Consider the following 115343-nt stretch of genomic DNA (forward strand, 5'->3'; position numbering starts at 1 on the left):
TTGCGGGTACGCGTTTCATTACGCGAGACGTCGCTTAATTCAGCTTCTCGAAATCTCCAGGCCTCCACGTTTGGTCCATGAATGCCTTTTTGGGGGAATACAGTCTCAGGATGGCAAAGAATCCCTTGTCTGGCAGGGTCCTCATCCAGTTTTTGCCCTCGCCCGGCGACGTAGGTCCCACATAAATGTCCGTGGTTCCGTCCGGATTGGTAACCGGTTTATCCATCGAACTCAACGATGGAAAAGGTTGTCCATTGTCGAGGCCTGACCCGGTGATCGGGTCATACAACGTCAGCGACCAGAAGTTGGCCGCAGGAATGTCCTTGGGCAAGGTCAGCTTGTAGCTGTTGCCACCGAACAGGAAATCGCCTTTCGAATCCCGGAACGCGTTGGGATACTTTGATCCGGCATTTTCCATTGTGACGGCCATGCCGGGGCTGGTCGCATAGGCGTAAATGAAATAGCCGGTTCGAAAATCTACCTGATTTGCCGACTCACCCGAAAAGGTTGGACTGCCGCCTGGAAACGGATTCAGCCATTGTCGATCGGAATAATATTTCACACCGGTGTAGGTCAGCGTGTGACCAAAGCGAAATGCGGTCTTCGCTCCCATGTCGAGGAGCTTTCGCGTCTTTTCGTCCGGCTTGAACTCCTTCCCTTTTTCAATCCCGATGGAGGCGGCCAGTCCGCGCATTTCCATGTCCGCTGGCTCAACCGTCTCGTATTGAATGAACCGGTTGAGCATATCGAACGCCGTACCATCCTGCGGGTAGAGCATGTTGGCTGGCTTCGCAGAGGCGTTTGGAAACTCCATCGGCTTCGCGCTGCTCTTCTTGCCCAGCGGATAAATCTTCGTCTGCTCCATGACCTTCACCGGGCCGTCGAGCTGTTTCGGGTCCTTGAAAAAGCCGCGCCAGAATACGAACACACCGTAAGTTCGCGACCGGAATGTCATGTACCCGTTGGGAACATTTCCCTTGTAATCGGGTGGAAGCAGGAGATACTTCGCGCCTTTGCCCTTGTCGGGACCCGGCAAGCCAACATCGCCGCACCAGGCTTTGCCGTTGATCTTGCCCTCCGAGCAAATCGGCCGCTGCCAGAAATCATCAATAATGCCCTGTAGTCCTGGCGGGACCTCTATGACGATCGGTCCGTCCTTTTTGAGGTCAAGATAGCCGAGCGCGTAGATGACATCCGAATTCGGTGTCGTGATGAGGGTTTTCGCATTCAGCCGGTCTTTGAAAATCGGCAGAACGTTATAGCCGGCGCCGAATGTCTTTTCCGACCCCTCTTTCATGCCGTACATACTCAGCGCTGGAAGCGCCCACAGATAAACCTGTGCCGCTCGTTGAAGTACCTGCTGATCCTGAAGAGCGGAGACAACATCATCCGCGAGGAAGCTCCTGTCGAAGGGTGCGTTTGCAAGCGCCTCAGGCGTTTTCGCCTCGGTACCGGACTGCGCCGCCGCGGACAGATTCGCAAGGAGTAAGGTCAAAGCGATCACCGCCGACTGAATTTTCATGTCCTCTGTCCTCTATCGTACCGCTACGTTCTCAAGGAACACTGCGCGCCGATCGGTCTTTGCTGTGTCAGGCGAGTAAGACATAACGAGGTTTTCGAAAGACCGTCGTCCGCGTTCGACTGACTTTTTCGCACAGTCGCTGCAATGAATCCATAGGTAGTTGGGGCAATGCGCTTGCCCCGTAGGGCAAGTGAGTAAAGCTGCACCTGATCTGAACGCGACGCCTAAGCGTTTGGCATATTTGATCTTCGCAATTCCTATGAGTAACGCCGCTTCCATTGCGATCTTTCGGTGAAATGTGGTGAGCATCAACGCTCGGACAACCAGACTTCAATGTCCGCAATTGCCCGGTGGACTTAGCCGGTGAATGCAGGTGGCAGCCCGCGCGCTCAGCCCTCTTGAGCGGGCTGCAATTGAAGCGCCTTTCAGTTCGCCCGACATAAACCTTTCGCCGTGACAAGCAGCGCTGTCCTCATATCAGCACGCGGCCTGTTCGACATAGCGCTTGCGCAAAATCTGTTTTTGCACTTTTCCCGTCGCGCCGATTGGCATGTCGTCGACAAACTCGATATCGTCCGGCACCCACCACCTGGCGACCCGCTGCTCCAAAAACGTGCGTAACTCAGCGGTATCGAGAGCCGCGCCTTGCCGGAGAACGACATACAGATAAGGGCGCTCCGCCCACTTCGGGTGCGGCACGCCGATCGCCGCTGCCATGACCACCTCAGGATGTGCCATCGCAGCGTTTTCGAGATCGATCGAGCTGATCCATTCGCCCCCCGACTTGATCACATCCTTCACGCGATCGGTGATGCGCATGCAGCCACCAGCATCGATCGCCGCGATATCGCCCGTGGCAAACCAGCCGCCAACTAGCGGCATAGCGTCGTGATTAAAATAGCCTGAGGCAATCCACGGCCCTCGTATCAACAACTCGCCCTGTGCCACGCCGTCATGCGGCAGGTGGGCTCCGTCAGGACCAGCCAGGGCGAGCTCGATTCCAAATACAGGGTAGCCTTGCAAAGTGGCACGCCGGTATCGCTCCGCCGCGGACACCTTCTCGTCATCCTGCGCGGCAGCGGACATCGTACCGAGCGGACTCGTTTCGGTCATCCCCCAGCCTTGACGCACTTCAACGTCGAACGACTCCGCAAAGAGACGCACCATCGTCTCAGGTAGTGCCGATCCACCAATCACCGAACGCCGCATCGTCGAGGGCCTCACGCCCTTCGTTTGCATGTGCTGCGCGAGGGAGAGCCATACCGTTGGCACGCCCGCCGAGAACGTGACACGCTCGCCTTCGATCAGCTCGTACAGACTGGCGCCATCGAGACGCCCACCGGGCAACACGAGCCGGCAACCGTTCAGCGGCGCGGCATAAGGCAAACCCCACGCGTTGACATGGAACATCGGCACAACGGGAAGCACGGTGTCGTCACGCGTCAAGCCAAGCGCCTGCGCGTTACCCAGAACCAGCGAATGCAGCACCGCCGAACGATGTGAATACAGCACACCCTTCGGGTTGCCGGTGGTGCCTGACGTGTAGCACAGCCCGCTCGCTGTACGTTCGTCGAATTCCGGCCATTCGAAGACGTCGCTGCTTGCCGCAAGCCATTCTTCATAGCCAACAAGGTTCGTGAGCTTCGTGCTAGTGGGAGCCGAAGCGCCAAGCGCGACATATTTGCGCACACGCGGACACTGCGATGCAATCACTTCGACCAGCGGCAGGAACGCCGGGTCGAAAAGCAGCACCGTATCTTCGGCATGATTCAACATCCACGCCAGTTGGGAAGGATGGAGACGTGGGTTGCAGGTATGCAGCACAGCACCCATGCCCGGCACCGCGTAGTACGCCTCGAGATGCCGGTGATCGTTCCACGCCAGCGTCGCGACCCGCATGCCGTGCACGACACCCTCGTTATGCAGCGCGTTGGCCAGTCGGCGCGCACGGCGTGCCAGTTCGCCAAACGTATAGCGAAATAACGATCCGTCAGTGTCGCGCGAAACGACTTCGACGTCGCCATACGTTCGTGCAGCGTGCTTCAAAATGTCCGAAATCAGCAACGGACGGTCCATCATCATTCCCTGCATCCCTTGTCTCCTGATACTTGCGCTCTGATATGCCCTAGCGATATCAGAAACGCTCACGCAAGCCGATCATGGCCGCAGTCGTGCCCACACCCGGCGCTACTGGCTGGCCATATACGAGGCTTTGATTCATCTTGCCGCGATTGTTGACGTAACCCACGTTCGCATACACGGACGTGGCTTTGGAAAGGCTGTAGCTCGCGCCGAGTACAAACGACGTGGACTGATTCGCCGTGTGATTCTTGTCCTTCAGGTAGTACAGCGCCGACGACACGAAAAATGCCGGCGTGAACTGATAGGCGAGTCCGCCCGAAATCATGTCGAGATCGGTCTGATTCGAGTTCGATGGATTGCGTCCGTTGGAAAACGATCCGGCAACTGAAAATCCAGACCGTGAATACAACCCGCTCACAGAGAGGAACCGGTTATTGTTAAGCCCGGTGGGCACGGTCGTCGCGCCAGGATTCGTGTCGTGGCCGTTGTAGTAGATCGCGGCAAGGTTGAACCCGTAGTTGTTGTACTGAAGCACCGCAGACTCGCGCGTGTTGCCTTGAATACTGCCGGCGACACCACCGGGTGCATATTCCAGCGATGCTTTCAGGCCGCCGAACGACGGCGATACATAGACGAAGGCGTTACTGTCGTACACACCACCGATGGCGCCGTTCGTACTGGCTCCCACCCACCCGGCGGCCGAATTCAGTCCGACGAGGCCGGTCAGAATGCTGCCGAAATAGCCTGCGCGGCGGACGTCCGTGTCGGTCAATGCGAGCATCATGGGTGCGTATTGGCGCCCTATCTTGATCTCGCCGAATCCGCCCCCTACTCCCACTGTCGCCACCTGGCTGAAGATCGATGTGGTCGGCGCGCTCGAATCCCCAATGCCGAGCTTGCCGGTTCCGCTGTCGAAGGTGCCCTGCAACTGGAAAATCGCATGGTAACCACCGCCCAGATCCTCGACGCCGCGCATACCCCAGAAACTTGCATAAGTGCCGCCGTCCTTGTAGCGAACCAGGCCACCGTTGTTCTTTGCGGCGGTGCTGTACGACGCGGCGGACGACGTTTGCCACATGAGGCTGCCATCGACAGTCCCATACAGTGTCACCGAAGACTGCGCGCACGCAGCGCCAGAAAATGCGCAAAGTACCGCAGGAAGAATTAACTCCGACCTCAACTTCATGGTGTCTCCTCTTTTAGTCTCTTTTAATATTGGGTTACTGCGTGCTTTGGGTGCGAACGATGGTGCTTAATAGAAGCGTGTCTGTTTGTACAGCCTCTATCCGGGTTGCTTTCGCCGATCACACGGGCTACCCCGTGCAGGAAGACGCTTCGCTTTTCATCGGGTCAGTTTCGAATCTGGATTTGTGCGGTCTTAAGTGACCGAGCAGCTTTGTCGGGGTTGATCGTGAATGCACCTAGCAAGCCACCCATCACCATCAACACACCGCAGAACGCGAAACCCGCCTGATATCCTGCCGCGCCGCCGACGGTCTGGATGAAATGCGCGGACACGAGCGGCGCAAGGATGCCGGCGATCGAAGCGATGGAGTTATCGAGCGCCAGAATTGCGCCGCGTTGCGCGGGTGGCGTGATCTGCGCGAGAATTGCTGGCCCGAGCGAATAGATCGTGGGCGAGAGACCGATTGCCAGACTGATGACGGCTACGTGTGCAAGCGGCGGCAAGTCGAACAGCCAGATCGACAGGAATGCGGCACCTGCGATCACAAGCGTTGCGGCCGAAACCCGCCCGCGTGCATTGCGCGATGACACGCCGCGAGCAAGCATTCGCTGCGCCAGCCATGCCGTCAGCAACGACAGCGGCATGCTAAGCAAGACGGTCACGGCAAAGAGACGGCCAGACTGAACCGCGCCGAAGCCGAGCCCGCGCTGAAGGTAGGCCGGCAGCCAGGTCAACGCGAGCGCGAGGGCCCAGTATCCAATGAAATGCAGCATGAAGCAGGTGAGAACGGTCGAGTCGCAAAACAGCTTCCGATACGGAATCTTTTCGGCACGCCGCGAAGGAGAGAGGCTGGTTGTTTCGGCGTCGATGCTGCCTTCCTTGCCGATCAGCTTCCATAGCAGCACCCACGCGACGCCCACCCCTGCCAGCGCATAAAAGTTGGCGCGCCAGCCCCAACGCGCCGTGATCAGCGGAATGGTGACGCCGGCGAGAAGCAGCCCGATCGAGCCACCCTGTGTGAAGAACGCCACCGGCACGGCCCGCCTGTTATCGGGGAACCACTTGTAGCAGGCATGCACTGCAAGCGGGAACGAAGGCCCTTCCGCTATGCCGAGCAAGACGCGAGCGACCACGAGTACGACAAGGCTCGACGACACCGCCATAGGGATCTGACACAGCGACCATATAAGGGCGACGCCCAACAGCAAGCCCGTGGTCGCCACGCGATTGGCAAGAAAGCCTCCGGCTACCCCAGCAATCGCAAACAGCCAGAAGAAGCTGCTCGCCACCATGCCGAACTGGGTGGGCGTCAGCTTCAGTTCGTCCATCATGGGCACTGCTAGCAGCCCCACGGCGATCTTGTCGATAAAGTTCACCGACATGAACATAAACAGCAATAGCGCGATACGCCACGCCTTGGCGGGTTGGTACTTTGTGTTCATGTTGTCTCCGGAATATGTCGAGACGCGTGGCCCTCTAGGCGCGGCCTTAGCGCACAGGGGAAGCCTCTGTCGGGCGTTCTCCCTGCGTCAGCTCGATCGGTAAGTCAGACGATCATCGTTGCGCCGCCTGCATGATCATGTCGGCGGCCTTCTCGCCGATCATGATCGACGCTGCGTTGGTGTTGGATGAACACATCGTGGGCATGATCGACGAGTCGATCACCCGCAGCTTGTCGACCCCGTGCACGCGCAGATTGTCGTCGACGACGGCCATCGGATCGTTGCCCATCTTGCACGTTCCAACGGGGTGCCACGACGTCTGGCCCGAAGCCTTGATGTAGTCGAGTAGGCCCGCATCGTCGGCCACATCGACGCCCGGTCTCGTTTCGCGCGCAACGTACGGCGACAGCCCAGCTTGCCGCGAGACCGCGCGCGAAAGGCGCAACGCTTCGAGCATCGCCTGCGCGTCGTCTTCATCTGTCAGATAGCGCGGATCGATGACGGGTGCTTCGCGAGGGTCAGTGCTGCGAATATGCAGATGCCCGCGAGAGTTCGGCCGCAACTGGAAGAATCCGATCGCGAACCCGGGGAATGGATCGAGGCCGAAGCCCTTGCCCGCATAACGATCGGCGCCAGTCAGATGGTGCAACTGGATCTTGACCGCGGGACGTCCAGCGCCGCTCAAGGTCTTGGCCAGCGCATGCGCTGTAGCCGACGGAGTCGCCATGATGCCGCGTCGCGTCATTAGATAGCGCAACCCCATCAGCCCTTGCCTGACCGGACTCTTGACGATTTCATTGAGCGTGATCGGTTGGGTGCATTCGAACGTGATGCGCGCCTGCAGATGGTCGATCAGGTTTTCGCCCACGCCCGGTGAGTGCTGAATCACATCGATGCCAAGTCTCTGCAACCGGTCGGCGCCACCAATACCCGAAAGCTCCAGCAGCTGAGGCGACTTGATTGGCCCGGCGCTGAGAATCACTTCGTTGCGAGCGTGCGCCTTGCGCGTAATGCCGCCTTGCACGTACTCGACACCCACCGCGCGTTTGCCGTTGAACAACACGCGCGTCGCGAGGGCTTCCGTTTTGAGCGTCAGGTTGTGCTGCGGGCGGCCGTGCAGATAGCCTGCGGCCGTGCTGCAACGACGTCCATCGTCCGTGGAAAGTTGCAGGTAGCTGACGCCCTCGTAGGTGCCGCCGTTGTAGTCGGCAGCCTTCGGAATACCGGCCTGCTGGCAGGCCTGAATGAAGGCATCGCTGAGCACGTTAGGGTGGACATTCGCCACCGACGACACGGAAATCGGACCACTTCGGCCGCGCGCCGCATCATCGCCGAACGCTACGTTTTCGAGGCGCTTGAAGTGCGGCAACAACGACGCGTAGTCCCACCCGCGATTCCCCAGCTCAGCCCAGTGGTCGAACTCCGCAGGTTCGCCGCGGACGTAAATCATACCGTTGACGGAACTCGATCCACCCGGCATGCGCCCGCGCGGCCAATAGATTTTCTGCCCTGCGAGTTGTGGTTGCGGCTCTGTGTTGAAGGGCCACACGTAATCGGGATTAAGCAGGAGCTTCGCCACGCCGAGCGGGACCTTCACCCAAAAGTCCTTGTCGCGCGGCGCACCGGCCTCAAGCAGTAGCACCTTGCCGGCACCGCGCTCCGCTAGTCGGGTTGCCAGCGTGGCTCCTGACGAGCCGGCACCGACGACGATGAAATCAAACTCTTCTGCCCGTTGCACAGTCACGCTACCACTCCTCCATGTGTGGCGTACCAGACGCCAAGCTGCTCGGCTTCCAGGCGCATGCGCTGGAACTGCTGGTCTGGAATTTCTGGCGTGCCGGTTTCGGCGCCAAGGCGTGACGGGGCAGGTTCGACCTTCAGCGCAACGAACAAGGGTCCCGGTGCGGCGAGCAACTCGGGCAACGCTACGCCCAATGCGGCGGCGTCGTCGAACGTGTGCGCGCTTCGGTAACCTGCTGCAAGGGCCATCGCACAAAAATCGACGCTCTGACCGCCCGGCACGGCGAGGTTTGAGACGCCCGCAAACTGCGTGCTGTTTTGAATGACGAAGTGGATTACGTTCGCTGCACGCGCTTCCGCCACAGTCACAAGACCGCCGAGTTGCATCAGCAGGCTTGCGTCGCCATCCACGACAATCACGCCCACGTCTGGACGAGCCAGCGCAAGTCCCAATGCCAGGCTCGGTGCGCCACCCATCAGCGGCACGGAGCTCAGCCGCTGTCCAGATACATTCAGCGCATCGAACGCGAACATCGCGCCCATCGTTGCCACAATGACCCGGTCGCCCCGTGCCTGCGCGATCTGATGACAAGCTTCTCCGATTCGCATGGGTTCTCTCTCCTCAATGCCAGCCAATGGGACGTCCAACGATTACCGCGGCTGCGCCGCGGCAGCCTGTTGCGGCATCAAAAGCCGCTTGTACCGCCGACAGATCACTCTCCGTCTCGACGCACCAGAACGGCACGCCCAGCGTCGTCAAAAGCGGTTCGAGCAGGTTGACCACACGCCGGCGCGACGCCGTGCTGGGAGATTCGAAATTCGAGGTCTCGCGGCCGAACTGACCGATCATCAGGACGGTCGGGATCTGCGCATCGAGAGCGACGGCGCGGATCGTATTGACACAGGCGTAGAGGCCCTGGTTTTGGATGACGACGAGTGGCCGCTTTCCGGCGATCGTCAAACCAGCCGCCGTACAGATGGCCTGGTCTTCGTTACAGGTCCGAACGAGGCGCATGTCACCTTCGCCCCTTTCAATGGACTGATGCAGCGCGAGCTGCACGAAATCTGGCACGGTGACAAAGTGCGTCACGCCCGCGTGGCGTAGCGCCTGAACGTAAGCAGAAGCGCCGATAGTGAAATCGTCGGGCATCGCGTCTCCTGGGTTTTTGGTGATTTGCGGCTGAGTCTAAAAGCACGACGCGGATAAATCTGTCAGGTGCGTGACACAAAACGCATCTGGCGGTCAGACAGGAAACATCAAGCCAGGCAGATTCAGCCATGGCGAGGGCTCTGAACCCCCAAACGGGTGTAGCCCCGCTCACTGGCCAGCACGCTTTGTTTACCGTGGTTCGGGCATGCCGGCGCCGGGTCAGGATGACTCGGGTTGCGCGAAATCAGGTGCTGTTTCAGAATGACCGCATTCACCCGGACTCCACGCGGGGCCGACAGTGCCCTATTCCGTCGATACGGGTTCATTCCTTTTGCGAGAGTCTTTCTGAAGAGTCCAGAGAAGCTCTCCTGCCAAATCCTGATTGATATGAAAGAAGCCAATCGCTCATCACAATCCGTTCTTGCCGCGAAGGTTCTGAAGAGCAGCACCTGGTTCGGCGACTGCAAGCCAGATTCATTGCAACTGATCCTCTCTGGCGGTACGTTGCGCACGCTCGAGCGCGGCTCGTTTTTATCGCGCCGTGGGGAACCGGTTAGTGAACTCGCGCTCCTGGTTGACGGTGTGCTCGAAGTCAGCTCAACCGCACCATCAGGCAAGCGGCGTGTTTTGCGCTATCTGGAACCTGGCCAGATCATGAACTTCATTCCGTTCATCGACGAGCAAGGTGCAATTCATGATGCCGCCGCGCATACGGATCTTGTGCTACTCCTGATGGGGCGAACGCTTTTCTCGCAGATCACCCATGCGGAACCCGAACTCGTGCATCGCCTGTTACGCCTGCTGTGTCTTCGTTCGCGGATGCTTTACAACGACGTCGAAGACATTTCTTTTCTCACTCTTCGACAACGTTGTGCTCGCACCCTGCTGCACCTGGTCGAGCCATACGGCCGGACGAACAAGGAAGGCGTGACGATTTCTCTAAAGCTCTCCCAGGAAGAACTTGCCGACATGGTCGGTTGCTCGCGCGCAATGATCAATCGCGAACTGAAGCAACTCGAGCAGGACGGCGCGATCACGATGACCTATTCGCATTACGTGATTCGAGATCCCACGATATTGGAGTCGATCGCAAGCTCGCTTTGAGTAGCGCATGGACGATCGATCTCACTGAGCTTATCGCGCGTATTCTCGTCCGTTCACTTTCCTATAGCTCCCTCGCTTAACCCGCCTTCCGCACATGTCGCCGCTTCGCGGATGCATCGAGCGAGCGTACCTCCTGAATCAATACCCGCTTGAAATCTTCAAGGATCTGGCCGTAGCCCATGACGTTTTTTCGGTAAATCAGAGCAACCGGCGAGAGCTGAGGACTCGACGTCAGGGCCAACATACACAGATACCCATCGGCGATCTCTTCACGGGCCTGCTGCCAACGCATCACGCCGAGTCGTTCAGAATCGGCTCGCACCAGCCAACGCATGGTTACTGGCGATGTCGATTCAATATCGGCACTCGGTGGCCGCAAATTTTCTCGGAGGAAACTGGCGATGAAGGTCGACCGCAGCAGGGTTCCCTCCAGCGGAAGGACCCACCGTTCCTCGCTCAACTGATGCAATGTCAAGCGACGGCTACCCCGCAACCGATGACTGGGCGCGGCCATCACGCACAAGCGGTCCTCAGCGATTACATCGAACTCCAGTTCTCCGATTTCGGCCTGCGAGAGCGCGTCCGGTGGTAACGATCCGACCACGCAATCTATTTCGCCAGCCAGAAGCCGCTTGATCAAGTCACCAGCAATACCTTCGACAAGCCGGCTCTTCAAATTCGGAAACTGCCGGTGCAACGCGGCCAAGCCGAATGGCAACAGCGCCACCGTGGAAAAAGTGCCGATGCGCAATAAATCGCTCGCGCCGCTATGCACCATCTCGACTTTCTCGCTTAACGCAGCCAGATCATTGAGCAGCACCCTCGCGCCACGTACTGCTACTTCTCCCTCAGCAGACAGAATGACGCCACGCTTGCTTCGGTGGAACAGCGTCGCACCCAACTCACGCTCGATCTCGCCAAGCATTTTGCTTACCGCCGACTGTGACAGGCTCAGTTCCGTGGCAGCTGCACTGAGCGTGCATTGCTCGCCCAGCACCCGCAGAAGTTCGATGTGACGCAGTCGCAACCGCCTGACCGTCTGCACATAGCGTGACTTTCCGTCCATGTATCTATTCCATTTGGTGAAGACTTACCCAAGATTATTCACTATTGAGCATAGATCAATCATGTTAATTTTTCGAACAACGAGCGACGCACAGGAACTCGCAAACGAACATCCCGCCCATGCCGCACAGAAAGGCCGCGCCTACGGCCATTGTCCGGTATGGCAAAGCACCGTATTGAGGAGGCGTCAGCAGGAATGCAAAAAGTCAATGTCCCAGCGTCACGCTATATCGAGGCACTGCATCGCAACCAGGTCGACTATGTCGTGACCGTCCCGGACTGGATTCAACTCGCGCTTCATGCAAGGCTCGAAGCAGGTGTCGGCGGAATAGACGTGGTGCCGTGCTGCAACGAAGACCAGGCATGCGCAGTGTCTGCTGGATTGCATATTGGCGGCAAGAATCCCATCGTCATCATCCAGAACCAGGGCTTCTACGCATGCGTCAACACGATCCGTGCAATCGGCCTCGATGCCCGCCTTCCTATCGTTTTCCAGATTGGCCAATTCGGGAAAGAATTCTCCCTGCTCGGCGCCGATCCGGCCAAGTCCACCCGCAATATGGTCAAACTTCTCGAACCTCTTCTCTCCACGCTCGGAGTTCGCTTCTGGCGCATCGAAACTGAAGCCGATCTGGATAACTTCGACGAAGCGTTTAGCGTCGCAAAGGAAACAAACTGTCCGGTCGCCCTGATCATTGGCGCGCCGATCGGCTGGAATTAACAAGGTGGCCAACTCGATGAATGCCCTTTACGCATGTGAATTGATCGCGCGCCAGCGCGGAAACGCGATCCTCGTCGCGACAATGCGCTCGATGCGCATCTTCGATCAACTTCAGGTTCAACAACCGCGCGTCAGCTCGGTTCCTTTGATGGGCGCCGCCGCCAGCCTTGGGTTGGGTCTCGCGCTGTCCCAGCCACGGCATCGGGTCATTGTGGTCGACGGCGACGCGAGCCTGCTGATGCAGTTGGGTGGGCTGGTTACCGTGTCAGAACGACGTCCCGCTAACCTCGTCCATTTTGTGGTCCACAACGGAACACAATTCACGGGTGGAGCAAATCTGAAAACGCCCGGAGAATCGGTGGTCGATTTTGTCGGCATGGCCCGTTGCGCCGGGTATGTGCGCGCCGAAACATTTAGCGACGAGGAGACACTCGCTAGCAACATCGCCGACATCCTGAGCAGCTGCGGACCGACCTTCGTCGAACTGCGAGTAGAAGCGGAAGATTCAACGTACTCGTTTGATGCCCCACAACGGGAAATGCCCGATTTGCAGTTTCGTCGGATGGGCGAGGAATCGAGGGCCCTGAAGAACTGGTTGAAGGAACACCAATGACGAACCACACCTTCGATTTCATTGTGGTGGGAGCAGGATCGTCCGGCGCGACGGTTGCAACGCGCTTGAGTGAACGTATCAGCGGCAGCGTTTTACTTCTTGAAGCAGGTGCGCCCCGTCAGGACGACTTTTGGGTAAAAGTGCCAATCGGCATCGCGAAAATTCTCAACAACCCGCGTTATGTCTGGCAGTTCAAGACGGAAGCTCAGGCCTCGCTAGGCGGTCGACAGATTTACTGGCCGCGTGGCTTGTTGCCTGGCGGTTCGAGCTCAGTGAACGGGATGATTTATGCGCGAGGTGAACCCGCCGAATACGATCTGTGGCGGGATCATGGCAACGTGGGATGGGGCTATGGTGACTTGCTACCTTACTTCAGAAAAATGGAGTCCACGGTAATGGGCGAGGACGAATATCGTGGACGGAATGGACCGATTCACATAACCGCGCTGGCCCAGACGCCCAACGACCTGTCTGAAGCCTTTATCGAAGCATGCCAGCAGGCGGGAATTCCCGCTACGCCGGACTATAACGGGCGTCAATATGAAGGAGTCGGCTACCTGCAGCTATCGACCCGTCGCGGCCAACGTTGCAGCACCGCGGTCGGCTACCTTAAGAACAGACCTCCCAATCTTTGTCTACAAACAGAAGCTGTCGTGCATCGCGTGATTTTTAAAGGCAAACGCGCGATCGCGGTGGAGTACATGCGGGGCGGCGAAATCTACCGCGTTTCCGCAAGAAACGAAGTCATACTCGCCGCGGGACCCATCAAAACCCCGCAGATCCTTGAGCTTTCTGGCGTCGGGAATGCTCAACATCTGCAAAATCTCGGCGTGCCGGTTATTCATCACTTACCCGGTGTTGGCGAAAATCTGATCGACCATCTGCAATCACGTATGACCTTTGCCTGCACCAAGGGCATTACATTGAACGACATACTGACTAGCCGCGTCCGCCAGGCCGCAATGGGAGCCCAGTACTTGCTGACGCGGCGCGGGCCCATGTCAGCGTCGTCTGCCTCGGTCCACGCTTTGGCCCGGACATGCGAGCGCGAACGGCGTCCCAGCGTCAAAATTCAACTGCACCATCTGAGCGGTCTTGGCCGTTATACCAGCGCTAAAAAAGGCTACGGGCTGGACGACTTTCCCGGCTTTTCCATTGGGTTCTTTCAGTTGCGTCCGGAATCGCGTGGGCACTTGCATTGTCGATCTACGGATCCTGCGGAAGCGCCGGTGATCGACCCTCGATATCTGGACAAGGATTGCGATCGCGAGATTATGGTTGAAGCAATCCGCCTCGCGCGTAAAGTTTCACAGCAATCGGCCATGATGTCCTTTATCGAGCGGGAGACACGTCCGGGCGCCGCCATTGTTTCGGACGAGGAACTGCTGCAATACGTGCGAGACTCAGGCGAAACTTCGTGGCACCCGGTCGGCACCTGCAAGATGGGCGTGGACGATATGGCCGTAGTCGACCCGAGTCTGCGCGTTTATGGGCTTGAGGGATTGAGGGTAGTGGATTCATCGATCATGCCCACCATGCCATCGTCGAATACCAATTCCGCCTCCATCATGATCGGGGAAAAAGCGGCCGACATGATTCTGCAGGCTGCTGGAAACTAGGTTTACCGACAGCGCGGTCAAAGCAATCCAGGCGACAAGCACAGAGGAGACGATGTGGACAACCAGAATTTCGAATCTGGGAAGGCATGGTGGATTGCTTTCCTGTTGTTCGCCTTCATGGCGCTGAACTTCATCGACAAGATTGTGATCGGAATGTTGGCTGTTCCTCTGATGGAAGAACTTCATCTGAAGGCCGGGCAATTCGGTCTTGTCGCAAGCAGCTTTTTCTGGCTATTTTCGATATCAGGAATACTAGGCGGCTTTATTTCGAACCGCGTTTCCACGACGATCATGCTGCTGGTGATGGCGTTGGCGTGGTCGCTTTGCCAGATACCAATGGCGTTGGCATCAGGCGTGGGAGTGTTGGTCGTTTCGCGCGTCCTTCTCGGTATTGCGGAGGGCCCCGCTTTTCCTGTCGCGGTACATGCTTGCTATAAATGGTTTCCGGACAAGAAACGCAACCTGCCCGTAGCCTTCATTGCACAAGGAGGTATGACAGGACTGTTAATTTCCGGTCTGACCATTCCGTTGATTTCCGCGCGCTGGGGCTGGCATGCGAACTTCTACGTGCTATCGATCGCAGGAATCATATGGACGGCGTTCTGGCTGATGTTCGGCCGCGAAGGCAACATCGGCACGACACAAAGTTCGAGCGCAAGCGACGTGGCCAAAGTCCCCTACCCGACGTTATTTAAAAACCCGACCGTAATCGGCTGCATGATTCTGCATTTCGTCGCCTACTGGAGCCTGGCTCTGACTTTGACCTGGCTGCCCGCCTATTTGCAAAAGGGTCTCGGCTACTCTGGCATAGAGGCGGGTCGTTTCTATTCAGCAATGATCGTGTTGTCCATCCCCATCATGATCGGCATTTCTTATGCTTCGCAGCGGATGATGCAGCGAGGGGTGTCGTCCCGAATTGCGCGCGGCCTGCTATCGGGCGCCGTACTCGTGGTGTCGGGTTTGGCACTTCTCGCAATCTGGCTGTTCGAACTGCCGCCATTGTGCCGGGTAGCCGTACTGGGCGCAGCGCTGGCAACGTCACCGGTCATCTACTCGCTCGGACCAGCGATGCTTGCCGAGGTCACACCGAGTCTGCAAAGAGGCAGCATTTTGTCGATCGACAATTCGATCGCTTCAATCGCGGGCATCATCGCACCGCTGTTGTCCGCACTCTTCATTCACGATCTGACCAATGCAGCCGGATACGAGGCCGGGTTCGCGCTATGTGGCGCTCTGATGGTAATAGGCGGCCTGGCGGGCGGATCAATGGCGAATCCACAACAGGGATTGACCAGCCGTCATCGCACAAAGACTGCTGAAGCGACATGACAGCCGATTGCGCGGCCTCCGGCGCGTTGCATCCACACGTCAAATCCGCTTCGTTAAAAAATGGTTTCAATTGTGAACTCGAACTCCAGCATGGCGTGTCTTGATCTGGACTCCATTAGCGGACTCGTCAGGCAATCCCTCAGAAAAGGCTTCCTTCAACGCCAGCAGAAAATGCTGCACCGACGTTGGCAAACGACGCTCCTTCATGGCGGTGATCTGAACAAGCCGCTCATTCAATAAAGGCTCGTCGATGCGCTTTGCGAGCCACGTGCAATCGTCCTGCATGCCTCGAAGAGAGACCGCGCTGCCCAGCGTAATGGTGTCTGTCAGCGCAGCAAAGTGATGCATCGCGCTGGAGCTGTTGCTCGTGAGTAATGGTTCAAGGTGTTTCTCCCGAACCGAACAGCACCAATCTATCAGCTGCCGCACGGTTGTGCCGCGCTCAAGTATCGCGACGGGATAAGCAAGCAGATCATCGAGCGAGAGGACCTCCTTCTGTGCCAAGGGATGCGTCGAGCGCAGCAGCGCGCACACCGGCGCGTTTGCACTGTATTCGACGTTTAAGGCCGTCGATGTAGAAGTAGAGAAAGCCACACCCAGATCGACTTCGCCTATCGTGACCCAGTTCTCGACCTGCGCGGGCGTGCCAGACCTCAGAATAAACCGCGTTCGAGGATGCTCGGCATAGTAAGCAGCCAACACGCTTGGGAGAAAGTAGCGTGTGAATCCCTCGGTGCAACCCACGCGTACGATGCCCTTCCCGAGAGCATGTGCTTCCGATATTTCGTTTATCACCGCCTCACCGTCCATGAGAGCGCGCCGCGCATGCTGAGCCAGGAGTTCGCCTGACTCGGTCAGTACCATGCCACGCGCCATTCGCTCGAACAGGGCCGTGCCGACTTCCTGTTCGAGTTTGGCAATCTGCCGACTGATTGCGGAGATCGCAACATGCAGATTTTCGGACGCTGCCGCAAGCGAACCGGTACGCGCGACTTCGACGAAGTATCTCAAGCCAATACCGTGTAGCACGTTCGCCTCTCTGAGCATTGCCGTTTTGGCAATGCTATCCGCAAATTTTGAAATTGTGGCGAATTTTTGGTGTTTCTAAAGTCTGCTAACACCCGCCAGACAGGAGACGTTGTGAAGGAAGCTACAAACACCCGTGCCGATGCAATTTTGCAGGCTGTCCGAACACTGGATTCTGGCGCCTTCCTCGCCGACCTTCAAAGAAGGGTCGCATTTCGCACCGAAAGCCAGAATCCGGCCCAGTCCCAAACTCTGCATGCGTATCTGACTGATGAAATTGCTCCACTCCTGGCAACGATGGGTTTCGCCAGTCGTGTTGTCCCGAATGCTGTCTGCAAAACCGCGCCGTTTCTCATTGCCGAGCGTATCGAGGGGGCTGAACTGCCGACGGTGTTGACCTATGGACATGGCGACGTGGTGCGCGGTTACGACGAACAATGGCGTAGCGGATTGAAACCTTGGGAGATTGTCGTCGATGGTGACCGATGGTATGGACGAGGGACTGCTGACAACAAAGGTCAGCATTCAGTCAATTTCGCCGCCCTTGCCGCCGTGCTCGACGCGCGTAATGGAAAACTCGGCTACAACATCAAGGTCATCTTCGAAACGGGCGAAGAAATCAGCTCGCCGGGGCTCAACGAAGTTTGCGCAGCCGAAAGCGATGCTCTTGCGTCAGATGTATTTCTCGCGTCCGACGGGCCACGAGTGTCAGCGGAGCGGCCCACCCTGTTTCTAGGATCACGGGGCGGGGTGCCGTTCGACCTCGTCGTCGACTTGCGCGAAGGCGCGCATCATTCGGGGAACTGGGGTGGCGTCCTGCGCAATCCCGCGGTCGTTCTGTCGCATGCAATCGCGAGTCTGGTCGACCGCAACGGCCGCATCATGGTCGACGGGTTGCGCCCGCCCGCAATCACGGATGCGGTACGCGAAGCGCTCGCCGATATCGAACTTGGACGAGATGACAGTTCTCCTGAAATCGACCCCACCTGGGGCGAACCAGGACTGACGCCGACCGAGCGGGTCATTGGATGGAATGCGCTCGAGGTTCTCGCCTTCAAATCCGGCAACGCCGATGCCCCCGTGAACGCAATTCCACCGGTCGCGAAAGCGGTCTGCCAATTGAGGTTTGTCGTCGGCACCGACTGGGAACATCTACGCGAGCATCTCGAAACGCATTTTGCCGGGTTGGGGTTCAACGAGGTTCAAGTAAAGGTCTCGCCCGGAACACCAGCCACCCGACTCGAGCTCGACAATCCGTGGGTCATTTGGGCGCTCGGTTCAATGCGCGAAACCACCGGCAAAAAGCCGGCCTTGCTGCCGAATCTGGGTGGTACGGTCCCGAACGACGTGTTCGCCGGAACGCTCGGCTTGCCAACGCTTTGGATACCGCACTCCTACCCCGCCTGCAATCAGCACGCGCCGAACGAGCATCTCCTGGGTTCCGTTGCGCGTGAAGCGCTCGCAGTCATGGCCGGAATCTGGTGGGACCTCGGCGAGAGCGCAAGCTCGCTCGCGGCGACCCATTCAGACGGTCGCTAACCCCCAGCCAGACCCTTTCTTCTCATGGGCGAAATCGTGCAAAAAAAGCCTCTTAGTCTGATGCAGATAGTTGTAGCGACGTCAGTTGGCAACGCTCTGGAATGGTTTGATATCGCGATCTATGCGTTCTTCGCGGTCTACATCGCGAAGAACTTCTTCCCGGCCGTCAACGAGACGGCTTCGATGCTGCTCACGTTCGGCTCGTTTGGGGCATCCTACCTGGTCCGACCGCTCGGAGGGATGGTGCTTGGAGCCTACGCCGACAAGCGTGGACGGAAGTCGGCCCTGCTATTGACTGTTGGCATGATGATGGTGGGTACCGCGATCATCGCCTTGATTCCGACTTACGCGAAAATCGGACTGGTCGCGCCCATCGGCGTGTTCGTCGCCCGTCTGATACAAGGTTTCTCCGCAGGTGGCGAGTTTGGCGCCTCTACGGCCATGCTCATCGAACACGCGCCGCATCGACGCGGATTGCTGGCGAGCTGGCAGTTTGCGACCCAGGGCCTGGCAACGTTGATGGCATCGATCTTCGGTTTCGCGCTGGCGAAATTGATGCCGGCAGCGGAGCTTGCGGCCTGGGGCTGGCGAGTGCCGTTCTTCTTCGGCTTGTTGATCGGACCGGTGGGCCTGTATCTGCGTCGATATCTGGAAGATGCTTCCGACTTCACCGACGCAAAGCATACACCGACGCCGATTCGCGACGTGCTCAGCAAGCAGAAAGTCCTGCTGCTTATTTCCATCGGCGCGCTCACAGTTTCGACAGCCGTCAATTATCTGCTCCAGTACGTTCCTACCTATGCCATCCGCGAGCTTCATCTGGACGCATCGACTGGCTTCGCAGCCAGCATTGTTGCTGGCGTAATTCTCACTGTGGTCACTCCGTTCGCAGGCTATCTGTCCGATCGCATCGGACGCCTGAAACAGATGTCGGCAACGGCGGCACTGTTTCTCGTAACAGGATACCCTGCCTTCTCGTACGTCGTGGCCCACGTTTCGGTAACGGCGCTGTTCATCCTGGTCGGGTGGCTCGCTCTGCTGAAAGCGGTCTACTTCGGCGCGCTACCCGCGTTGATGTCGGAGATCTTTCCGGTATCCACACGAGCAACTGGCATGTCGATCGGATACAACGTTGGCGTAACGGTATTCGGTGGATTTACCCCCGCCATCATCATCTGGTTGTTAAGCGTGACGGGCAGCAGGAGTGCGCCCAGCTTCTATCTCATGTTCACCGCCGTAATCAGTCTTGCCACCTTGCTGGCAATCAGTAAAACGCAGCCTTTGCGCAGCCGGATCGCCGCAACAGCCTGAACCGTCGTTTCAGATTACTCAAGGTTTCCAGAGGAGCCCGGGTCTGCCCGGGCTCCCTGGGCGACTGCGCCCGCTGCCGGCATGTGCGGGGTGTCCGGGCGGTTGAAGCAGGTATGTATGCCTCGTCCAGTGCTTGACATTACCTGCCCTATTCACACGACGACGAACTGGTGTTGCGCGCCATGTGGGGAATTCGCCAGAACACCCAGCGGCAATTCATAACAACCAGGAGGAAGAACAATGATTCAGAAGAGCTTTCGAACTGTCGCAACCGCAACGGTCATCTCCCTGCTCAGCGCATGTGGCGGCCATGGCGGATCCGGACTCAATGCGTCCCCAGTCGCCGCCGCAAGCACTGCACCGCAGTTCAAGATTGCGATCACCAGCACGGCGGACGTACCGGGCACCTTCGGCAGCGTAGGCGCCTACGAAAAGATCACAGGGACGTTCACCGGCGAAGTCGACCCCAGCGATGCCGCCAACAGCAACATTCAGGACCTTTCCCTTGCGCCGCGCAACGCCAACGGCAAGGTGGAATACCGCTCCGACTTCATCCTCATCAAACCCAAGGACATGAGCAAGGCGGATGGTGTCTTGCGCTATGACGCCCCTAATCGCGGAACTCCCGTCGGCATCGATCCGTACTTCGCTTCCCGAGGCTACGTTTTCCTAAGCGCCGCATGGCAGGGGGATGTGCCCGCCGCCACCGGAAGCGTCACTCTTCAGGTGCCAGTAGCCAAAAACCCTGACGGCAGCAGCATTACCGGTCCCTACCGTTCCGAACTCCTGCCGAACGTCGCCACGACTGATTCGTTGCCGCTGCCCGGTGGCGCGTTCAACTACGCGATGCAGCCTTACGCGCCAGCCAGTCTCGACAATACCCAACCCGGTTACGTCCTGACGCGCCGGGTCAACGAGGCTGACCCGCGCCAACTCGTTCCTGCCAGCGACTGGCGGTTCGCGAAGTGCAGTGCCGGCCAACCCTTTCCCGGTACGCCGGACGGCGGCAACATCTGTGTGAACGGTGGCTGGGACCCTGCGTATATGTACGAGCTTGTCTATGTTGCAAAGGATCCGAAGGTGATGGGTGTCGGGCTTGCTGCACTTCGCGACATGATCACCTTCTTTCGCGGCAGCGCAGCGGATTCGCAAGGCGTGGCCAACCCGGTGGCCGGTTCTATTCAATACACCATTGCATCGGGCGTCTCGCAAAGTGGCGCTTTCCTGAAGACCTTCGTGCACCTGGGTTTTAACAAAAACCTCGCAGGCGCAAAGGTGTTCGATGGCGTGTTCGACCTGGTAGGCGCGCGTCAGACCAACATCAATATGCGCTTCGCAGTACCGGGCGGCGCCGCCGGCCTGCGCTCCGACCACACGTCATTCGGCATATCAGGCACGCGTGCGTTGGCTCCAGACTATGTCGACGACGTGGCACAGCGAACCGGCGGCATCCTCTCACGATGCACAGCGAGCAATACTTGCCCCAAATTCTTCATCACCTTGTCGGCCAATGAATTCTGGAGCGCGACGGTTTCGCCGTTGCTGACCGACGCCTGGGGCACGCGTGACCTGCAACAGCCGGAAAGCGCGCGCATCTACTTCCTTGCGAGCTCGCATCACCTGCTCGGTTTGCCCTCCATGACGGGTGCGCAGCTCGGCGCGCTTCTCGGCCCGTTGTGGGATGGTCTCTACCAGACGAACGGCAACACCTCGGTTACGCTCGTCGTCAGGGCGCTGTATCAGGACATGGAGCAGTGGGTAGTCAATGGAACGCAACCGCCTGACAGTCAAGTGCCCCGGATCGACAACGGCACCCTGGTATGGTCGAATCGGGTCAACTTTCCCGCTATTCCCGGAATGAAATATACAGGCCTGGTGAACACCTTCCCGCTGCTCGCCTGGGGTCCGCAGTTCACGCCGCAGGACGAAACCGGTATTGCGACGCAACTGCCGCCAAGCTACCTCGGACGCGACTACGCGACGCTAGTACCGCAGGTCGATGCCGACGGCAACGATCTCGCTGGTATTCGCAGTCTCGATGTCGCCGTGCCGGTGGCTACGAATACAGGCTGGAACACGACGGTCGTTCCGGGAAGAATCGACCAGGCGGGTCTGTCGGGTTCGATGTTCCCGTTTGCCAAAACCGAGGCAGACCGCGTCGCGTCAGGAGATCCACGGCTGTCCATCACGGCACGCTATAGCGACGAGGCCGGGTACATGACAAAACTGCAGGCCGCTGCTAACGATCTGGTCGCTCGCCGCTTCATGCTGCAGGCCGATGCCGATGCGGCAATTGCAGCGGCCCAGGCAGCGCCCGTCTTGCCTTAAGCGCAGACATCTGTGCGGGTAGGCCGGCACGCACAGAGTCGACTTCCGGGGGCTGGATCTTGCTGACCTCAGCTAGCCCTGTGCCGCGTGCATAATTTCCTGCCGCGCGTGAGCATTCAGTCACGACGCTGCATGGCTGCGATCTCCGGCGCTATCGCAGCGTGGTTAATGATCGCCACCATCGAGATGCCACCAATCACATTACCGCATAGTGTTGGTAGTAGAAAGACGGTGAAGTAGTCGGAAAGGTTGGCCGCGCCGGTCATTACCCCGTACGCCGCCTCTGCAGAACCCGCGATAACGTGCGCGAGCCTGCTTACGCCGACCGTATAAGTGACCAGAAGGATGGTGAGCAGACGTGCCGAGCGCGCACTCGGCAGAAGCCATACCATCAATGCGATCAGCCAGCCGGCGAAGACGCCGCGCACAAGCGTCACCGCGAAGCCAGCGGAGAACGGCGCATGCGCGACCTGCGCGAGAGAGTCAGTGATTTCCGGAGAAAACACGCCCTTAAACTGCAGCATGCCCGCGAAAATTGCCGTGCCGACGAGATTGAAGAACAGAACGATTGTCCAGAGGCGCAGCGTCTTGCCCAAGGTCTTGCGGTCGCGATGCATCAGCACAGGTAGCACCGCGGTCAGCGTGCTCTCAGTAAAGAGCTGCTGGCGTCCAAGTATCACGAAGACGAAGCCGATGGTGTACCCGAGGCTCGACAGCAGGTGGCGCCAGCTCGTCGCCGGCAATGCGCTTTCGACGACTGCCTGCAGGAGAAACGAGAACCCCATCGACATTCCCGCTGCGAGCGCGGACCACATGAGTGCCGAGAAAGTGCGCTCCATCGCGGTCTCGCCCTCCTCTCGTACAATCTCGTGGACGACCAGCGGATGCGGAGTCGAATGATCGGCGGCTTGCTCGCGCTGATCGTCATTGAGGTGCGGCGAATCAGCGCCTGCTTGCGGTTCGGACATGCTCGATCTCCCTTTTAGCCGTCCGATGCCGGATAAATGCGAACGGATGGCACAGGCGCTAGCAAGCGCGGTGCCCGCGATAAGGACAAGGTCGACGAGGCACGCTGTCAAAACATCTGGTGACGCTCAGTAGGCTGCGAATATGGACCACGGCATACTTGAACGCCCCCGAGCAAGCTCTCACAGGCGACCCCCAAGAGGAGGTTCCTAAACCGACCTGTGTCTGATGAGCCGAGAGCCCGTGCCTGGGAGACGGAAATCTATGCGACAGCGCCTCACGACTCTGAGCGAACCTGCGGTTTCACCCATAGCTGACGTTCGTCAGCCAGTTGAGGGCATTGTCAACATCGCAGTGAGTCCCGGGGAAGGCATCCAATACCTCCCAAATTGGACTGCTAGAAGTCAACGGCCGGACATCGCAATCACGCGTTGCGCCATTCGAATGTTCGCGTAATCGACCAGCTTGCCGTCAACCTGTACTGCACCCCGTCCTTCCTTCTCCGCTTCGACCAGTGCGGCGATAACGCGTCGGGCATCACGAATTTCGTCGTCGCCTGGCACAAATGCGCTGCGCGTCGCATCGATCTGGCAAGGATGAATAACCTGCTTTCCGTCAAACCCCATACTCGCAGCCTTAATCGCCAGTGCCCGCGTCAGATCCGCGTCACGGAATGCCCCGCAGGGTCCATCAATCGCTCTCAGGCGGTGAGCGCGGGCCGCGACCAGAATGCGCATCATCGGATAAGCCCACATATCAAGTGCTGTGCTTGAACAGTCCCCTTGCGGGGAGCGCGAGGTCAGTTGGTACGCGGGATGCGAAAGCCCGATATCAACGCCTTTCGCCCCAATCGATGCTGAAAAGTCGCCCACGCCAAAATGAAGTGACTCGATCAATTCGGAATGTCCGGCAATCTGTTCACAGTTTGCAAGTCCGAGAGCCGTCTCAATCATTATTTCAAGCCTTATTGGCGTTGTCCTATGCTGACCGTGTCTGTCGATCATGCTGACGAGGCTATCGACGTGTCCGGTCTGCTCAACCTTCGGGATGAGAAGCGTATCGAGGCGGGGCGCGGACTTCAACAGGCGTGCAACCTCTGTTTCAATGCTCCCGCTACCCGGTTCGTTGATACGCACACTTACCGATTTTTGCCCCCAATCGAGCTCGTTGATCGCTTCGATGGCGCCGAGCAGTGCAGCCTCCTTTTGACCTTGCGGAACGGCATCCTCCAGATCAAGAAAGACTGCATCGGCGGTACTACGGGCCGCCGATTCGACCATACGGCGGTGATTTGCCGGGACTGCGAGAAAGGTTCGAGTGACACGCATGGAACATTGATCCTAATACGTTCAGAGATACATCAAGCGATGCGCAGACGAGATGGATGCAACCCCAACTCTCCAAGAATTTCTTCTGTATGTTCGCCTACGTCAGGTACGCTTTTCATTGCAGGCGAAAGTCCCTCGATGATCATCGGAGGCAGAAACACCTCAAGCGGACCCTCTGGGCTGCCGATCGACGTCACTCGTCCGCGCTCGTGCAATTGTGGATGTGCAAGGAAATCTTCGACCGTGTTCATGCGACCGTTAGCGATCGCTGCCCGCTCAAGAAGGTCGATCAGATCGCCGCTTGTCAACTTCGAAAAGTTGTCATTAATTAACGCTTCAAGTGCTTCCCGATTGCCCACACGAGCCGGATTCGTCGCGAAGCGGGGATCAGTGCGTACCTTCGGGTCGAGCAACACCTTTTCACAAAAGCTACGCCACTCCCGCTCGTTTTGTATCCCGAAGAAAACCGTCTTGCCATCGCCTGCGGTAAATGGACCGTAAGGGGCAATCGTCGCGTGTCGAGCGCCCGAGCGCTCGACCGGTTTGCCACTGTCGCGTGTGTAATAGGCTGGGTAGCTCATCCATTCAGCCATTGCGTCAAACAAAGAGACTTCAAATGCAGTGCCTTTGCCTGTGCGCTCACGACGATAGAGCGCAAGCAGAATTCCATTTAGCGCGTACATTCCAGTTGCAATATCAACAATGGACAAACCGCACTTCGCCTGCTCGCCAGGCGTCCCATTAATGGACAAGAATCCTGTCTCGCATTGGACGAGAAGATCATAGGCTTTCTTCTGCGCATACGGACCGGTCGATCCGTAGCCCGAGATATCGCATGCGATAAGTCGGGGATGACGTTCGACAAGCGATTTTGCATCGAGGCCAAGTCGCTTCGCAGCACCGGGGGCGAGATTCTGAATGAACACGTCGGCGCGCGGCAACAATTCGTCCAGCACTTCCTGCCCAAATTCTGATTTCACGTCGAGCGCCAAACTCTCTTTCGAACGATTCGCCCAAACAAATTGACTCGACATACCGTGCATCGCCGTATCGTACCCTCGAGCAAAATCGCCGCTGCCGGGTCTTTCTATTTTGATGACACGTGCCCCCCAATCAGCAAGATGTCGACTTGCGAGCGGAGCGGCGATCGCTTGCTCAAGCGACACCACCGTGATGTTTTCGAGTGGAAGTTTCATTTCCGGCGCTTTCTCAGTTGGTTGACGGTGGTTTAACGGGCAGTTAGGTCACGCCCATCACCTTGAGAAAGTTTCCCGCAGTCGAAGCGGCCTGTGAATCATCGATTTCTGAAAGCCGCGTTCACAATTGAAGACTTGCGTGTGCGAGACGACGGCCGATTTAACACAGCGTGCATCGACGCGATACCTCGTGTCGTTTCACGCAACCCTGTTCTGGGTGCGTTGCACCATGAAACTCGCCAGGTTCGCGGAAACAGCGAGAGCAAGCGTCTCGACGGCCGAAGCGCTTGCCCAGGCAACATGAGGCGTCAGTAAGAGATTATCCGGCTGACCGGTGACGAAACGGTGCTGTTCGTGCGGCGGTTCAACCCGCAACACGTCTAGCGCAGCGCCAGCAATGGTTTGGCTGAACAGCGCAGCTTCGAGTGCCCGTTCGTCAACGAGCGCTCCTCGTGCTGTGTTAATCAGCAGTGCAGTAGGACGCATCATTGAAAGTTCGCGTTCGCCAATCAGACCCTGCGTCTCGGGCGACAAAGGGCAATGCAGGGAAATCACATCGCTGGTGGCAAGCACACTGTCAAATGAGGTATAGCCGGGCCGAATCTGAGTTCTACCTTTTCTTTCGCTTAACAAGACTCTCATGCCCAATGCCATGGCGATCCTCGTGACCTCTCGTCCTATTGCACCCGATCCAATCAAACCCAGCGTCGCACCGCGGATTTCGCGGATGGGCGCGTCGTGTACACAAAATACGGGCGACGCGGCCCAGGCAGACGACGCCAATTGACTGTAGGAAAGCATTTGCCTTCGCAGCATGAAAATGCAGGCAACGACGTGCTCGGCGACACTCGACGCGGCATAGGCCGGCACATTGGAAACCTGAATGCCATGTTCCCGGCAATAAGCTACGTCTACACTGTCGTAGCCGCTTGCCGCGACGCAGATGTATTTGAGGCGCGGAAGTTGACGCAGTGTGTCTGAGTACAATGGCACCTTGTTGGTGATTGCGATATCAGCATCTGCAAGCGCATCGAGAAGTTCATGCTCGCGGGTCGCTGCCCGCTCCGTCCAGCGATCGGACGTTCGTGGCCGCGGCACTCGCACAGGCAAGGTCGCGCTGTCGAGAAAGACGATATGGCTCATGTAAGTGGATATCTCCCACGTTCGGTTGTGTCCCCGGCCTCTGGCGCGAGGCCCGGGTGCGGAGATTGCAGATGGCGAACAAAATTCTGTGCTGAGCGCGGTAGCGCGTCGAAGTCACGATAGCCGATCAGACTCTCCAGCTTCGTCCATTCATCGGTAAAGGGTACGACCTTGTAGCCATAGCTCTCGTCGGGCGTCTCTACCGTGACGTCCGTCATGACAGCGAGACCGATGCCGGAGCGCACCATGGTGCGCATTGCATCGAAGCTCGTAACCTGAAGACGGATTCGCAACTTGCGCTGCAGGTCTGCCGCATACGACTGCATCATTCGAAAGATCAGGCTGCCCTCGTGGAAGGCGATCAAATCGTAATCCAGCGTCTCGGCGAACGAGACTTCACTGCGGTCTGCCAGCGGATGCTGTAACGGAACCACGGCAACGAGATTGGAACGTCTGAAAGAATGCACAATCAGTCCGGCAGTCGACACTCCCGACCAGAACACACCCAGATCGGCGATCCCGTCCCGCAGCGCGCGGACAATAAACGGGCTGCTCCACTCTTCAAGATGGACGTCGATCTGCGGATAAGATTCGAGAAACGTACGAATAGTTGGACCGAGGAAACCGACGATCGCAGTGCTATTGGCGAAAATACGGACTTCGCCCTTTGAGCCGTCCCCGAACTCGCTCATCTGCGCGCGCATGCGGGCCATTACCAGCATCATGTCCTTCGCGTGATTGACGAGTTCAAGGCCGGCTGGAGTGGGTCGCACGCCCATGCTTCGACGTTCGAGCAACTGTACGCCCAGCACATCCTCGAGATCGCTAATCCGCTTACTGACGGCCGACGTCGCAATGAAATGACGCTCGGCCGCTCGCGCGAAATTACGTTCCTCAATGACCGTTAGAAATATTTTTAGCGTAACGAGGTCAATCCGCATGCAGCATCCATATTTCGCCGGCGGGGCGAGCATTGCGCGCGCAGCTTGCAGATTCGACGCCCAGGCGCGGCGCGCGCAACGCTTTGCTTTAACCGTGATTAAGAGTAATTGTCTTCAACGTGGTAAAGCTCAGCAAACCCTCTATCCCCTTCTCGCGACCATAGCCACTTTGCTTGACGCCGCCAAACGGCAACTCTATGCCCCCGCCTGCGCCGTAGCAATTGACAAAAACCTGGCCTCCGTGAAATGCGTGAGCCAGTCGCATCTGACGGCCCCCGTCACGCGTCCAGATTCCTGCGACCAAGCCAAAAGCGGTATCGTTGGCCAGACGAATGGCCTCGGCTTCATCTGAAAACGGCATTGCCACCAGTACGGGACCAAAAACTTCATCCTGGGCCAACGTGTGCTTATGCGGTACGTCACGCAATAAAACAGGAGGTTGGAAGTAACCGCCTTGTGCCGCGTTCGGCGCAAGTTTTCCGCTAGCCGCAAAGCGGATATTGTCGGCATCTGCCCGGGCAAGGAAGGTCTTCACCCGATCCAGTTGAGTAGCGTTGATTAGAGGTCCGCAGTCGTAATCTCCGTCCGCAGGGCCTGCTGTAACGGCCTCGAAGCTACGGGCCAGTCGTTCGATAAGCTCCTCGTAAAGCGACGACTGCACCAATAATCGACTCCCCGCCGAACACGTCTGACCGCTGTTTTGCACGATCGCATTGCGAATGACCGGCAACGCAGCGTCAAGATCGACGTCATCGAATACGATCTGTGGAGATTTGCCACCTAGTTCGAGGGTTACCGGACAATGATGCCGGGCCGCTGCCTGAGCGACGGCTGTGCCGGTCGCCGGCGAACCCGTAAAGGATATGTGCGCGATGCCCGGATGTTCAGCAAGTGCGACGCCGGCCTCCCTCCCATAGCCCGTTACGATGTTCAGCACGCCAGCGGGCAAACCCGCTTCGGCTGCCAGTTCGGCCAGCTTGAGATATGAGAGGCACGCATCTTCGGCTGGCTTAACCACACATGCGTTGCCCGCCGCAAGCGAAGCTGCGACACTGCGGCCGAACATGGCGGCCGGGTAATTCCATGGAATGATATGTCCGGTCACGCCGTGCGGCTCGCGAACAGCAAGTACCGTGTGCCCAGGCAAAAAAGGAATAGTTTGTCCATGCAGCTTGTCGCAAGCGCCGGCATAGAATTCCATGTAGCGGGCGCATACGGTGATGTCCGCGGCGGCCTGCTTCAATGGCTTGCCAGTGTCCTCCGACTCGATGCGCGTAAGCGACTCGTGATTGTCGAGGACGAGCCGGCCTAGTCGCGCGAGAATGCGGCCACGCTCGACCGGACCGGTACGCTGCCATGTAGTGTCGAAGGCTTCGCGCGCTGCTTTGACTGCAGCATCGATATCCGCGGCGTTGCCGCGCGCGATGCGGGTGAACTCCAGGCCCGTGGATGGATTGACCACGGCTATCGTCTCGCCGCTCGAAGGGGCCACCCATTTGTTGCCAATAAAATGTTGGGCTGTCACGTCATTTCCCTTGTACCGAGATTTCGCGTTCCTGACGGCGTTGGCCGGCCTCGAGTATCCCATCATCGTTTTCGATGGAAAGTGGCGTCCAGTTCGTCGAGCGTACGAAGTCGCCACGCGGATTTTCGACGTCAAGCGGACGGTTGGCAACGCGGTTATAAGTGATGTACGCCTGCCAGCGATTTTCTGCCGACATATTCACGCCCGAGCCATGGATAGTAAGACAGTGAAATAGCACCAGTGTGCCCGCCTTGCCGACGATCGGCACTGGTGCACCGGACGTCTCGAGAATTTTCTTGATGCGGTCGCGCTGAACGGCGCGCTGAGGCAGTTGATAAGCGGCCTGGCTATCGTCGTAGTAATGCTCCACAAGCCCCAGTTTATGACTGCCGGGGATCATGTATAACGAGCCGTGGATTTCCTGGGTGTCGCTGAGCATGACCATAGCCGTCAGCATGTCGTTTTCCGGGTAGCCATCGTGCACCCAGTAACCGAAGTCTTGATGCCAAAGCCAGCCCGTACCTTCTAGCGCAGACTTGGTGTTCACCTTGGTGTGCGCGATATACACCTCGTCGCTGCCAAGCGTCTGCATTACCGGACGCAACAGACGCGGTGTGCGGGTCAATGCCCGATACTGAGGGGAGGCGACCAGGCCGTCGTCCTCGTGAACCCGAAAAATTGAACGTATTGCTCCCGAGCGTTCGCGAAAGATCGAATCTGCCTCGATCGCACTCAGACGCTCGGTGTCTCTCCTGATGGCATGCACTTCCTCACTGCTGTAGCAATTAGGAATAACGATAAATCCGTCACGGTGGTAATCCGCAATCTGTTGTTTGGTCAGTTCCATCTCGTCTCCTTGTTAATCAGACCAGCCTACGAAGCAAGTCTAAAACAGCGGCGCGCTCCCCAGGTTGTCCAATCGCGATGACGGCGTTGCCAAGTTGAGAATGGGCCACCCCTCGTGTTCTTGCATACTTGGCTTGCGCACCGGATCGGAATTGCTTACGTTCAGGTGACGCAGACATAAGTGCAGCGAGAGAGCCGCCAAACCCATTATGGAGCGAGACATGTCAATCAACCCTCCGGCAGCGATGCCTTACGCGGAAGCGCCGCTAGACGAGCGCAGCGTCTATTCGAAGGTATCGTGGCGATTAATCCCTTTTCTACTGCTGTGCTATACGGCTGGATACCTCGATCGGGTGAACGTTGGTTTCGCTAAGCTGCAGATGCTCGATCAATTGAAGTTTAGTGAGACGGTCTACGGTCTGGGGGCAGGCATATTCTTTATTGGTTACGTCATTTTTGAAGTTCCAAGCAACATCGTCATGCACAAGGTCGGCGCGAGAATCTGGATCGCGCGGATCATGATCACGTGGGGCCTCATTTCCGCGGCAATGGTGTTTGTCAAAACGCCGACCACCTTTTATGTGATGCGGTTTCTTCTAGGCGTAGCGGAAGCTGGGTTTCTCCCGGGTATTTTGTTATATCTCACCTATTGGTATCCGTCGTCACGCCGTGGAAGCATCATCGCCCTTTTTTTGGGAGGCATTCCGCTTGCCGGTATGCTAGGGGGCCCCTTATCCGGGTGGATCATGCACGCGTCTGCCAATGTCGGTGGATGGTCCGGATGGCAGATGATGTTCCTGCTCGAAGCGATCCCGTCAGTGCTGCTCGGCATCGCCGTATTTTTTATCCTGGGAAACGATGTCCGCTCCGCGAAATGGCTGACTGAATCCGAAAAAAGATTGCTCGAAGCCAAGCTCGAAGGTGAGACCCCGGACACGCAGGTACATTCGCTGCGTGGCGCATTCGCCGACCCGCGCACGTGGATCCTGTGTGTGATGTATGCCTTTATCCTGATGGGCGAGTATGGCGTTCTGTTCTGGATGCCGACCATCATCAAGGACACCGGCGTTTCAGATCCGCTGCAGGTCGGCTTGCTGACGGCTATCCCATATACCGCAACCGTGATCGCCATGTTTCTCGTCGGGCGGCACTCGGACCGGACCCGTGAGCGCCGGTGGCATCTCGCCTTGCCTGGCGCTGTTGCCGCAATAGGACTTGCGCTCGCCGCCATGTATCCACACAGCACCGTGATGGCTGTAGTCGGACTGACGATTGGCACAATGGGCGTCCTTTCTGTTGTGTCGCAGTTCTGGATTCTGCCTCCCGCTCTTCTAAGCGGCGTGGCAGCTGCTGCAGGGATCGCGCTCGTTAATTCGGTTGGGAACCTTGCCGGCTTCGTTAGCCCGTACATGCTTGGGTGGATCAAGCAGAACACCGGCACGACAAGCATCGGACTTTATATACTCGCCGCAAGCATGCTAGTCGGAAGCTTGACAGTGTTCTGCTTTCCCTCGCGACTGATCAATCGTTAGGTCCCGGCCGCACCATAAAAAAATGACACATCGCGCGGACTGGAATGCGGGACCTTCAAGTTCGGCGATGTTTGACGACGAGCCGGAGTTACCAATGACATGGCAGCACTTTCTGACGGTAGGGGCGGAGGATAGTACGACCGACGCGCAGTGTTTGCTAGGGGAAACCGGGTGGACACTGCATCGATCAAATCGGCTTCCATCTCGACTGTTCAATTGGCTCAATGGTGAGGATATTCCTGACAGGGCGAGAGAAATCCTTGCCATGCAACCGCGTTTCGCTGAGGCGTCCGGTTTGATCCGCGTGCCCTCAGAGCGCGAGAATCTTTGTGGCATACGGGAAGTCTGGGTTCTGGCGCGGACAACCTCAGGCCTGGCGTCGATTGTGGTGTGCGACGCCGAAGACTCACTTGAAGCCCAATTTCATCGTCGTATTGCTTTGGCGAAAGAACAGGCATTGCGCTATTTCGCTCGACAGGCGTTGTTGCTCGTCCAGTCTCAAGCCCCGACGGATAACATGACTGAGTTTGCCAAATTCTCCGCGATACAGGGTCATCCAGATCCGGTGGGTGATCGGATTTATAGTATGCCGAGCGAGAACTCCATTGCCCTAAGTTATGTATGGCTTGGACCACTAACCTGACGGAGTGGAAAGCGACACACATTGCGGTGTAACTCAGTCAGGCTCGTGGCCTGCCGCCGCAATTTCCTTCGTACCTGGCAACTCCGCGCCTCGCGCCTGAATCGGTCGATCATCCGGTGTCTCAAAGGAAAGGCAAAAGCGGTGGATGGAATTCCATCTCTTGTTGCCAGCTACCAGCCGGCTCGCAGATCAATTGCACCGGTGTGCCGATGCGATCGCCTTCGCCATACGGTCTGCCTCTGCAGCCTGACAGGCGGCAATCTCCTTCCGCAAGAACCAGTTTGCCATCGGCCGCCTGCGCATCAAAGACCCAACCCGGTTTGCAATCTGGAGTGCGGTGCTCGCGGCACGAAGCGTGTGGGTTGAACACGCTTCGCTCACCTCCGATCCATTTTTTTCACCGCGACCATCGATTTGCGCTCAGCGCGGCAGAGGATGTGGCGAATGTGCAGACGCGCGTGCGCTCAGCGCCGCGGCCGCCTCATCTTCCGGGTCTGCGGACAGATCCCGCCTGAAAGTCTCCGCGAGGAAAAACGCGCACACGAGGCTCAGCAATGCAGTCGCGCCGATATAGATCGAGATGGGCAGCGTCTGGCCATAGGTGGCGAACAGATAGGTGGCGATCAACGGCGTCGGTCCTGACGTAATGATGCCGGCGATCTGATACGGCAGCGAAGCACCCGTATAGCGCACCCGCGTACCGAACAGTTCCGCAAACCACGTTGATTGCACGCCGTACACAGACGCCTGACTCAACGCGATACCGCAGACGTACGCCACGAAAATCAAGGTCGGATTGCGTGTCTCGAGCAACGGAAAGAACCCAAAGCCATAGATCCCCACGAACACCGCGCCGAGCATGAAGACGGTCCGGCGTCCGATCACGTCCGACAGTTTGCCGAACAGCGGCAGGGTGATGAGCGCAAACGCACAACCCACAATGATGGCGTTCAGCAACAGTCCACGCGACAAGCCGAGCCGCGTCGTTCCGTATACCAGCACGAACACGTTGATCACGTTGAAGGTGATGTCGACCGCGAAGCGCGTGCCGATCGTCAGCACGAGGTCTTTCGGATGCCGGCGCAGTAACTCGATCAACGGCGCCTTCACGACCTGCTTGCTCGCCTTGATCTGTTCGAAGACCGGCGACTCCATGACGCGCAGGCGGATGAACAGACCGATCGCAATCAGCGCGACGCTCAGCAGGAACGGCAGGCGCCATCCCCATGAATAGAACGCGTCCGACGGCATACTCGAGACGGCTTTGAAGACCGCGGTCGAGAGCATCAGCCCCAGCGGCACGCCCAATTGCGGGAATGCGCCGAAGAAGCCACGCTTGCTGGCTGGCGCCGTTTCGACCACCATCAACACCGCGCCGCCCCATTCCCCGCCGACGCCGAGCCCTTGCAAGAAGCGCATCGCAACCAGCAGGATCGGCGCCCAGACGCCGATCGAGGCGTACGTCGGCAGCAGGCCGATCACGAAGGTGCCGACACCCATGATCGTCAGCGTCGCGACGAGCGTCGCCTTACGTCCGATCCGATCGCCAAAGTGCCCGAAAAACACCGCGCCGAAGGGCCGTGCGAGATAGCCGACCGCAAAACTCCCGAACGCTGCGATGGTGCCGACCATCGGATCGAACGAGGGAAAGAACAGTTTGGCGAAGACCAGCGCCGAAGCAGTGGCATAGAGAAAAAAGTCGTACCACTCAATGGCGGTCCCGACCACCGAAGCGACCAGCACACGGTTGACGGCCGACCGGCTGATAACCGGCGCATTGCCGGATGAAACGGACGATGTATTCATGTCTCCTCCCTCTCTGGGAATCTATGTTTTTGAACTGCTGCGTGTCGGCGGCGCGGGTCCGCCGGCCCGTTGCGATAAATTCGCTGCACTCACCAGTGCAGTTCCATCGGGAACTGGTCAAGCGTTTCGACGCCGCCCGCGGTCAACCGCACGATACGTTCTGTGCGCAAACCGCCGACGTTCGGCACCGTGATCGTCGCCTTCAGGGTAAAGACCATGTTTTCCTGCAGCACGGTCTTATTGCCCGGCCCGATCCACGGCGCTTCTTCCTCCGGGTCCATGCCGGTGCCGTGCCCGGTGCCATGGCCGCGCGCTTCGCTCGAGTATTGCTCATAGTTCGATTTCACCAGCGCCTGCTGGATCACCGCATTCAGTTCCGTGGCCGCCATGCCGGGACGCGCGGCCGCAAGCCCCGCTTCGACCGCGCGCGCCGCTGCCGCAACGATCGCCATCTTCTCGGGACTCGCCGGACCGTACGTGAACCCGCGTCCGCCATCGGCTACGTACCCACGATAACGCGCACCGATGTCGGTCATGATGAGGTCGCCTGGTTGCAGGATGCGATCGGTGGGACGCGCCAGGTTATACGCCGAGCGCGGCCCGGATTGCACCATCGAATCGAACGCGGTCCGGTCCGCTCCTCCCGCGAGCATCGCGCGGTCAGCGATCAAAGCGAGCTCGCGCTCGGTATAGGGACGACCGTCGGCGAGCGCGTCGCGGATCGCGGCCATCGCCGAATCGGTCAGCGCGGCGGCTTTGCGCATCAGCGCCACTTCGGCATCGCTCTTGATCGCCTTGATCTCGGCCAGCACCATCGTCGGTTCGAGCCTCAGTTCGCCCAGACCGGCGTACAGGCGTTTCAGCAGGTCCGCGGGGATATAGGCGGCGCCGGCAAGACCGACCGCGCCGCTGCGATGCCGTGACGAAAATGCCTGCACCTGCTGCGTGACTTCGCGCAGGCTGCGCACCTCGAACCCGGTCACGCTGGTCGCGTAGTCGAAGCATTGATCCGACACGAACAGCGTCGGGTCGCCATCGACGGGCAGCAGCAGGATCGCGTTGGCGATGTCGGATACGCCGTCGAGCGGACGGAATTCGGTGAAATAGCCGATGTTCGCGCCACGCCAGCAGTCACCGAATGCGAGCAGACCGACCAGGCCCGCCTTGTCGAGTGCACCACGGACCTTGGCCACGCGACCGAGGAATTCGTCAGTGCTGATGCCTTCCGGCGGAATGTCTTTGGTGCGAGTGTTCATTGCTTCTTTGTCTCCTGTACGACTGCATATGCAGGTGCCGGATGCACCCGGTCTCGATGCCAATCAAGCGAATCCGCCCGAGTTGGAACGCTGGACGTCTTCTGCATAGTAGAATCTATCGATATGCTTTTATAATGAAAAATAACTCAATAACTATATCGATATGGAATACCTTGAGCAGACATCATGACCGCAGCTTTCCAGCCTGATTCCGGTGCCGGCGTCGCCAGCCACTTCGATCCCACGCGCCTGAAGACGCGCCAATTGGCGCTGATCGTTCAGCTCGACATCCATCGCTCGGTACTGCACGCGGCGAATGCCGCGCACATGACCCAGCCGGGGGCGACCAAGTTGCTGCGCGAACTCGAAGAAACCATGGGTGTGGACCTGTTCGAACGCCATCCGCGCGGCGTCGAGCCCACCTGGTACGGCGAGGTGCTGATCCGCCACGCACGCAGCGTGCTGGCGGAGTTGCAGCACGCGTACGACGAAGTGTCGGCGCTCAAGGCCGGCCTGACCGGCCAGGCGATGATTGGCACGGAGGTCACCGCGGCCACCAGCCTCGTGCCCCAGGCGGTGGCGCTCCTCAAGAAGCGCTTTCCACGGATTCGCGTCAACATCGAAATGGAGTTCAGCGAGGTGCTGGTGCAGCGCCTGCTGGAAGGGCGGCTGGATATGATCGTCGCGCGAATCCGCAATCCGGACGATCTCGCGGAACTGCACTACGTTCCGCTTGCCGAAGCACAGCACGCGCTGTTCGCGCGCGTTGGCCATCCGCTCGCCAGGCGCAAGGCGCTTGGCTGGGACGAACTCGCGCCGCAAACCTGGATCTTGCCGCCGAAAGGCAACGTGATGCGCAATCAGTTCACCCAGCTGTTTCTCGAACGGAAGCTCGCGTTGCCGACGGACGTGGTCGAGAGTTCATCGTTGCCCGTCATCACCAGTCTGCTGCAAATGAGCGATATGATCGCGCCGCTTGCGCGCGAGCCGGTGCGGCCTTACTGCATTGCCGGCGCGCTTGAACCGCTGCCGTTCGAGTTCGATCTGAAGCTCGGGCCGGCGGGTATCATCACGCGGCGCGGCGAACGGCTCTCGCCGGGCGCCCGGGCGATGTTGCAGGCGCTGCGCGAGTCCGCCGGGTTCGATGCCAAAGGCCCCGACACGGACCCCGACTGAGCCGCAACAACTGGATCAGCGTGCGCCGTTCGCCGGGACGCTCGCGTCGGCTTCCAGCAGCCATTCATGAGCCGGCTCGTTATGCACGTGCCAGGTACGACGCGGACCGGCCATCACGTTCAGGTAGTAGAGGTCGTAGCCATGCGCGGCGGCCACCGGATGATAGCCGCGCGGCACCAGCACGACATGCTTGTCGTAAGGCACGAACGTCTCGTCAAGGCTGCGGTCGTCGGTATAGACCCGCTGAATCGCAAAGCCCTGCGGAGGCGAAACGCGGTGGTAATAGGTTTCCTCCAGATAGGTCTGCTGCTCGCCGTCGTCCGTATCGTGCCGATGCGGCGGATAGCTGGACCAGTTGCCTGCTGGCGTCACCGATTCCACCACCAGCAAGCTCTCGGCCGGTTCCGTTTCCGGCAGGATATGGCGCACATGACGCAGATTGGCACCGCGGCCGCGGGTTTCCTGCCTGACCTCGCCGGGTGCGATAAAGCGCGGCGCGAGGCCACCCTTCGCGGGCGCGGAGCAGATCCCCAGTTCGAGCTCATCCTCGGCCACGATCGTGTAGCGCGTATGCGGCGGCACGTACATGGACCACGGCGCGCCTTCGAACGGCGACATCCGCGCACCGATCACGCGGCTCGCGAGCCCCTCACAGCCGGCCGTTGCGTGCCCCTTGACGAGCACGACCACGACCTCACGATCGCCCGTCTCGCGCGTAAGCGTGGCGCCAGCCTTCAGGTCGAAGACATCGAAACCGACGTATCGCCAGCCGGCGCTTGCCGGCGTGATGTGGATAATCTGGCCGTCTTCGGCATGCTTCGACGGTTTGACGAGCAGGTCGCTCATGTGATGCTCCGGTTATTTATCGTGACGACTGTGCGCAACCCCGCCTCGCCGCGCCTGGCGAGCACGGTCGTCAATCGGTACAAGCGTCCATGGCCTTGACGACGCCCTGCGCGCGGATCGCGTCCAGGTGGCGCACGACTTGTGCGGTGAAGGGCGGCTGCGCCCGTAGATCCTGTCCAAAGATCGATTCGATCGCGAATACCGCTTGCACCGCAGCGCTGGCATCCGCATGTGAAGTCGCGCACGCCGCCTCGTGCAACGTATCGGCGAGCGGATCGGCGATCTTATAGGCGCGTCCTGTCTCGTCCCGACCGCCGAGGTAGACGATCCAGCCCGCCAGCGCAAACGCAAGACGTTCGGTCGGCGCGCCACTTTTCAGATTCGCGCGCACGCTTTCCAGCCAGCGCTGCGGCAGTTTCTGCGAGCCGTCGGTCGCAATCTGATGCAGGCGGTGATCGAGCGCGGCGTTACGAAACCGCGTGAACAGTTCAGCGCGATAGCTAGCCAGGGCGGGGCGCGACAAGCTCGGCTCGACCTCGTCCCGCAACATGCTTTCGACAAAGTTCAACATGGCCGGCGCCGCGATCGCCTGATCGACGGTGTCGTAGCCGATCAGCGAGCCGAGATACGCAAGCGCCGAATGGGCGCCGTTCAGCATCCGCAATTTCGCCTGCTCATAGGGACGCGCGTCGTCGACAAGCGTCGCGCCTGCCCGCTCCCACGCCGGACGCGGCCCCGCGAATCGATCCTCGATCACCCATTGCGAAAACGGTTCGGTCATCACCGGCCACGCGTCGTCGGCGCCGAGCTGAGCCGCTACGCGCAGGCGATCGGCGTCGGTGGTAAACGGCACGATCCGATCCACCATCGTGTTGGGAAACGCGCCCTCCCGCTCGATCCAGCCGGCCAGCGCAACATCCACCTCACGCGCGAACGCCAGCGTCAGCGAGCGCATCGTGTCGCCATTGGACGGCAGGTTGTCGCACGAGAGCACGGTAAACGGTCGAAGACCGCCCGCACGGCGTTGCGCCAACGCTCGCACGACAAAACCGATCGCGCTTCGCGGCGCGGCTGCATCGACCAGATCATGAGCAATGTCGGGATGATCGAACTGCAGCGTGCCGCTCGCCGGATTGCGGCAATAGCCTTTCTCGGTGATTGTCAGGCTGACGATATGGCAATGCGGATCGGTCATCGCCTCGAGCACGGCAGCGGGCGACTGCGGCGCGACCAGCGACGTGATCAGTGCACCGATCACCTGGAACGAGTCGGTAGCGCCGTCACGCACATCGACGGTGTACAGATTGTCCTGCGGCGCGAGCGCCTGCGACGTGTCCGCGCGCCGGAGCGAAACGCCGACGATGCCCCAGCGGTGATCGCCGGCGCGCAACACATGCTCGGTGTACACCGCCTGGTGTGCGCGATGGAATGCGCCGAGACCCAGATGCACGATGCCCGCCTCAAGGCTCGCGCGACGGTAAGCGGGAACGGAGATTTCGCCAGCGGCGCGCGCCGCGAGCGAAGCCATGCTGTCGTTATTCAGCCGCATCATGCGCCGGGTGTTTGGCGAGGCCTTCCCAGATGCCGTTCAGATAAACCGCGCCCAGCGCGCGGTCGAACAGTCCGTAGCCTGCGCGGCCAGTTTCACCCCAGATCATTCGCCCGTGGTCCGGCCTTGCATAGCCTTCAAAGCCGGTTTCGAAATAGGCTTTGACGATTTCCGCCATGTCGAGCGAGCCGTCCGCCGAGCGATGCGAGGTCTCGTGAAAGTCGCCGGCGGCGTTGGTCTGCACATTACGCAGGTGCGCGAAATGAATCCGGCCACGCGCGCCGAACTCACGCACCAGAGCCGGAATATCGTTCTGCTGATCGGCGCCCAGCGAACCGGAACAAAGCGTCAAGCCGTTAGCGGGATCGTCGACGATCGACAGCACACGCTGCAGATCGTCGCGATTCTTCACGATGCGCGGCAACCCGAAAATCGGCCGCGGCGGATCGTCTGGGTGGATCGCCATCCTGATGCCGGCCTCTTTGGCCACCGGAATGATCGCCCGCAGAAAGTAGGCGAGATTTGCCCAGAGACCGGACTCGTCGAGCGCCTCGTAATCGCGCAGCAGCGCCTTCAACTGCTCGGGCCGATAGCTCGCGTCCCAGCCGGGCAACTGGATGCCCTCGCTGACATCGAGTTCGCGGATCGCCTGCGTGTCAAACGCCAACGTGGTTGAACCATCGGGCAACCGCATTTCCAGCGACGTGCGGGTCCAGTCGAACACCGGCATGAAGTTGTAGCACACCACCTTCACGCCGCAGGCACCGAGGTTGCGGAGCGTTTCGCCATAGTTGGCGATCAGCCTGTCGCGCGTCGGTTTGCCTAGCTTGATGTCCTCGTGCACCGGCACACTTTCGATCACGTCCAGCGTCAGGCCGTGAGCCTCGATCTTCTCTTTCAGCGATCTGATTGTGTCGATCGGCCAGATCTCGCCTACCGGCACGTCATAGATCGCCGAGACGACACCCACCATGCCGGGAATCTGGCGGATATAGGCAAGCGGCACGGGGTCTGCATCGCCATACCAGCGAAAGGTCATTTTCATGTTCGGTCTCCTGCTATCACGGTCGCCCCGTCGTCGACGACGCAGGCAGAGCATCGATGAATGGGCGATGCGGCAATCCGGTGTCAGGCACGCTGCGCCGGTCGGATGCATGCGTTCGCGACGCCGGGAGTCAGCATCCTAGCGCCGACTGTGATGCGTTAATAATGAAGAATTACGCTGTATCTATACGATTGCGGAATACGAAGCGCAACGCCCATTAATGGAGGCATGCTGAAGAATGAGGAGCCAACCGCCGAGCCAGTATCGAGCCCTATGTCTTGTTTCTGCCGGATCAAAACCGGCGAAATGCAGACCAGGATGCTGCAAGAGATAAATTCCGGAAGCCGGATCAACGCGTCGGCGAAATTTGCGAACACCAGCAGCTAGAACCGGAACACCGCCACTGTCTCCTTCAACTGCCTGGCCTGCTGCTCGAGCGACTGCGTAGCCGCGGTCGCCTGCTCGACCAGCGCGGCATTCTGCTGGGTCACCAGGTCCATCTCCGCGACGGCGCGAGCGACCTGTTCAATGCCCGAGCTTTGCTCCGACGAGGCCGCTGATATCTCTCCCATGATGTCGGCTACGCGCTTCACGTCGACGAGGATCGCCTGCATGCGGCCGCCCGCCTCATCGACCAGTGTGCCGCCTGCCTGAACTTTTTTGCTCGACGTCTCGATTAACTGCTTGATCTCTTTGGCTGCCGCCGACGCGCGCTGCGCCAGCGTGCGGACTTCGGCGGCCACCACTGCGAATCCGCGTCCCTGCTCACCAGCGCGAGCGGCCTCGACGGCAGCATTGAGCGCAAGGATATTGGTCTGAAACGCAATGCCTTCGATGATCGCAATGATATTGCCGATGCGTACGGAACTCTGATCGATCTCGGCCATGGTTCTCACCACGCCGTCGACAGCGCTGCTGCCCAGGTGAGCTGTTTCAGTGGCGCCCGCCGCGAGCGTCAGCGCCTGGCGCGCATTATCGGCGTTGTGCTTGACCGTACTCGTCAGCTCTTCCATGCTTGCCGCGGTTTCCTGCAATGACGCCGCCTGCTGTTCCGTTCGCGAAGACAAATCGAGGTTACCGGCGGCGATCTGTTGCGCGGTCGTTGCAATCGTGTCACTCGCCCGGCGCACTGTGGTTACCGTGTTCGCGAGACCGTCGCGCATTTGCGCAAGGCCGCTCAGCAGCGCGCCCATTTCGTCATGGGACCACACGTCGATCGGGTGCGACAGGTCGCCTGCCGCAATCCGCTCGAAATGGCCGAGTGCTGCGTCGAGCGGGGTGCCTATCGCCCGGCGCAGCGACACGAAGGTCAACGCGCCGGCAAGCAAGCCGAGCACAACCGTGGCGAACGTTATCGCGCGAAACCGCCGGAAGCTGGCTTCTGCGTCGGCGTATCGTCCCTTCGCCTCGTCGCGCTGAAACTGCTTGAGGTCCGCGCTTGCAGTGACGTAGTCGGTGTTGGCTACGGCGATCGCCTTTAACGCGACCTTGACGGCGGCACCGTCCATGCTCTCGATCGAATCGGCGAAAGCATCGAGGTTACTCTGCACCCTGCCGCGCTTCGCATTGACCGCAGCGGCAAGACGAACTTCGCTCGCGGTGGCAGGCAAAGCCAGGTACTGGGCCCATGCCGCCAAGCCTTGCCCTTTGAGCATGCGATAGGTTGCCACGTCCTTGTCGACGGTTGGCGCTGCCGGATCGAAGGCGATCCTGTCGACGGTCGTACGTTCGCGGCTGATCGCAAGTTCGGCGTCGCCGATGAGCCGCGTGCTGGCGAGCCGGTTCGCGTACGTCTCGCGGTTGGCATCGTTGCTATTCGCCATGCCCGTCACGCCGAGCGCGCCGATCGTCATCAGCAGCACGGAGAACAAAAGTATCGTGGCGCCAAGCCGCGCACGTATTGACAGCTTCGGCATCGTGTCTATCCTCAGCTGGCGCTCGAGCTGTCGAGCGCACGCTTCGTCATTTCGCCGTCGACGAGCCGTGTCAGCTTGAGTGGATTGGCATTCTTCAGCGCATCGGGCAACTGGTCGTCGGGATAGTTCTGGTAACAGACTGGCCGGAGGAAACGGTCGATCGCGAGTGTGCCGACCGAGGTGCCGCGCGCATCCGAGGTCGCGGGCCAGGGACCGCCGTGAACCATCGCGTCCGACACCTCCACGCCGGTCGGATAGCCGTTCACCAGCAGCCGCCCGGCCTTTTCCTCGAGCCGTTCGATCAGCTTGCGATGTGATTGCAGATCGCCGGACGACGCCAGCAGCGTGGCCGTCAGTTGACCCTGCATGGTCGCGGCAAAGCGCAATAGCTGGTCCGCGCTATCGAGCTCGACGACCACCGTCGCCGGTCCGAAGATCTCTTCTTCGAGCGGTCGGCCGGGATCGAACAGCAGGCTCGCTTCGGCGATGAGCAACTGCGGCGCCGCCTGCCGCGCGTCGCCTTGAGCAGACGAATGCAGGCGGATGCCGGGACGGCCGTAAGCGCGCGCCAGCGCCACGTTGAAACCGGCGAAGATGCCGGGGTTCAGCATGGTCTGCGGCACCTGCCGCTCGATCGCGCGGCCGAGCTGGTCGATGAACGCGCTGAAGGGCGCCGAGCGCACGCCGAGCACGAGACCCGGACTGGTGCAGAGCTGCCCGCAACCGGTAGCCACCGATGCCGCCAACTCATTGGCGAGCGCCGCGCCCCGCTGCTCCAGCGCGCCGTCCAGTACAAACACCGGATTCACGCTCGACATCTCCGCGAACACCGGAATCGGCTGCTCGCGAGCCGCCGCGAGATCGCAGAGCGCACGCCCGCCGCGCAGCGAACCGGTGAAGCCGACCGCCTGAATGCCGGGCGCCTGCACGAGGCGTGCGCCGACGCGCTCGCCGTAGATCAAATTGAAGGTTCCCGCCGGCATGCCGGTGCGCCGAATCGCCCGTTCGATCGCGTCGGCCACGTACCCGGATGTCACGAGATGGCCAGAGTGCGCCTTCACGACCACCGGACAGCCGGCCGCCAGCGCGGATGCGGTATCGCCGCCTGCCACCGAGAACGCCAACGGAAAATTACTCGCGCCGAACACGGCCACTGGCCCGACGCCGATACGGTATTGGCGCAGGTCGGGACGCGGAATCGGCTGCCGCCCAGGCAAGGCCCGATCGATGCGTGCGCCGTAGAAGTCGCCGCGGCGCAAGACCTGGGCGAACAGGCGCATCTGGTTGCTGGTGCGCGCGCGCTCGCCGACGACGCGGCCGTTCGGCAGCGCCGTTTCGCGCATCACCTCGGCAACGAAATCGTCGCCGAGCGCATCGATTTCCGCTGCGATCGCGTCCAGAAATTCGGCGCGTGCGCTCGCCGGCAACGCCCGATAGCGCGGAAAGGCGGCGGCGGCGGCGTTTACCGCGGCGTCGATTTCATCGTTCGTGGCCTGGGCGAAAGGCACCGGATATGTCTCGCCGGTCGAGGCCGAGAGGCTATGCAAGGCAACGTCGCCACGCGCGCTGCGCTGCCCGCCGATGTAGTTGTGACCGAGAAGTTTAGCTGTCATGGTTTCTTCTTTGGGATGGGGCGCCGAAGCCGGCGCTAAATCGTCAGCAGGAACGGCGCACCCGCCGCCTGAGCGACGTCGCGGATTTTTTCGCGCAACGAATCGGGCATCGGGATGCCCTGCTCGCTGCGCTCCATGCGCGTCAGGCGCTCGGGATCACCCGGGATCAGCACGGGCTGCGCCGGGTGAGCCGGCTGGCTGCCGCGCAACGCGTCGATGACCGCGTCGAGGTCCGCGTGGTATTCGTCGATGGGACGGAATGCCGCCGGATTCATCGCGAGAAAAAAATGGCCGATGTTGTCGGGTTCGTCGCTCTTTTGCGTGCGGTTGCGCACCGGCGAGAACGAACCGCCGCCCAGCGTACTGCCGAGAATCTGCGCGAACAGACCGAGGCCATAGCCCTTGTGTCCGCCAAGCGTCGTGCCGTCGCCGCCGAGCGGCGCGAGGCCTCCGCCCAGGCGTTCGAATAGCAGACGGTAAGCTTCGGCGGAATCGGTCAACGTGTTGCCGGACGCGTCGAGCGCCCAGCCGGCTGGCAATGGCTTGCCCTGCAACGCGTAGACCTTGACCTTGTTGGACGCGACCACGCTGGTCGACATGTCGAGAATCACGGGTGGATGCCGTCCGGCAGGCGTCGCGAAGGCAAACGGATTGGTGCCGAGCATGGGCTCGGCGCCGAATGTGGGCACCACCGTCGCCAGACGCGTCGAACACGACACCATGGCGATCAGGCCGCGCTTCGCTGCCATCTCGGCGTAATAACCGGCCGCGCCGAAGTGCTGCGAATTGAACACCGACACTGCGCCCATGTCGCACGCGAGCGCCTTTTCAATGGCGAGTTCCATTGCCATGCGCGAGGTGGGATGGCCCATCGCCGCATTGCCGTCGATCAGCGCGGTAGTCGCCGTCTCGCGCACGATCCGTGCGCTCGCCTTCATATCGATCTGACCCGCGCGGTAGAGTTGATCGTAGAACATCAGCATCGAGATGCCGTGCGAGTCGATGCCTTTCAGGTCGGAGTCGATCAGGATCTCGGCGGACGCCGTGACCTGGTCGGGCGACATGCCCCAGGCCTGCAGGATGACCTCGATTTGCTGCTGTGCGATTGCGGCCCCGATGCGGGGCATAGTGTCTGCCATGACTGACCTGCCAAGCGATAAGATTGAATCGGAAAAGAGAGGCTGGCGCGCCGGGTTGTCCGGCTGGCGCCGTGCCTCAAATGCGCACCGTTAATGCGTGGCTTAAATGCATGCCTTTAATGCCTACCGCTAATGCATGCGATTAATGCGTGGCCGACGCCGCCGTAGGGTCGTCGCGGCCCGCGAGGCCAAGCCGGAACCAGACCGCCAGCGCGCCCGTGCCGAGCAACAGCAGGCTGACGGCCGGCACCAGCATCGGCGCCGCCGTGCTGCCCGTCGCCTTGCCGACCCAGGGCATGATGTTCTGGGCAAGAAAACCGCCCACGCTGGAGCCCGCGGCGATCACCGCAAGCGCCGCCGCGCCGCCGGCACCCTTCATGAACGACGCCGGCAGGAGCCGCGGCGGCAGCGCCCAGAAACACGGGATCATCAGGTAGAGACACGGTGCGCCGAGCGACAGCGCCGCGAACCGCAGCGCATTGCTGAACGGCCCCACGCTCGCGATAAAGAACGCCATACCCAGCACCGCCGCGCAGAAGACCGCAAGCAGCACGCGGCGCGGAGTCTTGAGGCGGCGCGGCAGCCACAGCAACATCAACGACGTGATGAACCACGGAATCATGTTCAGCAGCCCGTTGACGCCGCTCGTCACGCCGAAGCCTCTGACGAGCGTCGGCAGCCAATAGGCGATACCGTAGATCGCAATGGAGATGGTTCCGTATCCGACGCTGAACAATGCCACCGTGCAGAACGCGGCCAGCGACCAGCCCGTGCCGCCGGCAAGACGCGCCGCAGGCGGATCGGCGCGCAGCCGGGATTCGACTACCTCTTTCTCGCGCTCGCTGAGAAACGCCGCGGAGCGCGGGCCATCCGGCAGGCAGTACAGCGTGACGAAAGTCAGGAGCACCGCCGGCGCCCCCGTGGTCAGAAAAACCCACTGCCAACCCGCGAGACCCGCCGCGCCGTGCAGTTCGAGCGAGAAGCCGCCGATCAGCGAACCAAGCATGTTGCCCATGCTGCTGCCCAGCGTCAGCAGGCCGACAATGCCGGTGCGTTGGCGCTCCGGAAACCACATGCCGAGGTAGAGAATGATGCCGGGATAAAGGCCTGCTTCGGCCGCGCCGAGCAGAAAACGCAGAATCTGGAATGCCAGCACGGACGGCGTCCAGGCCAGCAACAACGTGGCGACGCCCCATGTGAACATGATCCGCGAGATCCAGCGGCGCGCGCCGAAGCGATGCATCATCAGATTGCTCGGCACCTCGAACACCAGATAACCGATAAAGAACAGCGAGGACGCAAAACCGTACGAGGCCTCGCTCATCTTCAGGCTGCTCAGCATCTGCAATTTGGCGAAGCCGATATTCGCGCGGTCGATATAAGCGACCAGAAAAATCGCGATCAGCAGCGGCACAAGGCGCCACGCTATGCGCGTAAAAAGTGGGTCTTCACTGCTTCGGTCGGTCACTGTCGCCTCCATGCCGGGCCGCTGTTGCGCGGCCCATCGTCGATATACGTATGAGTGGGGTTTGGTGCGGCGGGCCGCACGGATTTCGTCGTTCTGGCCGGACACCGTGACGTGCGAATGCGCAATCGTGCATTCGCGCGCCGCCGGCGCCGATTTTCTCGGTTTATCTGTTTGCCTCTGCTACGAACCGGCGCCTTTGCCGGCCAAGCTGTCCTTCCACGCGTCGAATGCCAGGCGCGTCGCCTCGTCGGGCGGATACAGCCCGAAAGTCGACCGGCCCGCGCGCACCTGGCCGTCCACCCAGTCCTCGAAGACGGTCATCGCGGCGGCTTCCTCGGCGATCTGGTTGGCCAGATGCGCCGGAATCACCACCACCCCTTCCCCATCGCCGACGACAATGTCGCCCGGATACACCGCGACGTCGCCGCATGCGATCGGCACGTTCAGATCGACAGCGTGGTGATGAATCAGATTCGTGGGCGCCGACGGCCGCGCCGCATAGCACGGAAAGTCCAGCGTCTGAAGATCGGGGGTGTCGCGAAAGCCGCCGTCGGTGACGACGCCGGCGACCCCGCGCATCATCATTCGCGTGATCAGAATGCCGCCCGCGGACGCCGCGCGCGCGTCCTTGCGCGAATCAATCACCATCACATGCTCCGCCGGAATCTCCTCCACGCCGCGCCGCTGTGGATGGCCGCGGTCCGAGAAAACGCCGATGTGATCGAGATCCTCGCGGGCCGGAATGTAGCGCAGCGTGTAGGCTTCGCCCACCATGCGTGCGGCCGTCGGATTGACGGGCAGCACGCCTTGCACGCAGACGTTGTGGAAGCCACGCTTGAAGAGCGCGGTGGTCAGGGTTGCCGTGCTGACTGCGCGCAAACGGACGCGGTTCTCGTCGGACAGCGGGCTCGCGAGAGTCTCTGAAGTCACAGATTTGCTCCTGGTTCTGATGAAGGGTTGGCCTGCCGGCGCTTAGAACTTGTGGCGAATCGCGAAACGCACCGTCGCCTGTTGATTACCCGACGAAGGGGTCAGGCCGTTGAGCGACGCGCGCGCCGCATGGCCCGTCGAATCGATGCCGCTCGCGTGCTGCAAGACGCCGATCAGATAGAAGTCGGTGCGCTTCGACAGAATGTAGTCGGCGCTCAACGCGCCCTGCTGGTACTTCGCATCGTTCGCGGCGCCCCCGTCGGTGTAGTTGTAGGCCACCCCCACCGATAACGCCGGCGTCAATTGATACTGCGCGCTGAGTTCCGCGCTATTGAATGCCGCGGCGCCGCCCAGTCCGGCCGGATTGAGCACCGACGCGACACCGCTCAGGTGCTTGTACTTCGTGTTCGAATAGATCGCGCCGATCGTTGCCGCACCGATGCCGTACGTGGCACCCGCACTGATGATCTCTTCGCTTTGCGCCGATGCGTACCCGCTAATGACCGGCGAGCTGCCGAAATTATTCGTGGCCGCCGTCGCGCTAACCGCCGTGCCAAAGAACGAGGCGTTCGGATTGCGCGCGTTCAGGTAGCCGACACCAACCGTGAGCGGGCCACGCGCATAACCGGCGCCGATCGAGTAAATCTGGTTGCCCGCCATGCTGCCCGGCACACCGCCGAAGCTATACATGGCTTCGGCCGTGAAGCCTGCGTAGTTGGCCGTACGGTATTTGACCGCGTTGTTGACACGATTGGTGTTGTTGAGGTTGTCCAGATCGCCCGGATGCGCGCCGATGCTGCCCGAGAACATCGCGCTCGGCATTAGCGGATGGATGTAGTCGACCACCGGATCGTACTGACGGCCCAGGGTCACCGTGCCGGACGCGCCCGACAATCCCACGTAAGCCTGGCGGCCGAACAGCAGCGAGCCCTGTCCCATTTTGCCGTTGTTCACGTCGAAGCCGCTCTCCAGCACGAACAGCGTCTTCAGACCGCCACCCAGGTCCTCAACGCCTCGCAGCCCCCAGCGGCTGCCGCTGAGAATACCGCTCGACAGGCTATACAGGTTGTGGCCATGGCCTGGGCTGGTCTGCACGTTGCTCGTATAGTTGATGCCCTCGTCGATGATCCCGTATAGCGTTACGCTGCCTTGCGCGTGGACGGGCGCCGATACCGATGCCGCTGCGGCGAACGCCGCGAATGTAAGGGCCGCCCGCGCGGCAAATGAGTTCGATGAGGTTGCAAGGGTCTTTCGCACTGCGAGGTCTCCAATTACTTTTGTTGTTAGCGACAGAAAGGAATTGCGCTTTGCCGTGCCCGGCGCGCGCAAATAAAAAAACCGACGAGGCGATGCCTTGCCTTCATCGGCAAAACGGTGGTGGTTCGGTCGCCCGGCGCGTTAGGCGGGCTTCAGGATCCGGTCGGCGATCATCGATCCGATCGGAATCGCCGACGTCGCGGCCGGCGAAGGCGCATTGCAGACGTGCAACATGCGCGGCGTGTCGGCGAACAGGAAGTCGTGCACGAGCGTGCCGTCACGCATCACGGCTTGCGCGCGAATGCCGGCCTCATAAGGCAGCAGATCGTCCACGGTCAGCGAAGGACAATACTTACGACACTGTTCGAGATAGCCCCGTTTGAACAGCGAGTTCTTCATCTCCCCCATGCCGGAGCCGAGGTTGCGCCAGATGGTTTTCCAGAAGCCGGGGAACGTGGCGTATTGCGCCACGTCGCGCAGATCGACGGAGAATTTCGGGTAATTTTCACGACCGAAACCAAGTACGGCATTCGGTCCGACCGTGACGCTGCCGTCGATCATCCGCGTCAGATGCACGCCGAGAAATGGCAGATCCGGATCGGGAATCGGGTAGATCAGATGGCGCACCACATTGTTTTTCGTGGCCGGCAAGCGGTAATACTCGCCACGAAACGGCACGATCTGGTGATCGATCTTCACACCCGCGAGCCGCGCCAGCCGGTCCGATTGCAGGCCGCCACAAACCACCAGCTTGCGGGCCTGCCAGTGGGCGTCGTCCGCGCCGATCGTGACGTCATCGCCGCTTTCCGCGATCGACGTCACCTTCGTGCCGAGTCGGACTTCGCCACCCGCTTTCCGGATCATGCGCGCCATGGCTTCGCATACCTGGCGATAGTCGACGATACCGGTCGCGTCGACGAAGAGTCCGCCCATGCCCGCGATATTCGGCTCGCGCCGCTGCAACTCCGCGGCGTCCAGTCGCTCAACGCGCAAACCGTTCTGTTGCGAACGCGCGTAGAGCGCCTCCATTCGCGACAATTCGAGCGGAGTCGATGCGACCAGCAGCTTGCCGCACACCTCGAACGGAATGCCCTGTTCGCGACAAAACGCCTTGGTCGCCTCCGCGCCCCGCTTGCACAACTCGGCCTTCAGGCTGCCCGGCTGGTAGTAGATGCCCGCATGAATCACACCGCTGTTGTGGCCCGTCTGGTGTCGGGCGAGCGTGGTCTCTTTTTCGAGCAGCAGCAGCGAAGCCGAGGGTTCACGCTGTAGTAACTCCATCGCCGTCGCGAGTCCGACAATGCCGCCACCGATGATGCAAAAGTCGTAGGTCATATCGCTTTGTTGCGTCTGGAGCTTTACTTGCTCCGTCCGATTATCAGGTTGTCAGACTAACTATTGACAAAAAAACGGTTTGCCGTCGCGCTCGAACCTCGAGGGCTCGCCGCGCAACGTTACTGTCGTTCAGTCGATGGGAGGCAATTCGATGTTCTGGCGTTTCGCCGCAGCACGCAGATGCCGCTCAGCGGAATCTGCCGCGGCTCGGGCATCGGCACGCTCGATCGCTTCATACAACTCGCCATGTTCCTTGCGCGCAAAGTCACCCGCATTACTTGCCGTGTTGGCCCATTGCGCGCGACGCACTGCCACGAGTTGGCCCCGCAGAAAATCATGGAACGCGACGAAGTACTCGTTCTTGGTCGCTGCCGCGATGGCGCGGTGAAACGCAACGTCGGCCGCCGATGCAGCATCGAAATCGTTTCGCTTCTTCTCCATTTCGCGAATCGCGGCGCTCATACGCTTCAGGTCTTCCGGCGTACGCCGCTGCGCCGCCGTCAGCGCTGCCTGCGTTTCGATCCACAGGCGCATCTCGAACAACTGCGCGAGATCCAGTTTTTGACTGGCGCCACCAGGCAACCGGAAAACCGTACCGGACGGCGTCTGCGAAATGAACGACCCTGCCCCGCGCCGCGCGACGAGGATGCCGTCCGACTTCAACTGGGCGATCGCTTCACGCACCACCGAGCGACTCACATTGAGCCGCTCGGACAGCTGCTGCTCGGTGGGCAAGCGTGATTCAGCGGGAAAATGACCCGCGTCGATTTCGGCGCGAAGCGCGCCGACCACACGTTGCACGAGCGAATCGGGACGTTCCAGTTCAAGCATCACCGGCTTCTCTATTAATCAGGTTGTCAGACAATATCGATATCGCGGAGTTGTGTCAAGAGGCTCGCGTGGCGCGGGATCGCATTTGGATCGGCACGCGCATCGGCTAACATGCCTTGCGGCACAGCGTCGAAGCCGGACGCATCTTAACGCGGATGCGAAGAAACAGTATGATGAATGCGCGACGCCTGCGTCCACTTCTCATCCGCAATTTACGTTCGATGTGTTCAAGCTCAAACTTGCCCGCCTAGCCCTATCTTTTTCTACGCATCGTGGTCCGGCATGGGGGCCCAGCGTTACGCGCGGTCTGTCGGGCGCGGTCGCCTTGACCGGCGGCGTCTGCGTCTTGCTGGCCGCCGTCGCGCTCGGCGAGCGCCAGGCGGATCGTGCGATACGTTTTCGCGAACAACTTGTCGCCAGCGATCTGGTCGAATCGGTCGAGCGGATTCTGCGCCATGTGCAGTCGAGTCAGCGTGAGCCGCTCGATCGCCTGGCTGGACAGCCTTGCGAAAGCGCAGCGAAGCGGCTCGCCGAATTCAAGACATACGTGCGCTACGTGCGCGGCGTCAACCTGGTTGCGAACGGGCGCCTCTATTGCTCCTCAGCGTTGGGGCCGATGGACGTACCGTTGTCGGCTTATATGTCCACCGTGCAACGCGAACAGGGCATCAGCCTGATCCATGGCACCCCTTACCAGCCCGCTGTTCCCGTACTGCCCGTATTTGTTCCGACAGGACACGACACCGGTCTGCTGTACGTGATCGAAGGGTCGTACGTCACCGATATTCTCGCCCATGGCCTGCGCTACGGCGCGGACAAGGTGACGTTATCCGTCACTGGATCCGGTGCGATCGACGAGCACGGCGTATTTTCCGCTGCGGGCGCTACCGTGGTTCCGCGCTCGGGCACGCAAGTGGCATCGACCGTTTTCCCGTTGCGCGTCGCGGTCACCGCATCGACTGCCTTTGCATCGCAGATGGACTGGAAGTACGGCGCGATCTTTGGGGGGATCGGATTGCTGCTGGCCGCTCTGATCGCCGCGGCCTACCTGCTCGCGTTCGCCCCGCGCCGGCTATTGCTGTCTGCCGTGCGGCAAGGTCTCAGGAGCGGTCAGCTCTACATGCTTTATCAACCGGTCGTCGACATTGCGACGCGCCGCATCGTGGGCGCCGAAGCCCTGGTCCGCTGGACTCACCCACGCTGGGGGCCGATCAGTCCCGCGGTGTTTATGGCAGAGGTCGAGTCGAGCAGCCTTCTCGGCGACGTCACGCGGTTCGTGCTGCAGCGCGCGACAGATGATGCCCGGAGTTCGACCGGCAGCGCGCCGTTCAGGATTGCTGTCAACGTGGCGCCGATGGACCTCGAACGCAAAGGATTCATGCCGGAAGTACTGGCGCTCGTTGAGGGACTGCCTAAGAACACGGTTCTCGTACTCGAAGTCACCGAGCGTTTCCTGTTGAGCCGGAATCCTCGCGTCCGGACAATTTTTGAAACGCTGCGGGAGCACGGTGTGCGTTTCGCGCTTGACGACTTCGGCACCGAGCATAGCAATCTCGATCTGCTCGGCCGGTTCCCGTTTGATTACGTCAAGATCGACAAGCAGTTCGTCGAGCAGGTCGACAGGGGCGGCGCGAGTCTGATTGGAGGGATCGCCGCAGTGGCGGCACACTACGGTATGCAGGTGATAGCCGAAGGTGTCGAAACCGAGGCGCAGCACGATGCGCTACGACGGCTCGGGATTCCGTTCGGTCAGGGCTACCTCTACGAGCGGCCGATTTCCGCCGCCAAAGTTTTCGGTGCACAGCCTGCAAAAGCGTTTGTCGTGGAGTCGGCGCCATGATGCGCCGGATCACGCCTTCCCAACGCGACGCCCATGCATTCGAAGGGTCATTCCGAGCCACATAGAACTGAATGCCGTATCGCCCGATCAGGGTTGACTTGACCCAGCGATGGACTGGTCGAACTCACTGGCGCGTCATGTAATGTCGCAAGGTTGCCGAACCACGAAGACTGCCTCACACGATATGCATTATCGAATCGCGCATAGGCAAAACTACTCGACGTTCGACCGCGCGAATGTACCAATGTCCCCTTCCGATCGACGTAAGGTCATCGTCGCGGCGCTCGACCGAATCTTCGGCGCATACTAAGCGATAACGGAGCGGTTTTGTTCGAATGGGGCGACCCTCATATCAGCAAATCAGCCTCAACCTTCTAAACATTAATCTCGCTGTTGCCTTTCACTTCTGAAACCGCCTCGGGATACCGCGATTGGAGATGCGATGCAATTCGACAAACAACAGGACCGGCTCGGGCAGAGTGGCGCAACCATGCGTCCCGGTTCACAGAGCTTGTTGGCAAAGGTCCTAGCCATAGTGATAGGCGCTGCATTGCTCGTCGTGGGGTTCGCCGTTTCGCTTGTGATGTTGGCCGTGGTGCTTGGGGCCGGCATTGTGATCGGCGGTTTCGTCTGGTGGAAAACGCGCGATCTGCGCAAACATCTTCGCGAGCAGGCAATGCGCGCACAGCAGACGCACGGGCAACAGGTGCGCGAACGCCCGGGCCAGTCCATGGACATCGGCGATGTGGTCGAGGACGTAGAGTTCCACGACGAGAGTCCACGGAAATAGGCGCCGCACCCTGACCGCGCATGCCCACCGCGTTACCGCACGTCAGAAGAACATGCTCTGACTCGATGCGGCGACGGTCATGTTTCGACGAGCGTCGTCTGGCATTGCGCCACACTGGATTTTCAGGCGGCAGTTCGCACACTGCCCGATGTGGCTTTGGCTAACGCGAACTTTTCCGGCAGAAGCGTTCGCGTCGCATACTCAATCGAGATTGCATCCGCATACGAACGCGCCTGCCAGTGCATCTATCAACGGACATATTCGCGCCTCGCGCACGCCTGCATCCTGGATGTACGACCATCAAAACGCTCGGGTCAACTGCCGTGAATATCGATGTCGAAGTACTTCTTCTCAATGCGTTTATACGTGCCGTCTTTCAGCATCGAATCGATGGCCTGATCGACCTTTTGGCGTAGCGCGGGGTCGTCCTTGCGAAAGCCAATTCCCGCACCTTTTCCAAGTGTTTGCGGATCGCTGACATTTTGACCGGCAAAACCGTAACCGCTGCCTTGCGGCGTATTCAAAAATCCGTTGATGCCTGCAAGAGCGTCTGTGAACGTCGCATCGATGCGACCTGAGCGCAGGTCCGGATAGACCTGTTCCTGATTCGCATACGACACCACGTTGATACCCGCCGTCGCCCAGTGCGCCTTCGCGTAGGCCTCCTGGGTTGATCCCTGAGCGACGCCAACGGCCTTGCCACTCAACGACTGAACGGTGGGTTGCAGACTGGAGCCATCTTTAGCGATCAGGCGACTCGGCGTGTTGAAAAGCGGCTGGGAGAATGCCACCTGCTCTTGACGCTTCGGCGTAATTGACATCGCCGACAGGATCGCGTCGAATTTCCTGCCTTGCAGAGCGGGAATGATGCCGTCGAAGCCTGTTTCGACCCAAACGCAATGCATCTGCAGGCGCCTGCAGATTTCGTTGCCCAAATCGATCTCAAAACCGACGAGTTGGCCAGAAGGCGACTTCGATTCGAACGGTGCGTAGGTCGGGTCCACGCCAAAGCGTAACTCCGTCAAATCCTTTGCCTGTGTGGCCAGCGCGACCATCGCCAGCACGGCACCCAGAATGATGCGTTTCATATGCGCTCCCGTTCGTGTGTTGCGCCGCGGACGTTTGCCGGCGGTGCGTGGGGTGAAAGAACCGTGTCGTGAAAATTTCTTCGCGGACTACATCGTCGTTAGTGCGTCGAGTGCCCGCTGCCAGATTTGCCGCGTGCGCAGCGCGATCAACTCGCGCCAGTGGGCATCAGCGGGGTAGTAGTGTTCCAGCAGCGCGGCCTTGATCCGCCGCCCTGTCGCGTCGAAAGGGTCGCCGTGCAGATGCAGCCAGTGGTCGTCGCGCAGCAAAGTATGTCCGCGAGCGCCGTCGTATGTGCCGCATTCGATCACGAGCGGTATCAGATCCACGTCGGCAAGCTGATCGATCAGTGCCTGCGAGGTATAACCAGTCGCCGTCGCAGCGACACCGCTGTCGGACGACGCATTTTCCGCAGTAAGGATCGTGTACAGCCAGGGACCGTATAGCGCTTGCGCGGTGTCGTGCGCGGGTACCTTGCGCTCGCCGATTGTCATCAGCATCGGGTGTCCGTAGGCACCGGCGCCGGTGTGCAGATCGAAGGCGATGGCCGTGCGTGCACTCGCCACATGAGCCTGCATGATCTGACGCACCGTGCGGTTCGTCCACGTCTGCTGTGTGCCGCCGAAGAAGACGCCGTCCGGATGCCTGTACTGTCCCGCTTCGATGATATTGCGCACGCGTGCTTCCCCGCGATCGCGCATGTGCGTGGCGAGTTGCTCATCCGCGCGCTGACGCTCCGGTCCGTCAAGATCGCGGCACAAATAGATCTCGTGCAACGTTTCGTATTCGATATTCGCGGGCGGTGCCTGAGTAAAATCTATGTAGTTGCGGTTCACGTCGGCGTTGTCCTCATTCACCCGACGCAACCATGCCGTGCCCCACGGGTTGACGAGATGCACGAGCACGACGCAGGTGCCTTCAGGCAAGGCGTGGTCCCGCAGATTATCGAGTAACGCGATCTGACTGTCGGAGCCGTAAAAACCCTCTACGCCATGAGTTCCCGACACCAGCACGAGGCGCTTTTGCGCATCGGCAGGGCCGACCGTCGCAACGTCCGTAGAGAGTGTCTCGCCGCGTGGTCCGTGCATCGGGTGAGGATAGGTAGCGACAGTCGCCTCGACGCGCGCCGCGGCCTCGAGAAAGCGCTCGCGCTGATTAGCGAAACTCGACGTATCAAGAAAATAGGCGCTCATTATCGCTCCCGTAACGAGTCAGGTTGCCGGAGTCGACAGACGCACAAGCGGCGCATACTCCGGCGCCACATGCTCAGCATCGACTAATTGCTGCACAGCTCGGCGGAACCTGAGCGGTCCGGCGTCGATTCCGAGGTCGATATTCGGCGTACGCCGGTTCGCCATACCTTCATGCACGGCCTCAAGGATGACCCGGTCCTCGTCGAATGCGTGGCGGACGTCCTCATTGAATTGTCGCGTCACCGCTTCGTCTTGCTGATCGAAATTGCGCATCTGAAACCAGAAATAGCGGGTATGCGATTCGTCGATCGGCGTCATGAAATTGTATGAATTCATCAGAAACACCAGGTCGTGCTGCTTGCCCTCATCGGTGCCGGTGCCCGCTGGCGTGAAGACGGCCTTGATGATCGCGTGTGAGGGAAACCGCACCTCGTAGTGCTGCTTGCGGTCGCAGCGTCCGGAGAATTTGACGAACTTGGCATAAAACGGTGCGACATCGACATCTCGCATCCAGCGCGAGACGGTCACGCCCACATCGCTTGCAATGGTTTTCAAGGGCTCGGCTTCACACGCAGCATTGCCGAACGAGCCCGGATGCACCCATGCGACGTGCGATGGGTCGAGCAGGTTGTCGGTCACGTAGAGATAGTTGCAGGCGACCGTCATCGCATCGCCTTCGTTCAAGCCCCATGCCGGATCGCCCCATTCTGGAACATCGAAGATCTGGGCGGTGTCGGCGAGCCTGGCCTCGCCCATCCAGATCCAGACGAGACCATAACGCTCTTCGGTGGGATAGCTGCGGACCTGCGCCGCTCGTGGAATACGCGTTAGAGCTGGCGCGCTCACGCATGTCCCGGCGCAGTCGAAGGTCAGCCCGTGATATCCGCATTCGATTCGATCGCCAAGCAAGCGACCCATCGACAACGGCAGCTTGCGATGTGGACACGCGTCTTCGAGCGCCGTCACCGCTCCATCCGGCGCACGAAACAGCACGACCCGCTCACCCAGCAGTTTCAACGGCATGAGGCACTGCTGGACTTCGGCGCTGCGCGCCGCGACGTACCACGCGTTTCTGATGAACATCGTTGCTCTCCTCTTTTCATCGCAATCCGGCCCGCGCGCGACCTCACGCAGCCTTTGCATCGACTGTAAAAAGTCAAAATAGAAAGAACAGCAGTTAGAAAGTGCGATTTACTTTAGAATTTCTAAACCATCTTGATCGATCGGGTTCGATATGAACACGCTTGCGCCGCTTCGCGCGATCCAGGTTTTTGAAACGCTCGGCCGTTGCGACGGCCTGGTCGAGACAGCGCGCAGACTCGATATCTCTCCCGGCGCGGTCAGTCAGCAAATCAAGCTGCTTGAAAATGCGCTCGGAGTGAAGCTCGTCACGAAAGAAGGACGGCGGATGCGCTTGACCGCGACCGGTCGCCGATATCATGAGAGTTGCCTTGCCGCGCTGGAAACCTTGCGCATCGCGCAGGACGACATCGAGCGTTCAAAAAACGTGCGCAGCCTGAATGTCAGCGCCCTGCCTTCGCTGCTATCGAAGTGGCTTGCCCCGCGCATCAACGCCTGGCAAAAGGCGCATCCAGACATCGACGTCTATCTGGATGGCTCTCACGCGGAACCGTCGCCAGATGTCTACGAGATCGACTTTCGCATCAGCTACGGCGATCGTATCGACGACGCAGGCACCTCCATCGAACTGTTCCGCGATAGCGTCGTGCCGGTGTGCAGCCCGCAGATCCTGCCGCGCAAGGGCAAGGTTGCGCTGAAGCCTGCTGATCTCGCCACGTTTGAGCTGATCGCGGTTGACTGGCTGCCAAAGTTCGCTTCGCCGCCGTCCTGGCGCGACTGGTTCGCGGCGCACGGCGTCGAGACAACCACACTGCGCCAGCCGCATCAGGTGCACTCCCTCTCGAGCGTCGCAATTCAGGCTGCGATCGATGGTCACGGTTTCGTCCTCGCCCAGTGTTCGATGGTCGCGGACGATCTGGCGGCGGGCAGGCTCTCGATGCCTGTTGCTTCGGCCATTCCGTTACCGTCACCGTATTTTCTTACCTGGCGCGAAAGCACGTTCGATCGTCCGCAGTGCCGCGCCTTCCATCGCTGGTTGCTCGCGAGGGCGAAGGAACAGCAGATCGATATCGATCTGTTGGGACTTCGAACCGTATAGCTGATTACGAGCCGCGAAGTCCTCACAAGTTACGCGATAGTGTCGGATGGCTTGAGCTACGTTCTCACCCGATAGCGTCTCACAGGCAGGTTTCTTGCTGAAGTTGGGTATTCAAATCGCCGAATCGAACAACATGCGCCTGCCCAATCGTCTCGTTGCTTCAATGGTGTTACCGCTCGCCGCGTGCGCGATCGGACCGTCCAGTTCAAACGATTCTGGATTTGGTGCCGCGCCCGTCATACCGGTCGCAAAAACGGCATTGATTCCGATGGTCAACATCGCTCCAGTAGCACAGCCGCCGGTCGACTTCAGCCCTAAGGCTCCCGAAGGCTTTGCAGTCACGAAGTTCGCTGGCGGCCTCGCACACCCACGCTGGCTTTACACCTTGCCGAACGGTGACGTACTGGTAGCGGAAACCGATGCCCCCAAACCGCATGACGAGGGAAGCGGCATATTCGGCTGGATCAGACGACAGGTCATGAAGCGCGCAGGCGCGGGTGTGACCAGTCCCGATCGAATCGTTCTGTTGCGCGACGCTAACGGTAGCGGGATCGCACAGATGAAAACCGTATTTCTGAGTGGTCTGCACTCGCCCTTCGGCATGGCGCTTGTTGGCAACGAGCTTTATGTGGCCGACACGGACGCCTTGTTGAGCTTCGACTACACGGCGGGCGCGACGCAGATCACCGGCACTGGGCGCAAGCTCGCCGATTTGCCCGCCGGCCCGATCAATCACCATTGGACGAAGAATGTTGTCGCGGACCGCACAGGCAAGCATCTCTACATCACGGTCGGCTCAAACAGCAACGCCGGAGAAAACGGCATCGAGGCGGAATCGGAGCGGGCACGAATACTTGAATTCGACGTGGATTCGGGGCACTTGCGTCCGTATGCGACAGGATTGCGAAATGCTAACGGCCTCTCCTGGCAGCCGGACAGCGGTGCACTGTGGACGGCCGTCAACGAGCGGGACGATCTGGGCAACAATCTGGTGCCGGATTATATGACTGAGGTAAAGGCAGGCGCATTTTACGGCTTTCCTTACAGCTATTACGGTCAGCATGTTGACACGCGAGTCAAACCGCAACGCCCCGATCTGGTCGCGACAGCGACCGTTCCGGACTACGCACTTGGAAATCACACGGCTTCGCTGGGACTGGTCTTTTACGACCAGAAGTTGTTTCCGGCGCATTATTGGGGAGGCGCTTTCGTGGGTCAGCACGGATCATGGAACCGCAAGCCGCACACCGGTTACAAAGTGATCTTTGTGCCATTCGCTCATGGCAAACCTGCCGGTCTCCCTGAAGACTTCCTGAGCGGCTTCTTGACGGCAGATGGGCATGCCGTGGGACGTCCCGTAGGCGTCGCACTCGACGCGCGAGGCGCGCTTCTAGTAGCGGACGACGTCGGTGGCGCTGTCTGGCGAGTCGCGCCAAAATAGCTACGTTCACAATGCCGGTGAGGCGCACGAGACCATGCACGCCCCCGCCCGCGCGCCTCAAACTACTACAGCCAGACCTGGTGACATTGAACCTTGCTCCCTCAAGATCGCGGCCGAAGAATATTCGGCGCCCGGACCCGCCTGCAAGTGAAACGCACTGATCGACGACTGCAGTAGTTTCGCCTGATCGGTGAGCGTTTGTGCTACCGCCGCAGCCTGTTCGACCAGCGCGGCATTTTGCTGGGTGTTGCCATCCATCTGCGCAACGGCGTTATTCACCTGGTTGATACCCTCGCTCTGTTCCGCAGCCGCCGACGCAATCTCGCGCACGACGCCGGAGACTCTCGCAATCGCATCCTGCGCAGCGCGGATCTTTGCGCCGGTGCTATCAACCAGTTCCGCGCCGCTCTGTACTTTTTCAACCGCGCGGTTGATCAACGCCCGGATCTCCTTGGCCGCCGTAGCGCTACGCTGCGCAAGTGTTCGAACCTCACCCGCCACGACGGCAAATCCGCGCCCCTCCTCACCCGCTCGCGCCGCCTCTACAGCAGCATTTAGCGCGAGGATATTGGTTTGAAAAGCAATGCCCTCGATCACTGAGATGATCTCCACCATCTTGTGCGATTCGTCCGACACATCCTGCATCGTCGACATCGCGTCGCTAGCCATCGTGCCACCCTGATTGACGATCTGCTCCGCACCTGCCGTCAGTTGACTCGCTGTTTGAGCATTCTTGGCAGTCTGCCTGACCATGGCAGTCATTTGTTCCATGCTGGCGGCAGTCTCCTCAAGGGCTGCCGCCTGATTCTCCGTTCGCGCTGACAGATCGGTATTGCCTCCGGCGATCTCTTGCGCGCCCGTGGCCACCATGTCCGCGGCGTCCCTGATCCGTGTGATCGTCCCTGCAAGCGCATCGCGCATGCGCTGCATCGCGTGTAGCAGGCTGGCGTCGTCGCCCGGACGTGTCCTGATTTCGATGCCGAGGTTGCCCACCGCGATCTCCCCGGCCACCTGCGCTGCGTAGGCCGGGTCCCCGCCGATGGCGCGCCGGATGCTGCGATTGGTAAAGAAAACAAGTGTCGAGAGCAGCGCCGCGAGTCCCGCGAAGATGCCACCGACAACAAACAACGATTGCCTGAACGCCGAATCGATATCGTCCACGTACGCACCCGTGGCAATGATCCAGTCCCAGGGTGCATATCGCACGACGTATCCAATCTTGTCGACGGCGGACGCCGCTGCATCGTGAGGATGTGGGAACACGTAATCGACAAACCCGCCCTCGGGGGTCTGCGCGACCGATGCGAAGGTCACGTAATGATGCCGGCCGTCTGCGTCGGCAACGCCGCTGAGGTCCTTGCCATTCAATGCGGGCTTCATCGCATGCATGATCATTCGCGGTTTCGAATCGATCACGAGAAAATAGCCGTCTTCCCCATAGCGGATGTGTCGTAAGCGCTCAAGCGCCTGCTCTCGGGCCGCCGCTTCGCTAAGCGTACCGCTTTGCGCAAGCGCGGCGTATTCCGTAACAATGCTGAGTCCGACATGCGCGACGTTCACCAGATCGTTCTTGCGCTCCTCGATGCGAGTCTGCCGGGACAACCAGGCCGCCGAGACCGACACCACGAGTAGTGCTATCAGACTGACGACCAGCGGCAGCCAGAGCTTTTGCGAGAAACTCAAACGGTGCATGCGCGCTCCACATTCATACCAGAAGTTGAATCCATGTCTCGTTACATCCCTGCGACGTAGCTGCGGGCGGGATATCGCTTTGAAAACACGCCTATCCGATCTGTTTATCGGCCACGATCGGATGCATATTTCTAGAGACAAACCCTCGTGGGGACCTCGCGGCTCCGTTCGGCATTGTTGTTGGCTCTCGTTTCCTCCAGCGCTAAAGCCCCATGAAATAAGTCTGCACCTCCATTTCTTCAGACCATAACTGAACGTCGAGCATCTCATCGAACTGCACCGCCACGCCGCGGTGCATACAACAGAATCCCCGTGCTGTCCGATAGACGATGACCCACTCCCATTCCGGCCCGGTCTCCGTCATCCTGGTCGTCTCGAATGCGCGTCTGACCGTGTCGAGATGCAACACCTTGCTGAGGCGCTTGCACACCATGTCTACATCACGTGCGAGTTTCATCAGTTCCTCCTTCCACAACAGCGCATGCGGACTAATGCACCTGGGCAGCAGCACTCACCCAGGGAATATCCTGATGCTTCCGGCTACGGCGTCCGCAATGTGCTCTTTCGCAATGACACCCAGCACGCGAACCGGGCCGGGTTGGTGCTGCCGCTCAACCACCACGGCCATGACAGCGTGCTGCTCGCGAAGTCTGGATATGACACCAAACGCTACGTCCTTTTCTTGCACGACGATAAAATTGCGCTGCGCCAGCGTCCCGAGTTCTATGTCTGAGTCGCTCTGGCTAACAGCACGCCGCAGGCCCGTATTGATACGTAAAACGCCGTAGATTTCATGCTCCCTGGTGACCACCACATGCCGGAAAGCGGGTCCTTCAAGGCGATCCATGAGCGCACGAAAAGGTACTCGAGTGTCGAGAACCAATACGTCGGTCTCCATGACCTGAGATGCGCTCTGAACCAGAAACATGTTGGCGTGCAAAGCATTGGGAATCGGATGGCCACGCCGCACCAGCTTGAGGGTGTAGATACTTTCGGGTGAGAGAAGCCGACGCGCACCAAGACTGAACGCGACCGCGATGATCATCGGCAAAACAATGTCGTAATCGCGTGTCATTTCAAAGATCATCGCCACGGCAGTCATCGCCGCGCCGGTACCGCCGCCCACCATTGCCCCCATCCCCACCATTGCAAACGCCGGCGCGCTGACCGGAGCACCCGGCACCGCCATCGCGATGAACGACGCGAAAGCGGCACCCAGCGTGGCGCCGATGAACAGTGAAGGAGAGAACACCCCGCCAGACGATCCCGAGCCGAGACTGAGCGACGTCGCGAGCGTTTTGCATAAGGCGAGCAGCAGCAGGAATGCTCCGCCCTGGAGTTGGCCGTATAGGGTCGCCTGAATGGCGGCGTAGCCGACGCCCTCCACGTAGTAGTGACCGGCGTATCGCCAAAGCAGATACATCGTTGCACCGACGATCAGCATGCCGAGCGAATGACGTGAGTAACGCCCGGGTATGCGGTCAAACGCGTCTTCCGCCCAATGCAGCGAGCGGATCAGCAGCGCGGCCGCAGCACCGGTCAGCGCACCAAGCAGCGCGTAGAGAATGAGCGTGAGTACACTACCGGGTTCGTTTGGAATCGCGCCCAATTGAGCCGGGACAAAAAACGCCGGGGCGGCGCCGAAGAACAGGCGGCCGAGGAAGGTCGCCGTACCCGTAGCAATCGCCACGGGTAGGAACGTGTTGACGCTGATCTCGGGCATCATCAACTCAGTGGCGAAGAGCACGCCGCCAATCGGAGTATTGAAAGTTGCTGCGATGCCGGCACCCGCGCCCGCCGCCACAAGTGTAATGCGCTGCCCTGCGGTCATTCTGACCAGTTGGCCCAGCGTCGAGCCGAGCGCCGAACCGATCTGGATAATCGGCCCTTCCCGCCCGACTGCGGCGCCGGAGCCGATCGCAAGCGCTGATGCAACCGATTTGACCACCGCGACGACCGGCCGTATCACGCCGCGTTTGTAGTAAATCGCATCCATCACTTCAGGCACGCCGTGCCCCTTCGCTTCGGGCGCGAAGGTACTGACGATCCACGTCACTGCCAGACCACCGATCACCGGAACGAATATGACGAATAGTCCCCACGGAGAAGCGGGAGTGAAATGGCTCGCGTCGTACGAAAACGAAAAGTGACCGAGGAAAAATACGTTGTGGACGAATCCAATCAGGCCACGAAAAACGACGGCGCCCAGTCCCGTCACGATCCCCACAACGAAGGCCATCGCGCACAACCATCGCAGACCGATGGGCAAGATGGAATCTTCTTCGTTCGGCGAGGATGGCGGCGGTTGTGCCGATGAAACTTTGATATGGCGGGGAGTCGTTGTCGCCACGCTTTCAGGCCCATCTGATCCCTCGTCCATGCCCAGTTCCTCTTAAGCTCAATCCACACTGCGTTCTCGCGACCATGGCTGCGACGTCGACACATCCCAGCAGCGACGAACCGCGTTTACAGACAACCATTGAGACACTGGTCGAATGAACTGAGCGCTATTCGAACGATGGGGTGGTAATAGACAGCGTAGAGCACGAAACCGATTGCCACCAGCTAATCGTGGGGTCAACGCGAAGGAGTCCACCACCAAAGCGATATCCCATCAATGCGGCTATTGAACAACCGGAGTGTCCGGCCGACCGTCACGCTTTAAGCGTTGTTCAAGGATGTCGCCTGGCGTGAAGAATCGAGAAAAGTCAGTGCCGTCGCCACCGCGCCTCAAGGTCGCATACTGAGCGCTAGTGCTGCATTGACGACTGCCAGATGGCTCAGAGCCTGCGGAAAGTTACCCGCGAGATGGCGGGCCGCCACGTTGTACTCTTCGGACAGCAAGCCCAGATCGTTGGAAACGGCAAGGACGCGCTCGAACTGCTCGGTTGCCTCCTGTTCCCGGCCCTGCAGCTGCAGGCACTCGGCCATCCAGCATGAACACGCGAGAAATGCGCCCTCGTTCGGCTTTCCCGCTTGCGGCCTGGTACGACGGATGAGTCCTTCTTCGGAAAGCTCGCGTTTAACCACCGCAATAGTCGACGCAATACGTCGATCGTCAATTGGCAGGAAGCCGACTAGTGGAAGAAGCAGGACACTCGCGTCGAGTTCCTGTCCGCCGTAGTGCTGAGTGAATGTACCGAGACCTTCGTTCCAGCCTTCCCGACAGATCTCGTCATGCACAGTGTCACGCAGTACCGTGATCCGGGCAAGCACCTCCTGGCTAACCCGATTGCCGGTTTCGTGACGTTTGACAAAACGATCGAATGCAACCCAGACCATCACCTTCGAATAGGTGTAGTGGCGCGGTTCGGCGCGCGACTCCCACACGCCCGCTCCCTCAGTTCGCCAGATTGTTTCGAGGTGTTCAATAAGCCTCTGTTCGACAACGAACTCCTGATCCGATGCAGGCACGCCACCGCGATGAGCCAGATCGAGGCAATTCAGCACCTCACCGTACACGTCCAGTTGATGCTGCGTCGAAGCGGCATTGCCGATTCGCACCGGTTTGGCAAAGCGATAGCCGGGCAACGTGTCCACGGTCCATTCGGGCAAATGGCGTGCACCGTCGACCCGATACATGATCCGCATGTTGTCCGGCGAGCCGGCGATCGCCCGCAGCAGCCAATCGCGCCAACCGTGTGCCTCTTCGTGATATCCGGCGTTCAACAATGCGGCAAGAGCAAAGCTCGCGTCGCGCAACCAGCAATAGCGATAGTCCCAATTCATCGCGCCGCCGGGCGCTTCAGGCAGCGACGTCGTCGGCGCGGCGAGCAGACCGCCGCTCCGCTGATGGATCAACGCCTTGAGTGTAATCAGCGAGCGTCTGACCTGATCTGGCCACCGCGTTTTGGCATTGTCGAACCGGCCAATCCAGTCGAGCCAGAAACCTTGCGTTGATGCGAGCGCCGCTTCAGCGTCGATCGGTGTGGGCGGACCTTCATGGCTGCAACCATAGCTCATGACGAAAGCGAGCCTTTCTCCGGCAGACACATCGAACTCCGCGTCGATTGAGGTGGCGTTTTCTATCAGTTGGACCGGCGCGCGCAACACGACCAGATTGGGGCCGACTTTGGCTACCATGTCATTGCCATCCATTGCGCTCCAGGGAGGCAACGCACCGTAGTCAAAACGCAGGCGCAGTGTGCTGCGCATTCTTACCGTGCCACGCATGCCGACGACAATGCGCACTACCGAAGAAAAGGTCTTGCGCACCGGCATGAAATCAATGATCCGAACCTGACCTTCGTTCGTCACGAAATCGGTTTCCACGACGAGCGTGTCGCCCTGATAGCGCCGACCGCCGGCGGTGACAGCGCTAACAGGAGCAAGCGACCAATGCCCGTGATCGTCTGTTCCAAGCAATGCGGCAAAGCACGCGTCATCGTCAAATCGCGGCCAGCATAACCAATCGATGGACCCGTCTTTCGCCAGCAGTGCCGCAGTTTCTCCATCGCCCAGCAGCGCATAATCTTCGATCAGCTTGCTCACATCGTCCGCCTTGGTCCGGCGCTCCCGCCCTTGTCCACGCTCCTTTCGAAGCAGCTCTGTTCCCGCGAGCGGCAAGCTCGTTGCCGTCTCTGCATGGATCGCGCGCTCTTACACACTCTTCTTTTTATTCACGAGTAGCGCCACGCCGGCCAGGCCGATCCCTGCTAGCGCCCAGAAAGCATTGCGATGCCGGTTTGTAAACATCTCCCAACTGCCTTTCCTTGACCGGCTGTCGAAGCGACCATGCGCGCCGTAGTCGCCCGCTACCGGTTCGAAGAGATTGCCAGGCGCATCGGGTTCAAGCGGTTCGTCTGTCAGTTGCCCTTCATAACCTGCCCTTGCCAGATATCGGTCGATGAGCCCCGGCGCGATACGATTGGCAAGAATAGCTTTGACTGTAGGAAAGCCAACCCAGACTTGCCTGCGTCTGTGCGTCGCGGCAAAGAAGATGGCCCGTGCCGCCACTTCCGGCTCGTAGATCGGCGCCACCGGCTGAGCTTTTTTACCCATTTTGTTAAGGGCCCAGTCGAATTGCGGCGTGTTGAGCGCGGGCAGATCCACCATCGTCAAATGAATGTTCAGCCGGTCGTGGATGATCTCCGAGCGCAGCGCGTCGGTAAAACCCCGCACGGCGAACTTGGCGCCGCAGTAGATGGATTGAAGCGGCACCGAGCGATAACCAAGTGCGGACCCGACGTTGACGATCGTGCCGCGGTCACGCGTGCGCATACGGGCGAGCGCCGCCATCGTGCCGTGCACCTGCCCGAGATAGGTCACCTTGGTGCCACGCTCGAATTCGTTCGCGGTCAGCCGGGACACCGGCGCGAATACCGTAGCCATCGCCACGTTGACCCAAACGTCGATAGGCCCGAGTTCCCGTTCGATGCGCGACGCCGCTGCTTCGACGGCATCGGCGTCCGCGACGTCCGTCGAAATGCCGAGAGCGTGCACGCCGTAGCTTGCCTGCAGATCGGCTGCCGCGCGCTCGATCCGCGCAACGTCACGCGACAGCAACGCGATGTCGTATCCGTGCCTCGCAAACTCTTCGACAGCGGCCCGCCCGACTCCGGCGCCAGCGCCCGTCACCACTACGACTTTGCCCATAGTGCCGCCTGCCGAATGTTCGTTGTAAAAGACTCATGAGTAGGCATCAAGGAATGCGCATGCTCACGACGAACCTACGTGGTGCAGACAGCAGTATTTGTTCCTGGTTACACGCCAAGTCAGTGACTGATTTTTTCCAATGCCAGCCCCCGCGTTCGCGGTCCGAGCAGAATCATGCAAATGGCGACAAGCATCGACACGCCGATGAAGGCCGCCACGCCCGGTACACCGTAGCCATGCAGCAGAATGCCGATGGCAAGGCCCGCGAAAGCTGCGGATATCCGGCTCCACGAGTAGACAAATCCAATTGCCCGGGCCCTGACCCGCGTTGGATAAAGCTCGGCCTGATAGCCGTGATAGGCATACGACATGATGTTGGCCGACAGCGTGAACAGAACGCCGAGGGAAATGAGTTCCCAAGGTTCGGAAACTTGCGAAAAGATCGCAATCACGACACCCATCATTACCAACCCGCCGATGATCTGAACCTTGCGCTCCACCCGGTCTGCGAACAATGTGCCGAGCAGCGGACCAAAGGGATTCGCAATGGCGATGACAAACGCGTAACCCAGGCTTGCGGTGACATGAATGCCTCGGTGAATCAGAAGCGTCGGCACCCACGCTGCAAACCCATAGAAGCCGATCACCTGAGCCATGTTGAAAATCGACAGGATGATCGTGCGGCGGCGATAAAGTGGCGAGAAGATTTCCCCGAACGAACTACCGCCCTGGCTCTCGGGCGTCACCGTTTGCAGCGGACTCAATGTAATGCCTTTTTCCGCGACGACCCGGCGTTCGATATCAGCGACGATCAACTCGGCTTCATCGAGCCTGCCGTGACGCGCAAGCCACCTCGGACTTTCCGGGATGTGGCGCCGCAAAAACCAGACGACGATCGCACCGACGGAGCCTATCAATATCACGACGCGCCAGTAGTCGAGGCCAAGTGGTCGTGTGCCTTTCAGCACGTAGGCAAGAAACGCGACCAAAGGAACGACGGAAAACGTGATGAACTGATTGACGGCGTAGGCGCGTCCTCGTTGCTGACTGGAGATCAACTCGGAAATGTAGGTGTCGATTGTCACCAGTTCGACGCCGATGCCGATCCCCGCGATGAAGCGCCAGATGTCGAGCCCCAGCCCCGACGACTGGAACGCCATGATGATGGTGCAGACCATGTACCAGATCATTGACCACGTGAAGATCAGGCGCCGGCCGAAGCGGTCCGCCACGTATCCGAAAGCCAGCGTGCCGACCCATAAGCCGGCAAAAGTAGCAAAGACAAAAGTGCCGAAACCGGAGACAGCCAAAGGTTGAAGCGAAGCAAGAAACCCCAGCGACTCAGGCTTGAAAAGCCCCGACTCGTTCATGCCGGGAGCCACGTAACCTGTGAAGAAAAGATCATAAAACTCAAAGACGCCGCCTAGTGAGATCAGGATCACCATGATCCAGACGGTTCGTGACGGCGGCAGGCGGTCAAGCCGTGCCGCTATTTCGGCTGCTTTTCGTTGGGACATATTCACCTTTTTTAGTGACTCGCCATGCAGCAGTAGATAGTGGGATTCTCCGCGCGAAGCTGCCCCGCCTCGCGGCATCCAGCTTGATCATTCGGTATCTCGGGATCAATCTCACACAGTTTCGCGAGTGGACGCAATGCGTGTGAGTACCAACACGCCCGAGCGGAACACGGCCCGTTGCGCACTCGAAGACGACAGCCGTCCGCAGAGTTGATGGCGAACCTGCCGGACAATAAATCAGCTGTAAGTGCAGTGGCCGTCATTCGCGCGGCTTGCTGTCAATATGCTTTCACGCCCCGTCTATCCGATTGCACGCCGCGTCGCATAGGGAGCGCCGCAACATGCATAGCCTCACCCAGCGCGCGCTACTTATGCAAGGCGTTGCGAACGTCCGACACATCGCGAACGGTCACCGGTGCAGCCGCATTACCCCACGTATTGCGAACGAAAGTCAGGACGTGGGCCATTTCGCCGTCGTCCAGTTTGCCCGCGAAAGACGGCATCTTGCGCGACTCCGGGCCCTCCTGCGTCTGCGGACTGCCGCCCCCCTCCACCAACAGGCGCACGAGCGAAGTTGCCGAAGGCGAGAGCACCGCTGGATTGCCGGCAAGACGTGGATATTTTTGCGGTACGCCCGCGCCGTCCATCTGATGACAGCGCGCGCAGTAAGTCGCGTAAATACCTGCACCGGGTCGTTCGACGTCGCCTGTTTCAAGTGCTTGCACGGTCTGCTGAGCGGCCCGCGAATGTGCGTTGAAATGGCCACTTTGCGCACGCGGCGGCAGGGCTTTCAGGTAGACGGCAATCGCATCGAGGTCGGCACTGTTCAAGTACTGCGTGCTGTCTTCGACAACCTGCACCATGCTGCCGAAGGTGACCAGTCCGCCGCCGTGGCCATGCTTGAGGAAGTCGGCGATGCTGCCAGCGGAGCTACGTCCCAGCCCCGACCCAGGGTCGGCGGTCAGGTTCGGCGCAAACCAATGGTCGTTGGTGCCGCCCGTCAGATACGTTGCGCTCGCCTCACTGTAGCCGCGCTCCTCGTAAGCGGGCCCGCGCGGCGTATGACATGCGCCGCAGTGTCCGAGCGACTGCACGAGGTAAGCACCGCGGTTCCATTGGACATCGCGCCTGGCATCCGGTTTGAAGACGCCATGTGGCGCAAAGACTCCGTCCCAGAACATCAGCGCCCAGCGCTGGTTGAACGGAAACGGCAATCTGGTCTCCGGCGCGGGCGTGGCTACTGGTGACACGCCGTGCATGAAGTAGGCATAGAGCGCATGCATATCGTCGTCCGCGATCTTTGAAAACGACGGGTAAGGCATTGCCGGATAAAGCCGCTTGCCGCCAGGTGCGACGCCATTACGCAACGCCCTTGCGAAATCGTCATAGCTATAGCGGCCGATACCCGCATCGGGGTCGGGGGTGATGTTCGAGGAGTAGATGGTGCCGAATGGCGAAGCCATCCCGAGGCCGCCTGCAAAAGCAGGCGCAAGTATCGGCTTATCGCCCGGTCGCAACACGCGTGGCGCAGCGGTGTGACAACCGGCGCAGTCTGCGGCCTTGGCAAGATAGGCGCCTCGAGCGATCTGGGCGTCGTCGGTGCCACCGGCGGTGACGTTGACGAGGCTGCTTGCAGCGTCGGCGGCCGAAGCGTTGGTCGGGGCGGCCGCGGAGGCTCGCGTGAATCCCAATGTCACGAGCGCCGACACCATCAACACGACGGGGCTCGCCCGCTTCAGCAATTGCCAAAGGAGGGAGGACTCTGCCGGAGCAACGCGATCGCGGGTGTACATCTCACCACCACCTGCACGGCGACACGATCGCAAGCGCCACATCGGTCGCGATCAGTGCAAAGAGGAACAGCACGCTGCACATCGCCGAGACGCGGCTCAGGAACCACGCGAGTTCGGCTCTCGTACGACGCGCGCCGCTCAAGGCGCCCCACGCCGCTGGTCCAATCCGGCGCAGATTGCGCCACGCGATCAAACTGCCGGTTACGCCCGCCACGAAACAAAGCGCGCTGACCACGACGAGCGCCGGACGTACCCACGGCACGATTGGCGCAGACAGTGGCTCGTTGAACGGATAGCAGCTTTGCGCGGCAAGCGTCTCGGCGACCACGGTCTGCACCAGCCAGGCGAACGGCGCGACGAGGAGCCCAGCCAGCGCGTATCGCGTCGGCGGATACGACGCTTCCGGCGGTTTCATATCCCGGGCCATGACCACTCCTGAAACAGATAGGGCGTGAGATAGAGCGTGCTGAAAATGAACAGCCACACGACATCGACGAAGTGCCAGTAGAGGCCGCCGATCGTCAACGCCGCACAGCGTTTTTCGTCGAAATAGCCGAGTGCGGTCCATAGCAGCAGGAGCAACAGCACGATGATCCCCACCACGACGTGCGCCATATGGAAGCCGGTGATCGTGAAGTACAGCGAGCCATACAGATGCGTGGTCAACCCGTACGGGTGATCGTGCCATTCGACCATCTGAATGCCGATGAAGGCGCAGCCGAGCACGACCCCCACCGCCATCGAAGCTACCGCCCAGCGCACGCGCCGGCGACGCACGAAGCGTTCGCATAGCCAGACAAACCCGCTGCTCGACAGCAGAATCAGGGTATTGGCAATGCCGAGACCCAGTTTCGGCAGACCTTCGGGTGGCCAATGCTGCTGACTCTGCGAGGCCAGATACAGATACGAAAAGATCAGATAGCCGAACAGCGCGCCTTCGGTGGCGATCAGCGTGAGGCAGCCCCACCAGCCGCCCGAGCGTTCGCCGGCACTGCCCACGGGAAGCGGTCGCGCGGGTTCCACAGGCTCAGACGACGGTTGACCCAGATCGATGGCGTCGCTCATGTCAGCCTCCCGCGTCGTGAACTACGGCCAGCTCGCGCTGGATCAACGCCCGTTCGGGCCACAGCCAGGCGATGATCGACACAGCGCAGCCGGCCACCATCGCGCCCGCGAAAATCCACGCGCTGAGTGCGAGCCCGGCGAACACGAGCGTCGCAAACACGGCAAGCCAGAACGGCGCATACGAATCGCCGGGCATCTTCAGGATGACATCCGGGATCGCTTCGAGCGCGGTCGTGCCGAGCGCCTCGCGGCCCTGCGCGAGCAGGTAGCCCTCGTTGAGTTGCGAGCGCGTACGAACGGTGACGCCAGGTTCGTCGATTCGACCTTCCCACAGGGGATGACGGCTCGCGAGCGTCGGCACCACGGCGAAGTTGTACGGCGGCGGCGGTGAGCTGACCGACCACTCGAGCGTAGGTGCATCCCACGGATTGTCGCCGGCCGGCTCGCCGCTTTTCAGGCTCACCAGCAAGTCGATCAAAAAGATCAGCACGCCCGCCGCGAACAGAAACGAGCCCAGCGACGTGACCAGATTCACCGTATTCCAGCCCATGTCGGCGGGATACGTGTAGATGCGGCGCGGCATGCCGAGCAGCCCCGCGATATGCATCGGAAAGAACGCGATATTGAAACCTGCGAACAGCACCCAGAACGCGAGCTTGCCGAGCCGCTCACTCATCATCCTGCCGGTAAATTTCGGATACCAGAAATAGATGCCGCCAATGACTGGAAACACGTTGATGCCGAGCAGCACATAGTGCAGATGCGCGACCACGAAGTAGGTATCGGTGAGTTGCCAGTCAAACGGCACGGCCGCGGTCATCACGCCCGACACGCCACCCACCACGAACAGCAGCACGAAGCCCGCGAAAAACAGGAATGGCACGCGAAACACCGGCCGTCCCGTCCAGATCGTTGCGATCCATGCGAAGGTGGCGACCGCGCTCGGGATAGCAATCACCATGCTGGCCGCGCCGAAAAACGATAGCGCAAGCGCCGGAATACCGGTCGCGAACATATGGTGTATCCACACGACGAAGCCGATCACCATGGTTGCGACGGTTGACAGTGCAACCGGTACATAACCCACGAGGGGCCGGCGGCAGAACACGGGCAATGCATCCGACACGATGCCCATGGCCGGCAAGACGACTGCATACACCCAGGGATGCGCGAAAATCCAGAACAGATGCTGCCAGAGTAGAGGACGGCCACCGTTCAGCACGTCGAAGAAATGCGTGCCGATGCGCCGGTCCATCCACAACAGAAAAAAAGCCAGACTCACCGAAGGCACCGCCAGCAAGTTGCCGCCCGACGCCGTGAGCGTGCCCCACACCAGCACCGGCATCCGGTCCAGCGACATGCCCGGCGCACGCATGCGCAGCAGGGTCACGACAAAGTTCATCGATCCGACCGTTGTCGAGATGCCGAGTAGCACCATGCCAAGCGCGTACACGTCGATATTCGGCCCGGTGCTGTATTCGAGCCCGGAAAGCGGCGCGTAGTTGAACCAGCCGGCATCCGGCGCCTGCCCTGCCGGGAAACTCGCGTACAGGAAGATGCCTGCAAACAGAAACACCCAGTAGGACAGCGCATTCAGACGCGGAAACGCCATATCGCGCGAACCGAGCACGAGCGGCCACAGATAGTTCGAAAAGCCGGACAGCACGGGTAGCGCGTACAGAAAAATCATCGTCACGCCATGCATCGTGAAGAGCTGGTTGTACTGCTCGGGCGTGAGCACTGTTGCGTTGGGGCGAGCGAGCTGGATACGCATGAGCAGCGCTTCAACGCCGCCCATCAGCAGAAAGATGAAAGCGGTGACCAGATAGCGCAAGCCGATGGTTTTATGATCGACTGTCGAAAGCCACCCTCGCCAGCCGGGCGGCGCTTCCCATATCTCGCGCAGACGCTTTTCCTCAGCGCTGCCCGGCGCCACCCGGCCGCGTTGAGGCGTGCGCGCGAGGGCCGAATCGACAACGGCGCCGGGAGATCCAGGTTGTGGTTCGCCAGGCGTGGCGGCAGTCGCAGGATGATCGGCCATCGATAGACGCTCCGTGATTACAACGGGGTTTCAATGCAAGGTCGCCAGATAGGCCGACAACGCAGCAGCATCGGCAGAGCTCAGTGCGATGTCGGGCATCAATGCTTCGGGTTTGATCTGCTGCGCGTGCTCGATCCAGTCGAGCAGATGTTCCGGCGTATTGGTCAGCGTCCCCGCGGCGATCGTGCGGCGCGACCCGAGATGGGTGAGATCGGGCGCCTGCATGCCTTGCGCGTCGGTGCCGCGAATCGAGTGACAACCGGCGCAGCGCTCCGCGAACAGATGTCGGCCCGCCACGACGGCGGTGTCGACGGCAAGCGCCGCTGTCTGTCCTTGTGCATCGCGCCAGGCGTTGAAATCCGCAGTATTTTGCGCGACTACTTCGAAGGCCATATGCGCATGTTGTGCGCCGCAAAATTGCGAGCATTGCCCGCGATAGACGCCCGCACGGTCCGCCTGAATCCACTGTTCATTGGTCTGTCCCGGGATGGTCTGCGTCTTCCCCGCGAGTTGGGGGACCCAGAACGCGTGGACGACATCCGCGCTTTTCAAGCGTACTTTGATCGGCTCGCCGACGGGGATATGGATTTCGTTCGCCGTGCTGAAATTGCGCGCCGGATTGGGGTCGTCGGCGTAGTCCACTTTCCACCACCAGTCGTAAGCGGTGACGGTGATGGTCAACTGGGGATGCGTGGTCGGCGAGGCAACGGATTCAAGCGTCACCAGAATGTAAACAAGCATGGCCAGCAAGACGACCGAAGAGATACCGGTACCGATGTAAATCCAGCGCATGCCGCCCGGCTCAGCGTGAAGCGACCCTGCCTGTACAGCCGGGCGCTTGCGCGTGATTGCCCCAAGCAGTAATCCGGCGACGATCAGTGTCACGAGGACCGCGACCGCGGTCATGGCCCAGCCGAGGCGCATGGTCGGATTGGCCGCCGGGCCCGCTGCGTGGAGAAAGTAATTGAGCGGCGCGATCGGGTCGGCACGAGCCGAAGTCGGCGCGAGAGGCAGTAACAGGCAGGCGCGTCCTGTCCGGGCAATTAGAACGCGTACCTCGGTCGTCTTCCCTGCGGACACTGTTGGCTCCCGTGGAATCGTTGCAGTGACGGCGCGCCCTGCGCACAACAGGACAAGGCGAGAAACCAGTAGCAAAAACCGGACCCCGGGCGCGTCCTTGCTCTGACCGTTGCGTGACCTCCTTCCTCCGAGTGTGAGTCGCCGTCACTACCTGATTGAAAGACTGCGGAACGATGCTTGCGATGTCTTCGATAGTCCAATTCTTCCTGCAGGAGCAGTCCATGTCCCAAACCGTCGGCGACTTCATTATCGAGCGACTTCACGCATGGGGTGTCCGTCGCATCTACGGTTATCCCGGTGACGGCATCAACGGCGTGTTCGGCGCCCTCAACCGCGCCCAATCCGAAGCCAAGAAATCCAGGTCCGGCAATCCCACCTCGCCGATCGAATTCATCCAGGTCCGCCACGAGGAGATGGCGGCTTTTATGGCGTCCGCGCACGCGAAGTTCACCGGCGAGCTCGGCGTATGCATCGCGACCTCCGGTCCCGGCGCCTCGCATCTGATCACCGGCCTGTACGACGCGAGAATGGATCACATGCCCGTGCTCGCCATCGCGGGACAGCAGGCAAGGGCGGCGCTCGGCGGCCATTACCAGCAGGAACTCGACCTCGCTTCGTTGTTTAAAGACGTCGCAGGCGCATTCGTCGAACAGGCCTCGGTGCCCGCGCAGGTGCGCCACCTTGTCGACCGCGCCATTCGCATCGCCCTGTCCGAGCGCAAGGTCACCGCCATCATTCTGCCGAACGATCTGCAGGACCTTCCCTATGAAGCGCCGGGCCGCAAACACGGCACGCTGCATTCTGGCGTGGGTTATCGCGCCCCGCGCCTCGTGCCCTACCCCGACGATCTTCAGCAAGCCGCCGACTTGCTAAACGCAGGAAAAAAAGTGGCGATTCTCGTCGGTGCCGGCGCGCTGCACGCCACCGACGAAGTCATCGCCGTCGCGGAAAAGCTTGGAGCAGGCGTCGCCAAAGCATTGCTCGGCAAGGCCGCGCTACCCGACGATCTGCCGTGGGTAACCGGTTCGATCGGGCTACTCGGCACCAAGCCGAGCTACGACCTCATGACGGAATGCGACACGCTGCTGATGATCGGCTCAGGCTTTCCGTACTCGGAATTTTTGCCGAAGGAAGGTGCCGCGCGTGGCGTACAGATCGATCTGAAAGCCGACATGCTGAGCCTGCGCTACCCGATGGAAGTAAATCTTGTCGGGGATAGCGTTGAGACGTTGCGCGCGCTGCTGCCGCTACTCGAAGAAAAGCAGGATCGTGCCTGGCGCAAGAAGATCGAAGGCTGGACTGAGGACTGGTGGAAAACGCTCGACAAGCGCGCGCATCAGGCGGGCAAAGACGCGGTCAACCCGCAGCGCACAGTCTGGGAACTGTCGAAACGGATTCCAGCCAATTCAATCGTCACGAGCGACTCGGGTTCGTGCGCAAACTGGTATGCGCGCGACCTGAAGGTCCAGCGCGGCATGATGTGCTCGTTATCTGGCGGCCTTGCGTCAATGGGCGCGGCGGTGCCCTACGCGATCGCTGCCAAGTTCGCGTTTCCCGAGCGCCCGGTGATTGCGCTGGTTGGCGACGGCGCGATGCAGATGAACAACATGGCCGAACTGATTACGGTGTCGAAATACTGGAAGGACTGGGCTGATCCGCGGTGGATCTGCATGGTGCTCAACAACAGCGATCTGAACCAGGTCACGTGGGAGCAACGCGCGATGGAAGGCGATCCGAAATTCGACGCATCGCAGGATATCCCGTCCGTCCCGTATCACAAATTCGCGGAGCTGATCGGGCTGAAAGGTATTTACGTCGACAACGATGAACAGATGGGCGCCGCATGGGACGAAGCGCTGGCGTCGAACTGTCCAGTCGTCATCGAAGTGAAAGCCGATCCGAACATTGCACCGCTGCCGCCGCATATCACGCTCGCCCAGGCCAAGGCATTTGCATCGACCTTGCTGAAGGGCGATCCGAACGAAGGCAATGTGATCGTCGAAACGGCGAAGCAGGTGCTCGGCGCCGTACTCCCCGGTCATCACGACAAATAAGCGTGTAAACATGACGGATCGCACTGCTCCAGATGGGACGTCGCAGGCGTCGGTGACCGGCATACGCGCCCGCGCATACCGCATTCCGACTGACGCGCCGGAAGCGGATGGCACGTTCGCGTGGCAGGCGACCACACTGGTCGTCGTCGAGGTGTACGCAGCCGGGAAAACGGGAATCGGTTACACGTATAGCGATAAAAGTGTTGTCGGGTTGATTCACGATACGCTCGCCGAATGCGTGTTACACCGGGACGTGTGGGACATTCGCGCGATCTGGCAGCGTATGCAAGGTCAGGTGCGTAATCTCGGCCGTTCGGGCCTGGCGGCCACGGCGATCTCGGCAGTGGACTGCGCGCTGTGGGACCTGAAAGCGAAACTGCTCGACGTCCCGCTCGTGCGACTGCTCGGCGCCGCGCGCGAATCCGTGCCGCTTTACGGCAGCGGCGGCTTCACCACTTACAGCGACAAACAGATGCGCGATCAACTTGCCGGTTGGGTCGAGCGCGATGGTTGCCGCTGGGTGAAGATCAAGATAGGAACCGAGCCGGAAAAAGATCCTGCGCGTGTAGAGACGGCGCGCGCAGCTATTGGCGACGCAGGCCTTTTTGTTGACGCCAACGGAGCATTCACACCGCAGCCTGCGCTGCATTGGGCCCAACGTTTCGCAGAGCAGCGCGTCGAATGGTTCGAAGAACCCGTCTCGTCCGACGACGCGGCGGGCTTGCGCTTTGTGCGTGAGCATGCGCCGACCGGCATGGAGGTCGCCGCCGGCGAGTACGGTTATACCCTCGACGATTTCCGGCAATTGCTGGCTGCGCAATCGGTCGACGTGCTGCAGGCCGATGTTAGCCGCTGTGGCGGCATCACCGGCTTCATGCAGGCTGCCGATCTCTGCGACGCCTTTCACGTGCCGCTGTCGGCTCACTGCGCGCCCGCGCTACACCTTCACGTTGCGTGCGCTGTACCACGTCTGCGTCACCAGGAATGGTTTCACGATCACGTACGGATCGAATCGATGCTGTTCGACGGCGCTCCCCGGGCGATCGATGGCGCCATCGCGCCGGATCTGACACGCCCGGGTTGCGGTCTCGAATTCAAATCCCGCGACGCCGGTGCCTATCAGCTCCAATAACGAAGGAACCCGATAACATGAGTTCTCAACGAGTTGCGGGGCTGGCGGTTGCGGTGGCCGGCGCGACGGCAGTAGCGGCGCTGGCGATGCGGTCGGCTCGATCCACGAGCGACGAAAGGAAGTGGAGAAACACGCTGGAATTCGTTCCCGGTCGCGCCTCCATTTCGCGACAACGGCCACTGCCCACGAGGCATTCGCACGGCGTCAGCACCCAGATTGAGGCGGCTCGAAGTTTTAATCACAGTTCCGCGCTACTCGCGCTCTCCGTACTTGCCGACAGCGCGATGGAGCACTATCGCGGTTCGTTCGACAACCCGGCGATGTTCACGCCGCTGATCTCCGGCACCCTTTCTCTGCTGGCCGGCTTGCATGGCGGCCAGGATCACCGGCAGGAGACTCATCGACTGCGGCACGCAATCTATCTGGGCGCGGCTGTCGCAGGTATCGCCGGCACAGGTTTCCATCTTTACAACGTCACGAAACGGCCTGGCGGCTGGAGCTGGAACAACCTTTTTCACGCGGCGCCGGTCGGCGCGCCAATGGCGCTGCTGCTCTCAGGCGCTTTGGGCGCCGTCGCCGAGCAGTTACGCAATAAGCCCGCGCGCGATCCTCAATTGTTCGGCATGCCAGCCGGCCGCGCGCTGGGATTGCTGGTCAGTGCGGGTTTGGTCGGCACCGTCGGTGAAGTCGGGCTATTGCATTTTCGTGGCGCGTTTCAGCATCGCGCGATGTACGCGCCGATTATCGTGCCACCGCTTGCGGCTGCGCTACTCGCCCAAGCCGCAATGGAAGTGCCGCGCGAGCACTGGCTCGCACGACTGTGGTTACGGGCCACGGCGGCGCTCGGCTTCATCGGCGCCGGGTTTCATGCGCGCGGCATCGCCCGGCGGCAGGGCGGCTGGCGCAACTGGAGTCAAAATCTGTTCAGCGGACCGCCCTTACCCGCACCACCGAGCTTCTCAGCGCTGGCTCTGGCTGGCCTCGCGGCCCTACGTTTGAGAGAGAGCGAAAAATGAGCGACAGGGAACGCAAGGCCCGCCCCACCCGCTACCCCGGCTACGATGTACTCGACAAACGCAGCACGCCGTCGTGGGACGAAGCGACCCGTACCGTGATCGCTCAACGGCTCGCTACGCCAGCCGAGCCTCACTTCTTCAATGCCGTGGAATGGCTGGCGGTATGCGCGTTATGCGTCTGCATCGTGCCGCAGGCGAATGCACTGCCGGTGGTCCCGCTCCCTCAGTTGCTCGATGCGAAGCTCTTAAAAAACACTGGCGACGGCTACCGCGACGCCCGCTTGCCGCCCCTTCAGCAGGCATGGCGCACAGGGCTCGCCGCGCTCGATGCCGAAAGCCGCGTGCGTCACGAGTTGCCGTTTAGCCGCCTTGAAAAGTCCAGCCAGGTGGCACTGCTCGAATCGATGCAACGCGGCGAACTGACAAGCGACGCGTGGGACGGCATGCCCGCAAAACTCTTCTTTGCAGAACGCCTGCTACACGACATCTGCAGCATGTATTACTCGCACCCGCACGCATGGAGCGAAATGGGCTTTGGCGGGCCGGCTAATCCTCGTGGCTATGTACGGATGTATTTCGACCGGCGCGACCCGTGGGAGGCCGCTGAGGCTGAAGCTGGCGAAGAAGACAAAGCCCGCAAGGAGAACCAGCGTGCTCGATGACGCCCTGCACAATCCACGCGGCAAGAATGGACGCGCTCCCGACGTATTCGAACACGGCGGCTGGGTGCCGATGCGTGAGTATCCGAACGATGAAGAGGTCGACTTTGCGATCGTCGGTACCGGTGCCGGCGGTGGAACGCTCGCGTGCCGGCTATCTGAACAAGGATTCAAGGTCATCGCCTTCGATGCTGGCGCGTGGTGGCGTCCACTGGAAGAATTCGCCTCCGACGAAAGCCATCAGGCAAAGCTCTACTGGACCGACGAACGTATCTGCGACGGCGAGAACCCGCTGAAGCTGGGCAATAACAACAGCGGCAAGGCAATTGGCGGCAGCACGGTTCACTTCGCCATGGTGTCGCTGCGCTTTCGCCCGGAATGGTTCAAGTCGCGCAGCGTGCTCGGCTACGGCGCGGACTGGCCACTCGACTGGCGCGAGATGTGGCGCTACTACGCGCAAGTCGAAGACGCGTTGAAAATATCGGGGCCGGTTAATTATCCCTGGGGACCCAAACGGCCCCGCTACCCCTATCGCGCGCACGAATTGAATGCCGCCGCGCTCGTCCTCGCGCGCGGCGCCGAGGCGCTGGGCATCGACTGGGCGGCCACTCCGTTGGCGACGCTGTCGGCCCCGCGCGGCAAAGCCCATCCCTGCGTGTATCGCGGCTTTTGCACTTCAGGATGCGCGACCAACGCCAAACAGAGCGCACTCGTCACGTGGATTCCTCGCGCGGTGAGCGCAGGTGCCGAAATACGCGATCTCGCAATGGTCGGTCGTATCGTTACAAACGATGCCGGACTTGCAACCGGGGTCGAGTATCTGCGCGAAGGACGCTGGCAATTTCAGCGCGCGAAGAACGTCGTCGTGGCCGGCTACGCGATCGAAACGCCACGACTTTTGCTGATGTCGGCAAACGGGCGCTTCCCGAACGGCCTCGCCAATAGTTCCGGGCTAGTTGGCAAGAACCTCATGGCACAGTCAAATCAGGCCGTCTATGGCACATTCGACGAAGAAATCCGCTGGTACAAGGGCCCTCCTTCGTTAGCGATCACCGAGCACTGGAATTATAAAGATACCGGCAAAGACTTCTTCGGCGGCTATTCGTATATGAGTCAGGGACCGCTGCCCCTTGGCTGGGCTAGCGTGCAAAACGGCCGTGGTTTATGGGGCGACTCATTGGCCAAAGAGATGCAAAAGTACAACCATCAGGCCGGATTGAAAATTGTCGGCGAGATGTTGCCGCAGGAATGCAACCGCGTGACCCTTGCCGATGAAAAGGATCAGTACGGCCTGCCCGTCGCCCGCGTGACCTATTCGCTATGCGATAACGACAAGCGGCTAATCGCTCATTCACTCGATTTCATGGAGAAGGCACTCGGCGCTGCTGGCGGCAGTGAAATCTGGCGGGAAAATGACGACACCTGCCACCTGAATGGCACCGCACGCATGGGCGATGATCCATCCGCCAGCGTGGTCAATGCCGATTGCCGGAGCTGGGATATACCGAATCTATGGGTATGCGACGGGTCGGTGTTTCCGACCGTCGGTGGCGTGAATCCGTCGCTGACCATTCAGGCCATAGCCTGCCGCACTGCCGACCGTATCGTCGAACTGGCTGCGCGCGGCGAATTGTAATTGCGTCTCGCAGACAGGCGGTCTTGCTCAGGAATGTGCGTTGCTCAATCGTTGAACTCATATGCGGGTTGCAAGCCGACGCCCCATACCCGCCGACGACAGACGCAAGGAGTCCATTCATGTCGACCACCAAAGATCAGTTCACGATGCAGGACCCGCTGAAGCAATATCCGCAACCGCCATTCGAACGCCAGCCGCAGCCCGCACCCGGTCTCGCGCAACAGATGAACCCGAAGCCCGATCACGGCGAAACCAGCTATAAGGGATTCGGAAGACTGGTGGGCCGACGCGCGCTAATAACTGGCGCGGACAGCGGCATTGGCCGCGCGGTCGCAATTGCATTTGCGCGTGAAGGCGCAGACGTCGCCTTGAATTACCTGCCGACCGAAGAAGCCGACGGCCGGGAAGTTGCCAAACTGGTTGAGGCGGCTGGCCGACAAGCCATCGTATTGCCCGGCGATATTGGCGACGAAGCGTTTTGCTCGCAGATCGTCGACCATACGGTCCAGAAACTCGGTGGCCTCGATATTCTGGTGAACGTCGCGGGCAAACAGACTTATGTCGACGATATCGCCGATCTTTCGACAGAACAACTTGAGGCGACGTTCCGCACCAACGTGTTTGCGATGTTCTGGCTATGCAAAGCCGCTCTGCCGCATCTTCCGCCCGGTGCGAGCATTATCAACACCACGTCCATCCAGAGCTATCAGCCGAGTCCGGGCCTGCTCGACTATGCGTCGACCAAAGCGGCCATCACCGCCTTCACGCATGCATTCGCAAAACAGGTCGCCGGCAAGGGGGTGCGCGTGAACGCTGTCGCGCCAGGACCGGTATGGACGCCGCTGCAACCCAGTGGCGGTCAACCCCAGGAGAAAGTCGAGAAGTTTGGCTCGGAGGTACCGATGAAGCGCCCCGGGCAACCCGCCGAGCTCGCACCGATTTATGTGTTGCTTGCGTCGCAGGAATCGAGCTTCGTCACCGGCGAGGTGTATGGCGTGACTGGCGGCAATCATTTGCCGTAAAGGGGGCGGCCGATGATGTCTGCTGATCCGGCTGACGTCATCGAAAATAAGAGACACAGGTGGCGTCTGCGCGAGAGCCGGTCTGACAAATGACCGGATCGCAACCCGCACACCGGAAGGAGAAGCATGTCTGCCATCCACGAACACGAACGAGGCACGGAAGCACATGACGAGCTGCCCGCGCATTCGTGGGCGGCACATATCGGCCCGGGACTGGTTTCGACCGCGACGGACAACGATCCTAGCGGCGTGGTGACGTATTCGCTGGCTGGTGCGCAGTTCGGCTATGACATGCTCTGGACGTGCCTGTTGTCATATCCGTCGATGGTCGCGTTCCAGCTGGTCGCAGCGAGAATCGCCGCACAGACGGGCAAGGGACTGACCGTGAACATGCGGGAGCATTATTCACGCCTCCTGTTTTACCTTGCCGTGATGCGCTTTCTCATCGCCAATATTGTCAACATTGCCGCCGATGTCGTCGCTATGGGTGTTGGAGCTCAGCTTGTCTGGCACGGCTCAGTACCGCTATACGCTGCAGCCTTTGGCATGCTGTCCATGGCGCTTCAGTGGTTTGTACCTTATGCGCGCTATGCAAGCGTTCTGAAATGGTCTGCCGCGTGTCTGTTTGCCTACGTTGGTGTCGCGGTGGTCAGCCACGCGCCTTGGCAGACGCTCGCTTTCCATGCCGTAGTCCCGCGATTTACATGGAGCGTCGATTACTTCACGATGCTGCTGGCGGTGCTCGGTACGACGATCAGTCCATACCTGCTTTTCTCACAGGCCGAGCAGCAGATCGAAGAACAGAGGCCGCATTCACCATCGCAATCGAGAATGGGCCATGCAGCCTGCGATACCGGCAACGCTCAATTGAGAAAGGTGCGCCGCGATACCTTGCTAAGGACGGTGCTCTCTAACGCAGTTGGATTGTTCATCATGGCAGCGGCAGCAATGACATTGCATTCCACCGGACACAGTCTCAACAACGCATACGATGCAGCGAGCGTATTGCGGCCGCTTGTCGATGGATATGCGTCACAGGTGGTTGGGGTCGCGTTTATAGGAACCGCCCTCCTCGCGCTGCCGCCGCTGGCCGGCTCGGCCGCAAACGCGGCGGTGAGTGCGCGCGATCAGCAGGTCGGCAAGCAACGCAATCGCCCTGTCGCGTGGGCGCTACTTGGTGTGATGGTGCTCGGTACTACGATCGGTGTAGCGCTGGCGCTCGCGCATGTCGAGCCGATTCGCGCGCTGTACTGGAGTGCCGTCCTCAACGGTTCGACGGCGACGCCTGTCATGGTCATGCTTGTGCTACTAAGCATGAAGCGCTCGGCAATCGGCGACCTCAGTGCTCATTGGAGCTTGCGTGCACTATGCTGGCTCGCCACCGTATTCGCGGGTGTAGCGCTAGTCGCACGGTTTGCGTGCGAGTGGCTTTCTTAATGGTGGCCTGAGCGCTCTCCGCCCGGGTGAAACGCCGGTGCCCTCGCTGAACTGCGTCTGCGCGGCGGGTCCGAGGCGGCGCGCGCTATGTGTGAGTTCATATTTCGCAACCCCGGGCTGTTCTTTAATTCAACGATGCCAGTATTCATCGAGGATGTCTGCTATGCGCCACACGGGACACAGTCTGCGAAAGAAGCCATCAAAACCCGCCTTTCGGATTTCAGCAGGCGACTCGTTCGACATGTTGCCCGTCAACGCGACAAACAGCATTTGCGCCGAACCGGCCTCCCTTCGCGCGTACCGCATGAGCCGGTCGATGTTGACGGATCCGAGCCGGGTGTCGATAAGCAGAACCCCTGGACTCCAATGCTCTAGCATCAGCTGAACGGCTTCCAGTTCACGGACATTTACCGCACTGACGCCGCGGAGCCGGAGCAGAAGCGCAATCGACTCGCCCATCGCCAATTCAGGGTGCACGATAACGACGCTAAATGAATCTGATTTTCCGGCGACGCACCGACGGCCCCATAGTGCGAACTCGCACCCGCTATCGTGAGAGGGGCGCATGGTCATGGCAACTTCCCGCCCCTCGGCTCGGCATAAGGCGTAGCAGACGCGGAAATGCGTCTGAATCCGCAGTGGCGCTACGGGATTGCATGAAGTGCCATGCGCCACGGTGGAAGTGTACGCGCTGGTGGGCCCGCCGCCTAACCCTGCTTTCCCTTTGGGCCAACCAGCGTGGTTGCCGACTGCACTGCGGGAAGCCGCCGCGACCTGACCATCAAGAGGGTGCAAAGCCGACATTTACCGACTTCATGCAGGTGCGGCCAGACAGTAAGTAGAAATGTACTGGCGGCGATGATAAGTCCTTCATCGACGAGCCTACCGTTGCCCGCCCGCTTCCGACACATCGACGTGGAGGAAAACTGGCAGTCCGGGACCGCACGTTGCTCGAGAAATTCTGTATGACCCGCGCGTATCACCACGACTAGCCTGAATAGAGGCCGGGTCGCGTCAGAGGGGTACTCGGCCCATACACTCATTTAATTTCGGTCGGAGTGACCATGAACAAGCGCGACATTATTGCCATTGGAGGGTCACTGGGCGGCTTGGAGGCGCTAATTCAAATAATGCGCGGGTTGCCCCCAAGCTTTCCCGCAGCATTTCTTGCGGTATTGCATACAAGTCCAACGGGTCCCCGATTGCTCGCGCAGATAATCGGAGCGTCAACCTCCCTGGACGTGACGTATGCCGAGCACGGTCAACAGGTGCAAAGGGGATGTCTGCTGATTGCACCTCCCGACTGCCACATGACCGTGCAACCGCCGGGTATCGTGATGCTTGATCGTGGCCCTAAAGTGCGCCATGCGCGGCCCGCCGTCGACCGGCTGTTCGAATCCGTTGCGGACACGTTCGGACGCCGCGCAATCGGGATCGTTTTGTCCGGGGGTGACCATGACGGCACTGACGGGATCGAGTCCATCAAGTCCGTCGGCGGTATTGTGATTGTTCAGGACCCGCGCGGCGCCCGCGATCCCCATATGCCCTTCAATGCCATACGGGATGACCACCCCAATTTCATCACGCCGATTGATGACATTGGGCCACTGCTTGAACGATTGACGGGTGTCGGAGAGTGAGCCGCACCTAAAATGCTCGCTGCCGTTGCGCAATGCTCTCGACGGATCGGCGCACCCATCGCTGTCCTTGCCGGACGAGTTATAAAAAAGGCCCGGCCCAAATAGAGCACGGGCCGCAAAACACGCCGAGAAATGAAGACAACACCCTCGGACCTAATTACGATAATCAAGGATTTTTTCCGAGTCAACATGAAACGCTGATCGGTTTGGAAAATATTTTTTCTCGGCAAGCAATACCGAACAAACAATGATGCGGTAAATAGAGCGGTGGAGCGGAGAGCCGCACATAAGGATAGAGTGATTGCTTGCCGGACCGCGTTCCCAAGGGATGCATGACGTCGGCGCCGGCATCGTCTTATTTGCAGTCAAAGGAGGTGCGTAACGTTTATTTCGCAATCCCAACACGACCTCAAATATTCGACTGCAAGCCTGCGGTGACAGTAATGCGGGTTATCCTCGCTGCACAGTAGACACCCCCGGTCAAATAGCGACTTGTCGAGTGTGCTCTCGACGCGGCGCCTGGCCAACAGTGAACCGTATTCTTCGGCGTAACCGTCCCAGCTCAGTTCGTTTTTCCGATATCGCGCCAGCATTTGCTTTTCGGGCGCCAGATCTCGGAGTTCGACGAAACTCGCCCCGAGAAGTTCGAATAGAAAATACTTTAGATCTGCTTTCTTCGCAAACCCGGCAAGCTGCGAAACGTTATTAAGGCGAACGTCCAGCAGCGTCCGCACTTCCGCCTGACGCAGCAAACCAAAAAACTGCTCGGCGGACTTGTTAGTAAAGCCTATCGTTGCGACATGCATCGATTCTCCTCCGAGGAGGTAGCCTCCTCATGGGGTTTCGCGTCATTTAAACGAAGCCGCTATCAATCCGTAAGATCGAATTTGACGGTGAGTCAGAGGCACCCTGCCGGTTCAAGTCATCGCCTACAGTTCGGCAGGTCGCTTCGCTGCGTCACTACTCCGCTGAAACTCCAGATTGATAAGGATCTCGATGCGAGGCGGCCTTCGTCATACTCTTTTCGCACACCCGTGGGGAGCCACGGCTCCTTATGGCGGCACCACAGTTCGTCAGTAGGTTCGTAGATTCCCGCCTGATCGAAAGCACCTAATGCCAAGTCCACTTCATCGCTACTCAGGCATTCCATGAAAATCACGGAACCGCATAGCGGGCAAAAATGCCTTCGTGAATCAGGAGAGCTTCGCCAAGCCACGGTCGTGCCGGAAAATTGAACGGTGCCGCGCTTGAACATCGCATAGCTGCCAAACGCGCTGCCATGGACCCGCCGACATGTCATGCAATGACATATCGAAACTCTGAGTGGAAGCGTAGTGACCTCCAGTCGAACCGCGCCACACGCACATCCGCCAGTCTGTTTGATTCGCGCGCTTTGTCTCATCACGACCTCTCTCCTGACGGTATAAAGCAAGGCTGATTTGTGATCGCACTCGCGGAAGTGGGTGATGCGCGTCGGCCTTATTGCTTGGCTGTGGACGCGGCGCTCGACGGGGTACTAACTACAGGGGGTTCGCTGCTCGCCGCGCTCACTGCGCTGGCACCTGCGCCCGCCGCGCTATCCACCCGTTTGGCGGCATCGCTCTCGCCAGGCGTGCCGTTGGCCGCCGCCGAGTTACTCATGACTCCGCTGCTACCTACATTCAGGCTCCCAGCGTTACCGTTGTCCGTGCGCTTGCAGCCGGTGACGGCAAATGACATCGTAGCGGACACAATTGCGATCAATAGGGTCTTGATGAGTCGATCCATGGGGCGTTTCTCCCGACATAATTGACGACAAATCGCCTGCTTCGACCTTCACATACGCAGCATCGCCCGTGCCAGTGATATTCGAATCGCACAAGCGCGCCTGGAACATACCGTCCACGCCGTCTGCGAACCGTTATCAGAACACCGCACAATAAACATTATTGGTCAGTGTTCCGGGATGTCGACGGCGACGGTTAACGCGAGCGCGCCGAGCGCGCTCGCTTGATCGCCGCTTCTCAACCACTTCGGTGCGACTTTATTTCTCGGGTTCGGCGACAGTTTGTCCTGTACCTAAGTCGGCGCCGGTCGTCGGGTCTAGACTCGTATCCGATGCAGTACGTGCAGCCATGGCCGTCAAGACTTTTGCATCTGAGCCCGACACATTCACCGAAGCGAGCCCATCACCGCCGTCTACTGCGGGTTCGGGCGTCTCGACGAATTCCCACCCGGGGCCCTCGTTCCACGGACCTCGCGGCGCGTCGTCGCCTTGCGACATGTTGTAGTACACACTCGCGAATTCCGGCACGCCCGGACGTTTGCCTTGAGGAAAGTTCGGCTGAATCGAATGCAACGCTTTCTCAAAGGACTTCTGGTGAGCGATTTCCCGCGTCATCAAAAAACCAAGTGCCTCGGAAATGCCCGGGTCATCGGTCACGTTCATCAGGCGCTCATATACGATCTTGGCCCGCGCCTCTGCAGCGATATTCGAGCGCAGATCTGCGGTAGGGTCACCGATAGTGTCGACATAGGCTGCACTCCATGGAACACCGGCTGAGTTTGTCAGCGCGGGGCCGCCTCCGTACAGCAACGCTGTCGTGTGTGAGTCATTGCCACCGCCCGTCATCGACCGGTAGAGTTCGGCCTCTGCCTCAACGCCTTCGGCAAGTTGTCCCTTCGCGCTCTTGTTCAACATCGCGACGATGGACCCGATTATTTCAAGGTGGCTCAGTTCCTCAGTGGCAATAGAAAAAAGCAGATCCTTTCGACCTGGGTCATCTTCTCCGACCGCCTGGGTGAAGTATCGGCAGGCTGCTCCCAGTTCGCCCTGGGGGCCACCAAATTGTTCCAGCAGCAGGTTAGCCAGTCCGGGATTCGGGGCGCTAACACGAACAGTGTATTGAAGGCGCTTGTTGTGCATAAACATGTCACTTCTCCATAGAGGGCCGGATACGCGGCGACGAGATGGGAGGCTTCGCTGCCATAACGATGCGACGAGTACTCAGGCGGGGCAGATATTCCGGACAGCTGCACACTAGGCGACGCTAGGTGCCGCACCCTCATGGGCGCCCGGGTCTCAGAGCGCAGCGCTCTGGCAAAAATGCAGCATTGCGCTGCACGAGGAAGATAAATCATTCGCCGCATGCCGCGTTCCCGGGCAAGAGCGCTTTTTCCCTAGCTCTGCCCAAGGGGCCGCAAGGCTATATGCCGTATCGCCCGCGCTGAGTTTCGCCGGGTCCCGGTTCGCGCATGGGGCCGCACGCGAACGACCATAGCGAGTGGCCTGTCCTGTAGAAACGACAATGCGTTTCCCTGGGTCTCTCGCGGGCACGTTAAACGCGACGACTCATTCCGTCAGGAAGACGAGAACCCGCGACAGACGGCATGACGCTTGCGACACCTGATTCGTGTAAGCGAGTGACGCTTACACGAGATAGTTTGTTTGGAGGTGAGCCATGAAATATCTAATCAGGACGCTTGTCACTTCGGTGTTTGCGGTGGCACTGTCGACAGTAACAACTTTTGCACAGGCTGGCGGATCTGCAGCGCCTAGCCTTGGCGCGGGCACGACAAAAACTCCGAGCGCAGCAGGCGATCGGGCGACAGATGTTCCGGACGCTGGCGTCGGCGTGGGAAATGGGACTGATGCAGCGATCAGCGGCGCGACGACCAGACGTCCCAGTAGCAAAACCAACGGCTTGAACAAGGGAACAAATAGCGGCGCAAATAGCGATGTAAATCACGGCTTGAACGGCTCAAACCGCAATATTCAATAGCCAGGCTTTGCATCACGTCGTCGCCTGGAACTCGTCACCGGATTAGTGGAATGCTCGCGGTAAAACATGTGCCGTCGGACACTGTCGAGCACACTTCGAGCGTTCCGCCATGCGCTTCCACTATCTGCTTACAAATGTACAGGCCCAGTCCAAGTCCGCCCCCGGGTGAACTGGATGGCGGTCGCCAGTATGGCTCGAAGACTTTTGGAAGCATGTGCGCCGGTATCGGCTCGCCGCCGTTCGATACAGTTAGAGTGAAATGCGCAGCATCCGTTGATGTGCGAACCACTACCGGCATGTCACCCGCGCCGTGAGTCAGCGCATTCCCGAGTAGATTCGACAGCAGCTGCTGCATGCGGGCAAAGTCGCAGCTGACGGGGTCCACAGACGCCAATTCTACGGTCACGACGCGTGCAGGATTTGCAAGACGGGCTTCGTCGACGACCGCAAGGAGAGCCTCGTTGAGGTTGTCGACGGGTTGAATCGTCACGGCAATGCCCGCACCAAGTCGACCCCGCGCGAAGTCCATGACATCTTCAATGAGCCGGGACATCCGCGTCACCGTCCGCTTCAGGCGGTTGCCGACATTCATGAGGTTCGAGTCATCGGTGCGACACGCCAGGTATTCGGCTGTCGCACTCACAGCTGACAAGGGATTACGCAAATCGTGACCGAGAACAGCAATGAACTGTTCACGTAAATTTGCGGTCTCGCGCTCACTTAGCAGCTGAGCTTCTGTCGACCACTGCCGATGCTCATTCTCCAGCTGCATACCTATCAGATTTGCGAAGACCTCGAACATTCGCACAATCCTTGCCTCCGACACTCGGGCCGGCCGGGGGTCGATAGCACATAGATTTCCGAAATACTCGCCCCCCGGCGTGATGATAGGAACGGATATGTAACTTTCCAGTTTGTAGATGGCAGGTGTGTGGTGGTTTTTATAAGTGGCATCCTGGCTGAACTGGTCGATGATGATTGCATGCCGAGCCGCACGCGATTCGAAACACAGGGTTGTGTGAAGCTCTAGCTGGCCGCCTGCTTTCAAACCGAAGCCGATATTATCCTGGACTGCGCATGCGGTCCAAGTAGCGTCGGTCACCCGGGCGACGGCCGCAAAGCCCATCCCGGTTTCGTCGCAAATCATCTTCAGCATCGAAGTCACCGCGCCTATGCGCGTAATCGCGCCGATGTCGAGTGCGAGCGACTCCGACGAATCGGTATGATTTGGAACGTTTCGCATGTGCCGTCCTTGGCCGGGGTTTCGAGATTAAAAGACTGTAACGCGGCGCGCACTCGAAAGAGCGGTGCTTTTGTCCCTGTGATTGCTTCGTTCTGACCTTCGCAATTGCAGGCTCCTCACGATCCGCCGCGCCCATCGCCTCGAGATAGCCGGCGATAGCTGATTTCTATCACCAGGCGCGCCCCAGGGACTGGAATAGCATAGCAGTGTCCGTCAGCCTGTCAGCCTGCGCACGACTCTGGTCGAGGGCGGTTTGCAGCGCCGATCGCTGTGTATCAAGCAGGCTGAACTGGCTAACCCCACCTGCCACATACTGCGCTTGCGCAATGGTAAGACTTGACTGGGCTTCCCGCTGCGCATCACTGCGTTCGCTCAACGTCCGCGCATCATTATTCAACGCTTGCAATGCGTCCGCGACCTGCTGGAGCGCCTGAAGCACTGTTTGCCGATACCCGGCAAGCGCAGCGTCATAGTCGGCCTGCGCGGCGCGCTTTTTCGCATGCAGCTCTCCGCCGCGAAACAGCGGCTGCGTCAGGTTGAGGCCAATGTTCCAGATGTTCATTCCGCTCAGGACATCCGCCATCCGCGTGCGTTCCGAGCCAATCCCCGCTGAAATCGCAAACTGCGGATACAGGTTGGCCGTTGCCACGCCGACATTCGCGCTCGCCTGATGCAGCAGCGCTTCCGACGCGCGAATGTCCGGCCGTTCGTGCGCGAGGGTTGACGGCAGTGTGACCGGCACGGTTGATGGCAGGTGTAACGAGTCGAGCGTGATGTCGTGAAAGTCTGCCTCGGAAGGCGCACTGCCGAGCAGAATCGCCAGTTGATGATCGGCTTGGGCGAGTTGCGTCGACAGCGGCGGCAGTGTCGCGCGCGTTTGTGCGAGCAGCGTGCGCTGGCTACGGACGTCGAGTTCAGACACGCCCCCGGCCGCGAATCGGCGTTCCATGATCGACAACTGGTGCCCCTGTGTATCGGCGAGGCGCTCAGTCAAGTCAATCTGCTGTTGCAGGGACGCGCGCCGGATCGCGTTGGCGACCACGTTGCCCGCCAGCGATAGCCTCGCCGCCTCCAGCTCGTAGGCCTCGTAATTGACCTGGGCCATTAGTCCTTCGAGCGCGCGTCGGTTGCCGCCAAATATATCCAGAGCGTATGACACGCTGAGCGACGCGTTATAGATAGTGAAAGGACCGGGGCTTGGTACGGACGTAATGCCGAATGAATTCAGATCGACTTTCTGACGCGTGGTGGAAAGCGTGGCGTCGATCGCGGGATACTGGGTCGCGCCAGCCTCCGCTGCATAGTTCTCGCGCGCCTCCGTCAATCTGGCTTGCGCTTGTGCCAGCGTAGGGCTGTTATGCAGCGCGGTATCGACGAGACGGTTCAAGGCATTGGAGCCGAACTGGGTCCACCACATCGGCACAGCGTTGTCTGCCTGGGTGAAGGTCTGCGTCGTACCAGCCGCATCGGCGGACACAGGCTGCGTGCCGCGAGTATAAGACTGTGTGCTGGGCGCGGCCGGCGCCTGGAAGTCCGGACCTACCGCACAGCCGCAGAGTGCGAGAGAGGCGATAAGAACGGAAGAGCTTGCGAGCGGGTTCATCAGCGTGATCCTCTTAATCGAGCGTGCGCCGATAAAAGCGCAATGCGATGCCCAGCACGACTACCGTGAACAACATTAGCGGCCAGACTGAGGGCCACAGTTCGGTCCATCCATTACCTTTAAGGAGGATGCCCCGCACGAGCCGGTTGAAATAGGTGAGCGGTAGTACGTTGCCGATCCATTGCGCCCAGCGTGGCATCCCGGCGAACGGAAACATGAAACCGGATAGCAGCATGCTGGGCAGGAAATAGAAAAACGTAAGCTGCACCGCCTGCAACTGGTTCTGCGCGAGCGACGATAACGTAATGCCAACGGTCAGGTTCGCGGCGATGAACAGCAGTGACGTCAGATAAATCGCCAGCACGCTGCCTTCGAAGGGCACGTTGAACACATAGCGGCACGCGGCGAGAATGATGGAGACCTGCACCAGCCCGATAGCCACATAGGGAACGATCTTGCCGGTCATCACCTCAAGTGGCAGGACCGGCGTCGCGAGAAGGTTTTCCATCGTGCCGCGCTCGCGCTCGCGCGTGATGGCGAGGCCCGTCATCATCACCATCGTCATGGTCAGGATGATGCCCATCAGCCCCGGCACGACGTTGTATTGGGTGATGCCTTCCGGGTTATACAGGCGTTGTACCTGCACACTAAATGCAGCGGGTGCGCCGTTCAGGTGCGCAAGCGGACCGGTGATGTCCTTGTCTGCCACTGGTTGAACGAGGCTCGGCAACGCACCGAGTGCGGTGCCGGTGGCGGTTGGGTCGGTCGCATCGGCTTCGACGAGCAAGGCGGGCCGCTCGCCGCGCAGCAACCGCTTCGAAAAATCGGCTGGGACCGTCAGCACGAATTGGACGCGGCCTTCTGCAAGCGCGCGACGCCCTTCCTCCTCGGTATGCAGCGTGTCGACAATCCTGAAGTATTCCGAGTTCTCCATTGCCGCGACGAAGCTGCGCGAAAACGGGCTCTGGTCGGCAAGAATCACGGCGGTGGGCAAATGCTTCGGATCGGTGTTGATCGCAAAGCCGAAGAGCGCCAGTTGCACGACCGGCAAGCCGACGATCATCGCGAACGTGATCCGGTCGCGTCGTAGCTGTAAAAGCTCCTTCAGCACAATGCTCCACCAGCGCGTCAGCGAGAAAAAGGCATCGAAGTTCACGCCTTGGCTCCGTAGTTGTCAGCCGATCGGTTCATCATGTAGATGAAGACATCCTCAAGGCCCGTTCCGATCTGCTCGATGCGCACCGGCTTGCCGTCGGTAGCACGTCGGATCGCTGCCTCCAGCGCCGGGTGATCGTGGCCGCTTGCATGCAATGCCGAGCCGAATACGACGGTTTGATCGACACCGTCCATCCCACGCAACTGTTCGGATAGTTCAGTGAGATGTTCGCCATAAATCGACCATGTCGCGAGGTCTTGTGAATCGATCACCTCTTTCGACGTTCCATGTGCGAGCAGCTTGCCGTAAGCGATATAGGCAAGCTTGTGGCAGCGTTCTGCCTCGTCCATGTAGTGAGTGCTGACGAGCACGGAGATTCCGCGTGCCGCGAGACGATGCAGTTCCTCCCAGAAATCGCGCCGTGCAGTCGGATCGACTCCGGCGGTTGGCTCGTCGAGCAACAACAGACGCGGCTCGTGCAGCATGCACGCCGCCAGCGCAAGCCGCTGTTTCCACCCGCCCGATAGTGCACCCGTCAACTGGTTCGCGCGGCTTTGCAGACCGAGCGTTTCAAGCGTCGCGTCGACTTCCTCACGGCGGTTTTTCATTTCATACACGCGCGCGACGAAGTCGAGATTTTCGCGGATGGTCAGGTCTTCCCAGAACGAAAAGCGCTGGGTCATGTAGCCCACGTTTCGCTTGATCAGCGCGCTTTGACGCACGATGTCGTAGCCGAGGCATGTGCCGCTGCCCGAGTCCGGTGTCAACAACCCGCACATCAATCGTATCGAGGTGGTCTTGCCGCTGCCATTAGGCCCGAGGAAGCCAAAGATTTCACCTTGCGCGACCTGTAACGACACGTCGTTCACGACATGCTTGTCGCCGAAGTGCTTGTTCAAGCCGTGCACGTCTATCGCGTACTGTTGGTCCGGTTGACTCATTGCAGCGTCACCGTGACGGGCTGCCCCGGACGGAGCTTGTCGGCGTCAGCGACGGCCGGATGCGCTTCGATCATATAGACGAGCTTGGAGCGGCGCTCGTTGCTGTAAATCACCGGCGGCGTATATTCCGCCTGGTTCGAAATGTAGGTGATCTTCGCCGCCACGTCGGCTGCGCAGCCGTCGCAATGGATCGTCAGCGCGCGGCCCGGCTGCAGTGCTCCCACCGCAGTTTCTGGCACAAAGAAGCGCACCTTGACGTTCTGCGGGGGCAGCATCTGGGCGACGGGGCTGCCTGCCTGCACCCATTCGCCGACGCGGAACAGCGTGTCATACACGCGGCCCCGCGCCGGCGCCGTCACCTGCTTCTGATCGAGCTTCCACTGCGCCTGCGCGACGGCCGCCTGCGCAGCCTCGACCTGGGCGGACTGGGCGCTGATCTGCTGCTGGCGTCCGGGCAACCGGGCAACGTCGATCTGATATGAAAGCTCGCGCACCTGAGCTGCGGTCGCTTCGGCGTTGGCGCGCGAATCGTCGAGCTGGGCTTTCGGAATGCCGCCCGCGCTGTACTGGGCTTCGTCACGCGTCAGCTGCAGCGCTGCCTTGCGCGCGTTAGCGGTGGCTTGCGCTAGCTGCGCCTTCGTAACGTCGACCTCGACCGGCCGCTTGCCAGTCTGGATATCGTGCAATTGCGCATGTGCCGACATGAGCTGCTGCCTGGCCTGGTTCAACGCCGCGGTTTCGTTTCCTGATTCGAGCGTGAACACCGATGCGCCTGCATCAACCATCTGGCCGCGCGTGATCGCTAGCTGCGTGAGCGTGCCCGACTGCGACGAACTGAGATAGACGAATTCGCCTTCGACGTAGCCCTGGTAAGCGGGCGTTTCGTGACGGGAACAACCCGGCAGTACAGCAACGGCGAGCAGGCAGCCCGCGAGCAGGGCAATGCCCTTCACGGGCGCGGTATCGCTGGAACGAGGGTTGGTCCGTGCGCCGCGACCTGACTTCGCCTCGCGAACACTTTGATGCCGAAACGACAGGGCGGGCATCCGGCCAACCGGTCTTGCGGCCGCCATCGGTGCATGGTTGGGTTTCAACGTTTTCCCTCGCGCTTATACAGTGGAGATGCGCCGCAGCAGACGACCGGTGCACATCGTTTACGTCGCGGGCTGTCAATTGGGGTGGCCGATCGGCTAGCTGTCTGAAGCCCCGGAGCAGATAATGACTTCAAAGTCATTAGTTCGCAAGTCCTGCTTTCGGGTGACGGCAGCGGATGAGTGACCAGGGTAGCGTCGAGATGCGGCCATTGAGACTGCATCGACCGATGAACCGACAGCGAGCGATGTTCACCTGCGGCAGAGGGACAACGAGCAGGCAGGGCGACGGGCTATCATGACGTGAGTGAAGGAAGAGCCTACGCAAGGACGGTGAACAGCAACCGGCCAGGACCGGTTCTCAGGCTAGCCCATACCTCCATGCGCGGCAATTTATGGATTGCAGAAGAAAGAATGAAACATACCGAAGCCACTGCAAAGGAATCAGGAGAACCTCGCCGCTCCGCTACCGAACCGGACAAACGCCGGCGGCGCAAGGATGCGCGACCCGGTGAAATCATCGATGTCGCGCTTTCCTGCTTTCTCGAGGCAGGCTACGAGGCAACCAGACTGGATGACGTTGCGCGCCGCGCTGGTGTCGCCAAGGGCACCGTCTATCTGTACTTCGAAACCAAGGAGCGGCTGTTTCGCGCTGTCGTCCAGCAGGTGACTGCGACGAACGTGCGACAGTTGAGTGAGACGATTCACCAGTTCGATCGCTCATTTGCCGAATTCGTACCGCTTTTTCTTTCCCAGGCAGCCACGTCGATTGGAAACAGTCTTAGCCCGGGTATCGCAGCGCTGATTCTCAGGGAAAGCGAACGCTTCCCAGACCTTGGGCGTATCTGGGTCGAAGAGGTCGTGGCACCCTTGTTCGAAGCTCTGCAGGCGCTTATTGAACGCTCGCAAAAGAAGGGCGAAGTCCGTGACGGCGACCCTCGTGTTCATGTGTTCTCTCTGATCGGCCCGATGTTTGCCGCAATCCTGTCTCGCCAGGTCCTGGCACCGCTGGGTTTCGAACCGGTGGATCTGGTAACGCTAGCCGACCAACATGCGAGGACAGTGCTTGCAGGTCTCTGTCCGTCGGCGCGGCAGGTTCAACCGTTCGTCTCCGCACAGAGCGACGCCGAGGGAAATTGACCGTATTCCCGGCGGATTGTCGCTAGCAACGGTCTCTCCCTGACCGCATTTCAAGCGTGGCCGCTTGCGAAGTCGAAACGAATACATGCATTCGGTACCCTCTGCGAATTGGGAACGGTCGTTGCTGTGAGTCTCGTCAATGGCTGTCCGCTACAGCCCGCCCTGCTGCCAATAAGGTGAACGCATGAGACTTCGCGTGGGTTACGAGTTGGTATTCGCATGTCCCCAAGCGACGCCAATGCTGCTGATGCTGAATACGCACCTTTCCCGTGCTCAGGACATGCTGGTCCCGGACAACGTCAACACCTATCCCTGGACGCCGCTGCGGCAATATCGGGACTCTTTTGGCAATCTCTGCACGCGTCTGGTCGCGCCGCCAGGCGAGTTGACGTTGTCGGCGTGCGGAGTGTTCGAGGTACCTCCGCACCATGAGCTACCTGGTTCGAACGGCTATCAGCACGCAATCGAGCAGCTGCCCGATGAATCTTTGATGTTCCTGCTTGGCAGCCGTTATTGCGAAACAGATTTGCTATCCGATTTCGCATGGCGGACATTCGACCACACGCCGCCCGGCCGGGATCGGGTACAGGCAATCTGCGACTTTGTACATCGCCACGTTCGCTTCGACTACAACTGCGCGCGGCCGACCAGAACGGCATGGCAAACATGGCAGGACGGCGTGGGCGTATGCCGGGATTACGCGCATCTCGCGGTGGCGTTATGCCGTGCGATGAATATTCCCGCGCGATATTGCACAGGCTACATCAGCGATGTAGGCCTCCCTCCGCCCTACGCTCCGATGGATTTCTGTGCATGGTTTGAAGCTTTTTTAGGCGACCATTGGGAGACCTTCGACCCACGGAATAATGCTCCGCGCACCGGCCGCATTCTGATGGCGCGGGGACGCGACGCGGCCGATGTCGCGATAAGCAATACCTTTGGATCGTCGTTGCTAACCCGGTTCCTGGTGGTCTGTGAACCCGATAGCTGATCAATTGGCAGATTGAAGAGCAGTCGGCATGCTTCGACCATGCACATCAAGTTCGTTGACGCGGCCGCTAAGCCTGCCCGGCCGTGTATTCATCAATGACCAATTGCAGGTCTGCCGGAGTCGGACAGGTTCCCCAGTTGCTTTGGCTTGCAACGCTGGCAATCGCAAACCACGAATTCGGCGGGAACCACACCGCTCCCACATCCTTGCCGAACAGAATGCGAAGACGCCCCGTCACCGCATCGAACTCGGCCGTTATTTTTCGCCCATCCAATAGAGCGTCCGCCCTGACATATCTGTCTTTAAACATGATGCCTCCCGGCGTGAGCCCGCTACGACAACACGCAGAGAGCGTGCCAATCCGAGCAATTGACCCCGCAACGCGCTTTTGTTCAGATTGCGTGACCAGATCTCCAGTTCGATGCGCCGCGACGGATCTTTCTTGCACTGTCTCGGTGCTGAAATGACCGATAAGGCACTGCCGCCATGGAGCTCGCGTTTTTCACACTGACGGTGTTTTCGATCATCGCGATGACCACGGACTGGTCGCAATTGAGCGCGCTTTTTCCACACTTTCTTCGTGGTGTACGATGATGCCCCGCGCGCCATGCCTCACCCAGATGTGCTTTCAATTTGCTTAACGCCATTGGCTCATCTTCCGACCACGATTTTCGCGCCGCGTGCGGCGCTGCTGAATACGCTCACAGCCTCGCACGACGGCAAGTTCAGCAGTTCCAGCCTCGCATCGCAGAGTAGTCAGTCCGGACAGCGGCCGCGTCCGTGTCGAACTGACGGAGGTCCATTGTCCATTGAAGAATCCCGCGCGCCGGCCAGACTCGATCCTGAGTTTTACCGTAGGCAGGCCGACGTCTGTCGCACGGCCGGCGACGAACTCGCCGCGCTGGCACATTTGATCGCAGCTCAAACGCTCGACGCTTCTGCCGAGCAACCGTCCGGCGCACAACCGCGCAATCTGTGCGACGTCGCCACAGGCTATTTCATGAAGGGCGACTACGAGACCGCTGCGCATTGGTACCGTCTCGTGCTCGATATCGCTCCCGATACTGCCGTCGCCTGGTTGAACCTGGCGGCAATCCACGCCGAACAGGACAACCCGCACGAAGCTGCGGCATGCCGTGAACGCGCGTACAAGTCCCAGCGCGTATTCATCGAACAGACGGGCGGCGAAACGCGTCGCGTCCTGATTCTCTGTAGCGGCAGCGGCACCGGCAACGTGCCGTTCGCAGCCTTGCTACCCGGCACGGTCAATTGCCGCATCAAATACGCTATCGATTACGCCCTCGACGAAGAGGACGCCAACCTTCCGCCATTCGATCTCGTGTTCAATGCGCTCGGCGATCCGGACATCGCGAAGCCGCTCGCCGGTCGCCTCGCGCGGTTCGAGTCGCGCACGTCGCGGCCCGTGCTCAACCGCTCGGCCGTGGTGGCACGCACGCGACGGCATTGCCTGACCGAATTGCTGCATGGTTTGACCGATGTGGTAAGCGCGCGTTGTGTGCTCGGCAACAAGCCGACTGTCGCCGACGACCCGCTCGCGTTCCGCCTCGCCGGCAATGGACTGACGCTGCCGCTGTTGCTGCGGCCAGTCGCATCGCATGGCGGCGACGGCCTCGTGCGTTGCGAAGACATCGACACACTTAACGCGCATCTACGCGTAATGGACGGTTCGTATTACCTGAGCGCATTCCACGACACACGCGACGCGGACGGGTTTTATCGCAAGTACCGCATGATCTTTATAGACGGCGAGCCGTTTGCGTATCACCTCGCGATCTCGTCACACTGGATGGTCCACTACTACTCGGCGAATATGGAGGCGTACGCATGGAAGCTCGATGAAGAGCGTCGGTTTCTCGCCGATCCGCGTGGCACGATCGGCGACCGCGCATTACGTGCGATCGCGAACATCGGCGAACGACTAGCGCTCGATTACGCCGGCATCGACTTCACGATCCTGCAGGACGGCAGAGTGTTCGTCTTCGAAGCCAATGCAACGATGCTGGTGCATTACGAACGTGACGACGGCCCATTGAAGCACAAGAACGATCACGTACAACGCATCGTGGCAGCTTTCGAACAGATGATGATTCGCCGAACTGCCTCTCGTGCCAGGCTCCCGTAACTTATTCAGTCGCAGAGAGTCGGCATGATCGGGCATCGCACCGGCTCGGTGATGTCACCGCGTACGGCAACAACACTGAAGTCACTGATCGCGGGCGAGCTTGCTTCTGCAGTCGCGTCCCGACCGTATGACGGCCGGTAAACGCGTGCGCCTCAGATCGGCTTATCGCTCGCTGGCGTGGCGAAACGGATAGCCGTCTTTTCGCCATCCTTCTGGAAGTCGCTATACGACCAATCCATTTTCGCAGTCGATGTCGCGAGAGAACGGCTCAATCCGACGCCGTATTCGGTCAAATACGTACGCCGCGTCTTGTTCTGGATGATGCCGTCACGGGTGTCCTGGCAGTCGAGGTCGATTGCCCTGCCCGTCAGCCCGGCGCTCATCTGCGAAGCCGGATAGTAGCGTCCCGTGTGACAACTCGACACGGTAGTGCGGAAATTGACGAGCTGAACCGTCGTGCCGATCTTGAACGTCGTCGTGTACGTTGTATCTTCTTTGGGTGCATCGAACGCGAACTGGTTGTTATCGCTGTCATGCACGATGAACGGAATGAGCGCGGTCGTCTGTGAATACGAGGCCGTCTCCTGCTTCAGGCTGTACATGTTGAGGTACGACAGGCTGAACGTCGCGCCGCTCGGTACATCGTTAGCCGATGTCTCGAACACCTGCTGGACCAGACCCGTATCCTGTGCATTAATAAGCGTGGCTTTGAAATCGCTCTTTATTGCAACAGCGCCAACGTGCCCTGTCAGCGTGCCTGACATTGTCAGCATCTTGAACGGTAGCGTGTGCGCCCCTGCAGCGGGCAGTTTGTCGCGCACCCCGGCCGGCAGTGACTCGATGGTGAAGTGGGTGGCGAGATAGCCCGGCTTGTCGCGTGCCATGTCTTTCACTGACACGAACTGCACGCACCCGGACAACAGTCCGATGGATGCCAAAGACACGCCGGTCAGCGCGCTGGTCTTCTTGATCTGCATGCTCTCTCAGTCCCCTATCGACTTGCCGCATCCCTGCTGTTCGTGCGCGCCGGTTAGCGCGCTGCGACATGGGCGGCTCGATCTGCATATCGGCACCTGGCAATGAATCTTTAGGGTGATATCGACGGTGGCGGGACGGCAGCCCCCTTAGCTGTCCGTTACCTATCGGAGTGGACGTGACTGCTAGCTGCCTCGCAGCATCTGAGGTGCGCTTGATCAACCAGTCGGGAGAACCATCGCCAGAGATCAGCGTCGACCCAGCTTGGGTGGAAAGCTAGCAAGTCCGTGTATGGATAGGCCCATGTACTCACGTTGCCAACGATCCGCCGGCAAGGTCGACCGGCAAAAAAGACCCTCTGGTCGCCGTGTCAGTCAGCGCGAAAATCGCCTGCCGAACGAATCAGCTCGAACCGATCAATAAGTTAAGCCCAAACTGACCGTCCACCCCTCGACGTGTGGACCAAATAGATAAGCAGCGCCAACGCGTAAGCGCTTCGACTGTGGGTTGTCCCGCGCGAAGGGAAGTTCGAACCCAGCCCCAATGTTCGCGATCGTTGAAAAGCCCAGCGCGTCATGATTCGGACCGAAGAATCCGCCATATCCAGCATTAACGACGTAGCTTAATGGGCGAGACAATAACTGAATGCCTGCTGGTCCAACGTAAGTCGACTGGATCGACCATGCACCTGCCGTCTCCCTGAATCGCAGTATGGGATCCGATTCATCAAAGCTGGAAAGCCAGGACCATGCAATATGACCGCGAATAGTCAGCGTCTGTGCCGACGCGATGCTCGTGGTCCATTCGAGCGCGGCATTCGGGGTGATCACGAACGCGTTTTCGTGCCAGTTGAACAAGGGACCGTCTGCAGCAGGCTTAAGGCTGCTGGCGACGCCCGCATAAGAAGCGTCGTTGAGCAGTCTGACAACGCTGAAGTCCAGTGCTGGCTCGAATGTGAATCCATAGCCCAGCCTGCTTTTCAGGACGAGGCCGCCCGTCGCGCTGAAGGCCGACCATTTGCTCGAGATACTGCCCATCGAGCCGTCCGGCACAGTAATGGGCAAATCGTCCTTCTCACGAAAATAACCTGCTGACACGCGCCAATCGACGCTATCCCGGTCCGAAAACTTAAACAAGCTGCCCTCGTAGGGAATGCGGGTAACTGTGAAGGATTGAGGAACGGCACCGTCCGAAACCCGCAGATGCGCGGAGCTGATGTCCGGCGTCGCGGTCAGGTTCACAATCTGCGAATAACCAGATCCGAGACTCGCTGCACCGATAATGTCGCGGCTAGACTGTGCGAGTGCAAGTTGAGTGCCTGTGGCGGCTATAAAAACAAAGAGAAACTGCGTCATGCGGGCTAGCACCATCACACCGTGGTTTCGTGGCCAGCATTGCATGTGGGTGCCTCCATCCGGCGAGCAGATACGCGCGAAGAGGTCAATGTAACGCAGGTAAGCAAGCTCGACGACTTTTATGGGGGTGGTGGCGATCAACGGGCCTGGAAAGGCAGCGCCGCGAGCTGCGAGAGATTAGGCCGATGTCAAGGTTACGGTGAATCAGACCGGCCATCGGTCAAGGTTACGGATTGCTGACGGTGGGCGGCGGCAATTGACAGTCCGAAAGAAGATGGCGTGTTGCGTCCGAAGAGATGTAGGCATTCCAGGTCTGGCAGCGCATTCAGAACCCTACATTTGTGTGTATATGTCTCGCCGGCGCCCTGCTATTCTGATTGAATTGCACGCTGCCCTATCCGCGGACGGCGAATTTCCTGATCGAGCGTCGTCATGAGATCGTCAGGCCTCAGGGTGCGCAGGTTCAACTCGGCGGCTCAGGAGCGCGCATTCCTGCGGGACTACGCGCGACGGTTCTCCGGACAGCGCAAGCTTGCCATCGCAATCTTCACGGCGCTGTGGGTCGTATTTTCCATCCGCGACTTCGGCCGGTTAGGCGCGCTCGATCCCGCCCATCTGCACCACAACGAACTGATTCTCCTGAGAGTGGCCGGTACGATCGGGATGACGATTCCCGTGCTGTTCTGGACCCCGCGCGCGCTCGATGAACGTTGGGCCGTCGGGCTGCTTAGCCTCTGGACGATCAGCTGCTGGTTCGCCACGTTGAGAATGTTGCAGTTCTATCCGGGCGACCTTGGCTGGCGGGAAGTCTATCCAGTACTGATGTTTTCCCTTTTCCTGATATTCATGGCCTTTCGGCTTCGGGTTATCACGGCGGCTTGGCTAATCGGGATTTGCGTCGTCAGTTATTTGATCATGCTTTATTTCAAACCCGTCGGCGGAAGTGTCGAACTGCGTGTGGAGTCAGTGACCGCGCACGCCACGATGCTACCGTTGATGTCTATCGTCGGCGTGCTGCTCAGTATCCCGCTGGAACGTGCCGCGAGGCGTGAATTCATGGTCCGGCGCACCTTGCGCGCGGCCACGGCTCGCGTCGAAGCGGCGTCGCGCGCGGTCAACAAGCAGAACAGGCGCATGCAGGAGCTCGTCAAGGAGAAAGAGCGGTTCTTTTCATCGGCGTATCACGACATCCAGCAGCCTCTCGCCGCAATCAACCTTTTCATCCGCAGCGCCCGGACGAGGCTCGGTGCTGGATACGCCGTGGATCGCGAACTCGATGTCATCGAGGAGACCGCAGCCGACATCCTCGACATGTTCAAGGACATTCAGGATTACAGTGAGCTGGGCTCATATGTGCCTCGTGTCGTACCGGTCGATGTTCACGGACTCTTGGTCGAGGTTGTCGAGCAATACCGGGAGACGGCCCGGTTGCGTGGCATCGATCTAAGAATCGCGGGGCGGCGCAAGCGCCCACCGTCCATCGCGACCGACCGATCGCTCTACAAGCGCTCCGTATCGAATCTCGTATCGAACGCGATCAAGAACACGTCATCGGGCGGCGTCGTGCTTGGCTGGGTGCAACTGAACGAACGACTGCGCGTCGACGTATGGGACACCGGCATCGGCATTGCGCCCGCCCATCGGGACGCAATCTTCTCCGAGTACTACCAGATCAACAATCCGGGGCGCGACCGCTCGAAAGGGCTCGGGCTGGGGCTGTCGATCGTGCATCGTGCGATCCACATCCTGCCGGGACACAGTATGAGTTTCGCCTCCGCGGAAGGGCGCGGATCGCGCTTTTCCCTCTACGCGGCGGTTTCGGCGTCGACTCCGACTGTCGGGGCAAGTGCTCCGGATGGCGACGCCTACATGCCCGATCTCACAGGCACGTTCATGCTCTTGTGCGACGATGAACCTACCGTCCTCGAAGGCCTGAGGCGTCTTTTCTCAAGCGCGGGTGCGCTCGTGCATGCCGCCGGGTCGATGGCCGGATTCGAAGCCATCCTTGCCGATGACAGCCGCATTCCCGATCTCATCGTCGCCGATATCCGTTTGGGTGAAGGAGCCACCGGCAAGGACGTTGCTGACCGAATCCGCCGTCATTTCGCATGGGCTGGCGTTATTCCCGTCGCATTTATCACCGGCGAACTGCTGTCCGATCACATTCTTCGCGACTTCCCCGAACCGTTCGTGCTATTGCGCAAGTCCTCCGCCCCCAAAGACCTGCTATCGGAGATTAGCCGGTACATGAGCGCTCATCGGAAAACGAATCTTAATCTTGCGAACGACCAGTGACCTGAAGCGCCCCGAGCGTAATGTGGTCAGCCGTTCGGGGTTGCTTCCTGAAAGGCGCGGTTGATGAAATTCTCCGGCGAAGGCTCATTCGGCCGAGGCAGAACCCGTAGCGACGCAGCCTCGTAGCTGCAACGGCCAGCAATGTTGGGGCGACCGCTGTATTCCACTGCAATTCACTCGACTGATGAAACTGGCACAGTCGCCGCCGTTCGCAACGGTCCGATGGTCCCATTGCTACGCTTGATTCGTCTAATGATGGGCAAAAACCGCCACTTTCCAGGCGAGGCCATATAGCTCAACCGCCACTGTGTATGATCTGATCTGAAGACATCGGACGATCTTCCGATTTAGTCATATTCCGGTGTGTAATCGCAGCTCGGTTCGAAGACAGTTCTGGGAGACGATGGAATGCGCGTACTGATCGTCGACGACCATGAACTGTTCAGAGCCGGATTGGCGCTTCTGCTCACGGAGCTCTTTCCGCAAATCGAGTTGCTGCACGCGAGCACGTTGGCGCAGGGAATGAGTCATGCGCGTTGCGAGCTCCTGAACATCGTTTTTCTCGATCTCGACCTGCCGGATGGCCACGGTTCTAACGCTCTGGCCGAATTGAAGGAGTCGCGACCCTCGTTACCGGTAATCGTGATAGCGGCCGATGATCGAGTGGAAACCATCAGTCGATGCATCCAACTTCGCGCCATGGGATACGTGCCCAAATCTTCGCCGCCCGAAGCGCTTCGCGCTGCGATAAGTGCAGTGCTTGCTGGGGGCGTATTCCTTCCCGCCTCCAGCATGGCCAGTCTCAGTCGTGATAGGGACACTGACGAGGCACGGCCAAATGGACCTGACAATAGACAACCTCACATTTGATCGGGAACGAGCAATGCATCCGAGCTCGGACTCACGCCGAGAGAGTTCGAAACGTTGGCGTGGCTGGTGCGAGGGCTTCCGTCCAAGGCGATTGCCCTGAGAATGGGGCTCGAGGACATTACGGTACGGAAGTACATCAGTCATCTGCTCGCGCATTTCAATCTGCGGCGCCGCACGGAACTCATCGTCATGCTGGCGAATAATGGGATCAAGCTCGGAACCCCGCCGGTCACGGACCCGGCACTTGACCGAAGCATGCCGGCTGCTGGGCTACAAGCGACCGACTGACTTCAGCCAGTGGTCTTTCTGGCCCGGCCCTGTCGCATAACGGCGCGAACGTCTCAGCGAACTCGCAAGGTGCTTGAGCAAACACTGATTCGGCCGTGACGAGCGCGACGGAGAATCGCCCTCGTTGACCTTGCAAATCTTGGTGACGACGATATCCAGCATGCGGCCCCGCTCTTCAACCGACCAGAAATACAAGAGGCAATATTTTCGCGCCACGGATTGGACGGGCTCGAGTAGCTCTCACCGACCGTGACTAACCGGGTAGACGTCATCCGAGTATCCGACATGTCACCGGAATCGGACGATGACAGTGCATACATCTTTCGTCGACGATTGCTGTCCACCGCCTACGCATGTGCGTTGCGACGGCGGTTCGCCTGACCAACAATGATTACGACAGCAACGCTGTGCTGAGTGGCATTCGTCGAGTGTACCCGGCGCACCGTCTGTATTCTGGCTCGAGCGTGACACTCTCGATGCGCGTGGATTTCGAGCTCAAACTGCGAATATCTAATCGCAAGAGTGGAAAACTCAACGTAGATAAAGGAGTCAACATGAAATCACCACTAATAGTCGCATCCACTGTGGTGCTGTTTGTCATGGCCGATGTTGCGCATTCGCAAAGCACACCGCAAGCCCCTCAGCCAGCCCCGCAAGACAGCTCCGCAACACAAGCGTCGGACCCGAGTGCAGGGCTGGAAGCATACGGCGGCACGCCCGAAACACGGGTACAAAGCGGTACAAAACATGTCAGACCGTGCCGCATGGATCCGCAGTGCAACGTCTTTTTCGGAGGGAGTTAATAGAGATCTAGAGGCGCGATGGCCTCAAGATCAAGCGGAATGGGCGCCATAAAGAGCATTGGAGGTCGCGAAGCTCGACTTCGGAATAGCTCGCCAGTTGCAACTGGCAGGACGTCACAGTTGCTGTGCGCCAAGGCCAACTCTTCCTGGTCTCAATCAAGCCTTCATGGGACCGCTCATTTGAAACGACTTCGCGGCTGAGCGTTTCAGGGAATTCTTTCCCCGGCCGCAGGTTCGACGTCGCTAACGCAATCCGTTGATGATGAAAGGTGAAGAAATGAAAGTGCAACCATCAGCTGTGAGCATCGCGCTATTTCTGCTCACCGCAACCGGCGCCGCCAACGCTCAGCAAATGCAACCGTCAGACGTCACTAGCCATTCAATTGGCCAGCAGCCGATAGATTCATCGAAGCCGATGATGCCAATGAACGGCGATAGTCCGTGGGACGATGGAGCCCAACCGGGCGGACGAAACGGTTACGGTAAAACCCGAGACGGTCAGCCCTGCGTGGTGGGTCTGTCGTGCGATATCTATCAGGGTAGTTAGCCTCGGTGGCAGAATTCAGAACTCCGATCGATGCCGACCATTGCTAGTCCTATCCTTGCGTCGAACTTTGGTAGCTGGTCCTTCTGAGTCATTCAGAGGTCCATGCCTCACTGTCCCCTCTCGCGGAATCAGGAGACGCTCTCCGTAGACTCATCGCCTCCCGACTCTCTCGCGGGAACGTCGGCGGAGGCTTGTGTCACGTCAGAAAGCGAATCCTGTTCGACCATCTCGATGGTAGCGACGAGCCCAGTTGTCTGGCAGGCATGGCGCTCGAGCAAAGTTTTTAGTTCAGGGCGCAGTCCATCGCCGCGTTCGGCCGCGAGCGAGTGAAACGATAGTAACGGCAACATGATCGGACTCCAGTCAATGAAGGACAGGCGAGCCGTATAACGACGATCGGATTGGCGACCAGGTCCCCGCAGGGGATAGGTGATCCGAGCGCACGTTCTTTATCCGACGACGTCGCCTACTGTGCGATTGCCTGGACACGATACGACAGCCGGTTAGCGCGGACACTCCGATTCTTGCTGACTTATTACCGCGAGCACAAAATAATGCTGACACAACACGGCTACTGCGTCTTGTTGTACCCGCTTACTTCGCGCAGTGGTCGTCGCCATTCGACGATACGCTTAGAGAGAAGCGTCAACGTGATCCGAATGCCGGCTTATCGAATGGCGCTTCGGCACTCAGGACCAGCACGTAGATCGCGTAGCGCTTCTCCTCGAGCATACGTAGCTCAAGGCATCGCCAACATCAGCTTGTTATTGACAGCTCGATCCACAACAACTATCCTTGAACCGTGGCTAGACCGCGATATTTCGATCGAGAAGAAAAAAGGGACACGCGCCACGCACGTGTTTTGGGAGAAAGGCTGGTTTCCTGACGCCTGACTGAACGTGTCTCCGACGAAACGCTTGAGGCGAAGTCGACCCCGCCATTGACCGCGTAACACCGCCTTCTTGCTGATCACGAGGCAAGGCACACAACTCGACGCCCGCGCGGGTGGCGACACGAAGAACCCGCGCATTCTGCGCCAGGTTAGCAATCAACCGCCTTACGTCGCGCCGGATAACGAAAATCCTGGTGGGACCCAGGCTTGCCTATTTATGGACTGAATAGTCCACAAAGGAGATGAGAATGAGCAATAGTCGAAACCTCGCAGGAAAAGTCGCTATTGTCTTTGGCGGTTCGCGAGGCATTGGTGCGGCATCAGCTAGACGCCTTGCAAACGAGGGAGCCGATGTCATGGTGACTTACGTGTCGGCACCAGAGCGAGCGGCCGAAACCGTCGAGGCAATCGAGGCCGCTGGACGAGTCGGCGTTGCCATCAAGGCAGACAGCGCTGATCCAGCGGCAATCGAAGCAGCTGTCGCGGCGACTGTGCATCGATTTGGTCGACTGGATATTGCGGTTGTCAACGCCGGCATCCTGTTGCGTGGCGACGTTGCGTCGGTGAGCGTGGAAGACCTGGATCGAATGCTGAATGTCAACGTCCGTGGCGTCTTTCTCGCCATTCAGGCTGCGGCAGCGCGTCTCGCTGACGGTGGCCGGATCATTACGATCGGCAGCAATACCGCAGTGCGAAGTGGGCATTCGGGATCGAGCGTCTACGCGATGACAAAGGCTGCTGTTGCAGTGATGGTGAAAGGTATCGCTGTCGACCTCGCAGGCCGTGGCATCACAGTCAACAACATTCAGCCAGGACCTACTGTCACCGACATGACGGTCGAGCATATCGAGAGGATCACGCCGCTGATTCCGCTCAAGCGGGCGGCAGATCCGGACGAGATTGCTGGTCTGGTTGCGTACCTCGCCAGCAAGGAATCGGGTTACATGACAGGCTCCAGCCTCACTATCGACGGTGGCATGGCGCTATGACTGCCGCTGCCGGTCCGGGTTTCGTCTCGAACCGGTATGCAGGTCAGCCTTCATGCGACACGCTCTAGTCAATCCGCTTGTTGTATGTCTCCGGTGCGGCTAATGCAGCAGCAAGTGTGACGCCCGCAAGCGCGATGATCATGATCGATATGGGCCAGGTCTTGCCTCCGCTTTCACGCATCAGGATCGCGGCAACAAACGGCACGAAACCTCCTGCAAGCGCGCCCCCAAACTGGAATCCCATCGAAGCGCCGGTATAGCGTAAGTGTGTCGGGAAAAGTTCCGACATCCAGGCCGATTCAAGCGCGAACATACTGGCGTGGCCGAGATTGACGGCGACCACAACCGCGATTGCGATGGTCAGCGGATTGCGCGTGTCCAGCAAAGCAAACAGCGGAAACGCGAACGCGATGGTAAACACACACCCTGCAATGAAGATCGTTCGACGACCCAACCGGTCAGACAGCCAGCCGAACATCGGTATGGTAAAAAGCTCGACCACTGCGGCCATGAGCACGCTGTTGAGGATCACTTCCTTAGGTAGCCCGAGATGCGCGGTAACGTAACCGATCGCGAACACGGTCACCACGACGACCAAACCGATTTCGGATAGTTTGAGGCCGGTGGCCAGAAGAAAGGAATGGCGTTGATCCCGAATGATCGCTAGCACGGGTATCCGCGCAATTCGTCGTTCCGAGAAGGCGGTCTTGAACGCCGGCGTTTCAGCCACACGCAACCTTATGAACAGCGCAAGTCCCATCAATATAAAGCTGAACCAGAACGGAATGCGCCAGCCCCAACTCAGGAATCGCTCGGAATTGATCGGCGCGAGCAGCGCGAAAGCGCTGACCGAGGTGACGATACCTAACGGCCAGCCGAGCTGAACGATGCTCCCGAAAAGGCCACGGCGGTGAACAGGGGCATGCTCGATAGCCAGCAATACCGCGCCGCCCCATTCGCCGCCGAATCCAATTCCCTGAACGACCCGCAGAAGCACTAGCAGGATCGGCGCTGCAACGCCAATCTGTCCGTACGTCGGCAAGCAGCCGATCAGGAAAGTGCCGCCGCCCATGATGACGACAGTGAGGGCCAACGTGGTGGTCCGACCGAAGCGGTCGCCGAAATGCCCGAACACGATCGCACCGACAGGACGAGCGATAAACCCTGCCGCATAGACGCCAAAGGCGACGATCGTGCCGATCATCGGATCGAACGAAGGGAAGAAGAGCTTGTTGAAGACCAGCGCAGTGGCGGTCCCGTACAGGAGAAAGTCATACCATTCGATGACTGAGCCAAGAAGGCTTGCAAACAGTATGGTGGTCGCACTGGAACTGGGAGCGCGGTTTATCACTGTCGAATGCGAGACCAGGTTTGGCATGTCGGTTTTTCGCTAGAGGCCTGCGGACGTGTCGCGTCATCAGTCGCCCATGCCGAGCTCCCAACGGCGCAAACCTGTGAAGCAACATTTTTGCATTGTAGCCAAAGCATCAAGGAGCGGCAGGTAGAGTGAAATAGAACGTCGCGCCATGTCGGGTGTTGTTAAGCGCCCAAAGCCTGCCGCAATGCGCTTCAACCACCGTACGGCAAATCGCGAGTCCCATACCCATGCCGTCGGCCTTGGTCGTAAAGAAAGGGGAAAACATCAAAGGCAGGTCCTGCACTCTAAAGCCGGTTCCACTGTCTTCCACCATCACCAGAAGCTCTTTGCCTTCGGACATGCGCGTCGCAATGAAGATTTTTCGTTTGCGATCCCCAACGTCGGCAAGCGACTGCACGGCATTGTTAAGGAGATTGATGAGCACCTGCTGCAACTGGGTGCGATCGCCGGAAATAGTCGGCAATCCCGGCGCAAGCGACGAGGTGCAGGTGATGTGGTTTTTTTCGAAGGTCTCGCCAAGCAGAGCTTCTGTGCTCTCAACCAGTTCGTTAATGAAAATTGGGGCGGTTGCCGGTTTCTCACCGCTCGCCAGCCGGCGGATTTGCTGAATGATGTCGGTAGCGCGATAGCCGCTGCTGACGATACGTTGCACGCAACTTCTGGCTTCTTCCGTCCCCGCAGTGCCCATTGACATCCATCGAATACATGCCTGGCCATTCATGACAATGGAGCTAAGCGGTTGTGCCAGGTCGTGAGCGACCCAGGCACCGACCTCGCCTATTGGGCCCGGGCGTTTCTTTTGCGCCAGTTCCTGTCGCGAAGTATTGAGCTCGAGTTCACTTAGCGCGCTGGACGTAATGTCCATCGCGACTCCCACGTACTGACCCGATGATGGGTCGCGTCGCTCGGGATGTGCACGAACACGAACGTACTTGACGTTGCCACCCGGTAGGGTAAGGCGCAGGCGTAGGTCTGGGCCTTCCTCCTTGTCGGCCGGGTCGTCGAGCGCCTGCCGCAGCAGAACGACGTCTTCCTCACGTATTCTTTTATATACATCGGCCAGCACGAGATCCGTACCCGGATCAAACCCGAAAATCTCATAGGTGACGTTTGACCACGTTAGTTCTCCGGTACGGGTATTCCAGCCGAAGAAGCCGGCCATACTCATGGCCTGAAGGTCCTCGACGAATTCGTTCGTCGGATCAATCCTGCTGATGACCTTGGTCGTGGACGAAAACCCTGGCACCTGGCCAGCCGGCGCGTCTGTAGTTTCGCGCGAATGGGTACGCCGCCCCTCTTTTTTGCTGTCCGAAGGGCGTGGCTCGGTTCCTGGCGAAACCGGTTCCTGATTCTCGCGAGATCCGTTCATGTTTCGTCTTTGGTCGCGTGATTGCGAAAATCGCTTCGGCGGTCGCTGTGTGATCAAACCTCATCGACTAACGCGACTGCGCGGCGTCTCCCAATTATGCATTTAGTTTCCCCGTAGAACAAAATTTGAGCGTACGCGATTTTCTGCGACCAGGATTTGTTGAATTGCACGCCTGACATGCCGAAGGATTCAGTAAGTTGTGTTTTAGGAGACAGCGCCGTAGACTTTCGTTATCCCAAGCAGCGCAGGATAAGAGGCGGACGGGCGATGGGTCAGACAAATGCAGATACGAATCCGCCCTCCGAAGAGCACTCGTTCGTCGGAAGGAAAAATGCTGGCTCGAGAGTGGCCACGAACGACACTGCCGCCGAAGAACAGCGGGTTTGCATGCGCTTGCGCGCATTGATGCGTGATCGAGGAGTGACGCTGGATGCGTTAGCCCCTTTGTCGGGGTTTAGCAAGGAGTATCTCGCCAAGATCGTGGACTGCATGGAGGCGCCGCCCTTCGCCACGCTGGCGCGCCTTGGCCACTGCCTCGGTGAGGATCTCAGCTATTTTTTCGTCGATGCACCCGACGATGCTCAAGCAGAGGTCGACGACTCGCCAATCTCCGTCGTTCACAGTTGGGAGCGTCGCCCCGTTTCGAAAGGTGGCACCGCCTATGGGTTCGAGTTCGTTACGCTTGAACACAAGCTGGCTCACAAAAAAATGGAGCCCTTTCTATTTACGTTCGTTGAAGGCGTAGAACACGAGGAGTACTTCCAGCATCCTGGCGAAGAGTTCCTATATGTCATGTCCGGTTCCATCGAGTTCGAGGTGAAGCTCGACGGTCATGCGAAGATCTGGCAGCTGGAAGCTGGCGACTGTCTTTATTTCAATTCGGTTACGCCGCACCGCGTGACCAGTATCAGCAATATTTCACAGGTCATGATCATCGTGACGAGGTAGAGCGTGTCGGGAACCTCACGCTAGCCTTGGACGCTCTCCCCGGCACATGTATCTACTGCCTTTCGAATCGACGTTCGTGACGTGCGCACCGATGTCCTTGGCCATGGTCTGTTGCAAGTGCGGGTCGATCATCCTGTCCTCGCCGGCAACCGCGAAGTAAGACGGCTTCTCGTGCCACGCCGCTGTCGTGACCTTGTCGTTCAGGCATCCCGATGTCCACGGCCCTTGCGTTGCGGCGATCATGCGCCGCTGCGGCAGCCCCGTGCACCAGTACGACATTTTTTCCCTTCAACCCCCGGGGCGGTGCAGCGTGCGAAACCTGCAATACGAACCAACCACGGAGTAGCAGCGCGGAGCCGAAGAGTTTCCTGAGAAGCTTAGTCATTGATCTTTTCCGACAGAATTGAAGTAGCGTTGAGGTGACCAACCCGCTTCCTCGTGCGCCCACGCGCGCAGCATGTCGTGGCGATGCTTGAACTGACCGAGAACGTGACGATCCGCGCGACGCTGACGACCAACTCGCTGGGCGCGTTAAAGCGCTTCGTGACGGTCGGTCATTGCATGACGCTGATCGGTGAATTTGCCGCTTACCGCGAACTGGCAGCCGATGAACTGACCACGGTCCCAATTGCGCATCCGCTGTTCGAGAACGCTCAGGCTAGAGTGCTGATCAAAACCGATCGGCCGCTCGCTGCAGGGCCGCTCGAATTGCTCAAGTGGATTCAGGAGCGCATGCCAATGTTCGCGTCGAGCGCCCCGCAGACGGCCTAGCAAAAATCGGGTTTTACCGATACTTATTGACAGAACAGTCCACAATCAGTACGATGGAGGCATGGTGAGACCACGTGAATTCGACCGGGAGGAAGCCTTGGATTGCGCCATGCGCGTGTTCTGGTCCAAGGGCTATTCGGGCACGTCCACTGAAGAGCTGCTTGCGGCCATGGGAATTGGTCGGCAGAGTCTCTACAACGCGTTCGGCGACAAACGCAAGCTGTACCTCGAGGCACTGGATCGCTATCAGGAGCAAAGCGTTTCAGAGCATATCGCGCGGTTGACACGCGGCTCTTCCGCGCTCTCCGGCATCAAGGCGTTGCTACTGGGCACGATCGCTGACAACGCCATCGACCGTGCAAACGGCTGCATGGGCGTCAACAGCGCCAGCGAATTCGGTGCCACGGACGCCGACGTGAACGCAATCAGAGCGGGCGGCGCGAAGCGGCTCAAGGAACAACTCGTCGCCCGGATTGCAGAAGCACAGCTTAACGGCGAGATCGAGCCGCAAATGAACGTGGAAGAAGCGGCGCTATACGTCGGCGCCACCATGCAAAGCCTTCAGTTGAACGCTCGCGCGGGCATGGCGCCCGCTGCGCTTCGGCGTCTGGCAAAATTCGCAGTCGAGCGACTGGCAGTGCGTTCGTAGCGAAAAACGGAAAACGCTACGCGGCGAAGCGGCGTTCGTCAGTGCAGGTTTTTCAAGGTCAATCTGGCTTCCAGGCCGCCGCCCACGCGGTTATGAAGCGAGAGCGTGGCATCCATCGCGAGCGCCAACTGGCGCGCAATGGCAAGCCCGAGACCTGTGCCACCCGTGCTGCGGTTGCGCGATGCTTCGAGCCGGTAGAACGGCTGGAACACCGCCTCCAGCGACTCCGCCGGTATGCCCGGCCCGCGGTCCGAGACGGCAATCGTGGCGTGGCCATCCGGCGACGCCGCGACATCGATCTGCGCTGAGTCGCCGAACTTCAGTGCGTTGTCCACCAGGTTGCCAACGATCCGGCGCAGCGCCTGCGGGCGTGTCATCAACGGTGCGCCGAAGTGGCCTTGCAGCGACACGGCCTGATCGGCATCGACGTAATCGCAAACCAGACTGTCGAACAGTGCGTCCGGGTCGATGCGAAGCGGCACTTCGGTCGCGCCGTGCAGCGTGCGGGCATACGTCACGCCCTCTTTCACCAGCGCTTCCATCTCCTGCAGGTCCTGACGCAGCTTCACGCTTTCCGCCTCGCTCTCCATCGTGTCCACCCGCAGACGCATACGGGTAATCGGCGTTTGCAGATCGTGCGAAATCGCCGCAAGAATCTGCATGCGCTCGGTCATGTACATCGCTATCCGGTCCTGCATCGAATTGAATGCTCGCGCGGCGCGCGCCACTTCGGACGGCCCGTCTTCCGGCAAGCGGGCCGCTTTCAGATCGGGACCGAGTGTGTCGGCCGCCTCGGCCAGCTTGTGCAACGGGCGCGTCGCCAGGCGCACGGCGAACCAGCAGCACGCCACCAGCACCGCCAGTTGCAGCAGCATCACCAACACCAGCCAGCGCGACAGCGGCGCGCCCGACATCGGCCGCATGTCGATCGTCAGCGGCGTGCCGTCGCTGAGTTTCAGATGCACCTGCAGGCGCTCGCGGTCGCCCGGCGCCGAGTTCACGGTGAGCGGATAACGCGTGCCGATGCCATCGGCAATGGATTGCGCGACGCGTGCCGACAATTGCGCGTCGAGCGGACCACCGGTTATGCCCGGCCCCAGGATGAATTCATAGCTGCGCCGCGCGAGGCGCGGTAGCCACTGCGCACGTTCGTCCGCCGGCAGATGGTCGAGCAGCGCAACCGAGCTGGCCACCTCGCGTTCGATGTACCCCATCATCACGTTCGTCATGGTCTGGTCGCGCTCGGTCCGCGTCAGCCAGAACGACAGCGCCTGCGCCGAGGCCAGCCCCACGAACAGGATCACGGTCAGCCTTGCGAACAGCGTGCGCGGCCAGCGCAGCGAAGCGGACGGGTTCATTGAGGCTCCTCGATTGCGATGACCGCTGCCGAGAAGACATAGCCTTCGCTGCGCAGCGTCTTGATGTAACGCGGCTCGCGTGCGATGTCGCGCAAACGCTGACGCAGGCGGCTCACCATCAGGGCGATCGAGCGGTCGAACTGGTCGGCCTGGCGCCCCTGGGTCAGACTGAGCAACTGATCGCGAGTAAGGACCCGCTGTGGGTTGTCGAGAAACACCCGCAGCAAACGATACTCTGCGCCCCTCTCAGCAAGGTATGCATCTGCCGGCCGTTCGCGGCGAGCGAAACGCGCATGCCGTTTTTCTCGAGGTAGCCGGCGATCAACTCGCGAATGCCGCGATCGTCGTCGACTACCAGTACATGGTCGATCGTCTCCATGATGGCATCAGCGCTTGGGACGTTTGACCTGCACGCGGCTGGCCGTGACCAGCTCGCACTGCAGCGGATGCGTCATTTCGGTGGTGAAACCACCCGCGATGAAGGCAAGGATAGCGAACAGGCGTTTCATGCGTCCTCCACCACCGAGAGGCTCGCGCCATCGGCGACGCCGGCTTCGAACGCATACGGATCGACCCCGTCGAGGCAGCCGATGTTCACACGCCAGAGCGCCGGATCTTTGCGCGTCTGATGGAACGGGTAGATGCCGCAATGCTTGCAGAAATAGTGCTTCGCTACGCGTGTATTGAACTGGTACACCGTCAGCGAATCTTCGCCCTGCAGGATCGTCAACGCACTTTTGGGGAACAGCGGCGTCATCAGCGCGCCCTTGCGCCGGCACAAACTGCAGTTGCAGCGCGCCGCCGGCAGAAAGGGAGTACGAAGTTCGAATTTAACAGCCCCGCAATGGCAGGAGCCTTTCAGCAGATCGTCGCTCATCAGAGTCTCGGTGAAGAAATAGTGGCGGCCTATAGTGCACGGCCGAGGCGGACGTCGCCGTCACGGCGCAAATCGCGTAAAGACATAGTCGCGATCTTTCACACGCGCCGCATGACAGGCGAAGCAGGTCTGATGCTGCGCGGCGTCGACCGGCTGTCCGTTGACGAAGCGGCCAAAACCCCAGCCGCCCGTGGAGGCATAGCGGCGCGAATCCTTCACCATCACCTGGACTGTCGTGGGCGCGCCGGGAATCGTCGCCGAAGGGAATTCCGGCGACTGCTTACGCTTGTACGCGAGCTTCACCAGAATGGTCCCGTCGGGGTACGGCAGCGTCGCGTTCTCGATGGCCTCGATGGCAGCGGGATTACCGAGCACGACGCGCAGTTCGTCGAGCGGCGCGGCTTCTTCGGCCGGGGCGATCATTTGCCACTTGCGGTAGCCATCGGGAATCGTGACCCCGTAGATCGGCGACGGCGCCGACTTAGCAGGCTCCGCAGCGGCGTGATCCGCCACGACGCCAAGCAGAAGCGCCGCGTGAAGCACGAGATGGACAGTCCGAATTCGTCGCATTTGCATGTCTCCGTTGCGTACGATCAGAAACGCGCGACGTCGATGATCGCATCGGCAAACGCCTTCGGTGCCTCTTGCGGCAGGTTGTGGCCGATACCGCCGCCGATGTTGCGGTGCGCGTACTTGCCGGTAAACTTCTTTGCGTAAGCCGCCGGTTCCGGATGCGGCGCACCGTTGGCGTCGCCTTCCATCGTGATGGTCGGCAGCGAGATAGTCGGCCCTTTCGCCAGACGGGCTTCCAGAGCATCGTATTTCGACTCGCCCTGCACCAGACCCAGGCGCCAGCGGTAGTTGTGAATCACCACTGCCACGTGATCCGGATTGTCGAACGACTGGGCCGTGCGATCGAACGTAGCGTCGTCGAAATC

At 59.8% G+C, this 115343-nt stretch carries 95 protein-coding genes and 5 pseudogenes (1 of these 100 only partly in view); 35 read left to right on the plus strand and 65 right to left on the minus strand.

The window, feature by feature from the left end; genetic code table 11:
- Nucleotides 1–34: 34 nt before the first annotated feature.
- The 7 genes from FQ705_RS27875 to FQ705_RS27905 form a co-directional block, all read right to left on the minus strand.
- A complete protein-coding gene (locus tag FQ705_RS27875; protein ID WP_144146835.1) occupies nucleotides 35–1522 on the minus strand; it encodes a DUF1254 domain-containing protein in 1488 nt (495 codons plus the stop codon).
- Nucleotides 1523–1999: 477 nt separating this feature from the next.
- Nucleotides 2000–3613 carry a long-chain-fatty-acid--CoA ligase gene (locus FQ705_RS27880; RefSeq protein ID WP_144146838.1) on the minus strand — a complete coding sequence of 538 codons (1614 nt, stop codon included), beginning with the start codon at nucleotides 3611–3613 and terminating at the stop codon, nucleotides 2000–2002.
- 43 nt (nucleotides 3614–3656) lie between these two features.
- On the minus strand, nucleotides 3657–4784 hold the full coding sequence (locus tag FQ705_RS27885) for a porin (protein ID WP_409934745.1): 1128 nt from the start codon (nucleotides 4782–4784) through the stop codon (nucleotides 3657–3659).
- A 170-nt stretch (nucleotides 4785–4954) separates the two neighbouring features.
- Nucleotides 4955–6232 (minus strand): MFS transporter, encoded by a 1278-nt coding sequence (locus FQ705_RS27890; protein ID WP_144146844.1) that lies wholly within the window; start codon nucleotides 6230–6232, stop codon nucleotides 4955–4957.
- 112 nt (nucleotides 6233–6344) lie between these two features.
- On the minus strand, nucleotides 6345–7976 hold the full coding sequence (locus FQ705_RS27895) for a GMC family oxidoreductase (RefSeq protein ID WP_260854633.1): 1632 nt from the start codon (nucleotides 7974–7976) through the stop codon (nucleotides 6345–6347).
- Nucleotides 7973–8515, minus strand: coding sequence for a thiamine pyrophosphate-dependent enzyme (locus FQ705_RS27900; RefSeq protein WP_260854634.1), 543 nt, complete (start codon nucleotides 8513–8515; stop codon nucleotides 7973–7975). The genes FQ705_RS27895 and FQ705_RS27900 overlap by 4 nt, the downstream gene beginning before the upstream one ends.
- Before the next feature lie 79 nt (nucleotides 8516–8594).
- Nucleotides 8595–9122, minus strand: a complete 528-nt coding sequence (locus tag FQ705_RS27905; protein WP_144146846.1) for a thiamine pyrophosphate-binding protein — start codon at nucleotides 9120–9122, stop codon at nucleotides 8595–8597.
- A 261-nt stretch (nucleotides 9123–9383) separates the two neighbouring features.
- On the opposite strand from FQ705_RS27905, the gene FQ705_RS27910 reads away from it, so the two are divergent.
- The gene (locus FQ705_RS27910) at nucleotides 9384–10226 is read left to right on the plus strand and encodes a Crp/Fnr family transcriptional regulator (protein ID WP_144146849.1); all 843 of its coding nucleotides are present in this window, start codon (nucleotides 9384–9386) and stop codon (nucleotides 10224–10226) included.
- Nucleotides 10227–10302: 76 nt separating this feature from the next.
- Here the strand turns inward: FQ705_RS27910 and FQ705_RS27915 are convergent, their stop codons facing one another.
- Entirely contained in the window at nucleotides 10303–11292 is a 990-nt protein-coding gene (locus FQ705_RS27915; RefSeq protein ID WP_144146852.1) for a LysR family transcriptional regulator, read from the minus strand.
- Between the two features lie 195 nt (nucleotides 11293–11487).
- On the opposite strand from FQ705_RS27915, the gene FQ705_RS27920 reads away from it, so the two are divergent.
- From FQ705_RS27920 to FQ705_RS27935, 4 genes are read left to right on the plus strand one after another with little or no spacing between them, the layout of a single operon-like run.
- Nucleotides 11488–12012: a thiamine pyrophosphate-binding protein gene (locus FQ705_RS27920; protein ID WP_144146855.1), complete on the plus strand. Its 525-nt coding sequence runs from the start codon at nucleotides 11488–11490 to the stop codon at nucleotides 12010–12012.
- Between the two features lie 16 nt (nucleotides 12013–12028).
- On the plus strand, nucleotides 12029–12625 hold the full coding sequence (locus FQ705_RS27925) for a thiamine pyrophosphate-dependent enzyme (RefSeq protein WP_144146858.1): 597 nt from the start codon (nucleotides 12029–12031) through the stop codon (nucleotides 12623–12625).
- Nucleotides 12622–14244, plus strand: a complete 1623-nt coding sequence (locus FQ705_RS27930; RefSeq protein ID WP_144146861.1) for a GMC family oxidoreductase — start codon at nucleotides 12622–12624, stop codon at nucleotides 14242–14244. The genes FQ705_RS27925 and FQ705_RS27930 overlap by 4 nt, the downstream gene beginning before the upstream one ends.
- Nucleotides 14245–14298: 54 nt before the next feature.
- The gene (locus FQ705_RS27935) at nucleotides 14299–15573 is read left to right on the plus strand and encodes an MFS transporter (RefSeq protein ID WP_260854635.1); all 1275 of its coding nucleotides are present in this window, start codon (nucleotides 14299–14301) and stop codon (nucleotides 15571–15573) included.
- Nucleotides 15574–15639: 66 nt separating this feature from the next.
- Here FQ705_RS27935 and FQ705_RS27940 read toward each other — a convergent pair whose 3' ends face one another.
- Nucleotides 15640–16620 (minus strand): LysR family transcriptional regulator, encoded by a 981-nt coding sequence (locus FQ705_RS27940; RefSeq protein ID WP_144146864.1) that lies wholly within the window; start codon nucleotides 16618–16620, stop codon nucleotides 15640–15642.
- 93 nt (nucleotides 16621–16713) lie between these two features.
- Here FQ705_RS27940 and FQ705_RS27945 point away from each other — a divergent pair, with 93 nt between their 5' ends.
- The 3 genes from FQ705_RS27945 (at nucleotide 16714) to FQ705_RS27955 (ending at nucleotide 21777) form a co-directional block, all read left to right on the plus strand.
- On the plus strand, nucleotides 16714–18138 hold the full coding sequence (locus FQ705_RS27945; RefSeq protein ID WP_144146867.1) for a M20 family metallopeptidase: 1425 nt from the start codon (nucleotides 16714–16716) through the stop codon (nucleotides 18136–18138).
- A 33-nt stretch (nucleotides 18139–18171) separates the two neighbouring features.
- Nucleotides 18172–19449: an MFS transporter gene (locus FQ705_RS27950; protein ID WP_144147570.1), complete on the plus strand. Its 1278-nt coding sequence runs from the start codon at nucleotides 18172–18174 to the stop codon at nucleotides 19447–19449.
- Between the two features lie 240 nt (nucleotides 19450–19689).
- The gene (locus FQ705_RS27955) at nucleotides 19690–21777 is read left to right on the plus strand and encodes an alpha/beta hydrolase domain-containing protein (RefSeq protein ID WP_144146870.1); all 2088 of its coding nucleotides are present in this window, start codon (nucleotides 19690–19692) and stop codon (nucleotides 21775–21777) included.
- Nucleotides 21778–21893: 116 nt separating this feature from the next.
- Here FQ705_RS27955 and FQ705_RS27960 read toward each other — a convergent pair whose 3' ends face one another.
- The 7 genes from FQ705_RS27960 to FQ705_RS27990 form a co-directional block, all read right to left on the minus strand.
- Nucleotides 21894–22745, minus strand: coding sequence for a formate/nitrite transporter family protein (locus tag FQ705_RS27960; protein WP_144146873.1), 852 nt, complete (start codon nucleotides 22743–22745; stop codon nucleotides 21894–21896).
- A gap of 402 nt (nucleotides 22746–23147) precedes the next feature.
- Nucleotides 23148–24071 (minus strand): HpcH/HpaI aldolase/citrate lyase family protein, encoded by a 924-nt coding sequence (locus FQ705_RS27965; protein ID WP_144146876.1) that lies wholly within the window; start codon nucleotides 24069–24071, stop codon nucleotides 23148–23150.
- 32 nt (nucleotides 24072–24103) lie between these two features.
- On the minus strand, nucleotides 24104–25267 hold the full coding sequence (locus FQ705_RS27970) for a CaiB/BaiF CoA transferase family protein (RefSeq protein WP_144146879.1): 1164 nt from the start codon (nucleotides 25265–25267) through the stop codon (nucleotides 24104–24106).
- Nucleotides 25268–25465: 198 nt separating this feature from the next.
- Nucleotides 25466–26410: a D-2-hydroxyacid dehydrogenase gene (locus FQ705_RS27975; RefSeq protein WP_144146882.1), complete on the minus strand. Its 945-nt coding sequence runs from the start codon at nucleotides 26408–26410 to the stop codon at nucleotides 25466–25468.
- Nucleotides 26407–27351 (minus strand): LysR family transcriptional regulator, encoded by a 945-nt coding sequence (locus FQ705_RS27980; protein WP_186308023.1) that lies wholly within the window; start codon nucleotides 27349–27351, stop codon nucleotides 26407–26409. The genes FQ705_RS27975 and FQ705_RS27980 overlap by 4 nt, the downstream gene beginning before the upstream one ends.
- 88 nt (nucleotides 27352–27439) lie before the next feature.
- Entirely contained in the window at nucleotides 27440–28876 is a 1437-nt protein-coding gene (locus FQ705_RS27985; protein WP_186308025.1) for an aldehyde dehydrogenase family protein, read from the minus strand.
- 1 nt (nucleotide 28877) lies between these two features.
- Nucleotides 28878–29723 (minus strand): phytanoyl-CoA dioxygenase family protein, encoded by an 846-nt coding sequence (locus FQ705_RS27990; protein WP_144146888.1) that lies wholly within the window; start codon nucleotides 29721–29723, stop codon nucleotides 28878–28880.
- A gap of 220 nt (nucleotides 29724–29943) precedes the next feature.
- Here FQ705_RS27990 and FQ705_RS27995 point away from each other — a divergent pair, with 220 nt between their 5' ends.
- Both FQ705_RS27995 and FQ705_RS28000 read left to right on the plus strand, forming a co-directional pair.
- Complete coding sequence (locus tag FQ705_RS27995) at nucleotides 29944–31254, plus strand: MFS transporter (RefSeq protein ID WP_144146891.1); 1311 nt, start codon at nucleotides 29944–29946, stop codon at nucleotides 31252–31254.
- Between the two features lie 67 nt (nucleotides 31255–31321).
- Nucleotides 31322–31897, plus strand: coding sequence for a hypothetical protein (locus FQ705_RS28000; RefSeq protein WP_186308027.1), 576 nt, complete (start codon nucleotides 31322–31324; stop codon nucleotides 31895–31897).
- 420 nt (nucleotides 31898–32317) lie between these two features.
- Here the strand turns inward: FQ705_RS28000 and FQ705_RS28010 are convergent, their stop codons facing one another.
- Nucleotides 32318–33703, minus strand: coding sequence for an MFS transporter (locus FQ705_RS28010; protein ID WP_144146897.1), 1386 nt, complete (start codon nucleotides 33701–33703; stop codon nucleotides 32318–32320).
- Nucleotides 33704–33792: 89 nt separating this feature from the next.
- Nucleotides 33793–34959 carry a M24 family metallopeptidase gene (locus tag FQ705_RS28015; protein ID WP_144146899.1) on the minus strand — a complete coding sequence of 389 codons (1167 nt, stop codon included), beginning with the start codon at nucleotides 34957–34959 and terminating at the stop codon, nucleotides 33793–33795.
- 186 nt (nucleotides 34960–35145) lie between these two features.
- Between FQ705_RS28015 and FQ705_RS28020 the strand changes: the two genes are divergently transcribed.
- Nucleotides 35146–36135 carry a LysR substrate-binding domain-containing protein gene (locus FQ705_RS28020; protein ID WP_144146902.1) on the plus strand — a complete coding sequence of 330 codons (990 nt, stop codon included), beginning with the start codon at nucleotides 35146–35148 and terminating at the stop codon, nucleotides 36133–36135.
- 15 nt (nucleotides 36136–36150) lie between these two features.
- On the opposite strand, the gene iolB is transcribed toward FQ705_RS28020, so the two are convergent.
- The 11 genes from iolB to FQ705_RS28075 form a co-directional block, all read right to left on the minus strand.
- Nucleotides 36151–36981, minus strand: coding sequence for a 5-deoxy-glucuronate isomerase (gene iolB / locus FQ705_RS28025; protein ID WP_144146905.1), 831 nt, complete (start codon nucleotides 36979–36981; stop codon nucleotides 36151–36153).
- 70 nt (nucleotides 36982–37051) lie between these two features.
- Nucleotides 37052–38530, minus strand: a complete 1479-nt coding sequence (locus tag FQ705_RS28030) for a mannitol dehydrogenase family protein (protein WP_144147576.1) — start codon at nucleotides 38528–38530, stop codon at nucleotides 37052–37054.
- A complete protein-coding gene (uxuA, locus tag FQ705_RS28035; protein ID WP_144146908.1) occupies nucleotides 38517–39575 on the minus strand; it encodes a mannonate dehydratase in 1059 nt (352 codons plus the stop codon). The genes FQ705_RS28030 and uxuA overlap by 14 nt, the downstream gene beginning before the upstream one ends.
- A gap of 383 nt (nucleotides 39576–39958) precedes the next feature.
- The gene (locus FQ705_RS34850; RefSeq protein ID WP_144146911.1) at nucleotides 39959–41491 is read right to left on the minus strand and encodes a methyl-accepting chemotaxis protein; all 1533 of its coding nucleotides are present in this window, start codon (nucleotides 41489–41491) and stop codon (nucleotides 39959–39961) included.
- Nucleotides 41492–41502: 11 nt separating this feature from the next.
- A complete protein-coding gene (locus FQ705_RS28045) occupies nucleotides 41503–43104 on the minus strand; it encodes an aldehyde dehydrogenase (NADP(+)) (protein ID WP_144146914.1) in 1602 nt (533 codons plus the stop codon).
- Nucleotides 43105–43139: 35 nt separating this feature from the next.
- On the minus strand, nucleotides 43140–44231 hold the full coding sequence (locus FQ705_RS28050; RefSeq protein WP_260854637.1) for an Ldh family oxidoreductase: 1092 nt from the start codon (nucleotides 44229–44231) through the stop codon (nucleotides 43140–43142).
- 154 nt (nucleotides 44232–44385) lie between these two features.
- A complete protein-coding gene (locus FQ705_RS28055; RefSeq protein WP_144146920.1) occupies nucleotides 44386–45723 on the minus strand; it encodes an MFS transporter in 1338 nt (445 codons plus the stop codon).
- Nucleotides 45724–45891: 168 nt separating this feature from the next.
- Nucleotides 45892–46614, minus strand: coding sequence for a ribonuclease activity regulator RraA (locus FQ705_RS28060; protein ID WP_144147579.1), 723 nt, complete (start codon nucleotides 46612–46614; stop codon nucleotides 45892–45894).
- A gap of 69 nt (nucleotides 46615–46683) precedes the next feature.
- Nucleotides 46684–47898 (minus strand): porin, encoded by a 1215-nt coding sequence (locus FQ705_RS28065; RefSeq protein WP_144146923.1) that lies wholly within the window; start codon nucleotides 47896–47898, stop codon nucleotides 46684–46686.
- 141 nt (nucleotides 47899–48039) lie between these two features.
- The gene (lhgO, locus tag FQ705_RS28070) at nucleotides 48040–49233 is read right to left on the minus strand and encodes an L-2-hydroxyglutarate oxidase (protein WP_144146926.1); all 1194 of its coding nucleotides are present in this window, start codon (nucleotides 49231–49233) and stop codon (nucleotides 48040–48042) included.
- Between the two features lie 129 nt (nucleotides 49234–49362).
- Nucleotides 49363–50064, minus strand: a complete 702-nt coding sequence (locus FQ705_RS28075; RefSeq protein ID WP_144146929.1) for a FadR/GntR family transcriptional regulator — start codon at nucleotides 50062–50064, stop codon at nucleotides 49363–49365.
- Between the two features lie 223 nt (nucleotides 50065–50287).
- On the opposite strand from FQ705_RS28075, the gene FQ705_RS28080 reads away from it, so the two are divergent.
- On the plus strand, nucleotides 50288–51904 hold the full coding sequence (locus FQ705_RS28080; RefSeq protein ID WP_409934743.1) for an EAL domain-containing protein: 1617 nt from the start codon (nucleotides 50288–50290) through the stop codon (nucleotides 51902–51904).
- A gap of 442 nt (nucleotides 51905–52346) precedes the next feature.
- Complete coding sequence (locus FQ705_RS28085) at nucleotides 52347–52694, plus strand: hypothetical protein (protein ID WP_144146932.1); 348 nt, start codon at nucleotides 52347–52349, stop codon at nucleotides 52692–52694.
- Between the two features lie 314 nt (nucleotides 52695–53008).
- Here the strand turns inward: FQ705_RS28085 and FQ705_RS28090 are convergent, their stop codons facing one another.
- From FQ705_RS28090 to FQ705_RS28100, 3 genes are all read right to left on the minus strand, one after another.
- Nucleotides 53009–53782, minus strand: coding sequence for an ABC transporter substrate-binding protein (locus FQ705_RS28090; protein WP_144146934.1), 774 nt, complete (start codon nucleotides 53780–53782; stop codon nucleotides 53009–53011).
- An 87-nt stretch (nucleotides 53783–53869) separates the two neighbouring features.
- A complete protein-coding gene (locus tag FQ705_RS28095) occupies nucleotides 53870–54973 on the minus strand; it encodes a DUF2817 domain-containing protein (protein WP_144146937.1) in 1104 nt (367 codons plus the stop codon).
- An 18-nt stretch (nucleotides 54974–54991) separates the two neighbouring features.
- Nucleotides 54992–56116: an aromatic ring-hydroxylating dioxygenase subunit alpha gene (locus FQ705_RS28100; protein WP_313955682.1), complete on the minus strand. Its 1125-nt coding sequence runs from the start codon at nucleotides 56114–56116 to the stop codon at nucleotides 54992–54994.
- A gap of 91 nt (nucleotides 56117–56207) precedes the next feature.
- Between FQ705_RS28100 and FQ705_RS28105 the strand changes: the two genes are divergently transcribed.
- Together FQ705_RS28105 and FQ705_RS28110 are read left to right on the plus strand one after the other, a co-directional pair.
- Complete coding sequence (locus tag FQ705_RS28105; RefSeq protein WP_144146941.1) at nucleotides 56208–57152, plus strand: LysR substrate-binding domain-containing protein; 945 nt, start codon at nucleotides 56208–56210, stop codon at nucleotides 57150–57152.
- Between the two features lie 133 nt (nucleotides 57153–57285).
- Nucleotides 57286–58593, plus strand: coding sequence for a PQQ-dependent sugar dehydrogenase (locus tag FQ705_RS28110; protein ID WP_144147584.1), 1308 nt, complete (start codon nucleotides 57286–57288; stop codon nucleotides 58591–58593).
- 57 nt (nucleotides 58594–58650) lie between these two features.
- Here the strand turns inward: FQ705_RS28110 and FQ705_RS28115 are convergent, their stop codons facing one another.
- The 11 genes from FQ705_RS28115 to coxB form a co-directional block, all read right to left on the minus strand.
- Nucleotides 58651–60285 (minus strand): methyl-accepting chemotaxis protein, encoded by a 1635-nt coding sequence (locus tag FQ705_RS28115; RefSeq protein ID WP_144146944.1) that lies wholly within the window; start codon nucleotides 60283–60285, stop codon nucleotides 58651–58653.
- A gap of 202 nt (nucleotides 60286–60487) precedes the next feature.
- Nucleotides 60488–60742, minus strand: a complete 255-nt coding sequence (locus FQ705_RS28120; RefSeq protein ID WP_144146947.1) for a hypothetical protein — start codon at nucleotides 60740–60742, stop codon at nucleotides 60488–60490.
- A 54-nt stretch (nucleotides 60743–60796) separates the two neighbouring features.
- Nucleotides 60797–62665 carry a chloride channel protein gene (locus FQ705_RS28125; protein WP_144146950.1) on the minus strand — a complete coding sequence of 623 codons (1869 nt, stop codon included), beginning with the start codon at nucleotides 62663–62665 and terminating at the stop codon, nucleotides 60797–60799.
- 350 nt (nucleotides 62666–63015) lie between these two features.
- Nucleotides 63016–64776: a glycoside hydrolase family 15 protein gene (locus tag FQ705_RS28130; protein WP_260854640.1), complete on the minus strand. Its 1761-nt coding sequence runs from the start codon at nucleotides 64774–64776 to the stop codon at nucleotides 63016–63018.
- 108 nt (nucleotides 64777–64884) lie between these two features.
- Nucleotides 64885–65880 (minus strand): SDR family oxidoreductase, encoded by a 996-nt coding sequence (locus tag FQ705_RS28135; protein ID WP_144146953.1) that lies wholly within the window; start codon nucleotides 65878–65880, stop codon nucleotides 64885–64887.
- A 119-nt stretch (nucleotides 65881–65999) separates the two neighbouring features.
- Nucleotides 66000–67325 carry an MFS transporter gene (locus tag FQ705_RS28140; protein WP_222105676.1) on the minus strand — a complete coding sequence of 442 codons (1326 nt, stop codon included), beginning with the start codon at nucleotides 67323–67325 and terminating at the stop codon, nucleotides 66000–66002.
- Between the two features lie 437 nt (nucleotides 67326–67762).
- Nucleotides 67763–69109 (minus strand): cytochrome c, encoded by a 1347-nt coding sequence (locus tag FQ705_RS28145; protein WP_186308057.1) that lies wholly within the window; start codon nucleotides 69107–69109, stop codon nucleotides 67763–67765.
- Between the two features lie 82 nt (nucleotides 69110–69191).
- A complete protein-coding gene (locus tag FQ705_RS28150; RefSeq protein WP_186308029.1) occupies nucleotides 69192–69617 on the minus strand; it encodes a hypothetical protein in 426 nt (141 codons plus the stop codon).
- Nucleotides 69602–70255: a heme-copper oxidase subunit III gene (locus tag FQ705_RS28155; protein WP_144146962.1), complete on the minus strand. Its 654-nt coding sequence runs from the start codon at nucleotides 70253–70255 to the stop codon at nucleotides 69602–69604. The genes FQ705_RS28150 and FQ705_RS28155 overlap by 16 nt, the downstream gene beginning before the upstream one ends.
- 1 nt (nucleotide 70256) lies before the next feature.
- Nucleotides 70257–72296, minus strand: coding sequence for a cytochrome c oxidase subunit I (ctaD, locus tag FQ705_RS28160; protein ID WP_144146965.1), 2040 nt, complete (start codon nucleotides 72294–72296; stop codon nucleotides 70257–70259).
- A 30-nt stretch (nucleotides 72297–72326) separates the two neighbouring features.
- A complete protein-coding gene (gene coxB / locus FQ705_RS28165; protein ID WP_260854658.1) occupies nucleotides 72327–73316 on the minus strand; it encodes a cytochrome c oxidase subunit II in 990 nt (329 codons plus the stop codon).
- 281 nt (nucleotides 73317–73597) lie between these two features.
- On the opposite strand from coxB, the gene FQ705_RS28170 reads away from it, so the two are divergent.
- From FQ705_RS28170 to FQ705_RS28200, 7 genes are all read left to right on the plus strand, one after another.
- The gene (locus FQ705_RS28170) at nucleotides 73598–75430 is read left to right on the plus strand and encodes a thiamine pyrophosphate-requiring protein (protein ID WP_144146968.1); all 1833 of its coding nucleotides are present in this window, start codon (nucleotides 73598–73600) and stop codon (nucleotides 75428–75430) included.
- Between the two features lie 10 nt (nucleotides 75431–75440).
- Nucleotides 75441–76562 carry an enolase C-terminal domain-like protein gene (locus FQ705_RS28175; protein WP_144146971.1) on the plus strand — a complete coding sequence of 374 codons (1122 nt, stop codon included), beginning with the start codon at nucleotides 75441–75443 and terminating at the stop codon, nucleotides 76560–76562.
- Nucleotides 76563–76579: 17 nt separating this feature from the next.
- Nucleotides 76580–77578, plus strand: a complete 999-nt coding sequence (locus FQ705_RS28180) for a hypothetical protein (protein WP_144146974.1) — start codon at nucleotides 76580–76582, stop codon at nucleotides 77576–77578.
- Nucleotides 77575–78240, plus strand: a complete 666-nt coding sequence (locus tag FQ705_RS28185; protein WP_144146977.1) for a gluconate 2-dehydrogenase subunit 3 family protein — start codon at nucleotides 77575–77577, stop codon at nucleotides 78238–78240. The genes FQ705_RS28180 and FQ705_RS28185 overlap by 4 nt, the downstream gene beginning before the upstream one ends.
- Nucleotides 78230–79873: a GMC family oxidoreductase gene (locus FQ705_RS28190; protein ID WP_144147592.1), complete on the plus strand. Its 1644-nt coding sequence runs from the start codon at nucleotides 78230–78232 to the stop codon at nucleotides 79871–79873. Before FQ705_RS28185 ends, FQ705_RS28190 begins: the two co-directional genes overlap by 11 nt.
- Before the next feature lie 119 nt (nucleotides 79874–79992).
- Complete coding sequence (locus tag FQ705_RS28195) at nucleotides 79993–80895, plus strand: SDR family oxidoreductase (RefSeq protein WP_144146980.1); 903 nt, start codon at nucleotides 79993–79995, stop codon at nucleotides 80893–80895.
- Nucleotides 80896–81021: 126 nt separating this feature from the next.
- On the plus strand, nucleotides 81022–82332 hold the full coding sequence (locus tag FQ705_RS28200) for an NRAMP family divalent metal transporter (RefSeq protein WP_186308031.1): 1311 nt from the start codon (nucleotides 81022–81024) through the stop codon (nucleotides 82330–82332).
- A 129-nt stretch (nucleotides 82333–82461) separates the two neighbouring features.
- Here the strand turns inward: FQ705_RS28200 and FQ705_RS28205 are convergent, their stop codons facing one another.
- Nucleotides 82462–82905, minus strand: coding sequence for a response regulator (locus FQ705_RS28205; RefSeq protein ID WP_144146983.1), 444 nt, complete (start codon nucleotides 82903–82905; stop codon nucleotides 82462–82464).
- 491 nt (nucleotides 82906–83396) lie between these two features.
- Here FQ705_RS28205 and FQ705_RS28210 point away from each other — a divergent pair, with 491 nt between their 5' ends.
- Nucleotides 83397–83972, plus strand: coding sequence for a chemotaxis protein CheB (locus FQ705_RS28210; RefSeq protein WP_144146986.1), 576 nt, complete (start codon nucleotides 83397–83399; stop codon nucleotides 83970–83972).
- Nucleotides 83973–84337: 365 nt separating this feature from the next.
- On the opposite strand, the gene FQ705_RS28215 is transcribed toward FQ705_RS28210, so the two are convergent.
- From FQ705_RS28215 to FQ705_RS28230, 4 genes and pseudogenes are all read right to left on the minus strand, one after another.
- On the minus strand, nucleotides 84338–84778 hold the full coding sequence (locus FQ705_RS28215) for a DUF488 family protein (protein ID WP_144146989.1): 441 nt from the start codon (nucleotides 84776–84778) through the stop codon (nucleotides 84338–84340).
- Between the two features lie 197 nt (nucleotides 84779–84975).
- Nucleotides 84976–85374 (minus strand): annotated as a pseudogene (locus tag FQ705_RS28220) (GFA family protein); the annotation flags it as partial.
- A gap of 77 nt (nucleotides 85375–85451) precedes the next feature.
- Nucleotides 85452–85739, minus strand: a complete 288-nt coding sequence (locus FQ705_RS28225) for a hypothetical protein (protein ID WP_144146992.1) — start codon at nucleotides 85737–85739, stop codon at nucleotides 85452–85454.
- A gap of 256 nt (nucleotides 85740–85995) precedes the next feature.
- Nucleotides 85996–86883: a manganese catalase family protein gene (locus FQ705_RS28230; protein ID WP_144146995.1), complete on the minus strand. Its 888-nt coding sequence runs from the start codon at nucleotides 86881–86883 to the stop codon at nucleotides 85996–85998.
- Between the two features lie 529 nt (nucleotides 86884–87412).
- Between FQ705_RS28230 and FQ705_RS28235 the strand changes: the two genes are divergently transcribed.
- Nucleotides 87413–87733, plus strand: coding sequence for a hypothetical protein (locus FQ705_RS28235; RefSeq protein WP_144146997.1), 321 nt, complete (start codon nucleotides 87413–87415; stop codon nucleotides 87731–87733).
- A 34-nt stretch (nucleotides 87734–87767) separates the two neighbouring features.
- Here FQ705_RS28235 and FQ705_RS28240 read toward each other — a convergent pair whose 3' ends face one another.
- The 5 genes from FQ705_RS28240 to FQ705_RS28260 all read right to left on the minus strand — a co-directional run bounded on the left by FQ705_RS28240 (nucleotide 87768) and on the right by FQ705_RS28260 (nucleotide 93620).
- Nucleotides 87768–88976: a sensor histidine kinase gene (locus tag FQ705_RS28240; protein WP_144147000.1), complete on the minus strand. Its 1209-nt coding sequence runs from the start codon at nucleotides 88974–88976 to the stop codon at nucleotides 87768–87770.
- 169 nt (nucleotides 88977–89145) lie between these two features.
- The gene (locus tag FQ705_RS28245; protein WP_144147003.1) at nucleotides 89146–90579 is read right to left on the minus strand and encodes an efflux transporter outer membrane subunit; all 1434 of its coding nucleotides are present in this window, start codon (nucleotides 90577–90579) and stop codon (nucleotides 89146–89148) included.
- A 13-nt stretch (nucleotides 90580–90592) separates the two neighbouring features.
- Nucleotides 90593–91735, minus strand: a complete 1143-nt coding sequence (locus FQ705_RS28250; RefSeq protein WP_144147008.1) for an ABC transporter permease — start codon at nucleotides 91733–91735, stop codon at nucleotides 90593–90595.
- Nucleotides 91732–92676 (minus strand): ABC transporter ATP-binding protein, encoded by a 945-nt coding sequence (locus FQ705_RS28255; protein ID WP_144147010.1) that lies wholly within the window; start codon nucleotides 92674–92676, stop codon nucleotides 91732–91734. The genes FQ705_RS28250 and FQ705_RS28255 overlap by 4 nt, the downstream gene beginning before the upstream one ends.
- The gene (locus FQ705_RS28260) at nucleotides 92673–93620 is read right to left on the minus strand and encodes an HlyD family secretion protein (RefSeq protein WP_409934746.1); all 948 of its coding nucleotides are present in this window, start codon (nucleotides 93618–93620) and stop codon (nucleotides 92673–92675) included. The genes FQ705_RS28255 and FQ705_RS28260 overlap by 4 nt, the downstream gene beginning before the upstream one ends.
- 561 nt (nucleotides 93621–94181) lie before the next feature.
- Here FQ705_RS28260 and FQ705_RS28265 point away from each other — a divergent pair.
- Nucleotides 94182–94907 (plus strand): TetR/AcrR family transcriptional regulator, encoded by a 726-nt coding sequence (locus FQ705_RS28265; protein WP_186308033.1) that lies wholly within the window; start codon nucleotides 94182–94184, stop codon nucleotides 94905–94907.
- 184 nt (nucleotides 94908–95091) lie between these two features.
- Nucleotides 95092–95898 carry a transglutaminase-like domain-containing protein gene (locus FQ705_RS28270; RefSeq protein ID WP_144147016.1) on the plus strand — a complete coding sequence of 269 codons (807 nt, stop codon included), beginning with the start codon at nucleotides 95092–95094 and terminating at the stop codon, nucleotides 95896–95898.
- A 67-nt stretch (nucleotides 95899–95965) separates the two neighbouring features.
- Here the strand turns inward: FQ705_RS28270 and FQ705_RS28275 are convergent, their stop codons facing one another.
- Nucleotides 95966–96208, minus strand: coding sequence for a hypothetical protein (locus FQ705_RS28275; RefSeq protein ID WP_144147019.1), 243 nt, complete (start codon nucleotides 96206–96208; stop codon nucleotides 95966–95968).
- 492 nt (nucleotides 96209–96700) lie between these two features.
- On the opposite strand from FQ705_RS28275, the gene FQ705_RS28280 reads away from it, so the two are divergent.
- Nucleotides 96701–98041, plus strand: a complete 1341-nt coding sequence (locus FQ705_RS28280) for a RimK family alpha-L-glutamate ligase (protein ID WP_144147022.1) — start codon at nucleotides 96701–96703, stop codon at nucleotides 98039–98041.
- Between the two features lie 152 nt (nucleotides 98042–98193).
- Here FQ705_RS28280 and FQ705_RS28285 read toward each other — a convergent pair whose 3' ends face one another.
- Entirely contained in the window at nucleotides 98194–99018 is an 825-nt protein-coding gene (locus tag FQ705_RS28285) for a hypothetical protein (protein WP_144147025.1), read from the minus strand.
- Nucleotides 99019–99432: 414 nt separating this feature from the next.
- The gene (locus tag FQ705_RS28290) at nucleotides 99433–100512 is read right to left on the minus strand and encodes a hypothetical protein (protein WP_144147029.1); all 1080 of its coding nucleotides are present in this window, start codon (nucleotides 100510–100512) and stop codon (nucleotides 99433–99435) included.
- Between the two features lie 291 nt (nucleotides 100513–100803).
- Between FQ705_RS28290 and FQ705_RS28295 the strand changes: the two genes are divergently transcribed.
- The 5 genes and pseudogenes from FQ705_RS28295 to FQ705_RS28325 all read left to right on the plus strand — a co-directional run bounded on the left by FQ705_RS28295 (nucleotide 100804) and on the right by FQ705_RS28325 (nucleotide 107055).
- A complete protein-coding gene (locus FQ705_RS28295) occupies nucleotides 100804–102666 on the plus strand; it encodes a hybrid sensor histidine kinase/response regulator (protein ID WP_144147032.1) in 1863 nt (620 codons plus the stop codon).
- A gap of 408 nt (nucleotides 102667–103074) precedes the next feature.
- Nucleotides 103075–103536, plus strand: a complete 462-nt coding sequence (locus FQ705_RS28300) for a response regulator transcription factor (protein WP_144147035.1) — start codon at nucleotides 103075–103077, stop codon at nucleotides 103534–103536.
- A 42-nt stretch (nucleotides 103537–103578) separates the two neighbouring features.
- Nucleotides 103579–103824, plus strand: a pseudogene (locus tag FQ705_RS28305) (response regulator transcription factor); the annotation flags it as partial.
- A 1062-nt stretch (nucleotides 103825–104886) separates the two neighbouring features.
- A complete protein-coding gene (locus tag FQ705_RS28315; RefSeq protein ID WP_144147044.1) occupies nucleotides 104887–105174 on the plus strand; it encodes a hypothetical protein in 288 nt (95 codons plus the stop codon).
- 1140 nt (nucleotides 105175–106314) lie between these two features.
- Nucleotides 106315–107055, plus strand: coding sequence for an SDR family NAD(P)-dependent oxidoreductase (locus FQ705_RS28325; protein ID WP_186308037.1), 741 nt, complete (start codon nucleotides 106315–106317; stop codon nucleotides 107053–107055).
- 64 nt (nucleotides 107056–107119) lie between these two features.
- On the opposite strand, the gene FQ705_RS28330 is transcribed toward FQ705_RS28325, so the two are convergent.
- Nucleotides 107120–108433 (minus strand): MFS transporter, encoded by a 1314-nt coding sequence (locus FQ705_RS28330; protein ID WP_144147050.1) that lies wholly within the window; start codon nucleotides 108431–108433, stop codon nucleotides 107120–107122.
- Nucleotides 108434–108542: 109 nt separating this feature from the next.
- Nucleotides 108543–109802 (minus strand): sensor histidine kinase, encoded by a 1260-nt coding sequence (locus FQ705_RS28335; protein WP_144147053.1) that lies wholly within the window; start codon nucleotides 109800–109802, stop codon nucleotides 108543–108545.
- A 267-nt stretch (nucleotides 109803–110069) separates the two neighbouring features.
- Between FQ705_RS28335 and FQ705_RS28340 the strand changes: the two genes are divergently transcribed.
- The gene (locus FQ705_RS28340) at nucleotides 110070–110750 is read left to right on the plus strand and encodes a cupin domain-containing protein (RefSeq protein WP_260854641.1); all 681 of its coding nucleotides are present in this window, start codon (nucleotides 110070–110072) and stop codon (nucleotides 110748–110750) included.
- A 63-nt stretch (nucleotides 110751–110813) separates the two neighbouring features.
- Here FQ705_RS28340 and FQ705_RS34675 read toward each other — a convergent pair.
- A pseudogene (locus FQ705_RS34675) lies at nucleotides 110814–111008 on the minus strand (alpha/beta hydrolase); the annotation flags it as partial.
- A 198-nt stretch (nucleotides 111009–111206) separates the two neighbouring features.
- Here FQ705_RS34675 and FQ705_RS28350 point away from each other — a divergent pair.
- Nucleotides 111207–111521: pseudogene (locus FQ705_RS28350) on the plus strand (LysR substrate-binding domain-containing protein); the annotation flags it as partial.
- A gap of 61 nt (nucleotides 111522–111582) precedes the next feature.
- Nucleotides 111583–112170, plus strand: a complete 588-nt coding sequence (locus FQ705_RS28355; RefSeq protein ID WP_144147056.1) for a TetR/AcrR family transcriptional regulator — start codon at nucleotides 111583–111585, stop codon at nucleotides 112168–112170.
- Nucleotides 112171–112208: 38 nt separating this feature from the next.
- Here FQ705_RS28355 and FQ705_RS28360 read toward each other — a convergent pair whose 3' ends face one another.
- The 6 genes and pseudogenes from FQ705_RS28360 to FQ705_RS28380 form a co-directional block, all read right to left on the minus strand.
- A complete protein-coding gene (locus tag FQ705_RS28360; protein WP_144147059.1) occupies nucleotides 112209–113528 on the minus strand; it encodes an ATP-binding protein in 1320 nt (439 codons plus the stop codon).
- Nucleotides 113525–113907, minus strand: a pseudogene (locus FQ705_RS28365) (DNA-binding response regulator). The gene FQ705_RS28360 and the pseudogene FQ705_RS28365 overlap by 4 nt, the downstream one beginning before the upstream one ends.
- Nucleotides 113908–113914: 7 nt before the next feature.
- Entirely contained in the window at nucleotides 113915–114037 is a 123-nt protein-coding gene (locus tag FQ705_RS34680; protein WP_260854643.1) for a hypothetical protein, read from the minus strand.
- The gene (locus tag FQ705_RS28370; RefSeq protein ID WP_144147062.1) at nucleotides 114034–114405 is read right to left on the minus strand and encodes a GFA family protein; all 372 of its coding nucleotides are present in this window, start codon (nucleotides 114403–114405) and stop codon (nucleotides 114034–114036) included. Before FQ705_RS28370 ends, FQ705_RS34680 begins: the two co-directional genes overlap by 4 nt.
- Nucleotides 114406–114465: 60 nt before the next feature.
- Nucleotides 114466–114975 carry a cytochrome P460 family protein gene (locus FQ705_RS28375; RefSeq protein ID WP_144147066.1) on the minus strand — a complete coding sequence of 170 codons (510 nt, stop codon included), beginning with the start codon at nucleotides 114973–114975 and terminating at the stop codon, nucleotides 114466–114468.
- 23 nt (nucleotides 114976–114998) lie between these two features.
- Nucleotides 114999–115343, minus strand: partial view of an alpha/beta hydrolase gene (locus FQ705_RS28380; protein WP_144147069.1) — the 3' portion only. Its footprint extends 687 nt past the window's final position; 345 of the gene's 1032 nt are visible here — the last part of the coding sequence; the start codon falls outside the window, past its right edge; the stop codon is at nucleotides 114999–115001.

Source organism: Paraburkholderia sp. BCC1884 (assembly GCF_900996225.1).
Classification (GTDB): domain Bacteria; phylum Pseudomonadota; class Gammaproteobacteria; order Burkholderiales; family Burkholderiaceae; genus Paraburkholderia.

Excerpts from the sequence above, each read along its gene's own strand:
- FQ705_RS28075 (WP_144146929.1), bottom strand. The coding sequence starts at position 50,064 with ATGCTTGAACTGGAACGTCCCGATTCGCTCGTGCAACGTGTGGTCGGC.
- FQ705_RS28355 (WP_144147056.1), top strand. The coding sequence starts at position 111,583 with ATGGTGAGACCACGTGAATTCGACCGGGAGGAAGCCTTGGATTGCGCC.
- FQ705_RS28000 (WP_186308027.1), top strand. The coding sequence starts at position 31,322 with ATGTTTGACGACGAGCCGGAGTTACCAATGACATGGCAGCACTTTCTG.
- FQ705_RS28240 (WP_144147000.1), bottom strand. The coding sequence starts at position 88,976 with ATGCGAAACGTTCCAAATCATACCGATTCGTCGGAGTCGCTCGCACTC.
- lhgO (WP_144146926.1), bottom strand. The coding sequence starts at position 49,233 with ATGACCTACGACTTTTGCATCATCGGTGGCGGCATTGTCGGACTCGCG.
- FQ705_RS28010 (WP_144146897.1), bottom strand. The coding sequence starts at position 33,703 with ATGAATACATCGTCCGTTTCATCCGGCAATGCGCCGGTTATCAGCCGG.
- FQ705_RS28170 (WP_144146968.1), top strand. The coding sequence starts at position 73,598 with ATGTCCCAAACCGTCGGCGACTTCATTATCGAGCGACTTCACGCATGG.
- FQ705_RS34850 (WP_144146911.1), bottom strand. The coding sequence starts at position 41,491 with ATGCCGAAGCTGTCAATACGTGCGCGGCTTGGCGCCACGATACTTTTG.
- FQ705_RS28315 (WP_144147044.1), top strand. The coding sequence starts at position 104,887 with ATGATGAAAGGTGAAGAAATGAAAGTGCAACCATCAGCTGTGAGCATC.
- FQ705_RS34680 (WP_260854643.1), bottom strand. The coding sequence starts at position 114,037 with ATGAAACGCCTGTTCGCTATCCTTGCCTTCATCGCGGGTGGTTTCACC.
- FQ705_RS28090 (WP_144146934.1), bottom strand. The coding sequence starts at position 53,782 with ATGAAACGCATCATTCTGGGTGCCGTGCTGGCGATGGTCGCGCTGGCC.
- FQ705_RS28205 (WP_144146983.1), bottom strand. The coding sequence starts at position 82,905 with ATGACCATGCGCCCCTCTCACGATAGCGGGTGCGAGTTCGCACTATGG.
- FQ705_RS27980 (WP_186308023.1), bottom strand. The coding sequence starts at position 27,351 with ATGCGGATTGACCTCGTTACGCTAAAAATATTTCTAACGGTCATTGAG.
- FQ705_RS27910 (WP_144146849.1), top strand. The coding sequence starts at position 9,384 with ATGACCGCATTCACCCGGACTCCACGCGGGGCCGACAGTGCCCTATTC.
- FQ705_RS28225 (WP_144146992.1), bottom strand. The coding sequence starts at position 85,739 with ATGGATCGACTCATCAAGACCCTATTGATCGCAATTGTGTCCGCTACG.
- FQ705_RS28210 (WP_144146986.1), top strand. The coding sequence starts at position 83,397 with ATGAACAAGCGCGACATTATTGCCATTGGAGGGTCACTGGGCGGCTTG.
- FQ705_RS28110 (WP_144147584.1), top strand. The coding sequence starts at position 57,286 with ATGCGCCTGCCCAATCGTCTCGTTGCTTCAATGGTGTTACCGCTCGCC.
- FQ705_RS27990 (WP_144146888.1), bottom strand. The coding sequence starts at position 29,723 with ATGGAACTGACCAAACAACAGATTGCGGATTACCACCGTGACGGATTT.
- FQ705_RS27915 (WP_144146852.1), bottom strand. The coding sequence starts at position 11,292 with ATGGACGGAAAGTCACGCTATGTGCAGACGGTCAGGCGGTTGCGACTG.
- FQ705_RS28370 (WP_144147062.1), bottom strand. The coding sequence starts at position 114,405 with ATGAGCGACGATCTGCTGAAAGGCTCCTGCCATTGCGGGGCTGTTAAA.
- FQ705_RS28135 (WP_144146953.1), bottom strand. The coding sequence starts at position 65,880 with ATGGGCAAAGTCGTAGTGGTGACGGGCGCTGGCGCCGGAGTCGGGCGG.
- FQ705_RS28340 (WP_260854641.1), top strand. The coding sequence starts at position 110,070 with ATGGGTCAGACAAATGCAGATACGAATCCGCCCTCCGAAGAGCACTCG.
- uxuA (WP_144146908.1), bottom strand. The coding sequence starts at position 39,575 with ATGAAAATGACCTTTCGCTGGTATGGCGATGCAGACCCCGTGCCGCTT.
- FQ705_RS28140 (WP_222105676.1), bottom strand. The coding sequence starts at position 67,325 with ATGGTGATCCTGATCTCACTAGGCGGCGTCTTTGAGTTTTATGATCTT.
- FQ705_RS28115 (WP_144146944.1), bottom strand. The coding sequence starts at position 60,285 with ATGCACCGTTTGAGTTTCTCGCAAAAGCTCTGGCTGCCGCTGGTCGTC.
- ctaD (WP_144146965.1), bottom strand. The coding sequence starts at position 72,296 with ATGGCCGATCATCCTGCGACTGCCGCCACGCCTGGCGAACCACAACCT.
- FQ705_RS27880 (WP_144146838.1), bottom strand. The coding sequence starts at position 3,613 with ATGCAGGGAATGATGATGGACCGTCCGTTGCTGATTTCGGACATTTTG.
- FQ705_RS27900 (WP_260854634.1), bottom strand. The coding sequence starts at position 8,515 with ATGGGCGCGATGTTCGCGTTCGATGCGCTGAATGTATCTGGACAGCGG.
- FQ705_RS27890 (WP_144146844.1), bottom strand. The coding sequence starts at position 6,232 with ATGAACACAAAGTACCAACCCGCCAAGGCGTGGCGTATCGCGCTATTG.
- FQ705_RS28055 (WP_144146920.1), bottom strand. The coding sequence starts at position 45,723 with ATGGAGGCGACAGTGACCGACCGAAGCAGTGAAGACCCACTTTTTACG.
- FQ705_RS27975 (WP_144146882.1), bottom strand. The coding sequence starts at position 26,410 with ATGAGCCATATCGTCTTTCTCGACAGCGCGACCTTGCCTGTGCGAGTG.
- FQ705_RS28255 (WP_144147010.1), bottom strand. The coding sequence starts at position 92,676 with ATGAGTCAACCGGACCAACAGTACGCGATAGACGTGCACGGCTTGAAC.
- FQ705_RS27955 (WP_144146870.1), top strand. The coding sequence starts at position 19,690 with ATGATTCAGAAGAGCTTTCGAACTGTCGCAACCGCAACGGTCATCTCC.
- FQ705_RS28200 (WP_186308031.1), top strand. The coding sequence starts at position 81,022 with ATGTCTGCCATCCACGAACACGAACGAGGCACGGAAGCACATGACGAG.
- FQ705_RS28095 (WP_144146937.1), bottom strand. The coding sequence starts at position 54,973 with ATGAGCGCCTATTTTCTTGATACGTCGAGTTTCGCTAATCAGCGCGAG.
- FQ705_RS28330 (WP_144147050.1), bottom strand. The coding sequence starts at position 108,433 with ATGCCAAACCTGGTCTCGCATTCGACAGTGATAAACCGCGCTCCCAGT.
- FQ705_RS28030 (WP_144147576.1), bottom strand. The coding sequence starts at position 38,530 with ATGCGGCTGAATAACGACAGCATGGCTTCGCTCGCGGCGCGCGCCGCT.
- FQ705_RS28195 (WP_144146980.1), top strand. The coding sequence starts at position 79,993 with ATGTCGACCACCAAAGATCAGTTCACGATGCAGGACCCGCTGAAGCAA.
- FQ705_RS28120 (WP_144146947.1), bottom strand. The coding sequence starts at position 60,742 with ATGAAACTCGCACGTGATGTAGACATGGTGTGCAAGCGCCTCAGCAAG.
- FQ705_RS28375 (WP_144147066.1), bottom strand. The coding sequence starts at position 114,975 with ATGCGACGAATTCGGACTGTCCATCTCGTGCTTCACGCGGCGCTTCTG.
- FQ705_RS28360 (WP_144147059.1), bottom strand. The coding sequence starts at position 113,528 with ATGAACCCGTCCGCTTCGCTGCGCTGGCCGCGCACGCTGTTCGCAAGG.
- FQ705_RS28100 (WP_313955682.1), bottom strand. The coding sequence starts at position 56,116 with ATGCAAAGGCTGCGTGAGGTCGCGCGCGGGCCGGATTGCGATGAAAAG.
- FQ705_RS28185 (WP_144146977.1), top strand. The coding sequence starts at position 77,575 with ATGAGCGACAGGGAACGCAAGGCCCGCCCCACCCGCTACCCCGGCTAC.
- FQ705_RS28150 (WP_186308029.1), bottom strand. The coding sequence starts at position 69,617 with ATGGCCCGGGATATGAAACCGCCGGAAGCGTCGTATCCGCCGACGCGA.
- FQ705_RS28145 (WP_186308057.1), bottom strand. The coding sequence starts at position 69,109 with ATGGTGTCGGCGCTCGTGACATTGGGATTCACGCGAGCCTCCGCGGCC.
- FQ705_RS27925 (WP_144146858.1), top strand. The coding sequence starts at position 12,029 with ATGAATGCCCTTTACGCATGTGAATTGATCGCGCGCCAGCGCGGAAAC.
- FQ705_RS28125 (WP_144146950.1), bottom strand. The coding sequence starts at position 62,665 with ATGGACGAGGGATCAGATGGGCCTGAAAGCGTGGCGACAACGACTCCC.
- FQ705_RS28335 (WP_144147053.1), bottom strand. The coding sequence starts at position 109,802 with ATGAACGGATCTCGCGAGAATCAGGAACCGGTTTCGCCAGGAACCGAG.
- FQ705_RS28325 (WP_186308037.1), top strand. The coding sequence starts at position 106,315 with ATGAGCAATAGTCGAAACCTCGCAGGAAAAGTCGCTATTGTCTTTGGC.
- FQ705_RS28015 (WP_144146899.1), bottom strand. The coding sequence starts at position 34,959 with ATGAACACTCGCACCAAAGACATTCCGCCGGAAGGCATCAGCACTGAC.
- FQ705_RS27920 (WP_144146855.1), top strand. The coding sequence starts at position 11,488 with ATGCAAAAAGTCAATGTCCCAGCGTCACGCTATATCGAGGCACTGCAT.
- FQ705_RS28045 (WP_144146914.1), bottom strand. The coding sequence starts at position 43,104 with ATGACAGCTAAACTTCTCGGTCACAACTACATCGGCGGGCAGCGCAGC.
- FQ705_RS28230 (WP_144146995.1), bottom strand. The coding sequence starts at position 86,883 with ATGTTTATGCACAACAAGCGCCTTCAATACACTGTTCGTGTTAGCGCC.
- FQ705_RS27875 (WP_144146835.1), bottom strand. The coding sequence starts at position 1,522 with ATGAAAATTCAGTCGGCGGTGATCGCTTTGACCTTACTCCTTGCGAAT.
- FQ705_RS28235 (WP_144146997.1), top strand. The coding sequence starts at position 87,413 with ATGAAATATCTAATCAGGACGCTTGTCACTTCGGTGTTTGCGGTGGCA.
- FQ705_RS28275 (WP_144147019.1), bottom strand. The coding sequence starts at position 96,208 with ATGTTTAAAGACAGATATGTCAGGGCGGACGCTCTATTGGATGGGCGA.
- iolB (WP_144146905.1), bottom strand. The coding sequence starts at position 36,981 with ATGAGCGACCTGCTCGTCAAACCGTCGAAGCATGCCGAAGACGGCCAG.
- FQ705_RS28265 (WP_186308033.1), top strand. The coding sequence starts at position 94,182 with ATGAAACATACCGAAGCCACTGCAAAGGAATCAGGAGAACCTCGCCGC.
- FQ705_RS28285 (WP_144147025.1), bottom strand. The coding sequence starts at position 99,018 with ATGCAGATCAAGAAGACCAGCGCGCTGACCGGCGTGTCTTTGGCATCC.
- FQ705_RS28175 (WP_144146971.1), top strand. The coding sequence starts at position 75,441 with ATGACGGATCGCACTGCTCCAGATGGGACGTCGCAGGCGTCGGTGACC.
- FQ705_RS27905 (WP_144146846.1), bottom strand. The coding sequence starts at position 9,122 with ATGCCCGACGATTTCACTATCGGCGCTTCTGCTTACGTTCAGGCGCTA.
- FQ705_RS27970 (WP_144146879.1), bottom strand. The coding sequence starts at position 25,267 with ATGAAACTTCCACTCGAAAACATCACGGTGGTGTCGCTTGAGCAAGCG.
- FQ705_RS27965 (WP_144146876.1), bottom strand. The coding sequence starts at position 24,071 with ATGCGTGTCACTCGAACCTTTCTCGCAGTCCCGGCAAATCACCGCCGT.
- FQ705_RS28155 (WP_144146962.1), bottom strand. The coding sequence starts at position 70,255 with ATGAGCGACGCCATCGATCTGGGTCAACCGTCGTCTGAGCCTGTGGAA.
- FQ705_RS28295 (WP_144147032.1), top strand. The coding sequence starts at position 100,804 with ATGAGATCGTCAGGCCTCAGGGTGCGCAGGTTCAACTCGGCGGCTCAG.
- FQ705_RS28215 (WP_144146989.1), bottom strand. The coding sequence starts at position 84,778 with ATGCATGTCGCAACGATAGGCTTTACTAACAAGTCCGCCGAGCAGTTT.
- FQ705_RS28020 (WP_144146902.1), top strand. The coding sequence starts at position 35,146 with ATGACCGCAGCTTTCCAGCCTGATTCCGGTGCCGGCGTCGCCAGCCAC.
- FQ705_RS27930 (WP_144146861.1), top strand. The coding sequence starts at position 12,622 with ATGACGAACCACACCTTCGATTTCATTGTGGTGGGAGCAGGATCGTCC.
- FQ705_RS27940 (WP_144146864.1), bottom strand. The coding sequence starts at position 16,620 with ATGCTCAGAGAGGCGAACGTGCTACACGGTATTGGCTTGAGATACTTC.
- FQ705_RS28270 (WP_144147016.1), top strand. The coding sequence starts at position 95,092 with ATGAGACTTCGCGTGGGTTACGAGTTGGTATTCGCATGTCCCCAAGCG.
- FQ705_RS28105 (WP_144146941.1), top strand. The coding sequence starts at position 56,208 with ATGAACACGCTTGCGCCGCTTCGCGCGATCCAGGTTTTTGAAACGCTC.
- FQ705_RS27960 (WP_144146873.1), bottom strand. The coding sequence starts at position 22,745 with ATGTCCGAACCGCAAGCAGGCGCTGATTCGCCGCACCTCAATGACGAT.
- FQ705_RS28245 (WP_144147003.1), bottom strand. The coding sequence starts at position 90,579 with ATGAACCCGCTCGCAAGCTCTTCCGTTCTTATCGCCTCTCTCGCACTC.
- FQ705_RS28085 (WP_144146932.1), top strand. The coding sequence starts at position 52,347 with ATGCAATTCGACAAACAACAGGACCGGCTCGGGCAGAGTGGCGCAACC.
- FQ705_RS28300 (WP_144147035.1), top strand. The coding sequence starts at position 103,075 with ATGCGCGTACTGATCGTCGACGACCATGAACTGTTCAGAGCCGGATTG.
- FQ705_RS27995 (WP_144146891.1), top strand. The coding sequence starts at position 29,944 with ATGTCAATCAACCCTCCGGCAGCGATGCCTTACGCGGAAGCGCCGCTA.
- FQ705_RS28180 (WP_144146974.1), top strand. The coding sequence starts at position 76,580 with ATGAGTTCTCAACGAGTTGCGGGGCTGGCGGTTGCGGTGGCCGGCGCG.
- FQ705_RS28050 (WP_260854637.1), bottom strand. The coding sequence starts at position 44,231 with ATGCCCCGCATCGGGGCCGCAATCGCACAGCAGCAAATCGAGGTCATC.